This is a genomic window from Paraflavitalea speifideaquila (assembly GCF_032395985.1).
Lineage (GTDB): Bacteria > Bacteroidota > Bacteroidia > Chitinophagales > Chitinophagaceae > Paraflavitalea > Paraflavitalea speifideaquila.
In genome coordinates this window covers 1,459,524-1,573,994 of sequence record NZ_CP135920.1, presented here as the reverse complement: position 1 = coordinate 1,573,994, position 114,471 = coordinate 1,459,524, and the positions used below count along the sequence as shown (strand labels likewise).

General features: G+C 45.1%; 132 protein-coding genes, 17 pseudogenes and 1 riboswitch (1 of these 150 cut by a window edge). Of the genes and pseudogenes, 71 read left to right on the top strand and 78 right to left on the bottom strand.

All coding sequences use genetic code 11. The features are described from left to right. The 5 genes in view from RS881_RS11040 to RS881_RS11020 are tightly spaced (at most 26 nt apart) and all read right to left on the bottom strand, a layout consistent with a single transcriptional unit that may run on beyond the window. Positions 1-250, bottom strand: partial view of a hypothetical protein gene (locus tag RS881_RS11040; protein ID WP_315821124.1) — the 5' portion only. Its footprint begins 236 nt before the window's first position; only the first 250 of its 486 coding nucleotides appear in the window; its start codon is at positions 248-250; its stop codon lies beyond the left edge, outside the window. Then, positions 247-516: a hypothetical protein gene (locus RS881_RS11035; protein ID WP_315821123.1), complete on the bottom strand. Its 270-nt coding sequence runs from the start codon at positions 514-516 to the stop codon at positions 247-249. The genes RS881_RS11040 and RS881_RS11035 overlap by 4 nt, the downstream gene beginning before the upstream one ends. After that, a complete protein-coding gene (locus RS881_RS11030; RefSeq protein ID WP_315821122.1) occupies positions 513-761 on the bottom strand; it encodes a hypothetical protein in 249 nt (82 codons plus the stop codon). The genes RS881_RS11035 and RS881_RS11030 overlap by 4 nt, the downstream gene beginning before the upstream one ends. Further along, on the bottom strand, positions 719-955 hold the full coding sequence (locus RS881_RS11025) for a hypothetical protein (RefSeq protein ID WP_315821121.1): 237 nt from the start codon (positions 953-955) through the stop codon (positions 719-721). Before RS881_RS11025 ends, RS881_RS11030 begins: the two co-directional genes overlap by 43 nt. A 26-nt stretch (positions 956-981) precedes the next feature. Continuing rightward, entirely contained in the window at positions 982-1,359 is a 378-nt protein-coding gene (locus tag RS881_RS11020) for a hypothetical protein (RefSeq protein ID WP_315821120.1), read from the bottom strand. Between the two features lie 207 nt (positions 1,360-1,566). Between RS881_RS11020 and RS881_RS11015 the strand changes: the two genes are divergently transcribed. The 11 genes from RS881_RS11015 (at position 1,567) to RS881_RS10965 (ending at position 6,477) form a co-directional block, all read left to right on the top strand. Further along, a complete protein-coding gene (locus RS881_RS11015) occupies positions 1,567-1,905 on the top strand; it encodes a tetrahydrofolate dehydrogenase/cyclohydrolase catalytic domain-containing protein (protein WP_315821119.1) in 339 nt (112 codons plus the stop codon). Beyond that, positions 1,854-2,177 (top strand): hypothetical protein, encoded by a 324-nt coding sequence (locus tag RS881_RS11010; protein WP_315821118.1) that lies wholly within the window; start codon positions 1,854-1,856, stop codon positions 2,175-2,177. The genes RS881_RS11015 and RS881_RS11010 overlap by 52 nt, the downstream gene beginning before the upstream one ends. Further along, positions 2,162-2,296, top strand: coding sequence for a hypothetical protein (locus RS881_RS11005; protein ID WP_315824433.1), 135 nt, complete (start codon positions 2,162-2,164; stop codon positions 2,294-2,296). The genes RS881_RS11010 and RS881_RS11005 overlap by 16 nt, the downstream gene beginning before the upstream one ends. Positions 2,297-2,598: 302 nt before the next feature. Then, complete coding sequence (locus RS881_RS11000) at positions 2,599-3,024, top strand: 7-carboxy-7-deazaguanine synthase QueE (RefSeq protein WP_315821117.1); 426 nt, start codon at positions 2,599-2,601, stop codon at positions 3,022-3,024. 2 nt (positions 3,025-3,026) lie between these two features. Continuing rightward, on the top strand, positions 3,027-3,221 hold the full coding sequence (locus RS881_RS10995) for a hypothetical protein (protein WP_315821116.1): 195 nt from the start codon (positions 3,027-3,029) through the stop codon (positions 3,219-3,221). Between the two features lie 119 nt (positions 3,222-3,340). Beyond that, positions 3,341-3,520 carry a hypothetical protein gene (locus RS881_RS10990; protein ID WP_315821115.1) on the top strand — a complete coding sequence of 60 codons (180 nt, stop codon included), beginning with the start codon at positions 3,341-3,343 and terminating at the stop codon, positions 3,518-3,520. Beyond that, positions 3,480-5,258 (top strand): OmpA family protein, encoded by a 1,779-nt coding sequence (locus RS881_RS10985; protein WP_315821114.1) that lies wholly within the window; start codon positions 3,480-3,482, stop codon positions 5,256-5,258. Before RS881_RS10990 ends, RS881_RS10985 begins: the two co-directional genes overlap by 41 nt. A 118-nt stretch (positions 5,259-5,376) precedes the next feature. Continuing rightward, positions 5,377-5,706: a helix-hairpin-helix domain-containing protein gene (locus RS881_RS10980; protein WP_315821113.1), complete on the top strand. Its 330-nt coding sequence runs from the start codon at positions 5,377-5,379 to the stop codon at positions 5,704-5,706. Continuing rightward, positions 5,703-5,975 carry a DNA-processing protein DprA gene (locus RS881_RS62265; protein ID WP_315824432.1) on the top strand — a complete coding sequence of 91 codons (273 nt, stop codon included), beginning with the start codon at positions 5,703-5,705 and terminating at the stop codon, positions 5,973-5,975. The genes RS881_RS10980 and RS881_RS62265 overlap by 4 nt, the downstream gene beginning before the upstream one ends. Beyond that, positions 5,891-6,415: a DNA-processing protein DprA gene (locus tag RS881_RS10970; RefSeq protein WP_315824431.1), complete on the top strand. Its 525-nt coding sequence runs from the start codon at positions 5,891-5,893 to the stop codon at positions 6,413-6,415. The genes RS881_RS62265 and RS881_RS10970 overlap by 85 nt, the downstream gene beginning before the upstream one ends. Further along, complete coding sequence (locus RS881_RS10965; protein WP_315821112.1) at positions 6,370-6,477, top strand: DprA-like winged helix domain-containing protein; 108 nt, start codon at positions 6,370-6,372, stop codon at positions 6,475-6,477. The genes RS881_RS10970 and RS881_RS10965 overlap by 46 nt, the downstream gene beginning before the upstream one ends. Positions 6,478-6,488: 11 nt before the next feature. On the opposite strand, the gene RS881_RS10960 is transcribed toward RS881_RS10965, so the two are convergent. Then, complete coding sequence (locus RS881_RS10960) at positions 6,489-7,022, bottom strand: hypothetical protein (RefSeq protein WP_315821111.1); 534 nt, start codon at positions 7,020-7,022, stop codon at positions 6,489-6,491. Between the two features lie 510 nt (positions 7,023-7,532). Here RS881_RS10960 and RS881_RS10955 point away from each other — a divergent pair. From RS881_RS10955 to RS881_RS10900, 12 genes and pseudogenes are all read left to right on the top strand, one after another. Beyond that, complete coding sequence (locus tag RS881_RS10955; protein ID WP_315821110.1) at positions 7,533-7,856, top strand: IMP dehydrogenase; 324 nt, start codon at positions 7,533-7,535, stop codon at positions 7,854-7,856. A gap of 62 nt (positions 7,857-7,918) precedes the next feature. Further along, positions 7,919-8,926 (top strand): IMP dehydrogenase, encoded by a 1,008-nt coding sequence (locus RS881_RS10950; protein WP_315824430.1) that lies wholly within the window; start codon positions 7,919-7,921, stop codon positions 8,924-8,926. Between the two features lie 152 nt (positions 8,927-9,078). Beyond that, positions 9,079-9,485: pseudogene (locus RS881_RS10945) on the top strand (lipoprotein N-acyltransferase Lnb domain-containing protein); the annotation flags it as partial. Positions 9,486-9,536: 51 nt separating this feature from the next. Beyond that, positions 9,537-9,878, top strand: coding sequence for a hypothetical protein (locus RS881_RS10940; RefSeq protein WP_315821108.1), 342 nt, complete (start codon positions 9,537-9,539; stop codon positions 9,876-9,878). A 158-nt stretch (positions 9,879-10,036) separates the two neighbouring features. Next, positions 10,037-10,234, top strand: coding sequence for a hypothetical protein (locus RS881_RS10935; RefSeq protein ID WP_315821107.1), 198 nt, complete (start codon positions 10,037-10,039; stop codon positions 10,232-10,234). Between the two features lie 111 nt (positions 10,235-10,345). Beyond that, positions 10,346-11,077 (top strand): alpha/beta fold hydrolase, encoded by a 732-nt coding sequence (locus tag RS881_RS10930; protein WP_315821106.1) that lies wholly within the window; start codon positions 10,346-10,348, stop codon positions 11,075-11,077. A 38-nt stretch (positions 11,078-11,115) separates the two neighbouring features. Beyond that, on the top strand, positions 11,116-11,892 hold the full coding sequence (locus RS881_RS10925; protein WP_315821105.1) for a hypothetical protein: 777 nt from the start codon (positions 11,116-11,118) through the stop codon (positions 11,890-11,892). Positions 11,893-11,998: 106 nt separating this feature from the next. Beyond that, a complete protein-coding gene (locus RS881_RS10920; protein WP_315821104.1) occupies positions 11,999-13,780 on the top strand; it encodes a PKD domain-containing protein in 1,782 nt (593 codons plus the stop codon). A 157-nt stretch (positions 13,781-13,937) separates the two neighbouring features. Further along, the gene (locus RS881_RS10915; RefSeq protein WP_315821103.1) at positions 13,938-14,471 is read left to right on the top strand and encodes an SDR family NAD(P)-dependent oxidoreductase; all 534 of its coding nucleotides are present in this window, start codon (positions 13,938-13,940) and stop codon (positions 14,469-14,471) included. Further along, positions 14,435-14,698: a Rossmann-fold NAD(P)-binding domain-containing protein gene (locus RS881_RS10910; protein WP_315821102.1), complete on the top strand. Its 264-nt coding sequence runs from the start codon at positions 14,435-14,437 to the stop codon at positions 14,696-14,698. Before RS881_RS10915 ends, RS881_RS10910 begins: the two co-directional genes overlap by 37 nt. A gap of 187 nt (positions 14,699-14,885) precedes the next feature. Beyond that, entirely contained in the window at positions 14,886-15,140 is a 255-nt protein-coding gene (locus RS881_RS10905) for a hypothetical protein (RefSeq protein WP_315821101.1), read from the top strand. Then, positions 15,137-15,331 (top strand): hypothetical protein, encoded by a 195-nt coding sequence (locus RS881_RS10900; protein ID WP_315821100.1) that lies wholly within the window; start codon positions 15,137-15,139, stop codon positions 15,329-15,331. The genes RS881_RS10905 and RS881_RS10900 overlap by 4 nt, the downstream gene beginning before the upstream one ends. A gap of 142 nt (positions 15,332-15,473) precedes the next feature. Here RS881_RS10900 and RS881_RS10895 read toward each other — a convergent pair whose 3' ends face one another. The 7 genes and pseudogenes from RS881_RS10895 to ruvA form a co-directional block, all read right to left on the bottom strand. Beyond that, positions 15,474-15,749, bottom strand: coding sequence for a hypothetical protein (locus RS881_RS10895; protein ID WP_315821099.1), 276 nt, complete (start codon positions 15,747-15,749; stop codon positions 15,474-15,476). Between the two features lie 188 nt (positions 15,750-15,937). Further along, positions 15,938-19,200, bottom strand: a pseudogene (gene sov / locus RS881_RS10890) (T9SS outer membrane translocon Sov/SprA). Between the two features lie 8 nt (positions 19,201-19,208). Beyond that, on the bottom strand, positions 19,209-20,168 hold the full coding sequence (sov, locus tag RS881_RS10885) for a T9SS outer membrane translocon Sov/SprA (RefSeq protein WP_315821098.1): 960 nt from the start codon (positions 20,166-20,168) through the stop codon (positions 19,209-19,211). Further along, a complete protein-coding gene (locus RS881_RS10880; RefSeq protein WP_315821097.1) occupies positions 20,147-20,674 on the bottom strand; it encodes a hypothetical protein in 528 nt (175 codons plus the stop codon). Before RS881_RS10880 ends, sov (RS881_RS10885) begins: the two co-directional genes overlap by 22 nt. Further along, positions 20,671-21,612: a T9SS outer membrane translocon Sov/SprA gene (gene sov / locus RS881_RS10875; protein WP_315821096.1), complete on the bottom strand. Its 942-nt coding sequence runs from the start codon at positions 21,610-21,612 to the stop codon at positions 20,671-20,673. The genes RS881_RS10880 and sov (RS881_RS10875) overlap by 4 nt, the downstream gene beginning before the upstream one ends. A gap of 114 nt (positions 21,613-21,726) precedes the next feature. Then, on the bottom strand, positions 21,727-22,890 hold the full coding sequence (gene sov / locus RS881_RS10870; protein ID WP_315821095.1) for a T9SS outer membrane translocon Sov/SprA: 1,164 nt from the start codon (positions 22,888-22,890) through the stop codon (positions 21,727-21,729). Between the two features lie 244 nt (positions 22,891-23,134). Continuing rightward, a complete protein-coding gene (ruvA, locus tag RS881_RS10865; protein WP_315821094.1) occupies positions 23,135-23,674 on the bottom strand; it encodes a Holliday junction branch migration protein RuvA in 540 nt (179 codons plus the stop codon). Between the two features lie 512 nt (positions 23,675-24,186). Here ruvA and RS881_RS10860 point away from each other — a divergent pair. The 7 genes from RS881_RS10860 to RS881_RS10830 all read left to right on the top strand — a co-directional run bounded on the left by RS881_RS10860 (position 24,187) and on the right by RS881_RS10830 (position 27,136). Further along, positions 24,187-24,405: a ketoacyl-ACP synthase III gene (locus tag RS881_RS10860; protein WP_315821093.1), complete on the top strand. Its 219-nt coding sequence runs from the start codon at positions 24,187-24,189 to the stop codon at positions 24,403-24,405. Beyond that, complete coding sequence (locus RS881_RS10855) at positions 24,389-24,577, top strand: hypothetical protein (RefSeq protein ID WP_315821092.1); 189 nt, start codon at positions 24,389-24,391, stop codon at positions 24,575-24,577. The genes RS881_RS10860 and RS881_RS10855 overlap by 17 nt, the downstream gene beginning before the upstream one ends. Further along, on the top strand, positions 24,520-24,774 hold the full coding sequence (locus RS881_RS10850) for a ketoacyl-ACP synthase III (protein WP_315824429.1): 255 nt from the start codon (positions 24,520-24,522) through the stop codon (positions 24,772-24,774). Before RS881_RS10855 ends, RS881_RS10850 begins: the two co-directional genes overlap by 58 nt. Continuing rightward, the gene (locus RS881_RS10845; protein WP_315821091.1) at positions 24,771-25,175 is read left to right on the top strand and encodes a 3-oxoacyl-[acyl-carrier-protein] synthase III C-terminal domain-containing protein; all 405 of its coding nucleotides are present in this window, start codon (positions 24,771-24,773) and stop codon (positions 25,173-25,175) included. Before RS881_RS10850 ends, RS881_RS10845 begins: the two co-directional genes overlap by 4 nt. A 190-nt stretch (positions 25,176-25,365) precedes the next feature. After that, on the top strand, positions 25,366-26,181 hold the full coding sequence (locus RS881_RS10840; RefSeq protein ID WP_315821090.1) for a trans-sulfuration enzyme family protein: 816 nt from the start codon (positions 25,366-25,368) through the stop codon (positions 26,179-26,181). Next, positions 26,127-26,594, top strand: coding sequence for a PLP-dependent transferase (locus RS881_RS10835; RefSeq protein WP_315821089.1), 468 nt, complete (start codon positions 26,127-26,129; stop codon positions 26,592-26,594). Before RS881_RS10840 ends, RS881_RS10835 begins: the two co-directional genes overlap by 55 nt. A 77-nt stretch (positions 26,595-26,671) precedes the next feature. Beyond that, the gene (locus RS881_RS10830) at positions 26,672-27,136 is read left to right on the top strand and encodes a GNAT family N-acetyltransferase (RefSeq protein WP_315821088.1); all 465 of its coding nucleotides are present in this window, start codon (positions 26,672-26,674) and stop codon (positions 27,134-27,136) included. Between the two features lie 119 nt (positions 27,137-27,255). On the opposite strand, the gene fabD is transcribed toward RS881_RS10830, so the two are convergent. The 4 genes and pseudogenes from fabD to RS881_RS10810 all read right to left on the bottom strand — a co-directional run bounded on the left by fabD (position 27,256) and on the right by RS881_RS10810 (position 29,690). Then, positions 27,256-28,125: an ACP S-malonyltransferase gene (gene fabD, locus RS881_RS10825; RefSeq protein ID WP_315821087.1), complete on the bottom strand. Its 870-nt coding sequence runs from the start codon at positions 28,123-28,125 to the stop codon at positions 27,256-27,258. Between the two features lie 131 nt (positions 28,126-28,256). Then, positions 28,257-28,853, bottom strand: a complete 597-nt coding sequence (gene folE, locus RS881_RS10820) for a GTP cyclohydrolase I FolE (protein ID WP_315821086.1) — start codon at positions 28,851-28,853, stop codon at positions 28,257-28,259. Positions 28,854-28,883: 30 nt separating this feature from the next. Beyond that, positions 28,884-29,221, bottom strand: a pseudogene (locus RS881_RS10815) (6-pyruvoyl trahydropterin synthase family protein). A gap of 112 nt (positions 29,222-29,333) precedes the next feature. Then, complete coding sequence (locus RS881_RS10810; RefSeq protein ID WP_315824428.1) at positions 29,334-29,690, bottom strand: 6-pyruvoyl trahydropterin synthase family protein; 357 nt, start codon at positions 29,688-29,690, stop codon at positions 29,334-29,336. Between the two features lie 496 nt (positions 29,691-30,186). Between RS881_RS10810 and RS881_RS10805 the strand changes: the two genes are divergently transcribed. The 3 genes from RS881_RS10805 (at position 30,187) to RS881_RS10795 (ending at position 31,478) form a co-directional block, all read left to right on the top strand. Continuing rightward, positions 30,187-30,522: a nucleoside phosphorylase-I family protein gene (locus RS881_RS10805; protein ID WP_315821085.1), complete on the top strand. Its 336-nt coding sequence runs from the start codon at positions 30,187-30,189 to the stop codon at positions 30,520-30,522. A 126-nt stretch (positions 30,523-30,648) separates the two neighbouring features. Next, complete coding sequence (locus tag RS881_RS10800; protein WP_315821084.1) at positions 30,649-31,047, top strand: MqnA/MqnD/SBP family protein; 399 nt, start codon at positions 30,649-30,651, stop codon at positions 31,045-31,047. Continuing rightward, positions 31,032-31,478: an MqnA/MqnD/SBP family protein gene (locus tag RS881_RS10795; protein ID WP_315821083.1), complete on the top strand. Its 447-nt coding sequence runs from the start codon at positions 31,032-31,034 to the stop codon at positions 31,476-31,478. The genes RS881_RS10800 and RS881_RS10795 overlap by 16 nt, the downstream gene beginning before the upstream one ends. A gap of 174 nt (positions 31,479-31,652) precedes the next feature. Here the strand turns inward: RS881_RS10795 and RS881_RS10790 are convergent, their stop codons facing one another. From RS881_RS10790 to RS881_RS10770, 5 genes are all read right to left on the bottom strand, one after another. Further along, positions 31,653-31,799: a deoxyribodipyrimidine photo-lyase gene (locus RS881_RS10790; protein ID WP_315821082.1), complete on the bottom strand. Its 147-nt coding sequence runs from the start codon at positions 31,797-31,799 to the stop codon at positions 31,653-31,655. Between the two features lie 125 nt (positions 31,800-31,924). Beyond that, positions 31,925-32,515 (bottom strand): aminotransferase class IV, encoded by a 591-nt coding sequence (locus RS881_RS10785; RefSeq protein ID WP_315821081.1) that lies wholly within the window; start codon positions 32,513-32,515, stop codon positions 31,925-31,927. Beyond that, positions 32,512-32,763 carry a hypothetical protein gene (locus RS881_RS10780; protein WP_315821080.1) on the bottom strand — a complete coding sequence of 84 codons (252 nt, stop codon included), beginning with the start codon at positions 32,761-32,763 and terminating at the stop codon, positions 32,512-32,514. The genes RS881_RS10785 and RS881_RS10780 overlap by 4 nt, the downstream gene beginning before the upstream one ends. After that, positions 32,763-33,431: a response regulator transcription factor gene (locus RS881_RS10775; RefSeq protein WP_119053687.1), complete on the bottom strand. Its 669-nt coding sequence runs from the start codon at positions 33,429-33,431 to the stop codon at positions 32,763-32,765. The genes RS881_RS10780 and RS881_RS10775 overlap by 1 nt, the downstream gene beginning before the upstream one ends. A 1,394-nt stretch (positions 33,432-34,825) precedes the next feature. Continuing rightward, entirely contained in the window at positions 34,826-36,013 is a 1,188-nt protein-coding gene (locus tag RS881_RS10770; protein WP_315821079.1) for a T9SS type A sorting domain-containing protein, read from the bottom strand. Between the two features lie 737 nt (positions 36,014-36,750). On the opposite strand from RS881_RS10770, the gene RS881_RS10765 reads away from it, so the two are divergent. The 12 genes and pseudogenes from RS881_RS10765 (at position 36,751) to RS881_RS59290 (ending at position 42,226) form a co-directional block, all read left to right on the top strand. Next, the gene (locus tag RS881_RS10765; RefSeq protein WP_315821078.1) at positions 36,751-37,218 is read left to right on the top strand and encodes a hypothetical protein; all 468 of its coding nucleotides are present in this window, start codon (positions 36,751-36,753) and stop codon (positions 37,216-37,218) included. Positions 37,219-37,300: 82 nt separating this feature from the next. Then, positions 37,301-37,666 (top strand): hypothetical protein, encoded by a 366-nt coding sequence (locus RS881_RS10760; protein WP_315821077.1) that lies wholly within the window; start codon positions 37,301-37,303, stop codon positions 37,664-37,666. A gap of 334 nt (positions 37,667-38,000) precedes the next feature. After that, a complete protein-coding gene (locus tag RS881_RS10755) occupies positions 38,001-38,360 on the top strand; it encodes an alpha/beta hydrolase (RefSeq protein ID WP_315821076.1) in 360 nt (119 codons plus the stop codon). Then, complete coding sequence (locus RS881_RS10750) at positions 38,312-38,719, top strand: alpha/beta hydrolase family protein (RefSeq protein ID WP_315821075.1); 408 nt, start codon at positions 38,312-38,314, stop codon at positions 38,717-38,719. The genes RS881_RS10755 and RS881_RS10750 overlap by 49 nt, the downstream gene beginning before the upstream one ends. A gap of 40 nt (positions 38,720-38,759) precedes the next feature. Continuing rightward, positions 38,760-39,170 (top strand): AAA family ATPase, encoded by a 411-nt coding sequence (locus tag RS881_RS10745; RefSeq protein WP_315821074.1) that lies wholly within the window; start codon positions 38,760-38,762, stop codon positions 39,168-39,170. Between the two features lie 8 nt (positions 39,171-39,178). Next, positions 39,179-39,604 (top strand): hypothetical protein, encoded by a 426-nt coding sequence (locus RS881_RS10740; RefSeq protein ID WP_315821073.1) that lies wholly within the window; start codon positions 39,179-39,181, stop codon positions 39,602-39,604. After that, positions 39,598-40,037: pseudogene (locus RS881_RS10735) on the top strand (AAA family ATPase). The gene RS881_RS10740 and the pseudogene RS881_RS10735 overlap by 7 nt, the downstream one beginning before the upstream one ends. A 99-nt stretch (positions 40,038-40,136) precedes the next feature. Beyond that, positions 40,137-40,625: a GNAT family N-acetyltransferase gene (locus RS881_RS10730; RefSeq protein WP_315821072.1), complete on the top strand. Its 489-nt coding sequence runs from the start codon at positions 40,137-40,139 to the stop codon at positions 40,623-40,625. Between the two features lie 158 nt (positions 40,626-40,783). Beyond that, on the top strand, positions 40,784-40,972 hold the full coding sequence (locus RS881_RS10725; protein WP_315821071.1) for a hypothetical protein: 189 nt from the start codon (positions 40,784-40,786) through the stop codon (positions 40,970-40,972). 17 nt (positions 40,973-40,989) lie between these two features. Continuing rightward, positions 40,990-41,739, top strand: coding sequence for a hypothetical protein (locus RS881_RS10720; RefSeq protein ID WP_315821070.1), 750 nt, complete (start codon positions 40,990-40,992; stop codon positions 41,737-41,739). An 80-nt stretch (positions 41,740-41,819) separates the two neighbouring features. Continuing rightward, complete coding sequence (locus RS881_RS10715) at positions 41,820-42,101, top strand: hypothetical protein (RefSeq protein ID WP_315821069.1); 282 nt, start codon at positions 41,820-41,822, stop codon at positions 42,099-42,101. After that, positions 42,071-42,226, top strand: coding sequence for a T9SS type A sorting domain-containing protein (locus RS881_RS59290; RefSeq protein ID WP_350340110.1), 156 nt, complete (start codon positions 42,071-42,073; stop codon positions 42,224-42,226). The genes RS881_RS10715 and RS881_RS59290 overlap by 31 nt, the downstream gene beginning before the upstream one ends. Before the next feature lie 251 nt (positions 42,227-42,477). Here the strand turns inward: RS881_RS59290 and RS881_RS10710 are convergent, their stop codons facing one another. Both RS881_RS10710 and uvrA read right to left on the bottom strand, forming a co-directional pair. Beyond that, entirely contained in the window at positions 42,478-42,891 is a 414-nt protein-coding gene (locus RS881_RS10710) for a 5' nucleotidase, NT5C type (protein ID WP_315821068.1), read from the bottom strand. A gap of 200 nt (positions 42,892-43,091) precedes the next feature. Further along, positions 43,092-46,006, bottom strand: a pseudogene (gene uvrA, locus RS881_RS10705) (excinuclease ABC subunit UvrA). Between the two features lie 166 nt (positions 46,007-46,172). Between uvrA and RS881_RS10695 the strand changes: the two are divergent. The 14 genes and pseudogenes from RS881_RS10695 (at position 46,173) to RS881_RS10635 (ending at position 56,401) form a co-directional block, all read left to right on the top strand. Beyond that, on the top strand, positions 46,173-46,844 hold the full coding sequence (locus tag RS881_RS10695) for a YiaD family glycine zipper/OmpA-like lipoprotein (protein WP_350340109.1): 672 nt from the start codon (positions 46,173-46,175) through the stop codon (positions 46,842-46,844). A gap of 65 nt (positions 46,845-46,909) precedes the next feature. Beyond that, a complete protein-coding gene (locus RS881_RS10690) occupies positions 46,910-47,578 on the top strand; it encodes a porin family protein (protein WP_315821067.1) in 669 nt (222 codons plus the stop codon). 176 nt (positions 47,579-47,754) lie between these two features. Continuing rightward, positions 47,755-47,870: riboswitch (SAM riboswitch) on the top strand. A 407-nt stretch (positions 47,871-48,277) separates the two neighbouring features. Next, positions 48,278-49,017: pseudogene (locus RS881_RS10680) on the top strand (trans-sulfuration enzyme family protein). After that, positions 48,923-49,303 (top strand): PLP-dependent transferase, encoded by a 381-nt coding sequence (locus tag RS881_RS10675; RefSeq protein ID WP_315821065.1) that lies wholly within the window; start codon positions 48,923-48,925, stop codon positions 49,301-49,303. The pseudogene RS881_RS10680 and the gene RS881_RS10675 overlap by 95 nt, the downstream one beginning before the upstream one ends. Positions 49,304-49,323: 20 nt before the next feature. Further along, a complete protein-coding gene (locus tag RS881_RS10670; protein WP_315821064.1) occupies positions 49,324-49,767 on the top strand; it encodes a preQ(1) synthase in 444 nt (147 codons plus the stop codon). Positions 49,768-49,867: 100 nt separating this feature from the next. Continuing rightward, complete coding sequence (locus RS881_RS10665; RefSeq protein WP_315821063.1) at positions 49,868-50,053, top strand: hypothetical protein; 186 nt, start codon at positions 49,868-49,870, stop codon at positions 50,051-50,053. After that, the gene (locus tag RS881_RS10660) at positions 50,050-51,219 is read left to right on the top strand and encodes a homoserine dehydrogenase family protein (RefSeq protein ID WP_315821062.1); all 1,170 of its coding nucleotides are present in this window, start codon (positions 50,050-50,052) and stop codon (positions 51,217-51,219) included. The genes RS881_RS10665 and RS881_RS10660 overlap by 4 nt, the downstream gene beginning before the upstream one ends. Before the next feature lie 282 nt (positions 51,220-51,501). Continuing rightward, complete coding sequence (locus RS881_RS59285) at positions 51,502-51,723, top strand: putative polyvalent protein kinase domain-containing protein (protein ID WP_350340108.1); 222 nt, start codon at positions 51,502-51,504, stop codon at positions 51,721-51,723. A 776-nt stretch (positions 51,724-52,499) separates the two neighbouring features. After that, positions 52,500-52,931, top strand: a complete 432-nt coding sequence (locus RS881_RS10655; protein WP_315821061.1) for a hypothetical protein — start codon at positions 52,500-52,502, stop codon at positions 52,929-52,931. Then, positions 52,864-53,190: a two-component regulator propeller domain-containing protein gene (locus RS881_RS59280; protein ID WP_350340207.1), complete on the top strand. Its 327-nt coding sequence runs from the start codon at positions 52,864-52,866 to the stop codon at positions 53,188-53,190. The genes RS881_RS10655 and RS881_RS59280 overlap by 68 nt, the downstream gene beginning before the upstream one ends. 1,223 nt (positions 53,191-54,413) lie before the next feature. Next, the gene (locus RS881_RS10650; RefSeq protein ID WP_315821060.1) at positions 54,414-55,127 is read left to right on the top strand and encodes a sensor histidine kinase; all 714 of its coding nucleotides are present in this window, start codon (positions 54,414-54,416) and stop codon (positions 55,125-55,127) included. Continuing rightward, positions 55,124-55,468, top strand: a complete 345-nt coding sequence (locus RS881_RS10645; protein ID WP_315821059.1) for a LytR/AlgR family response regulator transcription factor — start codon at positions 55,124-55,126, stop codon at positions 55,466-55,468. The genes RS881_RS10650 and RS881_RS10645 overlap by 4 nt, the downstream gene beginning before the upstream one ends. Positions 55,469-55,523: 55 nt before the next feature. After that, complete coding sequence (locus tag RS881_RS10640; protein ID WP_315821058.1) at positions 55,524-55,940, top strand: LytR/AlgR family response regulator transcription factor; 417 nt, start codon at positions 55,524-55,526, stop codon at positions 55,938-55,940. Then, positions 55,937-56,401: a hypothetical protein gene (locus RS881_RS10635; protein WP_315821057.1), complete on the top strand. Its 465-nt coding sequence runs from the start codon at positions 55,937-55,939 to the stop codon at positions 56,399-56,401. Before RS881_RS10640 ends, RS881_RS10635 begins: the two co-directional genes overlap by 4 nt. A 281-nt stretch (positions 56,402-56,682) precedes the next feature. Here RS881_RS10635 and thrC read toward each other — a convergent pair whose 3' ends face one another. From thrC to RS881_RS10595, 8 genes and pseudogenes are all read right to left on the bottom strand, one after another. Continuing rightward, on the bottom strand, positions 56,683-57,528 hold the full coding sequence (gene thrC / locus RS881_RS10630) for a threonine synthase (RefSeq protein ID WP_315821056.1): 846 nt from the start codon (positions 57,526-57,528) through the stop codon (positions 56,683-56,685). After that, entirely contained in the window at positions 57,516-57,983 is a 468-nt protein-coding gene (locus RS881_RS10625; protein WP_315821055.1) for a PALP domain-containing protein, read from the bottom strand. The genes thrC and RS881_RS10625 overlap by 13 nt, the downstream gene beginning before the upstream one ends. 196 nt (positions 57,984-58,179) lie before the next feature. Further along, positions 58,180-58,320 carry a hypothetical protein gene (locus RS881_RS10620; RefSeq protein WP_425476346.1) on the bottom strand — a complete coding sequence of 47 codons (141 nt, stop codon included), beginning with the start codon at positions 58,318-58,320 and terminating at the stop codon, positions 58,180-58,182. Continuing rightward, on the bottom strand, positions 58,314-58,736 hold the full coding sequence (locus tag RS881_RS10615) for a homoserine kinase (protein WP_315821054.1): 423 nt from the start codon (positions 58,734-58,736) through the stop codon (positions 58,314-58,316). Before RS881_RS10615 ends, RS881_RS10620 begins: the two co-directional genes overlap by 7 nt. Beyond that, positions 58,733-59,161, bottom strand: coding sequence for a GHMP family kinase ATP-binding protein (locus RS881_RS10610; protein ID WP_315821053.1), 429 nt, complete (start codon positions 59,159-59,161; stop codon positions 58,733-58,735). The genes RS881_RS10615 and RS881_RS10610 overlap by 4 nt, the downstream gene beginning before the upstream one ends. 152 nt (positions 59,162-59,313) lie before the next feature. Further along, positions 59,314-59,870 (bottom strand): annotated as a pseudogene (locus RS881_RS10605) (homoserine dehydrogenase family protein). 143 nt (positions 59,871-60,013) lie between these two features. Further along, the gene (locus RS881_RS10600) at positions 60,014-61,756 is read right to left on the bottom strand and encodes an aspartate kinase (protein ID WP_315821052.1); all 1,743 of its coding nucleotides are present in this window, start codon (positions 61,754-61,756) and stop codon (positions 60,014-60,016) included. Positions 61,757-62,024: 268 nt separating this feature from the next. Next, positions 62,025-62,192: a hypothetical protein gene (locus RS881_RS10595; RefSeq protein WP_315821051.1), complete on the bottom strand. Its 168-nt coding sequence runs from the start codon at positions 62,190-62,192 to the stop codon at positions 62,025-62,027. Positions 62,193-62,265: 73 nt separating this feature from the next. Here RS881_RS10595 and RS881_RS10590 point away from each other — a divergent pair, with 73 nt between their 5' ends. Both RS881_RS10590 and RS881_RS10585 read left to right on the top strand, forming a co-directional pair. Beyond that, a complete protein-coding gene (locus RS881_RS10590) occupies positions 62,266-64,164 on the top strand; it encodes a phosphoenolpyruvate carboxylase (protein WP_315821050.1) in 1,899 nt (632 codons plus the stop codon). Beyond that, a complete protein-coding gene (locus tag RS881_RS10585; RefSeq protein ID WP_315821049.1) occupies positions 64,158-64,844 on the top strand; it encodes a phosphoenolpyruvate carboxylase in 687 nt (228 codons plus the stop codon). Before RS881_RS10590 ends, RS881_RS10585 begins: the two co-directional genes overlap by 7 nt. 1,143 nt (positions 64,845-65,987) lie before the next feature. On the opposite strand, the gene RS881_RS10580 is transcribed toward RS881_RS10585, so the two are convergent. From RS881_RS10580 to RS881_RS10545, 8 genes and pseudogenes are all read right to left on the bottom strand, one after another. After that, positions 65,988-66,527, bottom strand: a complete 540-nt coding sequence (locus RS881_RS10580) for an outer membrane beta-barrel protein (protein WP_315821048.1) — start codon at positions 66,525-66,527, stop codon at positions 65,988-65,990. Beyond that, the gene (locus RS881_RS10575; protein WP_315821047.1) at positions 66,482-67,060 is read right to left on the bottom strand and encodes an outer membrane beta-barrel protein; all 579 of its coding nucleotides are present in this window, start codon (positions 67,058-67,060) and stop codon (positions 66,482-66,484) included. The genes RS881_RS10580 and RS881_RS10575 overlap by 46 nt, the downstream gene beginning before the upstream one ends. 131 nt (positions 67,061-67,191) lie before the next feature. After that, positions 67,192-68,411, bottom strand: a pseudogene (locus tag RS881_RS10570) (ammonium transporter). Positions 68,412-68,975: 564 nt separating this feature from the next. Continuing rightward, positions 68,976-69,476, bottom strand: a complete 501-nt coding sequence (locus RS881_RS10565) for an FAD-dependent oxidoreductase (RefSeq protein WP_315821046.1) — start codon at positions 69,474-69,476, stop codon at positions 68,976-68,978. Between the two features lie 80 nt (positions 69,477-69,556). Continuing rightward, entirely contained in the window at positions 69,557-70,423 is an 867-nt protein-coding gene (locus tag RS881_RS10560; protein ID WP_315821045.1) for a glutamate synthase subunit beta, read from the bottom strand. Next, positions 70,413-71,164: pseudogene (locus RS881_RS10555) on the bottom strand (GltB/FmdC/FwdC-like GXGXG domain-containing protein). The gene RS881_RS10560 and the pseudogene RS881_RS10555 overlap by 11 nt, the downstream one beginning before the upstream one ends. Beyond that, a pseudogene (gltB, locus tag RS881_RS10550) lies at positions 71,065-75,048 on the bottom strand (glutamate synthase large subunit). Before gltB ends, RS881_RS10555 begins: the two co-directional pseudogenes overlap by 100 nt. A 360-nt stretch (positions 75,049-75,408) precedes the next feature. Beyond that, on the bottom strand, positions 75,409-75,666 hold the full coding sequence (locus RS881_RS10545) for a hypothetical protein (RefSeq protein ID WP_315821044.1): 258 nt from the start codon (positions 75,664-75,666) through the stop codon (positions 75,409-75,411). Positions 75,667-75,740: 74 nt separating this feature from the next. On the opposite strand from RS881_RS10545, the gene RS881_RS10540 reads away from it, so the two are divergent. The 4 genes and pseudogenes from RS881_RS10540 to RS881_RS10515 all read left to right on the top strand — a co-directional run bounded on the left by RS881_RS10540 (position 75,741) and on the right by RS881_RS10515 (position 79,241). Beyond that, positions 75,741-75,911 (top strand): hypothetical protein, encoded by a 171-nt coding sequence (locus RS881_RS10540; RefSeq protein ID WP_315821043.1) that lies wholly within the window; start codon positions 75,741-75,743, stop codon positions 75,909-75,911. Beyond that, positions 75,908-77,186 (top strand): annotated as a pseudogene (locus RS881_RS59275) (circularly permuted type 2 ATP-grasp protein). The gene RS881_RS10540 and the pseudogene RS881_RS59275 overlap by 4 nt, the downstream one beginning before the upstream one ends. A gap of 97 nt (positions 77,187-77,283) precedes the next feature. Beyond that, positions 77,284-78,219: an alpha-E domain-containing protein gene (locus RS881_RS10520; RefSeq protein WP_315821039.1), complete on the top strand. Its 936-nt coding sequence runs from the start codon at positions 77,284-77,286 to the stop codon at positions 78,217-78,219. A 62-nt stretch (positions 78,220-78,281) separates the two neighbouring features. Continuing rightward, entirely contained in the window at positions 78,282-79,241 is a 960-nt protein-coding gene (locus RS881_RS10515) for a transglutaminase family protein (protein WP_315821038.1), read from the top strand. A gap of 102 nt (positions 79,242-79,343) precedes the next feature. Here the strand turns inward: RS881_RS10515 and RS881_RS61595 are convergent, their stop codons facing one another. The 16 genes and pseudogenes from RS881_RS61595 to RS881_RS10440 form a co-directional block, all read right to left on the bottom strand. Next, on the bottom strand, positions 79,344-79,643 hold the full coding sequence (locus RS881_RS61595; RefSeq protein WP_315824424.1) for a hypothetical protein: 300 nt from the start codon (positions 79,641-79,643) through the stop codon (positions 79,344-79,346). An 81-nt stretch (positions 79,644-79,724) separates the two neighbouring features. Beyond that, positions 79,725-80,599 (bottom strand): annotated as a pseudogene (ilvA, locus tag RS881_RS10505) (threonine ammonia-lyase); the annotation flags it as partial. 188 nt (positions 80,600-80,787) lie between these two features. Beyond that, on the bottom strand, positions 80,788-81,594 hold the full coding sequence (gene ilvC, locus RS881_RS10500; RefSeq protein WP_315824423.1) for a ketol-acid reductoisomerase: 807 nt from the start codon (positions 81,592-81,594) through the stop codon (positions 80,788-80,790). After that, the gene (locus RS881_RS10495; protein WP_315821037.1) at positions 81,594-81,761 is read right to left on the bottom strand and encodes a hypothetical protein; all 168 of its coding nucleotides are present in this window, start codon (positions 81,759-81,761) and stop codon (positions 81,594-81,596) included. Before RS881_RS10495 ends, ilvC begins: the two co-directional genes overlap by 1 nt. A 251-nt stretch (positions 81,762-82,012) precedes the next feature. Next, positions 82,013-82,603 carry an acetolactate synthase small subunit gene (gene ilvN / locus RS881_RS10490; RefSeq protein ID WP_315821036.1) on the bottom strand — a complete coding sequence of 197 codons (591 nt, stop codon included), beginning with the start codon at positions 82,601-82,603 and terminating at the stop codon, positions 82,013-82,015. A gap of 169 nt (positions 82,604-82,772) precedes the next feature. Next, positions 82,773-84,437 (bottom strand): biosynthetic-type acetolactate synthase large subunit, encoded by a 1,665-nt coding sequence (gene ilvB / locus RS881_RS10485; protein ID WP_315821035.1) that lies wholly within the window; start codon positions 84,435-84,437, stop codon positions 82,773-82,775. Positions 84,438-84,664: 227 nt separating this feature from the next. Continuing rightward, a pseudogene (locus RS881_RS62260) lies at positions 84,665-85,206 on the bottom strand (hypothetical protein). 117 nt (positions 85,207-85,323) lie between these two features. Further along, a pseudogene (locus RS881_RS62255) lies at positions 85,324-86,189 on the bottom strand (dihydroxy-acid dehydratase domain-containing protein). Positions 86,190-86,460: 271 nt separating this feature from the next. Then, a complete protein-coding gene (ilvE, locus tag RS881_RS10475; RefSeq protein WP_315821034.1) occupies positions 86,461-87,405 on the bottom strand; it encodes a branched-chain-amino-acid transaminase in 945 nt (314 codons plus the stop codon). A 338-nt stretch (positions 87,406-87,743) separates the two neighbouring features. Further along, positions 87,744-88,382: an isocitrate/isopropylmalate family dehydrogenase gene (locus tag RS881_RS10470; RefSeq protein ID WP_315821033.1), complete on the bottom strand. Its 639-nt coding sequence runs from the start codon at positions 88,380-88,382 to the stop codon at positions 87,744-87,746. Positions 88,383-88,414: 32 nt separating this feature from the next. Then, on the bottom strand, positions 88,415-88,858 hold the full coding sequence (locus tag RS881_RS10465) for an isocitrate/isopropylmalate family dehydrogenase (RefSeq protein ID WP_315821032.1): 444 nt from the start codon (positions 88,856-88,858) through the stop codon (positions 88,415-88,417). Positions 88,859-88,978: 120 nt separating this feature from the next. Continuing rightward, complete coding sequence (gene leuD / locus RS881_RS10460) at positions 88,979-89,515, bottom strand: 3-isopropylmalate dehydratase small subunit (protein WP_315821031.1); 537 nt, start codon at positions 89,513-89,515, stop codon at positions 88,979-88,981. Positions 89,516-89,615: 100 nt separating this feature from the next. Continuing rightward, the gene (locus RS881_RS61590; protein WP_315821030.1) at positions 89,616-90,041 is read right to left on the bottom strand and encodes an aconitase family protein; all 426 of its coding nucleotides are present in this window, start codon (positions 90,039-90,041) and stop codon (positions 89,616-89,618) included. Between the two features lie 14 nt (positions 90,042-90,055). Next, positions 90,056-91,012 (bottom strand): aconitase family protein, encoded by a 957-nt coding sequence (locus tag RS881_RS10450; protein ID WP_315821029.1) that lies wholly within the window; start codon positions 91,010-91,012, stop codon positions 90,056-90,058. A gap of 179 nt (positions 91,013-91,191) precedes the next feature. Further along, positions 91,192-91,440, bottom strand: coding sequence for a homocitrate synthase/isopropylmalate synthase family protein (locus RS881_RS10445; protein ID WP_315821028.1), 249 nt, complete (start codon positions 91,438-91,440; stop codon positions 91,192-91,194). A 26-nt stretch (positions 91,441-91,466) separates the two neighbouring features. Next, a pseudogene (locus RS881_RS10440) lies at positions 91,467-92,272 on the bottom strand (hydroxymethylglutaryl-CoA lyase-like TIM-barrel protein). A gap of 212 nt (positions 92,273-92,484) precedes the next feature. On the opposite strand from RS881_RS10440, the gene RS881_RS10435 reads away from it, so the two are divergent. Together RS881_RS10435 and RS881_RS10430 are read left to right on the top strand one after the other, a co-directional pair. Continuing rightward, positions 92,485-93,057, top strand: a complete 573-nt coding sequence (locus RS881_RS10435) for a hypothetical protein (RefSeq protein ID WP_315821027.1) — start codon at positions 92,485-92,487, stop codon at positions 93,055-93,057. Then, on the top strand, positions 93,036-94,046 hold the full coding sequence (locus tag RS881_RS10430; protein WP_315821026.1) for a hypothetical protein: 1,011 nt from the start codon (positions 93,036-93,038) through the stop codon (positions 94,044-94,046). The genes RS881_RS10435 and RS881_RS10430 overlap by 22 nt, the downstream gene beginning before the upstream one ends. Before the next feature lie 706 nt (positions 94,047-94,752). On the opposite strand, the gene RS881_RS10425 is transcribed toward RS881_RS10430, so the two are convergent. The 7 genes from RS881_RS10425 to RS881_RS10405 form a co-directional block, all read right to left on the bottom strand. After that, the gene (locus RS881_RS10425) at positions 94,753-95,046 is read right to left on the bottom strand and encodes a rhodanese-like domain-containing protein (RefSeq protein WP_315821025.1); all 294 of its coding nucleotides are present in this window, start codon (positions 95,044-95,046) and stop codon (positions 94,753-94,755) included. Between the two features lie 67 nt (positions 95,047-95,113). Continuing rightward, complete coding sequence (locus RS881_RS10420; protein WP_315821024.1) at positions 95,114-95,914, bottom strand: HesA/MoeB/ThiF family protein; 801 nt, start codon at positions 95,912-95,914, stop codon at positions 95,114-95,116. A 119-nt stretch (positions 95,915-96,033) separates the two neighbouring features. Continuing rightward, positions 96,034-96,159: a MoaD/ThiS family protein gene (locus tag RS881_RS59270; protein ID WP_350340205.1), complete on the bottom strand. Its 126-nt coding sequence runs from the start codon at positions 96,157-96,159 to the stop codon at positions 96,034-96,036. A gap of 50 nt (positions 96,160-96,209) precedes the next feature. Continuing rightward, positions 96,210-96,311, bottom strand: coding sequence for a ubiquitin family protein (locus RS881_RS62250; RefSeq protein ID WP_484557620.1), 102 nt, complete (start codon positions 96,309-96,311; stop codon positions 96,210-96,212). Between the two features lie 98 nt (positions 96,312-96,409). Beyond that, positions 96,410-96,847, bottom strand: a complete 438-nt coding sequence (locus tag RS881_RS10415) for a M67 family metallopeptidase (RefSeq protein WP_315821023.1) — start codon at positions 96,845-96,847, stop codon at positions 96,410-96,412. Next, a complete protein-coding gene (locus RS881_RS10410; protein WP_315824422.1) occupies positions 96,844-97,518 on the bottom strand; it encodes a PLP-dependent cysteine synthase family protein in 675 nt (224 codons plus the stop codon). Before RS881_RS10410 ends, RS881_RS10415 begins: the two co-directional genes overlap by 4 nt. After that, positions 97,500-97,784, bottom strand: coding sequence for a hypothetical protein (locus tag RS881_RS10405; protein ID WP_315821022.1), 285 nt, complete (start codon positions 97,782-97,784; stop codon positions 97,500-97,502). Before RS881_RS10405 ends, RS881_RS10410 begins: the two co-directional genes overlap by 19 nt. 505 nt (positions 97,785-98,289) lie before the next feature. Between RS881_RS10405 and RS881_RS10400 the strand changes: the two genes are divergently transcribed. From RS881_RS10400 to RS881_RS10390, 3 genes are read left to right on the top strand one after another with little or no spacing between them, the layout of a single operon-like run. Further along, a complete protein-coding gene (locus RS881_RS10400; RefSeq protein ID WP_315821021.1) occupies positions 98,290-98,610 on the top strand; it encodes a hypothetical protein in 321 nt (106 codons plus the stop codon). Further along, positions 98,607-98,945, top strand: coding sequence for a DNA-3-methyladenine glycosylase family protein (locus RS881_RS10395; protein WP_315821020.1), 339 nt, complete (start codon positions 98,607-98,609; stop codon positions 98,943-98,945). Before RS881_RS10400 ends, RS881_RS10395 begins: the two co-directional genes overlap by 4 nt. After that, a complete protein-coding gene (locus RS881_RS10390) occupies positions 98,879-99,196 on the top strand; it encodes a DNA glycosylase family protein (RefSeq protein ID WP_315825056.1) in 318 nt (105 codons plus the stop codon). The genes RS881_RS10395 and RS881_RS10390 overlap by 67 nt, the downstream gene beginning before the upstream one ends. Positions 99,197-99,309: 113 nt before the next feature. Here RS881_RS10390 and RS881_RS10385 read toward each other — a convergent pair whose 3' ends face one another. From RS881_RS10385 to RS881_RS10350, 8 genes are all read right to left on the bottom strand, one after another. Then, positions 99,310-99,885 carry an OmpA family protein gene (locus RS881_RS10385; protein ID WP_315821019.1) on the bottom strand — a complete coding sequence of 192 codons (576 nt, stop codon included), beginning with the start codon at positions 99,883-99,885 and terminating at the stop codon, positions 99,310-99,312. Positions 99,886-100,101: 216 nt separating this feature from the next. Next, entirely contained in the window at positions 100,102-100,632 is a 531-nt protein-coding gene (locus RS881_RS10380; RefSeq protein WP_315821018.1) for a hypothetical protein, read from the bottom strand. A 43-nt stretch (positions 100,633-100,675) separates the two neighbouring features. Next, positions 100,676-101,647 carry a type IX secretion system membrane protein PorP/SprF gene (locus RS881_RS10375; RefSeq protein ID WP_315821017.1) on the bottom strand — a complete coding sequence of 324 codons (972 nt, stop codon included), beginning with the start codon at positions 101,645-101,647 and terminating at the stop codon, positions 100,676-100,678. Positions 101,648-101,709: 62 nt separating this feature from the next. Further along, the gene (locus RS881_RS10370; RefSeq protein WP_315821016.1) at positions 101,710-104,268 is read right to left on the bottom strand and encodes an Ig-like domain-containing protein; all 2,559 of its coding nucleotides are present in this window, start codon (positions 104,266-104,268) and stop codon (positions 101,710-101,712) included. Beyond that, positions 104,238-105,374, bottom strand: coding sequence for an Ig-like domain-containing protein (locus RS881_RS10365; protein ID WP_315821015.1), 1,137 nt, complete (start codon positions 105,372-105,374; stop codon positions 104,238-104,240). The genes RS881_RS10370 and RS881_RS10365 overlap by 31 nt, the downstream gene beginning before the upstream one ends. After that, a complete protein-coding gene (locus RS881_RS10360) occupies positions 105,332-106,378 on the bottom strand; it encodes an Ig-like domain-containing protein (RefSeq protein WP_315821014.1) in 1,047 nt (348 codons plus the stop codon). Before RS881_RS10360 ends, RS881_RS10365 begins: the two co-directional genes overlap by 43 nt. Positions 106,379-106,503: 125 nt before the next feature. Then, a complete protein-coding gene (locus RS881_RS10355; RefSeq protein ID WP_315821013.1) occupies positions 106,504-107,463 on the bottom strand; it encodes an Ig-like domain-containing protein in 960 nt (319 codons plus the stop codon). Positions 107,464-107,501: 38 nt separating this feature from the next. Then, positions 107,502-107,672, bottom strand: a complete 171-nt coding sequence (locus RS881_RS10350) for an Ig-like domain-containing protein (protein ID WP_315821012.1) — start codon at positions 107,670-107,672, stop codon at positions 107,502-107,504. 1,182 nt (positions 107,673-108,854) lie between these two features. On the opposite strand from RS881_RS10350, the gene RS881_RS10345 reads away from it, so the two are divergent. Next, the gene (locus RS881_RS10345) at positions 108,855-109,265 is read left to right on the top strand and encodes a hypothetical protein (protein WP_315821011.1); all 411 of its coding nucleotides are present in this window, start codon (positions 108,855-108,857) and stop codon (positions 109,263-109,265) included. Between the two features lie 169 nt (positions 109,266-109,434). Here the strand turns inward: RS881_RS10345 and RS881_RS10340 are convergent, their stop codons facing one another. From RS881_RS10340 to RS881_RS10310, 7 genes and pseudogenes are all read right to left on the bottom strand, one after another. Then, entirely contained in the window at positions 109,435-110,124 is a 690-nt protein-coding gene (locus RS881_RS10340; protein ID WP_315821010.1) for a MeeY/MeeF family manganese export membrane protein, read from the bottom strand. 94 nt (positions 110,125-110,218) lie between these two features. Beyond that, complete coding sequence (locus tag RS881_RS10335) at positions 110,219-110,497, bottom strand: hypothetical protein (RefSeq protein WP_315821009.1); 279 nt, start codon at positions 110,495-110,497, stop codon at positions 110,219-110,221. Between the two features lie 181 nt (positions 110,498-110,678). After that, complete coding sequence (locus RS881_RS10330; protein WP_315821008.1) at positions 110,679-111,566, bottom strand: protein kinase domain-containing protein; 888 nt, start codon at positions 111,564-111,566, stop codon at positions 110,679-110,681. 48 nt (positions 111,567-111,614) lie between these two features. Continuing rightward, positions 111,615-112,055 (bottom strand): annotated as a pseudogene (locus tag RS881_RS10325) (protein phosphatase 2C domain-containing protein); the annotation flags it as partial. 38 nt (positions 112,056-112,093) lie between these two features. Beyond that, a complete protein-coding gene (locus RS881_RS10320) occupies positions 112,094-112,903 on the bottom strand; it encodes a protein phosphatase 2C domain-containing protein (protein ID WP_315821007.1) in 810 nt (269 codons plus the stop codon). 26 nt (positions 112,904-112,929) lie between these two features. Beyond that, a pseudogene (locus RS881_RS10315) lies at positions 112,930-113,402 on the bottom strand (TerY-C metal binding domain-containing protein). A 17-nt stretch (positions 113,403-113,419) separates the two neighbouring features. After that, entirely contained in the window at positions 113,420-113,983 is a 564-nt protein-coding gene (locus RS881_RS10310; protein ID WP_315821005.1) for a vWA domain-containing protein, read from the bottom strand. Between the last annotated feature and the right edge of the window lie 488 nt (positions 113,984-114,471).

Here is a 114,471-nt window from a genome sequence, read left to right as displayed (position 1 = left end):
GGTATCGCGTAAACAGGCGCATAGGGTTACCCTGATAATGGTCTTTATCATTAGTTGCAGGTGGCTGGTATCCTTTCGCTCTTTCTAATACCTGCGAGGCTCTTAACAATAGGGAATGATTCCCTGCATACAAACGTTTGCCAAAAGGTATGGACCTGTGGATTGCAATTCCCAATTGTACAAAGGGCAATAATTGCCGGATGGTGGCCGGGTCCCAGGCCGGAATAGCCTGCAATTCTTCTAAACTCACCAACCTGCCAAAAAGATTCCGGTAACGAAAAAATTAGCTATCTGCATAGCATTGAGCATGGGCAGCGATTCCAGCTCCGATACGGTGACTGTATTGAGATCAAGCGGATGACGGCGCAAGGATTCTAATTGTTGCCAGAACGTATCATCCTCATTTTCTATTTCAGTGATGCCGGCCTGGTTTTCCAGTTGTTGTTCCTGCACAGGCTCCTGGGCAACAAGGCTATTAACCGCCATTAAGACCACTATGGTAAACAGGGCTTTCAATTCTGTCGTTCTTTATTGGCCATAAAGATCAACATCAGGCCGGGACTGATGCCCAGTTGAGGATGATAACTGCCTGTAATATCAGCCCTGATATTTTTCCAACACCAGCCTATGCCCAACCAGGGAGTAGTGGTATGGGTAGCAATGCCTGCCCGCATAAAAAAACGGTTGTCCAGTATGTATTGTAAACCGGCTTGTACAGTTACCGGCTTTTCTTCGGCCTTAATAATATCAGCGCTGACCAATAATTTTTCAGAAACTTCATACCCGCCCCCCATTTTGTAAACCCAGGCCATTTTTCCTGCTGTTGTTTGCCATACTTGCCGCCCGAGGGATTGAATACCTGCACACCTATATGTACCTGGTCGCTAATATGCCAGAGGGAGGCTATTTCAACGATAGGGGTTCCAGCGCTGCCATAACCTGCTGCCCGGATCATGGCATAATTGAATTGAACACCCAGGTCTACCCGGCCCAGTTTTTGGCATAAGCAAGGCCTATTTGTGATTCATTGTATGCTCCCGACCCAAGGTATTGGGCTGCAATACCCCATCCACCCATTTTTGTAGGCAGGGCAATCATAGCCTGGTAGCTATTGAGTTTATCTTGCAGGAACCTCCTTTCAGCAAATACCCCTGCGCCAGCTCTTGTCAGATTGGCCAGTGCAGCCTGGTTGACCATACAAGAAAACACATCGGTAAAATGATAACTGTAGGCTCCCTGACCCAGCCAGGGCGCAGCCTGCGGGTAGCGAAGAGATTGTGAATGAGACTTTATCGCAATAAAGTAAGAACAGGACAATAAGAATAGGCGCAAGAAATGCGGTAAGCTATGGTTTTTCAATCGATTGGTTTTGGACTGCAAAAACTAACGTAAAAATGTACAAAACAGATTTTACCTTTGCGCCATGCAAATTTTAGACGGGCAGCTTGTATCACAGGCTACAAAAGATGAATTAAAGCTAAATGTAACCCAGTTAAGGCTGGAAGGTAAAAGATCCCTCACCTGGCGGCGGTTCTGGTAGGCTCCAATGGCGCCAGTGAAACATATGTGGCTTCCAAGGTAAAGACCTGTGAAGAGATCGGTTTTAAATCCACACTGGTCCGCCTGGATGAGGACATCAGTGAGTTCAAACTACTCAACATTATTGCCGAACTGAATGGCGACCCGGATATTGATGGTATCCTGGTGCAGCTTCCCCTGCCGAAACATATTTCTGATGAAGAAGTGATCAATGCCCTTGATCCATCCAAGGATGTTGATGGTTTCCATCCCATCAGTGTAGGCAAATTGGTGCAGGGATTGCCCACTTTTGTAGCGGCTACTCCCATGGCATCATGCTTATCCTGGAGCACTATAAAGTTGAAACAAAAGGCAAACATGCTGTAGTAATTGGCCGCAGTAATATTGTGGGCCGCCCTATGAGCATTTTGTTAAGCGCCAATACCAACCCCGGCAATTGTACGGTAACCCTTTGCCATTCGCAAACCAAAAACCTGAAGGAACTATGCCTGCAGGCTGATATCATTGTAGCGGCATTGGGCAAACCGGAGTTCTTAACGGCCGATATGGTGAAAGAAGGTGCTGTAGTAATAGATGTAGGTATTACCCGCGTACCAGATGCCTCAAAAAACGTGGCTATTCGATCAAAGGTGACGTAGATTTTACCAATGTATCACCCAAATGTAGTTACATCACCCCGGTACCCGGTGGTGTAGGTCCTATGACCATTGCTGCGCTAATGAAAAATACTTATGCGGCCTGTTTGGCCAAGAATTAGGTCCTAATTACTTATATAGATTGGGCTGTAGAGCAGGGAATCAATGATCCCTGTTCTACAGCCTTTATTTGAATACCCCTTATTACCCATTAATACCAAATTTTCAATAATTCAAAAGGGATTAAACAGGGCCCAAACTCGGACAAAAGACGGACTAAAGGCGCACAAAAGAGAGGTTGTAAGTCTGTTTACTGTGTGTTTATAGATGTTTTAGTATAAGTTCATATTATTTATTTATTCAACATAATACCTGCCAGTCACCGGCTACAAGCATCCGCCTTAAATTCGTAAATTTGCGGCTTATGGAAGCAAGTGCAGTACCGGCCGTGATCAGTTTGCCCGTGATGGAGTCTTTCTATACCATTCAGGGAGAAGGGTTTTATCAAGGCAGAGCGGCTTATTTCATCCGCCTGGGCGGTTGTGATGTGGGTTGTGTATGGTGCGATGTAAAGGAAAGCTGGGATGCCTCCAAACATCCCCAACTGAGTATTGAGAAAATTGTATCGGCCGCGGCTGCTTATCCTGGTAAGCTGGCTGTAATTACTGGTGGCGAGCCATTGATGCACAACCTGGATGCGCTTACAGAAGCCTTGCATGAAGCTGGTATTCAGACCAATATAGAAACCTCCGGCTCTTCACCCCTAAGTGGCAACTGGGATTGGATCTGCCTATCGCCCAAAAATTCAAATTCCCCCTGCCTGAGATACTCCCCCTGGCCCATGAGCTGAAAGTGGTCATATTTAATAAAACTGATTTCGCCTGGGCCGAAAAACATGCCGCCCAGGTATCTCCCTCCTGCAAATTGTATTTGGCGCCTGAATGGGACAAGTCGAAAGAAATGACCCCGCTGATCATTGAATACATTAAAGAAAATCCTCAATGGGAGCTGTCTATTCAAATACATAAGTATATCAATGTACCGTAATGGATGCGGTCCAGTCGAAATAACCCCTTGTCGCTTACGTTTTAACATTTGGATACTATCTTACAGGTAGAAAATACCGTCTGGGTATAAGACCGACTGAAACAACACAAAAATTTAGCATGGGCATTAAGCGCTTCTGTACCATATTATTATTCCTGGTTGCACCGGTATTGATCATGGCTCAACAATATGACCCTGCCAAGGTGAATAAGAAGGCAGCAGCCTTGTATGAAAAAGCGATCGCCAAAGCACAGGAAGATGATTTCAAGGGGGATTCTCTTGTTGAAAGAAGCGGTTAAAATAGATCCCCGTTTCCTGGATGCCTACCTGTCTATTGCCGGTATGTATGGCGAAATGAAAGAATACCAGGGCGCCATTGAAAATTATGTAAAGGCTAAGGCCATTGATGCGGAATACTTCAGAGATTATAACCTGCCATTTTCAATCAACTTAGCCGGCAAAGGAGAGTTTGGCAAAGCACTGGAGGCTGTGACCGAATTCATGACCATTCCCAACCTCAATGAAAAAAGCCGCAAAGCAGGAGAATGGCGGCAGAAAAGTTATCAGTTTGCCATTGATTACAACAAACAAAAAAACTTGTTAGAATACAAGTTTGAGCCACAAAATATGGGCGATAGCATCAACTCGGTGGTATCGGAATATTATCCAGCACTTACCATTGATGGCAATGAACTGATTATTACCCGGCGGGTAAAGCATTACAATGAGGATTTCTTTGGTTCTGTACGTATAAATGGCAAGTGGTCGAAAGCTACCCCTCTTTCCGGCAATATCAATACAGATGCCAATGAAGGGGCGCAAAGCATTTCACAGGATGGCCAATGGCTCATTTTTACAGGGTGTAATTTCCCCGATGGTATGGGCAGTTGTGATTTATATATTTCCTACCTCACGCTTGATGGATGGAGTGCGCCGGTAAACCTGGGCAACCGGGTAAATAGTGATGGATGGGATTCAGCCCCCACCTTATCGCCCGATAAACGCGACTTGTATTTTGCCAGCAAACGCAATGATGGTTATGGCGGCAGTGATATCTATGTAAGCCATTATTTACCCAATGGACAGTGGACAGAAGCCGAGAACCTGGGGCCTGAAGTGAATACGGCCGGTGATGAAAGCTGCCCCTTTATTCATGCCGATAACCAGACCTTGTATTTTACTTCCAATGGACACCTGGGTTATGGAGGTGATGACTTGTTCATGATCAAAAAGGGGGCTAAGGGTACTTGGGGTAAAGCCGTGAATTTGGGCTACCCCATCAATACAATTGAAAATGAAGGCAGCCTCATTATTGCAGCGGATGGCAAGACAGCTTATTATGCCAGTGACCGCAGTGACAGTAAAGGAGGATTGGACATTTATACTTTTGAATTGCGCAATGATATACGCCCTGCCCGCACCTTATGGGTAAAAGGAAAAGTATTTGATAAGAAAACCACTAAAGGGCTTCCTTCAGCTATTGAGTTAACCGATCTGGCCACGCAGGAAGTATTGAGTAAGGTACAAACGGATGAAACGGGCAATTACCTCGTTACTTTACCCGTTGGCAAGGACTATGCCTTCAATGTAAACCGGAAGGGTTATCTGTTTTTCTCGGATAACTTTTCTTTAAGTCAAAAGGCACCCGACTCTACTTATCATATCGATATTCCCTTACAGCCATTAGAAGCCAACGCTTCAATTGTACTAAAGAATATATTCTTCGACAGCAAGCAGTTTGACCTGAAGCCCGAATCGACCTCAGAGTTGGATAAGTTGTTCCTTTTGTTACGCGACAATCCCACCATCAAAATACAGATCAGCGGGCATACGGACAATGTAGGTAAGCCGGAAGATAACCTCGTATTGTCAAATAATCGGGCACAGTCGGTAGTAAAATACCTGGTAGGAAAGGGTATTGATCAGCAACGGCTTTCCTTTAAAGGCTTTGGAGCTACAGTGCCGGTGGCCGATAATGCTACCGATGAAGGCCGGGCGCAGAATAGGCGTACCGAAATGAAAGTGATCAGCCATTGATCTCTTTAGTCTACTACTTCGGCCTTTGGTGAAAGTGTGAATAAAAAAGGGGATAAGGGGCAAAGTCTTTTTTGACGCATTGTTAATAATTGGTATATTCGTAGTATAATCTTGTGCTATGAAAAACGATCTTATATACCAGCTTGCGCTTACCCGTGTTCCTCATATCGGGCTTGTACATGCCAAAACGCTGGTTGAGCATTTCAACTGCGCTGCCGATATTTTTAAAGCCCGTACTTCCCAATTGGAAAAAATTGAAGGGATTGGCCCGGTAAGGGCGGCTTCCATTCGCCGGTTTTCCGGATTTGAAGAAGCCGAAAAAGAAATTGCCTTTATAGAGCAATACAGTATACGGCCCCTCTTTATTACAGATACCGATTACCCACAACGTTTATTGCATTGTTATGATGCGCCTACGCTGCTTTTTACCGGGGCGCTACCAATCTGAATGCATCACGCATTATTTCCATTATTGGCACGCGCAATAATTCGGACTATGGCAGGTACCTTACTGAAAAATTAGTAAAGGACCTCGAAGGCCTGGGAGTACTGATTGTAAGTGGCCTGGCGCTAGGCATAGATACGCTGGCACATAAAGCAGCTATGAAACATGAGCTGCCTACGGTTGGCGTATTGGCACATGGCCTGGATACGCTGTATCCTTTACAAAACTTATCACTGGCCAAAGAAATGATGAGGCAAGGGGCGGCTTATTAACAGAATTTACCAGTCACACACAACCAGATAAACACAATTTCCCGGCACGTAACCGCATCGTAGCTGGAATGAGTGATGCCACCATTGTCATTGAAACAGGAACTAAAGGGGGCAGTATGATCACCGCCGAACTAGCCAACAGTTATAACAAAGATGTATTTGCCTATCCGGGTAAAGTAACAGACAGCAGAAGTACAGGCTGCAATTACCTGATCAGAAGCAATAAAGCCATGTTGCTTACAGATGCGCAAGAACTCATTAGCATGATGGGTTGGGAAGATACGCGCCGGTCTGTCAGCCACCAACAGGGTCTTTTTGTAGCATTGAGCAAAGATGAACAACAACTGGCGCAGCTACTGAAGGAAAAGAAACTGTGCATATTGATGAGCTCAATATGCACAGTGGCCTTAGTAGTAGTACTCTTGCTGCAGCTATTCTGAATATGGAACTGCAGGGAGTAGTACAATGCCTGCCTGGGAAGCGGTACAAGTTGAATGTATAAGCTGTCAGTATCTACTCACTAATACCATAATACCTGCATACAGCATGATAATCATTAATATCAACTGGCAGGGTATTTACACCAGCCATTTGGCGGCCACCTGCAATAACAACGCCCGCCGGCGCAATAATGATCTTTATTTTTCTAAAGATTAAAGCAGTAGCGTAAGGTGTACCATCTGGTTTAATGGCCCTTAAACCAAATGTGTAGACACTGTTAGGTGAGGTAGCCGACTGGTAAACGAAATAACGCATTTCATACAATCCTCCGGAACCTGATCCCGGAATTGGATACCAGGAAGTAAGCGCTTCAGGAACAGGGTTATAATATGCTAGTACCAGGCTGGAATCCATCCTGCCCTGTGAAATATTATTTAAAAGCAGATTCGTAGCGCTGGTAAAAGTGGTCTGACCAAAATTATATACTGTTACATCCGCATTACCGGTAGGGCCTGCAGGACCAGTATCGCCTGTATCGCCCTTCTTACAGGCAGTAATAGAGGTTAAAGCAATAAGCACAATAAAGAAAACTTTCGAATGTTTCATGTGTAGCGTTTTGAGTAATGATTATTGGCTACAAAATTTCACCAGAATAACCTACTGCACAATACCATTTATGTGTTATTTAGAAGCTATTATACCATCAAAACAACCTACGGTCTACTCTTTATGAGGTATATCTACGTACTTACTTCGGGCAACAAACGTATTATTGCTGAGTGGCACCACCGACCATAGTAGTACATATCATTTTATTGACAATACAATCTTGTGTGTTATTCACAATAAACAAAGACTGGTTTGAGAGCCTGAGAAATTGCCTGAAACACCTTAACATTTTACTAACTTTCGGCCGAAAACAACTCAAACCCTTTGTGAGTAAGGGTTTGGCTGCTTGGTAAAAAAATCTTTTGGAGCATATTGAACTGTTACCCTACCTTTGCACATGGCAACAAGAAATACCGCACTCCGGACTAATTCCCCCAATTCAAGTAAGTTTTTGGCGATGGTTTAACGTTTGATGACGTTTTACTGGTTCCCGCTTATTCGCAAGTATTGCCCCGCGAAGTAGACATCCGTACCAAACTTACCAAAGACATTACACTGAATACGCCCATGCTTTCTTCTGCTATGGATACGGTAACAGAAGCCAACCTGGCTATTGCCCTGGCGCGTGAAGGTGGCCTGGGAATCCTGCATAAAAATATGAGCATTGAAAAGCAGGCCGAACAGGTACGCAAGGTTAAACGCAGTGAAAGTGGTTTGATATTGGACCCCATTACTTTACATGAAGAGGCCACCATTGGCGATGCCCTTCGCCTAATGAAGGAAAATAAGATTGGCGGCATCCCCATTGTGAATAATGGTAAAAACTGGTAGGTATTCTCACCAATCGTGACTTACGCTTTGAAACCGCCCATGCCCGCAAAGTAAGTGAAGTGATGACCAGGGAGCTGGTAACAGCTCCGGAAGGCACGGACATGAAAAAGGCTGGCCAGATATTGCGCCAACATAAGATTGAAAAACTACCGGTGATCAGAAAGGACGGCACTTTAATCGGACTGATCACCTACCGTGATATTATACAATTGCAAAGTTATCCCAACGCTGTAAAAGACTCTTATGGCCGATTGCTTACCGGGGCCGCCTTAGGTATTACGCGCGACTTACTGGACCGAGCAGCTGCCTTGCAACAAATTGGAGTAGATATTGTTTGCCTGGACAGTGCACATGGTCATAGCAAAGGTGTCATTGAGGCGCTGAAAGCGGTAAAGAAGAATTTCAAAAAGTTACAGGTTATAGCAGGGAATATTGGTACCGCTGCCGGAGCCAAAGCCCTGGCCGAAGCTGGTGCCGATGCCGTTAAAGTAGGTATTGGACCAGGCTCTATCTGTACTACGCGTATTGTAGCCGGATCGGGTATGCCGCAGATCACCGCCATTATGGAAGCGGCTTCGGTATTGCAAAAGAAAGGCATCCCATTGATCGCAGATGGCGGTATCCGTTATACAGGCGATATGGTAAAAGCTTTGGCCGCCGGCGCCAACCTGGTCATGATGGGTAGCGTTTTTGCAGGTACGGAAGAAAGTCCAGGCGAAACCATCATCTACGAAGGAAGGAAATTCAAACAATACCGGGGTATGGGATCCATCGGCGCTATGAGCCAGGGAAGTGGTGACCGCTACTTCCAGGATGTAGAGGATGATGTAAAGAAATTCGTTCCAGAAGGTATTGAAGGCCGGGTAGCCTTTAAAGGTAATTTAAGTGAAATCGTTTATCAATATGTTGGCGGCCTCCGCTCGGGCATGGGCTACTGTGGCGCCAAAGACATCAAAGCATTGCAACAGGCGCAATTTGTACGCATTACCAATGCAGGTATGAAAGAGAGCCATGCACATGATATTGAGATTACCAGGAAGCCCCCAATTATAGCAGGTAAAGAGGGGTGAGTGGTAAATAGCGAGTGGCAAGTAGGGAAAAGGCATATTTCTAAGCGCATTTTGTATTAGGTGTTCCTACTAGCTACTCGCAACACACCGCTTCCCTTTTTAGTAACTTGAACCTTCCCCTTCTTTTCTTATCTTTCGGGAAATTAAGGTCCATGCAAAAAGCCCGGGTAGCTTTATTATTCCTGTTCTCCTTTTTTATTGCCCAACACACCTATTCGCAGTCAGATTCTTGTAATCTTAGGATCAGTTTGCTTACCTGCAGTGCGGGTGAAGAGTTGTATTCGGCTTTTGGCCATACGGCCTTACGGGTTACGGATGCAATTACGGGCATGGATATCGTATTTAACTATGGCACTTTTGATGACTCGGACCCGAACTTCTACCTGAAATTTACCAAGGGGCTCATGAATTATGCGCTCTCGGCCTACCCTTTCAATGATTTTGTTTACGAATACCAGGCGCAAAAAAGGGGGTAATTGAACAAGTATTACAGCTTTCCTGTGCTGAAAAAAACAGCCTATTCAATACACTACGCGAGAATGCGCAAGAACAAAATCGCTTTTACAATTACTATTTCCATACAGATAACTGCACTACCCGCGCCTGCGACATGGTGATCAAAAACACCACTCAACCGGTAGTATTCAAAAACATTTTGCCAGCCACCATTCCCAGCTACCGTGACCTTATACACAGTTACCTGGATAAAGGCCATCAGCCCTGGAGCAAATTTGGCATAGATATACTACTGGGTGCTAACCTTGATAAAAAGGTCACCAACCGGGAAGCCATGTTCTTGCCGGATTACCTGATGAAAGGTTTTGATAGTGCCAGCACAGGCAATAAAGCGCTGGTTGGAGCCACACAAACTATACTTGAAGTACCTCTTGCAACAGCAGAGAAAGGCAGCTGGTTTACCCCTTTTTGTTGTTTACAGCTTTGTTCCTCTTAATCACTTCTCTGTCTATCCTTAAAGGCAGTTGGTCGTTAAAATTTTTACGGGTATTCGATATTTTCTTTTTTTTTGCTATTGGGTATCCTGGGATGCTTGTTATTAATGCTTTGGATGATCCGTATTGATGATGTATGCCGCAATAACTGGAACCTTTTATGGGCTTTGCCCCTGCACCTGCCAGTGGTATTTGTCATGAACCGGGGCAAAAATGGGTAAAGACCTATTTCAAAGCAGTGAGTGCGATAACTGTTGCAATGGGAGGCATTTGGTTCATACTACCCCAGGAATTGAATCCCGCCATTGCCCCCATCCTCGGCCTTATTCTTGTGCGTGCCTGGTGCCATAGCAAATAGCATGGGTTGAGCTATTTTTTAAACACATAGTTTTTACATGGGAGCAACAGAGAAATTCATAGATATTGATGGACACCCTCTTTTTACCGGGTAACGGGAAATGGTCAGCCGGTGGTGTTACTGCACGGTTTTTCGGAAGATAATACCATTTGGCAGCACCAGGAAGCGGCATTGAAGGATCGTTACCGGCTCATTATTCCAGACCTGCCAGGCAGCGGTCGCTCGGCTATTGGCCAGGATATGACGATGGATGGGCTAGCGGCCGCTGTGAAACTGATCGTGGAGGATGAGTTGCCGGATAACGAACCATTTGTATTGATCGGCCACAGCATGGGAGGTTATGTTACGCTGGCATTTGCCGAAAAATACCCCGAATTGCTGAAAGGTATCGGACTTTTCCACTCCACCGCCTATGCAGATAGCGAGGAAAAAAAGGCTATCCGACAAAAAGGTATTGAATTCATGCTACAGCATGGAGCAGCGCTCTTTACACAACAAACCACCCCCAATATGTTCGCTGGCGCTTTCCGGGCGGAACACCCAGCGGCCATAGCGGAAATTATTGAACGATATTCCAACTTTTCCACCGAATCACTCGTACACTATTACAAGTCGATGATGGCCCGCCCAGACCGGACACAGGTACTGGAAAAATCGACCTGGCCGGTGTTATTTATTGCAGGTGAATACGATACAGCTATACCAAAAGAACATATGATGCAACAGAGTTACCTGCCATCGTTGTCATATATCCACCTGCTACAACATTCGGGGCATATGGGAATGCTGGAAGAAGTGGAGCAGAGTAACAGGTTCCTGGCCGATTTTCTGTCCGGGATTTGAATTTGTTCACTAAACCGCCGTAGGGGGCAGGTTATTACATGAAGAAATTCCTTTTAATATCTCTTTTTCTGTCTTGTTTTATCCAGCCATTGCTTGCTGCACACGTAAGGGGCGGTGAAATGTATTATCGCTGGGATAGTGCCAATTCCACGGCCACTGTGGCACGGTACATTGTTACATTAAAATTGTACATCGATTGTAATTCTCAGCCAGGTCAACTGGACCCAGATGAGCCATTTACTGTATTTGACCGGTCGAACAATAGCCAGTACCTGAATCGCCGGGTACCGCTAATCAGTGATTCCTATATCAGGTATGACCCTAATTCCAATCCCTGTATTACCAATGCACCTACGGACGTGTGCTACCGGCTTAGGTACTATGAAACCACCATCGACCTTCCTATTTCGGCATCTGGATATACGATTGCCTTCCAGCGATGCTGCCGGATACAGGACATTCAAAATATGCCTGGCCGGAGTAATGATTATGGAGCTACCTATATGTGTGATATTCCAGGCACGGTTACTGGTGTAAACCGTCCTGCCTACCGGAATTCCAGCCCTCTTTTCAATCCCAATGATGCGGTAGCTATTTGTTATGGATCACCTTTTACTTTTGATTTTTCGGCCAATGACCCCGATGGAGATTCAATTGTTTACCGGTTATGCAATGCTTATAATGGCGGCGGCCCCGGTAGCAGCAGTAATAATTGCTTAACCTGCGCTCAGCCAGACCCTGCCGGCCCCCACCCTATAGCGCCATTCCATACCGGTCGCCCTACAATGGCAGTTCGCCCCTGGGGATCAATGTAAAGATTGATTCCAAGACGGGACTTTTATCGGGTATAGCCCCAGTGTAGAAGGGCAGTATGTAGTAACAGCCTGTGCCTATGAATACCGGGATGGCAAACTGATCAATGTGCACCGGAAGGATATCCATATCCGGGTATCGGATTGTATACCGTTGAAAGCATTGCTTAAACCTGATTACTCTTATTGTGATGATTTCCTGGTGACCTTCAAGAATGAGCAAGTGAACCCAGCTAACTCTGTGTACATCTGGCAATATGGAGATGGCACCAAGGCAGACACTACCACAGATGTTGAAGGAAAGGTGCAGCATCTTTATGCCGATACAGGCACTTATGCCATCAAGCTGAAGGTAATCCTGGCAGGCCAGTGTGTAGATTCAACCACTACGTTGGCTAAAGTATATCCTGGTTTCTTCCCCAATTTCAGTATTTCGGGTACTTGTTTGTTAAAGCCCATCCAGTTCAATGACCTTACCACTTCCAGGTATGGTTTTGCCAATAAATGGAGTTGGAATTTTGGCGATGAAACTACGGATGCCGATACATCTCACATTAAATCGCCCTCCTGGCAATACAGTACTATCGGGTTAAAAGATGTGCAGTTGATCGTAGAAAGTAACAAAGGTTGCGTGGATACCCTTGTGCTCAAGGCTGATGTGCGTGACAAACCGCCGATCACCCTGGCCTTTAAGGATACGCTTATTTGCAGCAATGCATTGGTACAAGATACGCTGCAACTACATGCGGCTGGGAATGGCTTATTCAGTTGGACTCCCCTGGTGCAGATATTACGTACCAATACACCCGATCCGCTGGTATTTCCCAAAACGACTACTACCTATCATTTGCAGTTGGACGAGAACGGATGTGTAAATGAAGATAGTGTACGAGTGCGAGTAGTGCCGGTAGTGACCCTGGAATTGGGCGGCCCTATCACTATTTGCCGTACTGACACCATTCGATTAAACCCTGTCACAGACGGCCTTAAATTCACCTGGACTACCAATCCTTCTCCCAGCCCTATTGATAATATCAATGTTAAAAATCCACTGGTATCACCTCCTGATGAGTTTACCACTTATTCGGTGTTAGCAGAAATTGGTAAATGTTCATCACGCGATGATGTGCAGGTGAAAACAGTGCCCTACCCTACTGTGCGTGCCGGTGCTGATACGACTATCTGTTATGATGACACGGCCAGTATCAATGCCTCGATAATAGGAGCCCGGTTTACCTGGACACCCACTAATACGTTGAGTAATCCCAATATCCTCAACCCGCTGGCTTTCCCACGGCGCACTACGCCTTACATCCTTCGGGTAGAAGATGACCTTGGATGCCCCAAACCATCCTTTGACACGATTGTGGTTAGGGTATTGCCGCAATTGTTTGCTTTTGCCGGTAATGACACGGCGGTAGTGATCGGAGAACCATTGCAATTGAATGGACGGGGCGCCGATTTATATGAGTGGACACCTTCCACTTATCTTAACCGGAATGATATCAAGAACCCCATTGCCAATTTAAGTAATAGCTTCAGTTATCAGTTAAAAGTGTATACACCGGAGGGCTGTTATGACCTGGACACCATCAACATCAAGGTATTCCGTACCAACCCACAGATATTTGTTCCCAATGCCTTCCGGCCCAATGGATCGCAAAACAACCGCTTAAGGCCCATACCAGTGGGTATTACGCAACTGGAATATTTCAGGGTCTTCAACCGCTGGGGTCAGTTGGTATTCCAAACTACACAGCATGGGGCAGGCTGGGATGGTACATTGGGTGGAAAACCGCAGGACTCGGGTATGTATGTATGGGAAGTGCGGGGGAAAGATTATACGGGAAAAACAGTGATCAAAAAAGGCGTAGCCATGCTGATTAGATAGTCCGAAAGTTGGCAAAGTCTGAAAGTCCGGAAGTAACGATGCTTAGATGCCAGCTTCTTCCGGGCTTTTGTTTTTTGAGATTAATTCGAACGACCTGATCTTCCAACTTACTCGTCTTCCCCGACTTTGCATTAGCTTGCACCTTTAAAAAAATCACATGTCTGGTATTGTACTCATCACCGGTGCTACGTCGGGTTTTGGCAAGGCGCTGGCTATTAAGTTTGCCGCCAACAAGTATAATCTTATCATTACAGGCCGCCGGGACGACAGGTTGCAGGAATTAAAAAGCAATTTAACAAGTACGTATGGGATTGAAGTAGTAGTGCTTTGCTTTGATGTGAGGAGCAGGTCGGCTTGTTTTGAGGCTATTGAGCAATTGCCTGCCGGTTGGAAAGCGATCGATATTTTGGTCAATAATGCAGGGCTGGCATTAGGCAGGGATTATTTTGATGAGGCTTCTATCGATGATTGGGATACCATGATCGACACTAATTTAAAAGGGCTCCTATATATCACCAAAGCCGTGATTCCCAGTATGGTAGAGCGAAGAAAAGGGCATATCATCAATATTGGTTCTACGGCAGGAAAGGAAGTTTATGAAAAGGGAACACTTATTGCGCTACAAAACATGCAGTCAATGCTATTTCACAAGCCATGCGGATTGATTTACTGCGTCACCGGATCAAAGTAACAGCGATTCATCCGGGAGCGGCAGATACAGAATTTTCAAATGTACGGTTTAAAGGGGATGAGGAGCAGGCGCGTAAAGTATACGAGGGATATGAGCCACTAACAGCGGGTGATGTAGCCGAAGTGGTATACTATACGGCAACGCTTCCGCCACATGTTTGTATCAATGACCTGGTGCTGACCTGTACCGCCCAAGCCAATTCCATGTACTTGTACAAAGATCATTAACTTATTGATTTTCAATTAAATTAGTAGCAACCAGGAAAATTATAGGGGGATTGTGATTTCTGGATGATTTGAGTATTTTTGATTTGAATCATAATCCACATCCCTAATAAAAACCGTCCTTTTATGGTTAAGACCCTATGTAAGACCATACTATTCGTCTTACTCCTTTTTTTCCACCAATTCCTTATTGGCACAAGATGTAATTAAGCAACAAAGTTGTGAAGGCAATCCTTACCAGCATACGGTAGATAGCCTGAAGCAGTTCTACGCCTCCCAGGGGTACACGGTATTGCGTGAAGCCTCGATGGTGATGGAAAGCGAATATGAAATGCCCATTGTAATGCCTATGAACCAGGGCACGGGCTACCAATTCATTTTTATTGAGATCCCACTTCCCGTCTTTATGAGGTACGAATGTATGACTGGAATGAAAAGCAAGTGATCTATAAAAGAAATCAGTGGGGCGATATTGATGGTAATATCATTACCTACAATTATGTTCCGCAGTTTACTGAATACCACATGATTAAGCCAGTGCAAATCAATAAAAAGAAAAAGAAGTTGTGTGGGTATGTGATGTTACTGAAGAAAAGTGGCCCCGGCGATCAGCAACAGGGACGGAGCACGCGGTAAACTATTTCTTTCACGCAATCGAAATTATTGAATACCTCTACCTGATTAATCTTATAGCAGTACAAAGTGAAACAGTCTTGCATGGCTGCTCACTTTATCTACGATAAAAGGGTGAGCCTGTTGAATGGCCCACCCTTTTATTTTATTTCTTATTGTTGAACAAGGTATAGAACAGGCTAACCTGTAATACGCCATTCTTGAAATCGGGGTCAAAATTGGCGGTGCTAAAATCGCCTACTTTGGAAAGGCCGGCGGTATAACGGGCGCCAATTCCCAATCCCATTGAGCTATGAAAGCCCAGGCCACCAGCTATGGACAAATCGGTACTTTTAGCGAAATCGCCTATCTGCTGGTTATCGGTTTTCTCATTTACTTTGAATCCAATCTGTGGCCCTGCTTCGAGAATTAACTTTTTCATACATGATTTTTGTGATGAATACAATTGATTCTCCTGATCCGCCTTGTGGAAGGGAAAAATGTGGTATGCAAATCTCATGCTTGGGGAAGTATGCAAGTTGGGGAAAGGGATGGATAAAAGAACGAGCCGGGAGGTCTATTGGCTCCCGGCTCGCTTATTGAATAATATTTACTGTGCTAATGATATTCTTATCTGTACCCCTGCCCTGGTATTGGTAATGGGGGTGAGGTAGATATTTTAGGTATTACCCGTCGTTGTTCAAAATACAGTTTAATATTAACGCGGTTACTGATGACATAATCAATAGTTGGGTTAATGAAAACTACTTTCTGTCCGGCCGTTGGTAAAGCCTGTGTTTGATCCAAGCGGCTATTGGCGGTGACATCGTCACGGATGCTGAAGTCGAGCCTGAAGCTGGCATCATTGTCCAATGGTTTTCCTTTCCATTTGATGAAGGAGAATAGACCACGCTTACGATAGCCGGCACCGATTTCAAATTCTGTAGAACGGGCTTCACTAAGCTGGAAATCGATCAAACTCAAACTCAACTGCCTTGACTTTTTGTATCCAAACCTTGCCGTTACCTGGTTGGTAAACTGCATATCAAAATCGATCAATGGTTCAAAGCGTTCGCCAATGGTAATATTAGGTACCAGGAAGTAAGGCACAAAGTTGCCGGAAGTAGAATCTATAAAGCTGGGATAACTTTGGAAACGTTCATCCTGGTACAACAATGCCGAGTTAAAGCTGTTCATACTTAACTGGCTATTGTACCGGTGTGAAAGGGTAAAGTTGGAGAATATTTTCTCCAGGCCCGGAATACGGGTAAGACCGGTATAAGTAATACCCCAGTTGGGTTTGGGCAGGTAACCTGAAAAAGGATTGGACCGTATGTTCGGGTTGGATTGTTTGACAAGGGCTACGCTATTGGGGTCCTTTCCGGTATAAGCCGCAATAAAGGAAGGTATTAACACATCCATGGCGTAGCGGTTATAACCCGTGTAAAAACCATCGGGTTGGAACTTCTCATTAGCAGGTTTTTCCTGCCAGTAAGGGTTTCGTTCGGCCAGGCGTTTGGACATGATAATACGGTTATCCTGGAACTTCTTGAAAGTTTCGGATACTTCATTCGGATTAACTGGTGTAAATAACGTTTTAAAGGCAATCCAGCTTACACTGAAGCTACCACCTGTATAAGGAGCAAGGCGGGCAAAATTGGTGCCCTTGCCAGTTGTATCCTTGTACAATTCGCGGTAGTTCTTACCAAAGCTTTTATCGAGGTTAATATCAATGGTAAGATCGCGGATGGGTATCAATTGTGCCGTGATGGATATCTTTTGCGTATAATCCTGCATGTTCTGGAAATTGAACAGGGAATCGGCAGTAAGCCATCCTTTCTTAGCCATGGTATTGATAAAGGTGGTATCGGGCTGTTTACCAAAGATAAAGCCCAGGCCTGGTGCCATGGATTTGAAGTTCATACCCAGAACGCGGGTACTATCGGTATAACCAAATATAGTTGCGCTGGCGTTTTCGGAATATTGTACGTTCATCCGTTTCAGCATAGTAAGGAAACGGCCGGCAAATTTAACGCCGCTGCTTAATTGCAGGGGTTGGCTTCTGTCGCGCTTTATCCGTTTTTTCTTACCAGATGTATCCTGTTTATTGGCATTGGGGTCGGCCGGAGCAGCAGGAGCAGCCGGGCTTTCTTCTTCAAATGCCCGCAGCAACCTGGATTTGCTGTACAATCGGGTAAAGTCCAATTCAGCATTCAGCCCCTTCTGTTGGGTATTGGAGATGGTGTTGCCCAGGTTACGGGCTATGAGTGAAGCACCTATCCAGTTAAAGGAGGCTATATAGTTGGCCCGGATGGTGGTCCAATCCAGGAAAGGCAATTTACTGGTGGGCAGGGTATACGAGAAATTGGCTGTTTGGGTATAAGAGATGGTACGACCGCCCTTCCACAGGTTATCCCACATGGACTTGCGTTGCTCTTTGTTCAGCCTTCCACTGCCTTCATCAATCCAGGCTTTATTAGTAGCCGTGAAATCGACATTGAATGAACGGGTAAGGTCCCATCTAAGGTTATATACACGGTCGAACGTAAAATACTTGTCATAGGTTTCAGGGAGTGAGCCTTTCGGTTCGCCCACATTGCGTGGCCGGAAGGAACCAAATTGACGGTTAACATCAAAGCGCAGGCCCAATAAAGAAGGCAATGGATTTATATTGAAATCTTTAATAATGGCCAACCAGGGCGATTTGGATTTGAATAACCGTTTGGCAGGTTCCCAATATTTGGGGGTAGAAGAATAGTTATAGCCCAGGCCGGCGCGATGGCGCACCAGTTCATTGCTTTCGATCAGCGGGCTATGTTGTTCTTCTTTATAATAGGAATAGCTCACATCGATATTTTCAATACTCCATATCTGCTGCTTTTTACCACTCGTATTGTTCTTCTTCACATTGGTGAAGTTGATAGACTTGATAGTACGCACATCAACAGCATCGTTGCGGATAGAGTCTTTCTGATTGCCTGGAGCAGCTTTTATTTTATCCTTGAGCTGAATATCCAGGTCGTATGGATCGTATTGGGGTGAACTTACCGTTTTGGAGTAACTGGCATAAAAGGAATAGAAATGCCTGCTTTTTGTGGCAGGAGTTTTCCCAATTCAAGTTGAGTGGCCACGTCAAACTGTTTGAAATCATCCCTTGACCGTTCATTGATCCTTTGTTCCAGGGTACCAAAGCCCGTACTGTGGGCACTACCTGAAACATACAAGGTACCCAGGTCGGCCAGTTTAAAGTCAACACGACCCAGTGCTGCCCAGGCTCCTTTTTCATTCAATTCACTGAGCCGTAGTTCATTGATCCAGACTTCGGTACAAGCCAGTTCACGATGGCGGTTTTCTACCCCGGCAAACATAACCCTTACCTCACCCAGGTTGGGATTACCGAGGATGGCATACTCTTTACCATCGGCTTCGGTTTGTTTGAAGTAGGTAATATTGTTACTGGTATTGTTGCGCAGCACCTTTAGCTTAATCAATTTATCCAGCTCCAGGTCCAACTCATTCTGTGCAGGCCATATTAAATCATCCGAGTTGGTATGCCAGGGGGTCATTTTCAGGGGAATCCTGATTTCATAAAAGTTATTGATAAGGTCATTACCCAACCTGATCACACCGTATAGTTCACCATCCTTGATATCGCTACTCGAATTAACAGATTCGGCATGGATATACATTTGTATACGGCCATATTGACGCAGGTCGAGGTTCATGGTTTTGAATACACCACGTGTTTCTTTGATAGGCAATCCACATACCTGCATGCTCAATGATTGCTCGTTGAGCAAAATATTCACGTTGTTATTGCTCAGCTGCTGCTGGCGGATCACACCAGGAGGGGTTCTATAAGGTATAGGCTGGCGGGAACTGTTCTCTTCAATATTTACGGCTAACTGTTTGAAAGTAGTAGCAGAATTGGGGGGATGGTAACGTAGCGGCCCGTAGTATCCAATTCATAATTAAAGCGTCTCCATTGATTACGCACCAGTTCCAGTTTGGCAAAACGCAATACTACAGAGTCGGTAAATCCGGTCAGGTACATCCGGATAAAACGGATGGATTTAAAGTCGGGAATGTTCCCTATTTTTTGCTGGTAGCCAGCAATGGGTATGCGGAACAAGTACCAGGTTTCGTGCATACCGCCGCTGGGTGTAAAGCCAATACTATCGGTAATGAAGTTGCGGCCTACCGAGAATTCACTTTTCTTGAGATCTACTTTATACTCAAAGTATTCTTCCAGTTCATTCAGGGTATTATCGCGGTTAAACTCTTCCTGGTCGGGATAGAGCGTAAAGGCGCTTACAAAATCGGACCCAGAACTGGCTACAGGGGAGTTGCCCTGTGGGCTATTGATTTGCTTGTAACGTCCCAGGATACCAGTTTTGGTATTGTCATAAGCATTATCACGGTAATTGAGGAAGTTGTCGTTGGCAGGGTCTTGTACGGCTTTCTGGTAGATAGCTGAGTTTACGCCAAAATTGGCTGCCAGTTGGCTCAGGTAGGCCTGGAATTTTCTTCTTTCGGCTTCATCATCCAATCCGTCGAAGCCAGCATCCTGGAGTGGCCTGTCGGCAGGATCATTACTAAATGCCTGTGTAACCTGGATAGGATTGGCAGGTACCTTACCCCATCGGGTGGCAGAATCTTCCAATGCCTTGGTCACAGCACCACTGATACCATTTTCAAAGAAACGTTTCCCATCTTTCAATACATCTTCAGATATATTACCGAGGTTGAAATACAATTGGCCGCCACTGCTACCAGGGTTTTTGAGGTAAGGGTCCTGCAACCAGAATTCGATGAACTCCACGTTGCCGGTTTCAAAATCTACCTGGTCAATACCGCGCATAATACCACCCCATCTTTTTCGGGGTTGAGTAGTTTACCCTCTGGGGTAACATTAATGGCGTCAAAGTTATAAGGGCCTTTATTAGTGGGGTAATAGGCCATATCGAAGGTAACCAGTTGTGCCTGTCCGAAGTCGGGTGTCCGGTTGGGATAGATCTGTGTTACGTTCACAGGACGGATACGTGGATCGGTAAAGTCTTCATACCCTCTCACAGGGTTATTGGCAGCACGTCTATCCTGTAAAACGGGTTCAATATTGTACCAGGCAATTTTTGCGCGGTTAAACCCATAAGGTAATGAGTCGCGGTATTCGGCTTCAGGGAAGAGGCCATTACCGGCTGGTGTGGAAGCCAGGCCCCAGTTAACCAGCGGAAAACGGAGATCGATGGCATTTCGGGCACCTTCAAAGTCATCAATAAAGATGAGACCACTGCGGCCTTCACCAATTTGTTTGGGGTGGCCAGGTTTAAGATAAGCAGCTTCACCATAGGCGGTGATGGTACTCATCTCGGTGGTACTATAAAAGGTAGTTTATCCAGCCAGCGGGTAAGCCGGGGAGCTTCAGTGCGATAGTTGAAATCGACCCCATACATGGTATTCCGAATAGGATCTTCGTTATAGCCGGTTTTGGTAAAGAAAGGACGTTCGGCCAGGCGTACCATGGTGGCACCTATCTGAAGGGACTCCCGCGCAGTGGTTTTGGCCATATAATCCAATCGTAATCCCAGGAAGTTTCGTTGTTGAATGCCAAAGCCACCATTGTTTTCAAACTGTACATTGACGGGAAGACCGGAATTAAGGATGGCCTGGTTAATGATCTTTACAGTACCCAGGTTATAATCAACCACATAATCAACATTCTCTTTCAATACCTGGCCGCCTGCTGTTACACTGACCGATCCCTGGGGAACATTGAATGCTCCCAGTTGGATCTCGGAACTGGAATTGCCTTTGGCCGACCCTTGTATAATATAGCGGTCGAGGTTGGCGTAGGTTTTAGCTATTTCTTTAATGGTATCGTACAGGGGATAATAAATGTATTTCTGTCGAATGTCCTGTGAACTGCCAGCAAAGGCCTGTTGTTCGAGGTCTCTACCAAAAGGTTCGAGGAAGGGGAAGATGATACGTGCCTGTTGTGAAATAACAGTAAACCCCTCTACATAGTCAAATACCCCATCGGGTAATGGGTCGTTGCGGGCATTGAGCCGGTCGAGGTTGAGGATAGTAATTAGTGGTACACCAGACTTATCACCTTCTGGCAGAAAACGTTTCTTACCCAGGCTGGGTTGTTCATATAGTACATTCAGCTTGAAGTCGCCGGGCTGGATGCTGGAGAGGTAGCTACCATCGGCTGATTTCAATGAATAAACGTTCTTCATCATCAGGTCCCACAGCGGCAGATTGGTACGTTGGGAAGTGGCTTTTAACAATTTGAGGAATAACACTTTTTGGGTACCCGAAACGGAGGCTGTAGTATCGGGGGTACATCCTGTGAAAACTCACCTACCTGGAACACTTTTCCATTGTATTGGTATTGAAAAGCAATACCTAATACTTCATCAGGTTGGAGGGGTTGACTCAGGACAGAAAACCCACCTGTGGGTTGAAATAATAATCGGAGGGGTTGAGTTTCCGGGCAAATGTTTTTCATAATCCTGTACGGCCCTTAATCCCATAGAAGCCAATTTACCAGTAACGGACGAAGAACGCCGGCTGGTAGGATCTTCCCATAATCGCTGATAAAGTCCATTTACCCGATTATCCGGCAGGCCATTCGGAGGAAATACGGTACCACCTGGATATGGGGTTGAAGGATTTGGTTCACCCAGGTCCATTAAACCTACGATATCCCTGGTTTCGGTAGTTGACCCATTGCGGTTGGTAACCCACACTTCCACACGCATGATCTGAACCTGCGAGTTGACCACCGGCAGGTTGGACATGGCCTTATTAAAGTTATTCCTGAAGTATTGGGCCATGAGGAAGTGGCGGTTCTCTTCATAATCATTGGCCTTGAACTCAAAAGACATATTGGAGGACCCACCCTGCAAGCCCATTGATTGACGTTGGGAACGTTGGTTGGCCAACACACCGGTTACAAATAGTTTACCAAATTGTAACTGTGTTTTTATACCAAATAACTGTTGAGCACCAGGGATGAGGGAACCTTTGGACGAGAAAGCGATATTACCTGCTTCAATGCGTTTTATAATCTCATCGTCGGTACCGGTATAGTCGAGTTTCAGTTGGTTATCAAAGTCGAAATTGGCGAGGGTATTATAATTAATAGGCAGTTTTAGTTTATCGCCAATATTACCAATGACGCTGAGGTTGGCATTCATGTCGAAATCAAAACCTCCATTCTTGCGTGCTCTTTCAGGTAATGCCGGATTCTTGATATTCTGTCCCTGGTAGCCTGCAATGATGTTTACTTCGCCCTGTGGCCTGATCTCTACCTTGCCATTCCCAAAGATGCGGTTGAACAGGTTATCAGTAACAGACATTTTGGGTTTCAACAGCTTCTTGTTCAGGCTGCTGAGGATATTGGATCGCTTCTTAAAGTATTCCGCCTCCATTTTGCGCGACTGGAGTTGCATAAACTCATCGAAAGTGAGGTAGGTAGGTTTGCGGTAATAGAAGCTACCGATCTTTTCAATGATGTAATATTGCTTGGTTTTGGGGTCGTATATAACTGAGTCTGTAATATTTACAGGGTCTTTCAAATCCAGTGACGACCTGGTTGGGTTGGAGTATTTGTCCCCCGGCGGTCATGAATGGGGTATTTCAGCGTGTCGGCAGCAACACGTTGCGGGGGTGCCTGAACAGGCGCCTGAAAAGCCAGGGCTGTGGTACAGCACAGGACTAACAAAGCAGCGCTACATAAGGCTGTAAGTCTAATGTGGTTGAATGTAAGGACCAATCTTTTTCTCCAAGAATTAGTAAGGTAGAATTACGTTTGCGATAGGCTTAGAGTGTTTTTAGCGCTTTCTTGATAATATCTTCTACTAGGGTGAGGTCCGGCTGAGCTTTGAACACCTTTTGAACAGCTTGTTCGCCGGCAGCCCTGGGGATACCCAGAGCCATTAGAGCATTTAACGCATCTTGTTCCAACGTATTGTTTTTCAAGGGGGAAATATTTGCGTCCCAAGTGGTTTTGCTTATTTTATCCCTCAATTCCAGCACGATACGTTCGGCAGACTTTCTTCCAATGCCTTTGATACTTTCCAACTGTTTGGTGTTGCCATTGGCAATGGCGCGAACAATTTCATCAGGCTTCAACGAAGACAGCATCATCCTTGCTGTTGCTGCACCTACTCCGGATACGCTGATGAGCATCAGGAAAAGGTCTTTTTCGGCCACTTCTGAGAATCCATACAAGATATGAGCGTCTTCACGAATATGCAGGTGCGTGTACAATAATCCTTTATCCTGTTCCTGAATGGCCGAATAGGTATGAAGGCTGATGTGCAGCTCGTAACCTACGCCATTCGCTTCCACATGAACCACAGCAGGAGTTTTGTTTACAAAATTGCCCCGTATAAACGCAATCATGGTTGCGAAAATAAGGGAAAAAAGGTTTCGGACTCCTGCTTTTGGGTTTAGTATTAATGAATTCTGGAACCGTAAAATGGGGACTGGAGGGTCCGAGTCCAAAAATCCAGGTCCTGGCCAATTGCTCCCGGCTAGCTCATTAGCTATGGAATGCTTGGCCAGGCATCATTGGCAAAGGCTGTGCCAGGGCATAGTTAATACCTTTTGCAGGGTCAGCAGGACCGAAAGTAAAGGATCGCAGACCGGCTTCAGGTAGATCACTTATTACTGTTTGGTTATCTCCAGGTGAGCTGCTAATGGCTGGCAGTCGGGTGTGGATAGGGGTCATTTTTAATAATAGTCAATCAGTTAGGGTGAAAAGGAGTAGGATGAAACAACAAAGCATAAACAATAAACGAGCTAACTTTTCCCTAATTTTGCCCACTCTTTAATGTTCTTATTCAATATCTAAAGCGATTTATAGTAGCATGAGTCAAAAAATAACGGCTGCCATCACTGCGGTAGGTGGCTATGTTCCGGAAGACAGGCTAACGAATTTCGACCTGGAAAAAATGGTGGAGACCAATGATGAGTGGATCCGTACCCGCACGGGCATCAGTGAGCGTAGGATACTAAAAGGGGAAGGGCTTGCCACCTCTGATATGGTAGTGCCTGCAGTAAGGCAGTTGTGTGAAAAAGGGGATTGATCCTTCAGAGATCGATGCCATGGTAGTAGGTACCGTAACGCCCGATATGTTATTTCCTTCCACCGCCAACCTGGCCTGCCATAAACTGGGGCTAAAAACGCGTGGGGATTTGACCTGCTGGCGGCTTGCTCAGGGTTCCTTTATTCACTCACAACAGGGGCAGCACTGGTAGAAAGTGGCCGGTATAAGAAAGTGGTGGTAGTAGGGGCCGACAAAATGAGTTCTATTGTTAATTACAATGACCGGGCTACCTGTATCATATTTGGTGATGGGGCGGGTGCCGTACTACTGGAACCTAGTACAGATGGACATGGTATTCAGGACAGCATTCTGCGCAGTGACGGTTCGGGGGTAATTACCTGCATATGAAGGCTGGTGGTTCGTTAAGGCCTGCCTCACAGGAAACGGTTGCCAATAACGAGCATTATGCCTACCAGGAAGGACAGGCAGTATTTAAGTTTGCCGTGAAGGGCATGGCGGATGTAAGTGCGGAACTATTGGAACGCAATCAACTTACAGGTGATGATATAGCCTGGCTGGTACCACACCAGGCGAATAAACGTATCATTGACGCCACAGCCGACCGTATGGGGCTTTCGCACGACAAGGTGATGTTGAACATCCAACGGTATGGAAATACTACCGCAGCAACTATTCCACTATGCCTGTGGGAATGGGAAAAGCAATTGAACAAAGGGGATAATATTGTGCTGGCTGCTTTTGGTGGTGGATTTACCTGGGGTGCCACACTGGTGAAGTGGGGATATTAATTTGATAATTAGATCATGTGGTAATTTGAAAATGACACCCAGCTGGTAAGATCCCGATACTTTGCACTCATTGATTATCTTATACTTTAAACCCGTTGGCTGGCTTCAACGGGTTTTCTTATTAGCAAATTTTCAAATTACCTCATTAGCACATTTATTATATTCACGTTCCTAAATTTACAACCTCATTATGGCAGATCAAAACTTTCGCTATACGGGATTCAGTTCATTGGCTATTCATGGTGGTCATGAGCAGGACCCACGATATGCGCACCTCACGCCTATTTATGCCAATTCTACTTTTGTATATGATTCTGCCGAGCAGGGCATGCGCCGTTTCAGTGGAGAGGAGAAAGGATATATTTATTCGCGCTGGGGCAATCCTACGATGACGGAAGCGGCTGATAAAATAGCAGCTATGGAAAGTTTTGGCATTACTGATGGTAGTGGAAATACGCTTGCTGTAAAAGGCCTGCTGCAGGCATCGGGTATGGCTGCCATCAATGCGTTGTTCATGAGTACATTGAAGACAGGTGATAAAATACTTTCGCACTATTCGCTCTATGGCGGATCGCAGGAATTAATGGAAAGGTTATTGCCCGACTTTGGGGTGAGTGCTGTTATTGCCGACCTGCGTGATCTGAATAAAGCCGAAGATGCCTTAAAGGCTGACCCTGCTATTAAAATGATCTACCTGGAAACACCTGCCAATCCCACGGTGCAGTGTGTGGATATTGCAGCGCTTACCAAACTGGGTAAGGCTTATGGAAAGATCATTGCCTGCGACAATACTTTTGCCACGCCTTATTTACAACAACCTTTTAGGTTTGGGGTAGATTTTGTAGTGCATAGCACCACCAAATTTCTGAATGGACATGGTACTTCGATTGGAGGGTGTTTTTGGGAAGGGATATTGAATTTATGGAGGGATGGGCCAATAAAGTGCATAAGATGCTGGGAGGCAACAGCAATCCGTTTGATGCTTTCCTGCTCATTAACGGTATGAAAACGTTGGAGGTAAGGATGGACCGTCATTGTCACAATGCCATGGAGGTGGCAGGTTTCTTTGATGGGCACAAGGCGGTGGCCAGGGTAAATTATACAGGCTTACCTGACCATCCCGACCATGAGGTATCCTCCAGACAGATGCGGCATCCCGGGGCGATGCTGAGTATTGAATTGAAAGGAGGACTACAGGCGGGAATCAATATGATGAACGGGCTCAAAATGTGTACACGAACGGTTTCATTGGGAACTTGTGACACACTGATGTGCCACCCTGCGTCGATGACACACTATAGTGTTCCCAAAGAAAAACGGGAGCAATATGGCATTACGGATGGTTTAATACGGATCAGTGTAGGCATGGAAAATATACAGGACATTATTGCAGATATTGATCAGGCGTTGGGAGGCTAGTGGTAATTGGCGAGTGGCAAGTGGGGAATAGCATTTGAACAAGCAACATACTTCAACAAAGAATCTAATAATTGTTTATGAATATCAAGATCAGAGGGGCAGTGAAGGAAGACTGCGCAAGATTAATGGAACTAGTGCATGAACTGGCAGTTTTTGAGAAAGCGCCGGATGAGGTAACGGTGAGCATGGAACATTTTGAAGAAAGTGGATTTGGCGCCAACCCGGTATGGTGGGCCTTTGTAGCTTGTGTTAACAACGAAAAAGGAGAAGAGGTGATCCAAGGCTTTGCCTTATACTATATTCGTTATTCAACCTGGAAAGGTCAGCGGCTTTACCTGGAAGACCTATTGGTAAGTGAAGCCATGCGGGGCCAAGGGCTGGGTAAGTTGTTGTTTGAGCGAGTATTGCAAGAAGCCAAAGAAAAGAAATATAGCGGCATGGTATGGCAGGTATTGGATTGGAATGAACCGGCTATTAAATTCTATAAGAAATACGATGCAGTTATCGACGACGGATGGATGAATTGTGCAATTAACTTGTGAGTAGAGGCTGGTAAATAGTTGGTGTGAAGTGGTATATAAGGCAGGGATAAAAAAGAGCGGCTCATTGTGTGAACCGCTCCTATAGAATATCATTATTTATTAATCAACTCCTTCTGTTTCTACTTTTTATCAATTTTATTGATCAGTCCTTGTAAAACCTTACCGGGACCTACTTCGGAGAAACGGTAAGCGCCATCAGCAATCATAGCCTGAATGCTTTGTGTCCAACGTACGGCGCCGGTCAGCTGATCAATGATGTTCTTCTTCATTTCTTCCTTATTAATCACCGCTTTGGCAACTACATTCTGGTAAATGGGGCAAGTAGGATTGTAGAAAGTAATGGATTCAATGGCTGCTTTTAATTCTTCGCGGGCTGGTTCCATAAGGGGAGAATGGAAAGCGCCGCTTACGGGAAGTACCAATGCTCTTTTGGCACCTGCGGCTTTCATGCGTTCGACTGCTATTTCAATACCTTTCACAGATCCACTGATCACCAGTTGACCCGGGCAATTATAATTGGCGGGAACCACTATTTCACCAGTTTCAGCCTGTATGGCTGCACATATTTCTTCTACTTTGGCATCCTCAAGGGCTAATACAGCGGCCATGGTAGAGGGGGTTAATTCGCAGGCTTTTTGCATGGCCTGTGCACGAACGCTTACCAGCTTTAAGCCATCTTCAAAGCTCAGGGCGCCACTGGCTACCAGGGCCGAAAATTCGCCCAGGGAGTGACCTGCCATCATATCGGGCCTGCCTGCATCGATACCTTTAAAGGCAATTACCGAGTGCAGGAAAACAGCGGGTTGTGTAACCTTGGTTTGCTTGAGTTCCTCTTCGGTTCCCTCAAACATGATATCAGATATCCGAAAGCCCAATATTTCATTGGCTTGCTCAAATAATTTTTTAGCAAATACACTAAGGCGGTAAAGGTCTTTTCCCATTCCCGGAAATTGAGAACCCTGGCCAGGGAATACGTAAGCATGCATCATATTTAGCTATAGAGGTTTAGACGAACAAAAATGCCACAAAGACTTTAACTAACCAAAACCAGTATGGTTTTATTGTTCTAACGCTGAACTTTGAATTATTATTAACGCACGGGTAATTTATTGGGATATTTTTAGTGCAGGTCGGATGATATCAGTTTGGTAAATTCACTGCGGGTTTCATTCTTTTCAAATTCGCCCCAAAATGCGGAAGTAGTGGTGACGGAATTTTGCTTTTGCACACCACGCATCATCATGCAGAGATGGGAAGCTTCAATAACCACGGCTACTCCCAGGGGGCGCAGTGTATCTTTAATAGCATCGCGTATCTGGGTAGTTAAGCGTTCCTGAACCTGCAACCGGCGGGCAAATACATCTACCACGCGAGCGATTTTACTTAAGCCAGTAATATAACCATTGGGAATGTAAGCTACATGTGCTTTACCATAAAAAGGTAACATATGATGTTCGCACATGCTGTAGAGTTCAATGTCTTTTACGATGATCATTTCACTCACGGTTTCGCTGAACTTGGCCGAATTAAGAATAGAGTGGGCGTCCTGGCTGTATCCTTGTGTGAGGAATTGCATGGCCTTGGCCATTCTTTCGGGTGTTTTGGTTAATCCTTCACGGTCAGGATCTTCCCCCAACAAGGACAAAGCACTGCGGTAATTGTCGATCAGGCCCGAGGTGATCTTTTCATCGTATTCTTCTGATTTTCTATATGCCATACTTTTATATTTCGAATTCTGAGTTCGTAATCAAACGGGGTATTCTACAAAATTCCTTTCGGTTTCATACAAGCGTACCTGCAGGTCGAGCTTGGGGTCAATCTTTGGCCGCAGTAGATCATAAATAACCACGCAAATATTTTCGGCAGTTGGGTTCAACGTTTTAAAAAAGGTGTATCCAGGTTCAGGTTTTTATGATCCAGTTTTTCCAATACTTCTTCTTTGATAAGGTCGCTGAGTATTTTGAGGTCGATCACATAGCCGGTAACAGGATCAGGCTCCCCTACCAGTTTTACTACCAGTTCATAATTATGGCCATGAAAGTTGGGGTTGTTACACTTCCCAAACACTTCATCATTCTTAGTCATATCCCAGGCCGGATTGAAGAGGCGATGTGCCGCATTGAAATGTTCTTTCCGGAAGACTGCTACTTTCTTAGTCATGTTTCAAAAATGCTAAAATAAGAATACCAGGATGGGTTTATTGTCCTATATACGACAAAACGGGCAATCCGGTCTTAACAGGAGATACCCGGATTTGTTCATAAAAAGTACGGATGGACCTGCAGATCCTTAGTCCCCATAATATTCTACGAATATCCTGGGGTTTCATACAATTTGATGCAATGCAATTGTACTTCTTTGGGCAGATGGGGTTGCAACTGTTGCCAACAGCCATGGCGAGGTTTTCGGTGGAGCACATTTGCCCTTGCATAAAATCTACATCAAGGTTCAGGTTCTTATGATCCAATTTATCCAGTACATACTTTTCAATCAGCTTACTGAGTTGCTTTACATCAAATAAAAAGCCGGTATCGGGATTGGGTTTGCCCTTGATGGTTACAAAAGCTCATAGTTATGGCCATGCCAGTGTTCATTAGCGCATTTGCCAAATACGGTTTCATTTTTGCTCTTTGCTCCACTTGGGGTTATACAGCTTATGGGCTGCATTAAAATGTTCAACGCGGGTGAGGTACACCATAGACCACCATTATCAATTCTAAAATGCACAGGAATAATAATCCCGGATGCCGGTCAGGCGCCCGGGTTTTACAAAATCAGGCGCAAAGGTAGTATATGATGGGGATTTCAGGATATTTGCAGCATGCATATCCTGTTAATAGCAGCCACAACCTTTGAGATACAAGCAGTTACCAATTTTTTAGGAGAGCAGCGAGGGGGCTGGAAAAGTCTGCTACCGACATTCTCGTTACCGGTATTGGGAGTATGGCTACCACCTACCAGCTTAGCCGGCGCATTCAACAAAAACGGCCGGATTATATCATTCAAGGAGGCATTGGGGGAGTTTTTCAAGTCATTTTCCACCAGGACGGGTGGTATTAGTAGGCCAGGAAATGATGGGCGATCTTGGGGTGGAAGAAAATGAGGTATTCCGTGACTTGTTTGATATGGGACTACAGCAGGATGGTGAACATGCTACTACCTCAAGGTGGCTGGTGAACCCGCATATCAATAACTGGGAAAACGAGGGTTTGGCGGTGGTACGCGGGGTAACTGTCAATGAGATCAGTACGCGGGCATCGCGCATTGAGCAATTGCAACATAACTATGAAGTAACTGTTGAATCAATGGAAGGAGCGGCTTTTCATTATGTGTGCCTGCAGGAAGGTATTCCTTTTTACAAATGCGAAGTATCTCTAATTATGTAGGGGTAAGAAACAAGCAGGAATGGAAGATGAAGGAAGCTATTGAAGCGCTGAATGATCAGCTGATCAATATTTTGAAGAAAGGTATTGGTAGTTAGGTGTTCGTTAACAGGTTTAATTGAATAAGATATGAAACTTACACTGGGTTTTTCGCCCTGTCCGAATGATACTTTCATTTTTGACGCGCTGGTAAATAAGAAGATCGATACGGGGGATTTTGAGGTAGATGTTGTATTGGAAGATGTACAAACGCTCAATGAGTGGGCACTAAAGGGTAAATTGGATATTACGAAGATCAGTTATGGGGTGTTGCCGCTGGTAGTGAGTAACTATGTGGTATTGACTGCAGGTGGCGCATTGGGCAAAGGAGTTGGTCCGCTGCTAATCACGCAGGCTGGGGGTATTACTGCCGACCAGGTAAAAGACAGTACGATAGGGATTCCCGGTGAGCATACGACGGCCCATATGCTGTTTTCACTTGCATTTCCGGGAGCAGTTAAAAACAATTTGTTTTGTTTTCGCAGATAGAAGACCTGGTGATTCAGCAAAAGGTCAATGCCGGCGTTATCATTCATGAAAACCGTTTCACCTATCAGGATAAGGGACTGGTGAAGTTGATGGACCTGGGGGAATACTGGGAAGCAACAACCGGAAGCCCCATTCCATTGGGAGGTATTGTAATGAAAAGAAGTTATGACGCTGCCTTACAACAAAAGATCAATGAATTGATACGGGCCAGTGTTGAATATGCTTTTGCCCACTACCCGCTGATAACGGACTATGTAAAACAGCATTCGCAGGAGATGAGTGAAGGGGTAATGCGGCAGCATATTGACCTGTATGTAAATAATTATTCGATCGACCTGGGGGCAGCAGGAAAAGCGGCGGTGCAACAATTTCTGGATATTTACACGCGTGTACACAAAACAAATTTGCCAACAGAACAGGTGTTCTTATAAGGTGGAAGCCAGCGGCTTTGCAATAGACTTCATCCCGGCATACGGCGGGAAGGTTGACAACAGGGTAATCAATAGAATAGTCGGTTTATTATTATTTCTTCAACGCTTTTGCATAGACCTCCAGGCATCGTTTACGAGCCAGTTCATGGATGAACTCCACCCTGCGGTCGGCTTTCACGTCCAGTTTGTTGAGTATATTTCAGTCAAGATAAAGTGAGGAATAACGGGTAATCCTTGTTTGAGTGCCTGGTAAAGCCCGGCATTGTCATTAAGGCGCAGGTCTCGGCGAAACCAAAATATATTGACGGCAGTTGGGACCAATGTAAGTGGATTTTGGGATGATATATCGATACAAGGGTCAAGATATTTACATCTACCTAATCGATCCGGCTTGTGAAAATGAAATGAAGTGAAGGGGGATGGAGGTTAAACAGTTTGTCGCCTGTTTAATCCCACAGTGGCTTTACATATTTATTGTAGAGCAGGGTAGCCAATTGGTTCTTGTATTGTTTATGGCGGTACTGGCCTACCCATTTGATGCCCTGGATGGCATTGGTAAGAAACAATTCATCGGCCTGGCTGAGCATTTCGGGTGTGAGGGGTTCTTGTTGAATGGGATAATGGCTGACCGTATTTTCGAGTAGGTACCGGCGCATCACGCCTCCTACTCCGGCTTCGGACAAGGGTGGCGTAAAGATACGGCCATCTTTTACCCAAAACACATTGGCAATGGTAGAATCGCAAATGCGACCTTCGGTATTGAGCAGGAGGCAGTCGTTGAGCTGGTTGTTTTTGGCATGGATTGATGCCAGTACATAAGGCAGGTAATTATTGGATTTGATATTGGCCAATATGTCGAAGTGTTTGCTGGCCTGGGTATAAATGTCTACCACCAGGCCATTTTCATGGATGGCGGGAGGCACAGGGAGTGGCCAGGCTTCAATAATGATATTGGGTGTATGGTTTTCGGGATCGTACAGTCCACCATTGCCACGTACCAGGTTGAGGCGTACGCGTGCCGACTGGTCAATATTCATTTTCCGGCAAAGGGCAAGGATGGCTTCGGCCAGTGCCGGGGAGTAAGCAAGGAGGGGCGCTGAAATTGGAGTACAGTGAGGCCCTGGAACAAGCGCTCAAAGTGGAGGTCCTGTAATACGATGCGGCCCTGTACGACGCGCATGGTTTCAAAAAGACCATCGCCATATCGAAGGCCACGGTTTCCTGCGGCGACTAGTGGGTCGTCCGCAGGAAGTATTTTACCATTGAAGTGAATGTAATTGATCACTATTGTGGTTGGTCGATGATGCCGTTCTTCACAGCATACATTACCAGGCCTGCCATGGATTTGGCGCCGGTTTTTGTTTTGAGTTTATCGCGTATGGCTTCCACGGTACGGGGACTGATCTCAACAATATCGGCAATCTCTTTAGTTGTTTTTTCCTCGCACATCAGTTTCAATACACGTGTTTCTTTATCGGAGAGATTCACCTCCTGCGGGCTGGCCAGGTCGGTACGTTTGGTACGGAGGCCGGTGAGGAGGGCTTTATTGGTCAATTCATTAAAGAAGAATTCCTGTTCGTAACAGGTTTTAATGGCCTGGTAGATGGTTTCGGAATCGGAATTCTTGGTGAGGTAGGAATTAGCGCCAATTTCCATGAGTTTACTGATCATGGAATGATCGTTGTGCATGGACAGGATGATCACTTTTGCATCGGGGCGAACTTTCCTGATCTCGGGAAGTGTTTGTATGCCATCCATGATGGGCATCTGGATATCGAGTAAAATAACGTCGGGCTCGATGTGTTTGAGGAGGTTCAGCAGTTGCATTCCATTGTCCGCTTCGGCAATCAATTCCACGTCCCGCTTGGAAGAAAGGGAAGTTTTGACCCCTGCCCGGAAGAGGGCATGGTCATCCGCAATAGCTACTTTGATTACCTTATCAATGTTTTTCATTCGGGTTGTATTTTAAAATATAAGGGGTACGGCTCAATTCAGCGAACAAAATGCGAAAATTTCGTGAGAAATACTATAGGATGTTTACGAAATTATACTAATTAATAATATAGTCGAAACTAATTTTAAATGGGATAAATACGATTGAATATAAGGTGTTTTTTCATCACTTCATGGGTTTGTTACGATTGGATTAGTAAAAACCGACATGTTAAAATGAAGCAAATATGCTCTTGTCCACATAGTTATCCACAATTACTTTTGTTATAGAAGTTGATTGACGAGGATTAGCAACCTCAGACCGTCCAATGTCCTTTAAATAACCGTCCAGAAAGAATTCTAATATTCTATGAAACCAGCTAAAATCCAATGTCAGTCAACTTTCTTTTCTTTTTTTGCCTGTTAAATAGTAACCCATACCTAGACCATAAGGCGATCACACCCTTTGAAAACCAAGCTTTCCAGTTTTTAGCCTGAACAACGATTAAGGTCCAATAAATCCTAACAAACCCGACCAATCCATTCCTGTGAAAGGAGCCGTTTAACATCCAAGTAATCCGGAAAAAACCAACAAGGTTAACGAGCCCCTGAGATGAAATTTTTTTGCGTGAAAAGGCGATGCTGCGAGGTGTCGTCTTTTTGTTTTTAGGGCTACGTCCTGCGATCAAAACCAAACCTGGTGGCGCAGGATAACCATGTTGAATTTTAAAAGCTTCCTACCCTTACCCAGCCGCTGCCCGAAGTGAAGGTTAGCAGGTTCGCTCTTCCTGTTATCCCTCAAGCGAAAACTCCTTTGGCAGTAACTGATAGAGCAAATCTACAGCAGCTTTGGCTCCTGCTTTTCAAAAATGGGTCGGTCTCCCCGGAAACCTGGGACGAACGCCTAATGTTTTGGGACGAACAGTATTTTCTCCTCAAAAATGCTGGCGATCTGGGACGGAAGGAGGAAACACCTGGGACGAACAGCCAATGTCCAGGGACGATCGACACAAAAACATCATTTGTTCTCTTTGCTTCCCCGGGTTCTCCTCAATGCTTCCTCAATTGAGTCTCGGGCCCCGAGGAAGCAATGAGGACCCAAAGAGGAGGAACAGTGGACTCATCAAGGTACCATTGAGGCAAAACGCTGATTTTGTCTGTCTCGTCGTAAAATAGCTCTATGGATCCCTGGATCAAAAAAGTTAATAGCAAACACGGCATGCGCTGATATGGCCAGCGAAGGCTGAAAAACAGGAGGGGAGTAAACAGCTTATTGATCGTGTTGTACGGTAATGCATAAATGCAGCCTATCAGTTGACAGGCTGGCAACCAGAAATAGTCTTGTGTATAGGTACTTGCCAACCAGTTAGGCAGGGCCCCTGGCAGTACTAATCGTTAAGTATTGTTTAAATCGACTACTGAACGATCACTCTTGTATTGCTTACAACAACTCCCAGGGAATTACGAACGGCCACCATATACATGCCCTTAGCCTGGTGACCCGGTATTTGCAAGCGCAGAAAATTGACACCCGCTTGCGCTAAATAGGTACGTTGGCTAATCAGACTACCCTGGCTATTGTAGATAGCAAAATGATATTGTTCACCAGTTTTCGCTTCCAACTGCACAGGAATATCTTTATTAACAAGGGAGGGAATGAACACAGATAATGGTCCACCTGCCTGGTTGATACCAATGATACGTGAATGGCTCTTACTACCATTCACTGCAGTTTGTAGTAACCTATAATAGATCCTTCCGGACCCACTTGTTCTATCAATAAAAGAATAATTGAGCACTTCTGGTTGCGCTTGCACATTGCCCAAGGCTCCCCATGTAGTACCGTCGGTACTTCTTTGCACCTCAAATTGAACAACCTCCTTTTCGTCGGCAATGGTCCAATCCAAGCGTACACCTTCTATTGTCTTTTTAGCAGTGAAGTCCAATAACCTTATGGGTAATGTAATAAGACCTGTTTCAAAAAAGGATTTAAAGTAAATACAGGTATGGCGAGGGTCGGTGGCAGATTTTTGTGAGATGGAGCCATTCCTATAGTAGATAGTACTTACGTTCGAAAAGTTCATCTGGAACATAAACTTTCTAGCGGCTGTATCAATACTGGGTACGGTGGTCACTACACCTGTAGCTGTGGAATTCACCCCGTCAAAAGAAACAGTGAGCAGGGTATTCGGATCAACAGCATAAGCACCAGGCGTGGAGGCTACAATAAACTCCCGCAGCTTACTGTTATCACCATCAATATCTATGGCGGTAATGGCCAGACAAGACAATAAAGTATCCACATTGGTGCCTCCTTTCTTGAAAGTAATTTTCCAATCCAGGTAGGAAGTAGTGTTTCCAGCCGCTGTTACGTAAGGCTGCCAGGCGTCAGGATAACCTTGTGTAGTGTTGTCCATATCGCTTAGTGCAGCACCGTTCGTCAGGGCCATAATCTGGATAGTAGCATCGACACCAGTGGTAACATTGGAAAAACGGTATATAGCGCCAACTTGCCGGCTCACTCCACTAACCAATACGGGATTTCTAAACGTCATGGAAGGCGGGATACACTGTGAGGAAGCTGCCGTTGATAGCAGGATCACACTTACGAGTGTAACACTATATAAATGGACTATGCGCCTTGAAAAGGCGCGATATGATACAATGAGGGCATTGAATGCATGGGTACAGTTAGGGTACATAGGTATGAATTTAACACGGAATCCAGGACAAGGTTATAAAAACATTTACTAAAAGAAGCAATTGGTAGAGAATGTTGACAACTGATTCAGCGCTATCGTATTACTACGATACAACTGGATATGGCAACATATCTAAGAGCGTTATTTACAGTTGTTATAACAAAAAATATAGTCTATAGGAGATATTATTAACTTTAACTATATGCTACAAGTGATCAATGACGAAAAACATCCTCGCTGGTTTTCATTCAACAACTGTATGAAGCATCTTTCCCATTGCAGGAAAGAAAGGAATGGAAGGAGGTATTTAAATTATTGTCGCATGCACCCATGCAACTAACAGTGATACAAGAAACCGGAGTGGATATAGGTTTTGCAATTATCGCAAGGGAGAAGCAGGGATACCCATGCAGCTTATGAGCATCCCTTCCATTACCCGCGCGGAAGAGATGGATGAAATTGCGCAGGCTATAAAAACTGCCGTTTATGAGGCCTTTTACTGATTGCATTATGAAAATATGCCCTGATAGCAAGAAATCACTACGACAATAAGTTAAGGCATGAACAAACCCATTCATTTAAGCTTATCACTTCATAGGTGGGGTATATTAAGAAGCGATATTACTGGAAGATTCCCTTTGTTTTTTTATATTGTGGGGTATGAATGGACTTCCGCTGCGTTGGAAAGTATTCCGGCTAATGTGTATTCTTCAATTGATCATGGTATTGTATTCGGTGGTAATGAGTTCTATTCGCTTGTTCGGGGTAAAAATACCTGGAGTGAGCTGATAGGAGTGATCAGTTATGTATTGATCTTCCTGTTTCTTTGCCTGGGCTTGTCGATATTAAACGATAATTTCCCGGATAATCCGCTTACGTTAACTCAAAAGCGGCGTTTTAATATACTGTTCCTGGTAAATTTCATTCTAATTGCTTTCCTGTTTGCCAAAACGGTGGCTGTTTGGCGAATCATGCCTTTTATCAATATTGGTACGATTATAAAGAGTAGTTTATTTTTCAATTTGCTGTTCTTTATCTTCCAGACTATCGTTCTTTTGTATTCCATCTTTTATTCCTGTATGGGATGTACCGGCTGCGGCAATTAATACATCAGAATACGGTTACAGGCTGGTACCAACAATTTGACCATCAGGATACTCAATAGGCCTCTAAAATGTAATATTGATTATGTTGCCGTTAAAATGGAAAATATTTCGTGTATTTAGTTACCTGCATATGACCTGTACGGTTTTAATTGCAGTTTTAGCCCTGGCCATCATACTGGATACAGGCTTGCGTTTTCAAACTAAAGATGATATACTGGCGCTGTTAACGTTGCTTTTTGTACCTACTATCTTACTGGGCAATAGTAGTGTTAATTTATTCCTGCTTGAAAAATTTTACCCTGACCGGTTACCAGGCAAAAAGTTGCGGGTATTTTCGGTGGTACTGTTTATTTTATGTCTCTTAGTAACGATCCTGGCATTGGCGTTGGCAGCAATCGCTTTTTATGAAATCTCCTCTAGAAAAACAATTCGCTGCAACAGAATTTAATTGGCTACCTGGTAGCAACTGTCATAGCGGTGATGGGATTAACAGGCAGCTATATTTTATGGAGTCAAATATCGCTTCGGAAAGCTATCCGCCGCAATTATGAGGCCTCTCTTAACAATTTCCTGAATAGTGATTAGGAGGAAGCGAGATCTGTCATTCGTTCACTAAATTGTTCCATCACCAATGGCCAGCAGGCCGTACATTTGACTATGCGTAAACTCCTGTTCATTTTAACCCTAACAATTTGTCTGATTTCCTGCAAGAAAGGAAAGGAAGATACAAGCACTTATGAGAAAAAGGCAATATTGCTTATGGAGCTGATCCCAAACAAGTAATGGACCTCTATCTACCTACTAATGGGAATAGTAGTTCAACCAAATTAATGATCCTGATCCATGGCGGGGCCTGGGCAGATGGCGACAAGGCGGACTTTGATGAATATATCACTGAATTGCAACGCAGGCTGCCTGATTATGCCTTTGCTAATATCAACTACCGGTTGTATAGTAGTACGGGACAAAATAAATTCCCGGCCCAGGAGGAGGATGTAAAAGCGGCAGTTGGTTTTCTGTTGAATAAATCGGGGATTATAAATACTCTCAAAACTTCATCCTGCTGGGCGCCAGCGCGGGCGGCCAACTGGCCTTGTTGCAAGCTTATAAGTATGGTAATACTGCCAAACCCAAGGCAGTGATCAGTTTTTTCGGGCCTACGGATTTTACTTATCTGTACAACAATCCCGGAATGCCCATTGTACCTACGTTACTGGCAACTATTATTGGCGCTACGCCTACGCAAAATGCAGCCTTGTATAATTCTTATAGTCCTATCAATTTTGTAACGGCCCAATCAGCTCATACGCTATTGTTGCAAGGAGGGAAAGACGAACTGGTGCCGCCTGCTCAAGCAACGCGCCTGGTAACCAAACTCAACGATGCGGGGGTTCCCAATGAATATGTTTTTTACCCTACAGAGGGGCATAGTTGGACAGGCCCTAACCTTGACGACTCGTTTAACAAAGTAGAGGCCTTCATCAGGAAGCACGTACCCTAATAATATTGCCCTTTTTTTTGATTTTGCTTACCTTGTCGGCATGAAAAACACATTGCCGCCATTGGCAGAGCGTATGCGTCCTGAAACATTGGACGACCTGGTGGGACAAGAGCATCTTGCCGGCAAAGGAAGCATTTTACGTACTGCCATAGAACAGGGTAAAGTACCTTCGATGATCCTGTGGGGACCTCCGGGTACCGGGAAAACTACGATTGCCAATATTATAGCACATACCTTACAGGCCCCTTTCTTCACGCTAAGCGCTATTAGTGCGGGTGTGAAAGATGTGCGGGAGGCGATAGATACTGCCAAAAGTATACAAAAGGGTATTCTGTTCATTGATGAGATCCACCGGTTCAATAAGGGGCAACAGGATGCCTTATTAGGGGCTGTAGAAAAGGGTATTGTCACGCTGATTGAGCTACCACAGAAAACCCTTCTTTTGAAGTAAATAGTGCCTTGCTGAGTCGCTGCCAGGTGTATGTATTGAAATCATTGGAGGAAAAAGACCTGGTGAAATTATTGCACCTGGCAATGGAAAGGGATGAGGTATTATCTCAAAAGAAAATTGAACTGCAGGAAACTGAGGCACTGATCAATATTTCGGGTGGTGACGCCCGGAAATTGCTGAACTTGTTTGAACTGGTAGTAGAAAGCCTCCCACCCCGTAGCGCTGATGGCGCAATTGTTATCACGGATGAACAAGTGATGGGTATTGCGCAACAACGTATAGCCTTGTACGATAAAAGTGGAGAACAGCACTATGATATTATATCAGCCTTTATTAAGTCGGTACGGGGGAGTGATCCCAATGGTGCAGTATATTGGCTGGCACGGATGATTGAAGGGGTGAAGACGTTAAATTCATTGCACGACGGATGGTGATACTGGCCAGTGAGGATATTGGTAATGCCAATCCTACAGCGCTTGTAATGGCCAATGCTACTTTTGATGCAGTAACGAAAATAGGTTACCCCGAATCGCGGATCATTTTATCGCAATGTGCAGTATACCTGGCAGCCTCGGCCAAAAGTAATGCCTCTTATATGGCCATTGACGCAGCATTGGCAGCAGTACGCCAACATGGGGACCTCCCAGTGCCCCTGCATATCCGTAATGCGCCAACCAAGCTAATGAAGAATATGGGATATGGTAAAATTACCAGTATTCGCATAGTTATGATAACAATTTTTCGGCCCAGGAATACCTGCCCTCTGATCTTGCCGGCAGCAAGTTTTATGATCCTGGCAGAAATGCGCGGGAAGAGGAGCTACGCCGCTATCTGAAAAATCTTTGGGGAGATAAATATGGGTATTAGCTATTCAGCCTTTTGCTTTACCAGTACTTAACGGGTCATTAACTCAATAAACAAGGAAAGTATACATTTATTCATGCAATTTGCTCATCTGCTGTTGCGGTGATTACCGGCCTTTTTATCTTTATCATCATGATTATGAGTACAACGCTTACCTGGACCTGCAAGCCATTTGATGAATTGACAACGCGGGAGCTCTATGCTTTGTTGCAATTGCGAAGTGAAGTATTTGTAGTGGAGCAAAACTGTGTATTTCAGGATATGGATGACAAGGATCAATATTCCTGGCATTTGATGGGTTGGCACAATAATCTGTTAGCAGCCTATACACGTTTAGTGCCTGCGGGCATTTCGTTTCAGGAAGTATCGATTGGGCGTGTAGTTACTTCTCCCAAAATGAGAAAATCAGGAGCGGGACGAACATTGATGAATAAATCTATAGAAACTACGCATCGTATTTTTGGCAAGCAGGCAATTCGCATCGGGGCCCAGCTCTATCTCAAAAAGTTTTATGAATCCTTTGGTTTTCAACAATCCAGCGACATTTATTTAGAAGATGGTATTGAACACATCGAAATGTTACTAACCTAAATCTCCTTTTGCTGCTATAGTAAAACTCCTAATAAGCATTTATTTTTCCGCACTGCACACAAAAAGAAATATTTCTGCGTTTTCTTGTAAGGAAATTCTGCGGCTATTATTTTAGTCGCCGGATCCACAGACCATCTGAAAACTAAATCTGATATTCCATGAAACAGTATCTACACGCTTCTGTGCGGAAGTGTTGTGCACTAACGCTTATTATCCTGTCAGCAAACTTTTCTTCGTTTAGCCAAATTGGTGAAAGCACTTCTTATTGGGAAATAGGCCTTACAGTAGGTCCTGGTAACTTCCTGGGCGACCTGGGGGAACACAGGGCAAGGGTACAACCTTCCTAAAAGACAATAACTTCCCGATGACAAAATTCATGGTCGGAGGTTACCTTGGTTATCATTATAAACATGCCATTGGTTTGCGCTTTGCTTTAAATTTTGGTACGCTGGAAGGTGACGATGCGATCATTAAAGGCAAAGGCGGATATGAAGAGGCGCGTAAAATTCGGAACTCCAACTTCCGTTCCAAACTGTCCGAGGCCATGTTACTGTTGGAAGTATATCCCACTACTTTTATTGAAAGTGATCCTGATGACACCTGGCTGAAGCTGCGCCCTTATGGTGTAATTGGCGTAGGTGTATTTAAATTCAATCCACAAGGTACTGATCCTGCTACGGGCAGTTGGGTAGATCTGAAGCCGCTTCATACAGAAGGGCAAGGTTTTCCCGAGTATCCCGACCGCAAAGAATATAAACTGACCCAACTGAATATTCCGATGGGCTTTGGTGTAAAATACTTCATCACTGAAACATTCCATGTGAGTCTTGAAGTACTGCACCGCAAAACATTTACAGATTATATAGATGACGTAAGTACCAACTATGTTGATCCTGCCGCTTTCTATGCCAATCTTCCGCTGGCACAAGCGCAAGTAGCAGAACGGTTGGCTAACAAGAGTGGTATCAATACGCCCACGCGTTTTGAGGCAGGTATGAAGCGTGGAACACCATCTAATAATGATGCTTATTACACCTTCAATCTCAAAGTAGGCTTTAGATTAACCAGCACAGACCGGTATGGCAATTCAACACGATGCCCTATCCGATTCTAAGTGCATAGTTCCGATAAAAGTATTTGTTTGATCCGTACCCTTTTCAAAACTATTCTGCCTTTTTAACGAAAGGTCATCCTATGCGAACAAATTTACCCGAGAGAAAACTACATGGTTATACTATGCCCCTGCTGGTCATTGGCATGTTATTATCGACTGTATCTTCCTCTGCCTTACCAGCTTTTTCCTCTACGATGAAGGAACAACCTGCAGATACGATCTTGGTTCAAAAGCAGGTGAATACCAAAAAGCATAAGATCAAGTTGTATCCCAATGCCACTCACCAGGTGCTTTTTTCAGCGCTCATGGGGAGGATGGCAAGATCTATCAATTGTTCCTATTTAACCTGGAAGGCAAACTGATAAAGCAGGTTAATATCCGCAACAAGGAAACAACTGTACTAAACAATATGGGAAAAGGTAATTACCTGTATGAAGTGTTTAGTGAAGATGAGCGTTTAGAAAATGGTCAGGTCATTATTCGATAGCAAGCCGGCGTTATTTGTTGTTTGCTATCCTTAAATAATTACCAATAAGCAGCAGGGAAAGTTAGTAGAATCCAGATATCCGGTTGAGTCAAAAACCTGATCCGTTCCCTATAGTTCACATACCCTGATAAAAAAGAGATTTTATTGATCGTTCCCTGCGCTTGCTTATTGGAAAAGTAAGAATTAATTCTGGTCAACCCAGTATCCTCCGGTAGCCGGCTATGAGAAATGGCCGGCTATCTGTTTTTATTTCAAAAAGATGGTCCCCGCTTCTTCCCAACTGCCCAGCCTTTGGTATTCGGTTTCGGTAAAGTTGTGGGGGATGAATACAGGAGTTTTTTGCCGGGGAAATGTACGAGGTTGCGCACATGATCGTCGATCATGTAATCGCCATACACCAGCTTCTTATCACCGCAGAGTGTTAATTGTTTCCAGCTAAAGAAAGGAAAATGTTCCTGAAGCCAATCGTACTTATCTTTTAATGAATTGGGAAACTCCATCGCCGCGGATACAATGTAGATATCATAGCGTTCATTCATTTCACGCAGCACTTCTACGCTATCTTTCATGACTGGCAGGTGGCGAAAAAAACCAGGGGCCCTTAAACGTTCCCAGATCACGGCGTGGTCTTCTTCGGGGAATCCTTTTAGCCAGGAGCCTGTCATTTTGGTGTAATCTACTTTTTTCCGAATTTACTTTCGTACCATGTTACCATATCCCCCATGGGATCGGCAATTACTTCGTCCATGTCAATAATTACTCTTTCCATTGGTAATGCTTTTAATAACCGCGAGCCATGAGCTTCGAGCTGCGAGCTAATACACTTATGCCCGAAGCCCGCTGCTCACAGCCCGTAGCTTTTTATTTATTTTAATTCTTCTTTCAAATACTTAGCCGTGTGGCTTTCCTTCACCTTTAGCAGGTCTTCGGGTGTACCCTCAAACAGTATCCTGCCTCCCCATCGCCCCCTTCGGGGCCCAGGTCGATGATATGATCGGCTACTTTAATGACATCCATATTGTGTTCAATGACCAATACGGTATTGCCCCTGTCGACCAACTTGTACAATACATCGAGGAGGTGCTGGATATCTTCAAAATGCAAGCCTGTGGTAGGCTCATCAAGAATATAAAAGGTTTTACCGGTATCTTTTTTGCCAAGTTCAGTAGCCAGCTTAACCCGTTGTGCTTCGCCACCGCTAAGTGTTACGGCACTTTGGCCCAGGGTAATATAGCCCAGCCCTACTTCTTCCAAAACTTTTATCTTCCGATAGATATAGGGAACATTCTGAAAGAACTCCACGGCATCTTCCACGGTCATATCCAATACATCGCTAATGGACTTCCCTTTATAGCGAATTTCGAGTGTTTCGCGGTTATAGCGCCTGCCCTGGCATTTTTCGCAATGAACATATACATCGGGCAGGAAATTCATTTCGATTACGCGCATGCCGCCGCCTTCACAAACATCACAACGACCGCTTTTAACATTGAACGAGAATCGGCCGGCATTGTACCCCTAATCTTGGCTTCGGGCACGGAAGCAAACAGGGTACGTATATCGGTAAAGAAACCACAATAGGTAGCCGGGTTGCTACGGGGCGTGCGGCCAATGGGTGATTGGTCAATTTCTATCACTTTGTCTATATGCTCCAGTCCCTTGATACTTTTGTATTCAAGGGGGTTCATTTTGGAGTTATAGGCATGTTTGCTAAGTATGGGATAGAGTGTTTCGTTTATTAATGTAGACTTTCCGCTACCGCTCACTCCTGTTACGACTATAAACTTCCCAGTGGGAATTTCGTATCTACATTCTTCAGGTTATTACCCTTAGCTCCTTTTATTTCCAGGAACTTACCATTGCCCCGGCGGCGTTCTTTGGGCACGGCAATAGCGCGATGCCCATTAATATAGGAAGAAGTAAGGGTATCTAATTTTAATAAAGCAGCAGGGTCACCCTGGGCCACTATCCTACCTCCGTGGAATCCTGCCTTGGGTCCAATATCGAACAGGTAATCGGCTGCCAGCATAATGTCTTTATCATGCTCTACCACCAACACGCTATTCCCAATATTACGCAGGTTTTTAAGGGCTTCGATGAGGCGCATGTTATCGCGCTGGTGTAAACCAATACTGGGTTCATCGAGGATATAAGTAATGCCCTGCAGTTGTGATCCGATCTGTGTAGCCAACCTAATGCGTTGTGATTCGCCGCCGCTCAAGGTGCGGGAGGTCCGGTTCATGGTGAGGTAGTTCAACCCCACATCGAGCAGGAACTGCAAGCGTTCGCGTATTTCTTTCAATACATCTTTAGCAATGGCGTTCTGTTTATTGCTTAAGCGGTTTTCAATGCCGGTAAACCACTTCATGAGTTTGTCGAGGTTAAACTCGCTTAGCTCGGCAATGTTTTTTTCATCCACCTTAAACCACAGGCTTTCTATTTTTAGCCGGGCCCCATTGCAGGAGTTACAAACTCTCAACTCCATGAACTGTTCTACCCAATCGCGGAGGGCATCGGTATTACCACCGGCGAACCAACGTTTTAATTGGGGTATTACGCCTTCGTATTCGGTTTGATACAAAGGGCCTCCGGTGGCGGTATCATCAAAATCAAATTGTTCTTCTTCCTCCGGCGGGGTTTCATTTCCGTAAAGAACGAGGTTCAAGGCCTTTTTAGGCAGGTCTTTCACGGGTATATCGAGGCTGAATTTATTCTTTTTAGCCAGTTGTTGTACCTGCTTAAATACATGGGCATCGCGTTCGGCGCCAAGGGGTGCGATGGCCCCTTCATTAAGGGTCAGGTTCTTGTCTGGTATAATAGCTTCCAAACTGATCTGGTACACGTTGCCCAGCCCTTTACATACGGGGCAGGCGCCATAGGGGCTATTGAAGGAAAAAGTATTGGGAGAAGGTTCTTCATAGCTGATGCCAGTGTCTTCACACATCAACAGTTTGGAATACTGAATCACCGCGCTTTCCGATGCGTTCTTTTTAGCAGAGACCTTGGCCTCTTCTACGGCCAGGAACATAAGGTCTTTACCTACCTGCAAGGCTTTCTGAACACTTTGGCTTAACCGTACACGCATGTCATCGTCAACTGGCAGGCGATCTATAACGACTTCAATATCATGAATCTTATATCGGTCTATCTGCATTTTGGGTACGAGGTCCTGGATCTCTCCATCGATACGGGCTTTGAGGTATCCTTTCTTGCGAATGTCTTCAAAAAGCTCGCGGTAATGGCCTTTACGTCCACGAATGAGGGGGCCAAGACAGTAATCTTTTTACCCATATATTTCCTGAACACATTCTCAACGATCTCTTCTTCGCTGAACTTCACCATCTTTTTACTGGTGTTGTAACTATAGGCTTCCCCGATACGGGCATATAATAAGCGCATGAAGTCGTAGACTTCGGTAATGGTGCCAACGGTGGAGCGTGGGTTTTTATTGGTGGTCTTCTGTTCGATGGAGATAACAGGAGAAAGGCCGGTGATCTTGTCGACCTCGGGTCTTTCCATATCTCCAATGAACTGGCGTGCGTAAGCGCCAAAGCTTTCCATATACCTACGTTGGCCTTCGGCGTAGATGGTATCAAAGGCGAGTGATGATTTACCACTGCCACTGATACCCGTAATTACGACCAGTTTATTTTTCGGAATACTAATGTCAATGTTCTTGAGATTATGTACACGTGCTCCAAACACTTCAATTGCATCCTGGGATGTGTTACTGCCGGATTGTCCGTTCTGTGCCGGCACTGCCTTTTTAACTTTCGCCATATTATTTTTTGGGAAGGGTCAAAGATAAGAACAAATGCCAGATGGAATGGTTGAGTACCAGAATGAGGATTTTCTTTCTCATTTTCAGGCAGATATGGCAGTTTTTTGTATTGTGGTATAAAGTTTGAAAGGGGTGATCAGGATTAATTTACATAAAACTAATGTTATGAAATCACTTCAAAGCACCCTCACAGCATTCGCAGCCGCCGCCATATTATTGGGCGGATGTCAAAGTATGAACAAATCACAGAAAGGCGCAGTTATTGGTACTGCGGGCGGAGCCGCTGTAGGCGCCGTTGTGGGTAAAGTAGCAGGAAATACTGCATTGGGAGCGATCATAGGCGCCGCAGTAGGTGGCGTTAGCGGCACCTTAATAGGTAAGAAAATGGACAAACAGGCCAGGGATATCGAAAACAGGGTTCCCGGCGCCAAGGTAGAGCGTGTGGGGGAAGGTATTGTGGTGGAATTCAGCGACAAAATACTGTTTGGTTTTGATCAGTCTAACCTGTCAGCATCAGCGGAAGGCAACCTGGATAAACTGGTTGGTGTATTGAAGGAAAATCCTGATACGGATATTGAAGTACAAGGGCATACTGATAGTAAAGGGGCTGATGCTTACAATATGGGCCTTTCTGAAAGAAGGGCCAGTTCGGTAGCTTCTTATTTGCGGAATCGTGGGGTTAGCGCTTCACGGGTTACGACGAAGGGTTATGGAGAAACAGCACCTGTAGCCAGCAATGATACGGAAGAAGGCCGGGCGCAAAATCGCCGTGTCAACTTCCTGATCACTGCGAATGATAAGATGAAACAAGATGCGAAGAAAGAGGCCGGCAATTAATAGTCAGGTTGTTATTTAATAACAAACACACCACGGCAAGAAAGCATAAACAAAATCAATAGCAAATGAAAACGAAAGTAATCGTACTGATCGCTGCTTGTTTGGCAGGAACCTTTATCTCCCAGGCACAAACTAAGAAATCCGCTGCAGGAACTACCACGTTTGGAATCCGTGCCGGTGTTAATTTTCAAAATCTGAATGGAAAATTTGCCGGCAGTGACCTGGACAATAAAATCAAGGTGGGCTTTAATGCCGGAGTAAACGCTGAAATTCCAATTGCTGATGAGTTCTATCTGCAGCCCGGTCTATTGTTCAGCAGCAAGGGCGCCAAGGCTGACAACAACTCGGATACCAAGGTGAATATCAATTATCTTGAATTACCAGTTAATGTTGTTTACAAGACGATCCTGGGTACTGGCAACTTATTACTGGGTGCCGGTCCTTATGCAGCGTATGCATTAGGAGGTAAAATCAAAACAAACAATGGCAATGTTGATCTGGAATTTGACAGTAACCTTAAGCCAGGAGAAATTCTGAAGTATGGTTATACGTTCAAACGTTTCGACTTTGGCGCCAACCTATTGGTTGGATATGAATTCAGTAATAAGTTCTCGGCTCAACTGAATGCGCAATTGGGTCTTGCCAATATTAGTCCAAAGATAGATGGGCTTGACAAAAAGGATTACAGAACAAAGAATACGGGCTTTGGCATTTCGCTGGGCTACCGGTTATAATGGATCTATAAAGCCATCAGGCACTTTATTCGGCAGGCTGTCCCCAGGGGGCAGCCTGTTTTGTTAAGGGCTGATAATGAGCCCCTACCCCGGCTGGTTGAGGGTTTGGCAATTCTTTTGAAAAGAAATTTGGAAATTTATTACCGGGTTATATCTTTGCACCAGTTCTTTTACATCTCTTATCAAGAAAGGCTGAGGGAAATGGCCCTGCGAAGCCTTGACAACCTGTCGCGCTACCAAGCGCGATAAGGTGCCACGTCCAGCTCCGACGTAAGTCGGAGACAGATAAGTCAGACCAATAGCTTCAACATTACTGTAACAACATAATTGAAAAGCTCTTCTGACTGATCGGAAGAGCTTTTGTTTTATAACCCTTACCTACCGGTAAGGGGTTAATTGCTCACCCACCTGGTGAGCTTCACTTAAAAAAACTCTTCCGAAGAACTACTCTTGATAAGTGCTGTCGCAGAACCCTGTATAATCACAACATTTAACATCGTTCAGGCCCCTCCTTATGGCTGGGCAGAACAAAAAACTGTTTATCATGCAAGCGACAACACAACTCATTCACAGCATTCCTGTAGATCCTTTAACCGGCGCGGTATCGGTACCTATTTACCAAACTTCCACTTTTGTACAGGAAGCGCCGGGAGTTAACAAGGGTATGATTATGCCCGTAGTGGTAACCCAACGCGGGCCGTGCTCGAAAACCTGCTTGCCAAACTGGAAGGCGGGGCAACAGGTCTTGCTTTCAGCAGTGGGCTGGCTGCTATTGATGCTATTGCCAAACTATTAAAGGCGGGTGATGAAATAGTAGCGGTAGATGATATTTATGGTGGCGCCTACCGGTTGTTTACGCAGGTGTACCAACAATTTGGTATTACGATTCATTTTGTAGACACGTCCGACCCGGAAAAAGTATTCAATGCCATTACCCCAAAACAAAGCTGATCTGGCTGGAAACGCCTACCAACCCAACGCTGAAAATATCGGATATTGAAGCTATTGCTAAAATTGCCAAAGCGAATAACTGTTTGCTTTGTGTAGACAATACGTTTGCCTCCCCTGCTTTGCAGAAACCGCTTGGGCTGGGAGCAGATATCGTAGTGCATTCAGCTACCAAATACCTGGGTGGTCATAGTGACCTGATTGCCGGAGCTGTAATAACCAAAGACAAAGCATTGGGCGACAGGATAAAATTTATCCAGAATGCCTGTGGCGCTATCCTGGGGCCTTTCGATAGTTGGTTGGTGATCCGGGGTATTGAAACGCTTCACCTGCGCCTGCGGCAGCATTGTGCTACGGCACAAGAAGTAGCCGGGTTCCTGGAAAAGCATCCGGCAGTTGATAAGGTGTATTATCCAGGGCTCAAAACGCACCCCAATCACGAGATCGCTAAAAAAGCAAGCCAAGGGTTTTGGGGGCATTGTTTCCTTTAGCCTGAAAGAAGATACCCTTGAAGCTGCCACCCGATTTGCTACCTCAACACAACTGTTCAAGCTGGCTGAAAGCCTGGGTGGTATTAAGAGCCTGATCAGTCATCCGGCTACGATGACGCATAAGTCGATCCCTGCCGACAAACGCCAGGCAGCTGGTGTATCGGATAGCCTGGTGCGCCTGAGCATTGGACTGGAAGAGGCGGAAGACCTGATCATCGATTTGCAGGAAGCATTGGACGGATTGACGGTACGTACTACAGCTGCTTTACAAAACGAACTGGCATAATTCATCAACACAATAAAAACATGGCTTCGGAAATAACAAAAGAACCGGTTAAGACGTACAAGGACATCGACAGTAGTCTCTTAATCGGCATCCCCAACCCTACTACGCAGGCTTACGAGATCAAGATCAAGATCCCTGAATTTACGTTCCTCGGGGTGAAAGAACAGCCTGATTTTGCGGTTATCTACCTTACTTTTTATCCTAAAAAGAAGATCATCGAATTAAAGTCTTTCAAGCATTATGTTTTCCAGTTGCGGAATATCGTAGTATCGTACGAACGGCTGATAAACATTATTTATGATGATCTGTTAAAGGTATACGATCCGGAAAGGTTAAGGCTGGTCATGATCTGTAATCAAGGGGTGGTATCAGTTCCAAGCTTACGATCGATTCGGACTGGAAAACAAGGGGCGGACAGGAGAAGTTCAACGATTGGCAGATCATTGAAGATGAATGGTCGGTAAGCATGTAATGCAGCAAATTTGAAACAGGCGATTGCCGGTGCAATAAGGAACAATAACAACAACAAATAACAGTTCAGGAACAAAAAAATCGCAACAGCAAATGGACGCTCATAAACAGTTAACAATTGGTTTATTTGGATTCGGAGTAGTGGGAGAAGGATTGTATAAGGTATTGCAACAAACGCCTTCGCTGAAAGCCACGATTAAAAAGGTATGTATTAAAAATCCTGGTAAAAAAGGGATGCGCCGGCTGAATTATTTACTACGGATAAAGATGTATTATTGAATGACCCGGAAATCAATGTCATTGTAGAAGTGATCAATGAATCGGAACCAGCTTTTGACATTGTATCGACCGCGCTTAATAATGGTAAGGATGTAGTAAGTGCCAGCAAGAAAATGATTGCAGAACATCTGCCCGAATTATTGGGACTGCAGCAAAAGACAGGTCGTTCTGTATTGTATGAAGCGGCAGCCTGTGCTTCGATCCCGGTAATCCGGAACCTGGAAGAATATTATGACAATGACCTGCTGCACTCGATCAAGGCTATTGTTAACGGCTCGACCAACTTCATTCTTACCAAAATGTTTGAAGACAAGTTGGATTATCAACAAGCGGTATTGCTGGCACAGCAACTGGGTTTTGCAGAAACGGATCCCAAATTGGATGTTGAGGGGTATGATGCTGCCAATAAATGGACTTTCCTGCTTACGCATGCTTATGGCATTGTAGAAACTACCGACAATATTGTATTTAATGGCATTCAGAACATCCAGGGAAGTGATGCTACGGTAGCCGCCGAGAAACATTTTGACATCAAGCTGGTAGCACAAGCCAAGAAATTACAGAATGGTAAAGTAGCCGCCTTTGTGTTGCCGCAATTCATCAAGCACGACGACCACCTGGCTTTTGTTAAAAATGAATACAATGGGGTGGTGATCGAAAGTGGCTTTGCGGACAAACAATTTTTCTATGGTAAAGGAGCCGGCAGCTTTCCTACCGCTTCTGCTGTATTGAGCGACCTCTCGGCCTTGCGTTACCAATATAAATATGAATACAAGAAATTATACCACCACGTTCCGCAGGAACTCACTACCGACTTTTACGTACGTGTGTATGTAAGTTTTGATGACTGGAAATACATTCCCAAGGAAAAATTTGAATGGATAGAAGAATGGCATGCAGAGACAGACCGCAAATACCTGGTAGGTGTGTTGCCATTTAAAGAATTACGTGACAATGGATGGTGGAGAGAAAACAATACTTCGCTTATCCTTTCACCAGAGGCTATTATAGAAGATGTGGAAATACGTAAGTTGAAAAGAAGAGCCTGGAGCTGGCTGGAATTATATAAGATATGGCTCGCCTTTATTGCAAGCCGGAGGCTTGCCAATAGACTCACTCGCCGGAGGCGAGCGAGTGTTAAGGAGCCGGAGGCAAGTGAGTGTTAAGAGAGGCAAGTGAGTGTTAAGCATATAGCTCGCTTTTTAATAAAGATTTTTGTTCGTCTGTTTTTTGTTGTTGTTTTTGCATGAAGAACAAAGAGGCTGTCAAAGAAAGGGACAGCCTTTTTCATTTTATAGCTCTATATGGCGTGTAATAGAATAGCGTCTTGTGAGATAAGTAAAAAGAATGGTTAAATTAACCGATGAAGATTTTGAAGCAGGCTTTTGCCTGTTTCCAGGTACTGTGTATGAATTGTTAGGTTTTACCTCTGGTAAAGAGGATACACTTTGCGTTGTTCACAGATAACCATTTATTGTAGGGGGCAGCCAGATCTTGAAAATATCAAAGAGCTCTTGACTTTTAATGGTTTTGAGAATACCAGACGGCAGGACTATTATAACAAGGAAATTGGATTGGAGTTAGAAGATATGCCTGATAAAAACGTGATTGTCAAAGACGACTTATCATTTTTCATTGATACCGTCTTTTATATCATGGAAAGAAAATAAATCTCACGGAACGATTGGTGACATTGTCGCTATTTCATCTATCAATTGCTTTACAGCATTAATACGATTAATCAATTTATTTAATTTGTTAGGCAATCTGCCGACGGACTCCAATTAAGAAAAGGCTTACAGCAATGTGAGCCTTTTTTATGCTGCATATTGTATACATATTATACTCCATCATACGCGATCGATACTGCCTAGGTCATACCGGATCAAGTCAAATTATTGGGGATGTTTTTTCACGTACGGGTTCGAACCTCATATCAGCACTTGGTAAATACTCACAAATCTGCCTTCGCTAATTGCGCAGGCTTAATTATTTTTAGCGCATGAATTTCTTATCCCAACTCAAAGAGCTAGCCAATATTTACGATCTGCAGGCAATGGATAACCTTGTAGAATTCCTTACACCTGTTCAACCGGAAGAAAACAAATAAGCTATCATTGATAAAACAGTTTCATACTTTGAATTCAATTCTTTATTTCCATGTATCACAGACTGCCTAGATATCTGCCTCTAGTGGCTATATTTTTGAGTCTCTTTTTGCCTTATTTTTTACAGGCACAAGAGCCGAGATACCAGCTTAGGCAATTTACTCCCAACCAAGGGTTACCAAGCTCGGAAGCACATGCTATACTATGTGATTCCAAAACTATTTGTGGATTGCAACAGACCACGGTGTTTGCCGCTATGATGGATATTCTTTTGAAACTTTTAATTTGCCTGATAACTCCGTTCTTTCGCTGTACGAGGATTATAAAAAAGAATATGGGTGCTTACATTTTCCGGAAAATTATTTATTTATGAAAATGACAGGTTTCACCCATACAAATACAATAATACTATTTTAAAAATTCAGCAAGGCCGTGTGTATTGCCGTATAGCAGTGGATTTGGATGAAACAGTTTGCCTTGGATTGCAATTCGAAGGTTTGATAACTATCGACTCATCCGGCAATGTTAGGAATGATTTTACAGAGAGCGACAAGTTAACCTATAAAACATATCAATCTAAAACAGGCGAATATATAACCTATATTAAAACAGCTAATGTTGCAAAGAGAAATCATGTGAGTTCTATATTGGAGTTTTCAGAGAATGGAAAAGATCATTTCGTCAGACTAACGGAATTGATACCTGGAAAAAATCGAACACAAATCCATTACAGAACGGCGGCTTCTTGTTTTATTCCGGGGCTTACTTAGTGAAAATAAGTGGAAAAAAATTGTAGAAAAGAAAATCGATGCTGATATACTTGATGTATTCGAGGACAAAAATGGCCAGATATGGGTTTCTACGGTACTTGCCGGCTTTTTTATACTGGATAAAGATTTAAATATCAAAGAACATTATCTGAACGGGCTTACTGTTACTTCTATTGAAATGGATCATGAAGAGGGGATGTGGTTTTCTACCTCGTCGCAGGGGTTTTTATTTACGAACCACGATGGTTCGCAATTTTAAAATAAAAACGATTTTTTCAATTATCCTTTTACTGATTTGGCTGCAGAGGGCGACTCGGTAATATGGATAGGTTCTATCAGTGAAAACCTCTACCGGTATACCATTGGCAATAGTATTGAAATAATAAAATTGCCGGTTTCGCATATGTATGATATTGTTCCCGGGCCTACCCCAAAAGGATATATGTGGCTGCATCCAACTCTACCTTAACAAAAAATGATCCATTTAAGGCGAAGCGATTCAAAGATCTTGAAATTGTTCCCGTTTTCGGATCCACCCAATTGATAAGAAGCGGCAGCGGTTTTATAGTGGGAACCAACTACGGAATAAATGACAATGATTCGCTGTTGTTAACCGAAAAATGCGCGTGTCCGCAATATACCGCGATAGTCATAACAGATTGCTCTTAGGAAACAACTCAGGTCTTTGGTACGTCAGCAATCGAACCGCGATGCTATATGACTCCTCAAATAAAATTTTACGATCAAGAATTACCGACATAGGAGAGTTTCGCAACAAATATCTATGCCTCGGTACAAGGGGTAATGGTTTTATAATGATCACTGCCGACTCATTGTACCAACTCTCGGAAAACGATGGCCTGGCAAGTAATAATATTCGTAAAATTTATTTTGATAGTAGTTATATATGGATCGCCACCAATAAGGGTGTAAGCAGATTGTCGGTCTCCTTTAATCCGGTAAGATTTATCATTCAGAATGTTGGTGTTCGGGAGGGCTTTTGTCAAATGAAATAAATGACATTCTCCAAGTGAATAAACAGGTGTTTATTTCAAGCAACGCCGGCCTTACAGTAATGGATGCTACAATTTTTCAAAAAAGAGGCAGGATAGCATGCCCTTTTACATTTCATCAGTAAAGATTAACGGCGAAACTGTAAAAACAACAACACTTATAATCTATCGTATAAACAGCGGAAGCTCGAATTGTTCTATACTGCACTCAGCTACCGAAGTAATGGCGATATCCAGTACAGGTATCGATTGAGTAAACCCGGATTTACCTGGTCGTATACTTCCGCCAGGGAAATTTTTTTGACCCTCTTCCGTATGGCGATTACAAACTGGAGATACAGGCTAAACTGAAGGACGGAATTTGGACGGGGCAGAACCTATTGTCAATTGATTTTAGTGTCCGCCCCCATTCTGGCGAGCCATATGGTTTATTGTTTTAGCGATACTGATTGTTGCCGCAGCCATTTTTATGACTATTCGCTGGCGCATAATGCAAATTCGTCGAAAAGAGGAAGAGAAGACTGCAATGAACAAAAAGCTGGTGGAGTTGGAAATGAGAGCGCTTCGGGCTCAGATGAACCCTCATTTCATTTTTAACGTTTTAAGTTCCATTCAATACTATATATTATACAATGATTCGATTTCGGCGCAAAATTATCTTAGTAAGTTTGCACGCCTGATAAGAATTACGCTCGACAATTCGCGTGTGACTTTTGTATCTCTTGAAAAAGAGCTGACATTGTTAAGGCTATATTTGGACCTGGAGAATCTACGGTTTGAAGAAAAATTTATGTATGAAATTGACGTTGATGCAGGAATTAACCAGAATGATGTATTGATACCCAATTTGTTGTTGCAGCCTTATGTTGAGAATGCAATAAAACATGGGTTCAGAGGCAGACTGGGTTCATTTCTTTCTGTCAGGCTGTGGCCCAGCCAAGGTAAGATCGTTTGTACAATTACAGACAATGGAATAGGACGGGTTGAAGCTGCCAAAGCAAATAATTACGAAATCGATGGGCATGTATCTGCAGGTACTTCAATTATTAGGGACAAAATTGAAGCGCTGAAAATACATTTTAACTATCACCTGTCTTCAAACACGATCGATGTCATGGAGGAAGGTGTGGTTACAGGAACTCAAGTAATTTTAGAAATCCCCGAAATAATGCCGTACAAATGATAAAAGCCATACTTGTAGACGATGAGATCAAAAGCAGGTTTACCCTTCAGAAGTTACTGGAAACTTATTGCCCGGAAATTTCTGTTGCCGGTAGCTGCGCTGATATAGGAGCTGCTTACAAATTGATAACCGATACAAAGCCTGATATATTGTTTCTTGACATAGAGATGATCGGGACAACAGGTTTCGACCTGGTGGAAAGGTTTGATACACCCGATTTTCACATAATATTTGTCACAGCTCATAGTCAATATGCTATAAAAGCCTTTAAATTTTCTGCCATAGATTATTTACTAAAGCCGGTAGATGTTGATGAACTGGTGTTTGCGGTAAAAAGGTAAAAGACAGGCTTAGTGAATCAGGGCAAAAGAAAAATACATTTAAAAAATGCTTTCATTGCGAACTGTCGGGCGCGGGATTTATATCGATCCGGATGATATAATTGACCTTGAAGCAGATGGCAGCTATACAAAGATCAGTTTACAGAATGGCGAACAACATTACCTGTCCCAAAATCTTGCCTCTTACGGGCGTCAGTTGGATCCTGATCTGTTTGTACGTATACACAAATCTCGCATCATTAATTTGAAGCATTTGAAGGAGGTAAATCAATACGAAAGTTTTGTAGAAATGAATGATGGCCGTCAGTTCACCATTTCACGCAGGAGCAAAGACCATTTTGTGGCACTCTTAAAAAAACACACCGTTCGTGAACCCCTCAATACCGTCTATAAATCCGTTTCGCTGCCCCTGTTCTATCCTTTAAATTTTTATTGGTTATTTGCTGCTCTAAACAAAAATGGGCTTATATGAAAATCCGTTTGTATGGCATTTTACTGCTTATGTTATTTTTATGTACATCAATTCTTTATTCCTGTTCCAAAGATGGTAATCCAAGTTCCCCGGAAAAAACTCCTGAACAGATATTGACGGGTGTTTCTTGGAAAATTGACGAGATCAGAAGCCAGATAGGTAATATTCCATATTCCTATAAAAGGGGCAGTCCAAATCATGAGCTGGACAATGAATATATTACTTTCAGAAATGATCATACCGGCACTTATGTAGCACCAAATGGCACACAATACCAGATTAGCACATGGAACTTTGTTGATTCTCCCAAAACCAAACTCCAGTATACTATTGCGTTTTCAACGCCCCTGGTGGTTAATTGGGAAATTATGGCAATGAAGCCTGACAATATTAAATATGGCGAATATCATGTTTCAAAAGATGGTCCCTCTTTGGCCTATGCTACACGTATCCCAAGGTAAAGCAGCCCGAAAAGGTACTTCTCAATAATTAATAATACTATCCTTCTAAAGATCCACAATATAATGCGGATCTTTAGAAGGATAGTATTATTTGCACTGACAGTTATCTATGAAGTGTTTTTAGTACTACTACGATTAAAGAATGTTGTTACTTGGTTCGACAATCTGCCGGCGGACTCCGCTAAAAAGGAAGCCGTCTCCTATGTTAGCAAAAACATGGAGGCAGCCTCAATTATTTATGGGGGCTTTTAGTTCGGTATGGCAGGTGTGTATACATTGATCTAATACCTGCTTTGCAAAAAGGACCTCAGTGCTTCATAGTTGGCCTCTACCAGGTGGCTTTGTTTATCCAGGGTTATCATGTCCTGCACCACGGGAGGTAAGGGAATGGTCTCTCCTATTACAGGTTCTACTACATCATAAAACTTCACAGGATGGGCAGTTTCCAGGAAAATGCCTTGCTGACCAGGATGCTGCCCCAGGTATCTTTGAAGGGCCAGGTAAGCCACGGCACCATGGGGATCGGTGAGGTAGTGGTATTTTTCATATACTTTTTTGATGGTCGTTTTGGTTTCCTCGTCTGTTATGGAATAACTGCTCAATACATTTTTCAAGGCACCAAATTCCTGGTGGAAAAGCTCCAGTATGCGCACAAAGTTGCTGGGATTACCCACATCCATGGCATTTGATAAAGTAGGGACTGCTTGTTTGGGTTGGTATTGGGCCCCTTCCAGGTATTGGGTTACCACATCATTGGCATTGCAGGCGGCAATAAAGTGTTTTACGGGCAATCCTGACCGATGGGCCAGGAGACCAGCACAGATGTTTCCAAAATTACCGCTGGGCACACAAATAACAGGTGGATTCTTTTTATCGTTCCATTGCTTCCAGGCCAGGGCATAATAGAATTGTTGGGGCAGCCAGCGGGCTACGTTAATAGAGTTGGCGGAGGTAAGAAATATATTGCTGGTGAGTAGTTCATCAGCAAAAGCCTGTTTAACCATGCGCTGGCAATCATCAAAGCTTCCTTTTACTTCCAGCGCCTGGATATTTTTCCCCAGGGTGGTAAGTTGTTTTTCCTGTACGGTGCTTACTTTACCTGAGGGATAGAGGATCACGACTTCCACCCCGGAACATCATAAAAGCCATGGGCCACGGCTCCACCTGTATCGCCAGAGGTTGCTACCAGTACCACCACTTTACCTTTTTGCTCCCGGGCAAAATATCCCAGGCAGCGGCTCATAAACCTGGCACCTACATCTTTAAAAGCTAAAGTAGGCCCATGGAATAGTTCCAGGGAATAGACAGGCTGCTGTACAGCTACCAGTGGTATGGGGAAATTGAGGGTTTCCTGCACAATGCGCTCCAGCTCTTCATCGGGCATGGCGCCTGCCACATAAGGCTTTATTAACCGGAGTGCTATTTGTTCGTTGGTGTACTGCTCAATATGATCAAAGAAAGGTTGTTCAATTTGGGGAATATGCTCCGGAAAATACAATCCTTTATCCGGGGCCTGTCCTTTGATGGTGGCCTCTTTAAAATCAACGTCGGGCGATTGTTTATTCAAACTATAATACCGCATATAAGAATTACTGATTATTAATTATTGATTATTGGGCTACAAAGCTTTCGTCCCTAAAGGGACGGAATACAACGAGCTGCCTGTTGAGCAATCTTTGCAGCTCCCCCTTTATTCACTATCGGCTACAAAGCTTTCGTCCCTAAAGGGACGGAAAACAACGAGCTGCCTGTTGAGCAATCTTTGCAGCTCGCCCCCTTTATTCACTATCGGCTACAACTTTCACGCCTTCATAACTGATGGTGGTTACATAGGTTTTAAAATCTATGCCCAGTTTTACATACACTTCGGTCATTACGTACTCCACTTGTTGTGCGGTGCTTTCCTCGCGGCTTAGCATAAAAATAGACGGCCCGGAACCTGAAATACCACCGCCCAGGGCGCCTGCTTCCTTGCTGTATTTTTTACTTCGTCAAACCCAGGTATGAGTATGCTGCGCACGGGCTCTATGATCACATCTTCCAATGACCGGCCAATAAGGCCATAATCGTTCTTCATAAAACCGGCTACCAAACCAGCTATATTGCCCCACTGCTTGATGGCACTTTTCAATTGTACTTCTTTGCGCAGTATCTGACGGGCATCGGAGGTTCTTACTTCAATCTGCGGGTGAACTACTGTTACATACAAAGGTGGTGCGGTTAGCTGTACGATGTCCAGCGGAAAAATAGAACGAATCAGGGTAATACCACCATAGATGGCAGGCGCTATATTATCAGCATGTTTTACACCGCTGGCCACCTTTTCGCCATTCATGGCAAACCGCACGAGGTCTTCATTGGAAAGATATTACCTAATAGGTGATTGGCGGCCACCACAACACCCGCCGAGCTGGCAGCACTGGAACCCAATCCGCTACCCGGTTTTATGCGTTTATCGATGGTGATATCAAAACCGGGGGCATCGGTTACTTCTTCCAACATGGCCAGGAGGGCAGCGCCTGCCACATTCTTTTCGGGCTCTACGGGCAGCTGATAGCCATCGGTGTGTTGAATGACAATGCCTGGTTGATCGCGCAGGCGTACCGACATAAGGTCCTGGGGGCGATGGAGGGCCATACCCAACACATCAAATCCACATACCAGGTTGGCTACGGTGGCTGGAGCAAACACTTTTACACCGGCTAGCTTACCACGGGACGCTGAATGAGGGGATAATTTATTTCCTACTTGTTCTTTCATCTTAAGATTTTTAAAGCATTTTAGATTTGAAGGTGAGCCGCCCTTCAGCACTGCATTACTCTACGGCAGGGCGACCCACCTTTAATGGCCGAAGGGAAGCCGCCCTTCAGCAATGCAATGCTCTACGGCAGGGCGACCCACCTTTTAATGGCTTAATGGGCTGCCCGGATGATATCAGCAAAAACACCAGAAGCGGTTACTTCGGCACCTGCGCCGGCTCCTTTCACCACAAGGGGTTGCTCTGCATAACGATTGGTGTAGAACAATACCACATTGTCTTTCCCGTACAGGTGATAGAAATCATGCCGGGGATCGATATGCTGCAACCCTACGGTGGCTTTACCATTCTCATACTTTGCTACAAACTTCAACTTTTTGCCAGCTTTCACGGCCTCTTCATACAAGGCGGCAAAATGAGCTTCCTGTTTAGCCATCTCTTCATAGAAATGATCCACGCTACCCTGCATACAGGAAGGAGGCATAAAGGTGGTATTGGTGATATCGTCCATTTCGAGTCTTTCGCCAGTTTCGCGGGCCAGGATCATAATTTTACGCATCACATCGGTGCCGCTAAGATCAATCGTGGGTCGGGTTCGGTATAGCCTTCGTCCTGAGCTTGTTTCACGACCCCGGCAAAGCTTTTCTGTCCATTATAATTGTTGAATACAAAGTTCAGGGTTCCACTCAACACGGCTTCAATCCGATTCACCACATCACCGCTGCGTAACAGGTCATTCAAAGTACCTATCACGGGCAGGCCGGCTCCTACGTTGGTTTCAAACAGGAATGCGGCATTGTATTCCCTGGCCAGGTCCTTCAGTTTTTTATAATAAGCATAGGCTGAGGAACAGGCTACTTTGTTACAGGCCACGACGGAAATGCTCTTTTCAATAGCTGTGCATAGCAGGTAGCTACCTGGTCATTGGCAGTCACATCGGTGAACACGGAATTACGCAGGTTCTTTGAGCGCACAATTTCCATGAACCTCTTTAACTGCATGGCTTCACCGCGCTCCAGTTCTTCCTTCCATTTGGAGAGGTTGATGCCTTCATCATTAAATACCATTTTACGGCTATTGGCAATTCCAATCACACGCACCTGTAATCGCAATTGTTCCTGCAGGTAGGATTGTTGTTGTTGCAATTGGGATAATAACTTGCTTCCTACATTCCCGGCTCCTGCTATGAACAAGTTGACTTGTTTATAGGTGGTTTCAAAGAACTCTTCATGCAATACGTTGATGGCTTTCTTTACATCCACGGCGGCGATGACAGCCGAGATATTGCGTTCGGAAGAACCTTGTGCGATGGCCCGGACATTCACGCCATTGCGCCCTATGGCGCCAAACATTTTGCCACTAACACCCGGATGGCTTTTCATGTTATCGCCCACCAGGGCAACGATGGACAGTCCCGGTTCAACCAGGAGTGGTTCTACTTTCCCGGTTTCGATCTCATAAGCAAAGGCTTTATCTACTGCCGCTTTTGCATCGGCGGCCATTGCTTCATCAATACCAACGCAAATAGAGTGTTCAGAAGAACCCTGGGTAATCAGGATCACATTGATCTGCTCTGTAGCCAGGGCTTCAAAGAGTCTTTTGGAAAAACCGGGAATGCCTACCATGCCAGGCCCTTCCAGGCTTAGTAAAGCTATTTTATTAATGCTGGTAATACCGCGGATATTATTGCCATTTTTCTTCGATCCTACGTTTTCGATCACGGTACCATGTGCATCGGGCTCAAATGTGTTTTTGATCCATACAGGGATACTCTTATTCATGACGGGTTGGATGGTGGGCGGATAAATCACTTTGGCGCCAAAATGGGATAGCTCCATGGCTTCCTGGTAAGAGATATGAGGAAGTGCTTTGGCATTTGGCACCAGCCTGGGATCGGCGGTCATCATACCGCTTACATCGGTCCAAATTTCCAATACTTTAGCATCTAATGCGCTGGCGAGGATGGCAGCGGTATAATCGGACCCTCCCCTTCCCAAGGTAGTAGTAAGCCCTTCGGGATTGGAAGCCACAAAGCCAGGCAATACAAAGAGGTTTTCGGATGCAGCAGCAAAGTAGGTACGGATATTAAAATCGGTTACGGGAAAATCAACGGCAGCGAAGCCGTGGTTGGAATCGGTAATAATGAGCTCTCTGGCATCTTTCCATACGGCATCGGTACCGGCGGCTTTGAGGCGGGCGGTAACAATTTGTGATGAGATCAGTTCTCCAAAGCTTACGATACGATCGCGGGTGCGATCGGATAATTCGCCCAGGAGGAAAACACCATTACAGATGTCTTCTATTTCATTACATCGTTGTTTTACCCAGCTTAAAATACTGCTTTGTTTAGCTACGGGTACCAGGGCCTTCACAGCTTCAATATGCCGGTGTTCGATGGTGGCCAATACTTCTTTATAGGATTCGTCGGCCAGGGCAGCCAGGGTTCCTGCCTTTAACAGGTTATCGGTTACGCCGCCAAATGCGGATATTACTACCAGGGTTTTATTGTGTTGTATTATTCTTTGAAGAATAGCTACTACTTTATTGATATTATCGGCATTGGCAACAGAAGTGCCACCGAACTTTAAGACCTGCATATCGAGTATGATTAGTTGATTATAAGTTATTGATAAATAGACTATACCAGTCCCAGGTACGATCAGCTAAAAGCCCAAATGGTAATATGGAAATGTACAACCCTTAGCGGGTCGTAATTGTAGTAGTCGTTGTTGTAGCCGTAGTAGCTACAGAGGAGGTGGAGGAAATGATATGTACGTGTGCGTGTACCACTTATTAAACAGGTGATCAAATATACGCAATTTAGCAATAACAAGTGTTAGTTTCCAATGTTTCTGGAAAATTGGTCTACAGAATGAGTAGGGAATAGTGAGGGGCGTGCAGCCAGCGGGGAGTGGTGAGAGGCGTGGGGCTGGTGGTGCGGGGTGAGATACGCGTCGTGAGTAGTAAGTGGGTATTTGCTTTGCTGGTGCTTGAAAGGCTGGTATTGATCTTTTTGGGTTCTTGATTTTTCATCGTACTTTCATTCCCCATTTGTGTTGCTGCTTGTTATATGTATCAATTGATTATTGCCTAAAATACATTCCATATGGACCATCAGTCGACGAGAGGACTGCAGCAATTTAAGAATTACGTTGGTATTAAATTCCAGCTCTACAACAGCCTTTTTACATCACTTCCATTTCACCGTATTGAGAAAACAGGGATCCTGTTATCGCTATTATTAAATAATTGTGAAGAGGGCTATAAGCATAAGTTAAGCCCTACTCAGATCATTGAAGAATTCTTTGAAAAGCATACGATCTACCAGAAAGACCAGGACCGTTGTGATCTGTTGTTCCGGTTTATTCAATATGTGGAGCGTCAGGTAGTATTGTTTGATGCGCTGGAGGATGCTTCTTTCCGGGAAGTACAGGACATGAATGGCATTGGAACGCTTAAATACCTTGAGTCGGAGGTAATACAGGAAGGGGCGCAGGATAAACTGGCTGAAAAGTTGAAAGATTTTTCGATACGGATGGTATTGACGGCGCACCCGACGCAATTTTATCCGGGTACGGTATTGGGTATCATCAATGACCTGTCCAGAGCATTGGCGGACAATAATGCCAGTCAGATCAATATGTACCTGCAGCAATTGGGCAAAACACCCTTCTTTAAAAAGCAGAAGCCTACTCCATTTGATGAAGCGATCAGCCTGGTATGGTACCTTGAAAATGTGTTCTATCCTGCGGCTGGGCGCATTGTAACTTTCCTGAAGAACCAGTTTCCCCAGGTGGTACCAGATAATAACCCCATTATTACGATGGGTTTTTGGCCCGGGGGTGACCGGGATGGGAATCCTTTTGTAACAGCAGATACTACGCTTAAGGTGGCGGACCTGTTGCGGGGAAGCATCATTAAGTGTTATTACCTGGATGTACGGCGGCTGAAACGTCGCCTCACCTTTAAAGGAATCGATACGATACTGGCTGAGCTGGAAAAACAGCTATACAATAATATCTTCATTCCCGGTCAACGTACGGCGCTTACGAAACAAGGTATCCTGGACGAGTTGTACAAGATCCGTGAAATACTTACGTATCAACACAACGGGTTGTTCCAGCACCTGGTAGAGAACCTGATCAATAAGATCCAGGTATTTGGATTGCACTTTGCATCGCTGGATGTACGGCAGGAAAGTTCGGTCCACAATACGGTATTGGAAGCAATTGCTGCCAAAGAACAATTAATACCGGCCAATTATGCATCGTTATCTGAGCATGACAAGATCAATACGCTCACGAATTTAACGGGCACTGCGCATGCTGATCTTTATGAAGAAGGTGTTATTAAGGATACGCTGCAAAGTATTACTGCTATTAAGAGTGTTCAGGAATACAATGGACCAGAAGGGTCCAATCGCTACATCATCAGCCAGAGTAACAGTGCGCTGAACATCATGGAAGTTTTTGGCCTGTTCCTGTTGAGTGGCTGGACGAAGGACAAATTGGATATTGACATTGTTCCGTTGTTTGAAACGATTGACGACCTGGAAAGAGCTGCGGGGATTATGGAATCGCTGTATAAGAATGAGGTTTATCGTCAGCATGTGCAGCGCCGCAATCAGCGGCAAACGATCATGCTGGGCTTTTCGGATGGTACGAAGGATGGGGGTTACTTAATGGCCAACTGGAGTATTTATAAAGCCAAGGAGGAACTTACGAGCATATCGCGCAATTATGGCATTGATGTGGTGTTCTTTGATGGCCGGGGCGGCCCTCCTGCACGTGGTGGAGGTAAAACGCATAAGTTCTACTCCTCGATGGGTAACAATATTTCTAATAAAGAAATACAGCTTACGATACAGGGGCAAACGGTAAGTTCTAATTTTGGAACGGTAGATTCGGCGCAGTTCAATATTGAGCAGTTATTAAATGCGGGGATCTCCAACTATGTTTTTCGGCTAAAGAAAAGACGCTGCAACAGGATGATGAACAATTGCTGAAAGAACTGGCGGATGAAAGCCTGGAGGCCTACACTCAGCTCAAGAATCATCCTGATTTTCTTAATTACTTATCGCATATCAGTCCACTGAAGTTTTACAGTGAAACGAATATCGGCAGCCGTCCGGCTAAACGGGGCAGTTCGTCTAAATTATCCTTGAAGGACCTTCGTGCCATTCCTTTTGTAGGAGCCTGGAGTCAGTTGAAACAAAACGTAACGGGTTATTATGGTGTGGGCATGGCCTTGCAGGCATTGGATAAGAAAGGTAAGCTTCCTGCCATCAAGCAGCTGTATAAGAATTCGCAATTCTTCAAAACGCTGATCGACAACTGTGAGATGGCGATGAAGAAATGCTTTTTCCCGCTTACTGAATACTTATCGAATGACGCACGTTATGGGGAGATCTGGAATATGATCTTCCAGGAATATGAGTTGACGAAGAAATACATTTTCCAGCTTTCGGGGAAAAATGAATTGATGTATGATTACCCGGTAGAGCAAACGTCTATTACAACACGCGAAAGGATCGTATTGCCGCTGACGACGATCCAACAATATGCCATGACGCGTATCAGGCAGTTGGAAGAGCAGCAGGCGCCTGCTACGCACAAAGAAATCTTTGAGAAGCTGGTGATCCGGTGTTCGTTTGGTATCATCAATGCGGGGCGTAATTCGGCTTAGGCATAACACTTACAAAACTATACAGCAGGTGTCTCCATTGCAGGGGGCACCTTTTTTGTTTTAAGGCATTTCGCATTAATTGTGGCAGGGGCGCCAGGTGCCCGCTCAGTCTTTGTGAAAAGTGGCTGTTTTGGGGTTTGTCGCTATTAGCATACGCTATCCATAGGGAAGGTATACTGAAGCTATGGAGAAGGCATACTGAAGGGATACGGATTATTGATTACTGATTATTGATTATTACTCGTCAATTACTGGTTGCTTCGTACTTTCTCCTTTCCTTACTATTGTTGGCAGCTTGCTGCTGTCAGGCTGTCTTCCATTGGCTCCTGGCAAACATACAACACAGGGTATGCCAAATCCAAATGTGTAATTGTCGATTCGGTTATTTTTGGTCGAAAGCGCTATAAATCGACGTAATTGACGTCGATTTATAGCCGAAACGACATAAACCGGCAATGGGGTATTGGAAATGGGTACCTGGAAGTTGTATGTTTGTGTTGAACAGATCGACTGTGTGGACGGGGCCCCTAAGCACGGTTGATGGTAGAAGAAGTGTTGTGCAACACTGAATACAAGCTACGAGCGGCGAGCTTCGAGCTACGGGCTTTTAGGTTGTATGTGTGAGCGGTTAGCTTTTAGTTGTTAGGTTTTAGCATGTAGGAGTTAGCTGTAAACAAATTAGCTGTTCGTGGTTAGTGGTGCTGTTGGTTATTAACTACCACTGAGGGCTATTGCCACTGGTTATTCATTTTTCTGTACTGATGGACATCTCCGGTGAACGCCAGCCACTTATTAAAGCGAGATAGCAATCAGGAATGCAAGAAGGTGATGACGAGGATTTGGTTGATAGTTTTTAGCGATCGGCATAAACCAGTAACCTGGTTGAATAAATCTATTTTTTAACATTCAACAAATAAGGCTGCCTCCCACCGGGAGACAGCCTTATTTGTTTTTATTCCTTGGGGTTGTTTTTCAAAAAGGGAGACACCGGTCGCCCGGTGCCTCTCATTCTTAACAAAACAACACTAAACTCCTATGTGACTGTAAATAGCTCTGTGGAAAACAAGTGATCGTTGATGAAGATCCTACAGTTTGTGTTTTGTTGTAAAAACGGCTGATGAAAGTACCAGGCAATATTATTAATCAGTTATACTTAGAAATGATAAGCCAGTGCCAGCACGAAGCTGCCTGTTGATTTAACAGCCTCGCCATTTTTCTTTGAAAATACAGGGTACCACCGGGGGTAATTGTATTGTCTACTTTATCTTTTGCATTGTCAAACCTAAACTCTGGAATGATGGTCAGGTTATCAATTTTGAAATTAGCCGATAAAGTGGGGACAAAGAAACTAGTACCCAAGCCATCTACACCCAATACATTTTTCTTGTTATCGAAATATTCGGTGCGCAATGTTAAGCCAAACCAGTTAACAGGGTCTACATTGAGGTAGAGGGCAGCGCCATACCAGTTTTCGGAATCGCTCCATTTGTCAGTGGCATCTTTTGCGCTTCTTGATTGCAGTGATCCATTAACACCCAGGCTAAACTTGTCGGAAGCGGCATAGGTTGCAACTACATCATATTGGGACAATCGGGCTTTTTCGGCATATTTACCTCCCTGGTAGTTGAAGAAGGCTTTTAACTTACCATCTTTGGAACCGGTAGAGAACTGGCCAATAAACATTTTAGGGCAGCGCTGGCGCTTTTAAAATCGGTAGGGTTAGTAATACCCACCATTACGGCGCTGGTTCCACCCAGGCTGATATCGGCCTTTACACCTGTATGAAAGAAGGGACCATAAGAGAAGAGGTAGCTCATGCTGTAGTTCCTATTGAGATAGGCATCCAATACTTCATAGCCTACATGGGTGCCCCAGCTACCCATGGTGAATTTGATCTTATCGTTTACCGCATAGGTAAGATACAATTGCTTGATCACCACGGTTGATTTATCGTCTTCGCTGGCTTGCTCATTATAGGAGAATTCCTGTCCTCTTTTACCAAAGCCAAGGTCGGCAACGAGGCCTACTTTTCCGATGGAGTGTTCGGCTTTGAGGGAGATCATGCCCAGTTCGAAAGAATTGTGTGAATTGGTGAAACTGGTTTTATTGTTCCAAGGTTTCTCTTTGAAATTGTTGAAGTTGTATCTGTAGTATACATCAGCGGAACCGGAAAGGTTAAAATTGGATTTTTTGTTGAATCTTGCGAGAAAGCACACGTAGAACAGGCCACACCTATGGCCAATACAGAGAATTTTCTTAACATTGTTAAAGATTTTAAGTGTTAAAAGGAAAGGGTACGGCGGAATGAGCTTGTGTCAGAAGCTTATTTAGATGCTGTACCTTTTTCTTAATGTCCGCTCTCCACTAGTTTATCTTCCATTTTTCCATTATCGTGCACAAGCAAAGTACCCTGGAGGTATTTTTCGTTGTGTTGGGTAGCATCCAGACCGAGTTCTTCTTCTTCGGAAGATACGCGCAGGGGCAATATGAAGTTGATGAATTTGAAGATGATGAAGGACATGCTGAAGCTGAAGGCAACAGAAATGATCATGCCTTTGAATTGTGTCCACAGGAATCCTGCGTTACCCAACCACAAACCATCCGCACCCAGTCCGTTTACGGCTTTGGTAGCAAATACGCCTGTCAGCAGCATACCTACCATACCACCTACGCCATGGCAGGGGAAAACGTCGAGGGTATCGTCGAGCTTAGATTTTTGTTTGTAGTAGACTACAATATTGGATACGAGGGCTGCGATGACACCGATGGTGATGCTTTGTGGGATGGCTACAAAACCGGCAGCGGGGGTAATGGCTACGAGGCCTACCACAGCACCGATACAGAAGCCCAGCACGGAAGGTTTTTTACCTCTTAATACATCAAAGAACATCCAGGATAAACCAGCAGCAGCGGCAGCTGTATTGGTGGTAAAGAAGGCAGAAACGGCGAGGCTGTTAGCGCCTAAAGCGGAGCCGGCGTTGAAGCCAAACCAACCGAACCAGAGCAAACCGGTACCGATCAGTACATAGGGAATATTGGCAGGAGGTATTTCCTTGTGTTCCATGTGTACTTTACGGCGTTTCAGTACGAGTACGCCAGCGAGGGCTGCACAACCAGCAGAGATGTGAACGACGGTACCACCGGCGAAGTCGAGTACACCCATTTTGAACAGGAAGCCTTCAGAGTGCCAGGTCCAGTGTGCGAGGGGCAATATACCAGCAAGCTAAACAGGGCGATAAACAATATATAAGAAGTAAAGCGAATACGTTCAGCTACGGCGCCTACAACCAGGCCTGGGGTAATGATGGCAAACATGAGCTGAAACACGGCAAACAATGATTTTGGAATGGTTCCCCAGGGTTCGCCGGAGGCTACTCCCTTGAAGAATAAGTGTGTGGAGGGGTTACCGATCCATCCGCCCTGGGAATCGCCGAAGGCGAGGCTGAATCCAACAACTATCCACAAAACGCTTACTACACCAGCGGCGGCTACGCTCTTGATCATGGTGGAAATCACGTTTTTACGATGTACCATACCACCATAGAAGAAGGCAAGTCCAGGGGTCATTAAAAACACAAGGGCTGACGCGACCAGCACCCAGGTAATGTCGGCATTGTTGTAAGCCCCTTTTGTGTCTACATAATCAGGAACGGCGGGGATAAAGATCGCAATGACCGCTACGGCTGCCAAAACGAGGAAAGGCGCCACCTCTTTAAAGGTGATTTTTTCATACCAGTTGATTTTAGTTGTTAAATTAAGAATGAGTTGCATGTGTTACTGTGAATGTAATTTAGCATTTTTTTGCCTGTTCTTGACCACAGCACATATATGCATTTATTTATAATATTATTGTATTACAGCAGTTTTATGGGTTGAAACAATTATCCCACCTGAATTATAGAGAATTTCGAATATGGAAATAGAAAAAGCTGTCGTTTTTGGACAGCTTCTAAAAAATAAATTTTTAAAAAGGTAAACAAAGTCTCTACACTCGCATTATTGCTGGTATAATGACTCATTTACCAATATAAAATTACCGGTATGCGTGTTTGTGCACCCTAACGTGTATACATAACACAAAAGCCACCCACCTCATGGTGAATGGCTTTTTCAGCACTCTATGTTGTTTTGTTAAACGGCCATGATGATATTCTGGTCTCTGCTTTCCAGGAGGGATACGCCACCGCTCAGGAATTCATCCACTTTCCGGGCGCATTCGCGCCCTTCGCTAATGGCCCAAACTACCAGGCTTTGCCCACGGCGAACGTCGCCAGCAGCAAATATCTTCTGGATATTGGTTTGGTAGGCTTTTTCGGTGGCGCGCACATTACCCCGTTCATCCAGTTCCACACCCAGCTCATTGACCAGGCCGTCATGTTGGGGATGAACAAAGCCCATGGCGAGTAAAGCCAATTCGCAAGGAAGTTCGCGCTCGCTGCCGGCTACTTCTACGAATTGAGCGGGGCGGCCATCTTCGGTGATCTTCCATTCCAGGTCCACCACTTTCAACGCTTTTAAATTACCCTGCTCATCACCCACAAATGATTTGGTGGCAATGGCCCAGTGACGCTGCGCTCCTTCTTCATGAGAAGAAGATACTTTAAGGGTCATGGGGTAAGTAGGCCAGGGCATAAAGGTAGTTCTGCCTTCAGGCGGTTTGGGTAACAGTTCAAATTGGGTAACGGATAATGCTCCCTGGCGATTGGAGGTACCTACGCAGTCGCTGCCGGTATCACCTCCCCAATAACTACCACATTTTTACCGGTGGCGAAAATATCTTCGGAGAATATATTGCTTTCAATGGTTGGATTGGCCAGGGGATCCTTGCCAGCATTGCGCTTATTCTGTTGCTTCAGGAAGGTCATGGCATAATGAACGCCTTTCAACTCTCTGCCAGGAACAGGCAGGTCTCTTGGAACGGTAGAGCCTCCAGCAAGAACGATGGCATGAAACTCACGCAGCAGGTCATTGATGCTTACATTCACACCTACGTTGGCATTGCATTTAAAAGTAACGCCTTCTTCTTCCATCAATTGGATGCGGCGGTCGATCACCCACTTTTCAAGCTTGAAATCGGGAATGCCATAACGCAAAAGTCCACCTGGTGCATCATCGCGCTCAAATACGGTTACGGTATGACCGGCATAGTTGAGCTGGGCTGCTGCCGCTAATCCTGCAGGACCTGATCCTACTACGGCTACTTTTTTACCACTGCGCACGTTGGGCTTGCGTGGTTTTACAAAACCTTTATCGAAGGCTATCTCTATAATATGTTTCTCTATTTCTTCAATGGCTACAGGAGGCTGATTAATGCCCAACACGCAAGCGCTTTCGCAGGGTGCAGGACAGATGCGTCCTGTAAACTCGGGGAAATTATTGGTAGATGTCAGGATATCATACGCTTCTTCCCAGCTCTTGCGATAGATGGCATCATTGAATTCGGGGATCACGTTACCCAGGGGGCATCCGCTGTGGCAAAATGGAACGCCGCAATTCATACAGCGGGCGCTTTGCTGGTTCAGCTTTTCTTCACTGAAGCGTTCTACAAACTCGTTGTAATTTTTTACTCTATCCTGCACTGGCAATTTGCCTGGCAACTCTCTCGTAAACTCTAAAAACCCGATGGCTTACCCATTGTATTTTATAGTTTATTGTTGTTAGTCTAAGTTGTTTATAGTCGTTGATCATGGCATTACTTACCTGCCTGTACGGGTGCTTTTTTGCCTGCAGTACTTTCTTATAATCTGCCGGGAATACTTTCACAAAGTTCTTCAGCTGATTTTCAAAATCATCCAGTACAAACCTGGCAATGGTACTACCGGTATAAGCGTAATGCTTCATGATCATATCCTGCAATACTCTGGCGTCATCGGCATCAACGGGATCGAGGTCGACCATTTCGCGGTTGCAACGATCGGCAAACTGGGCCTTCACATCGTATACGTAAGCGATACCACCACTCATACCTGCGGCAAAGTTGCGTCCTGTTTCTCCCAATATTACGACGGTACCCCGGTCATGTATTCACAACCATGATCGCCGGTACCTTCTGTTACTACGGCAGCACCTGAGTTACGCACGCAGAAACGTTCGCCCGCTTTACCACGGATATAGGCTTCACCAGCGGTGGCGCCATAAAAAGCGGTATTACCGATAATAATATTTTCTTCGGGTACATAAGAGGCTTGCCGTGGAGGATATATAATGAGCTTTGCACCGCTTAATCCCTTACCAAAATAGTCATTGGCATCGCCTTCCAATTCGAGGGTAACACCCTTGGTATTGAATGCGCCAAAGCTTTGTCCTGCGGTACCAGCCAGGTTAAAGTGGATGGTATCGTCGGGTAAGCCGGCTGCTTTGTATTTTTGGTGATCTCGTTAGAGAGAATGGTACCGATGGTTCTATCGGTATTCTTTACTGTAAAGGAAGCCGCTACGCGCTCTTGCTTTTCCAGTGCCGGTTTGGCTGCTTCCAGCAATTGCCAGTCGAGCACATTAGCCAATCCATGATCCTGTGCTTCCTGGTTATACAAACCGGTGTATAAGGAAGCGGGTTCTTTATAGAGGATGGGTGACAGATCTAATTTGCTGTATTTCCAATGGGTGATATTGTCACGCATTTCGAGGGTATCAACCTGACCGATCATTTCATTTACGGTGCGGAAGCCCAGCTCGGCCATGATCTCACGCAGCTCCTGGGTAATGTATTTGAAGAAATTTACCACATGATCTGCATTACCAGAGAAACGCTTGCGCAGTTCGGGATCTTGTGTAGCTACTCCTACGGGACAGGTATTGAGGTGACACTTACGCATCATGATACAACCTTCAACCACCAAGGCTGCGGTGGCAACACCCCATTCTTCGGCACCCAGCAAGGCAGCAATAGCAATATCCTTACCGGTCTTCATCTGACCATCGGCCTGCAATACGATACGGCTGCGCAGTTTATTTTTACCAGGGTTTGATGTGCTTCGGCCAATCCCAATTCCCAGGGCAGGCCTGCATGTTTAATGGAACTTACGGGTGAGGCACCTGTTCCTCCATCGAAACCAGAGATCAGTACTACATCGGCCTTGGCTTTGGCCACACCGGCAGCAATGGTACCTACACCGGCTTTGGAAACCAGTTTCACGTTGATGCGGGCAGCACGATTGGCATTCTTCAGATCGAATATCAATTGGGCCAGGTCTTCAATGGAATAGATATCGTGGTGTGGAGGTGGTGATATCAAACCCACGCCTGGGGTTGAGTGACGTGTTTTACCAATCCAGTCGTCTACTTTATGGCCAGGCAATTGTCCACCTTCACCAGGTTTGGCACCCTGTGCCATTTTGATCTGGAGTTCGTCAGCTTCGGTGAGGTATTGGCTGGTTACACCAAAGCGGGCAGAAGCTACTTGCTTAATGGCGCTGCGCATGGAATCGCCATTCTCCATCAGTTCATACCTTCTTTCATCTTCGCCACCCTCGCCGGTATTGCTCTTACCGCCCAGGCGGTTCATAGCAATGGCCAAGGTAGTATGGGCTTCCCATGAGATAGATCCAAATGACATGGCGCCGGTAGCAAATCTCTTATAAATGTTCTCTGCGGTTTCTACTTCATCAATTGAAATAGCCGGGCGATTGCGTTTAAAACGGAACAGGCTTCTAAGTGTGCAGGCTTTTTCGCCCTGGTCATTAACCAGTTTGGTGTATTTCTTAAAGGTATTGTAATCACCCATCCTGGTTGAATATTGCAGGAGGTGGATGGTTTGGGGATTGAAGAGGTGGAATTCGCCTTTGCGTTTCCATTGGTACACACCGCCTACAGGGAGGCGATTGACGGGCACATCTTTGCGGGCAAAGGCAAAAGTGTGTTTGGCGAGTGTTTCTTTGGCTATTTCATCGAGGCCCATTCCTTCAATACGGGAAGTGGCGCCGGTAAAGTATTTATCAACGACTTCTTTATTAAGACCAATGATCTCCAGAATCTGTGCACCCTGGTAAGATTGCAGGGTGGAGATACCCATTTTGGAAAATACTTTCAGCAAGCCATCATTTACGGCTTTGATGTAGTTCTTCTTCAGGTGATCTGCATCGAGTGTGGTTTCCATCTTACCGGAGAGTTTCATATCGCGTATGGAAGACAATGCGAGGTAAGGGTTGATAGCGGTAGCGCCAAAGGCGAGTAAACAGGCAAAATGGTGTACTTCCCAAACATCGCCTGCTTCTACCACAATACCTACCTGACCACGCAATCCTTTGCGTATAAGGTGGTGGTGGATGGCGGCGGTAGCTAGTAAGGAAGGTATGGGTGCGTGTTCGGAATCAATGGCCCTGTCCTGCAGGATCAATACTTCAAAGCCATCCTGTGCTGCATCGACTGCGTAGCGGCAGATACGGTCCAGTGCTTTTTCATGGAACCGGGATTGCCATCGGCCCTGAAATAACATTGGAGGGTTTTGGCCTGGAAGATACCGGTATCTATACTGCGAATGCTTTCGAGTTCGTGATTAGAAAGAACGGGGTGCTTGAGCGCCACGGTATGGCAGCTTAGGGGATCTTCTTCCAGCAGGCTACCATTGTTGCCTACAAAGGTGGCCAGGGACATGACCATACGCTCGCGGATGGGATCGATGGGCGGATTGGTAACCTGTGCAAACAATTGTTTGAAGTAGCTGCTGAGGTGCTGGGGTTGATCGCTCAATACAGCCAGGGGTGTATCGGTACCCATGGAGCCGATGGGTTCTTTGCCATCAATGGCCATAGGCGCAATCAGGGTATCCAGGTCTTCGGTTGAATAACCGAATGCTTTTTGGTATTTGAACACCTGCTCATGTTCCAGGTGGGTAAACATGACTCTTGGCTCGGGCAATTCATTGAGCCTGATCTTATATTTATTGAGCCACTCGGCATAAGGTTTTTGTGAGCAGATATTGCGTTTGAGTTCACCATCGCTGATGATACGTCCTTGCTCCATATCTACGACAAACATTTTACCAGGCTGCAGGCGTCCTTTTTCTTTGATAAGTGTGGGGTGAATGGGCAGTACGCCTGTTTCGGAAGCCATGATGACCCGGTCGTCGGTAGTAACGCAGTAACGGGAAGGGCGTAAACCATTTCTATCGAGGGTAGCGCCGATGATCTTTCCATCTGTAAAAGAAATAGAAGCGGGACCATCCCAGGGCTCCATCATAGAGGCATGGAATTCATAGAAAGCCTTCTTAACGGGATCCATTTCTTCATTGCCATCCCAGGCTTCGGGTATCAGCATCATCATTACATGTGGCAATGACCTGCCGGTAAGGGCCAGTAGTTCTATTACATTGTCGAGGCAGGCAGAGTCTGACTGACCTTCGGTAACGATGGGCAGGAGCATTTCCATTTCTTCCTTACTAAAATAAGGAGAAGCAAAGCCAGGCTCACTGGTCTTGAGCCAGTTGAGGTTACCCTGCAAGGTATTGATCTCACCGTTATGAGCAATAAAGCGGAAAGGCTGGGCCAGTTTCCAGGAAGGGAAGGTATTGGTAGCAAAACGAGAGTGCACGAGACCAAAAGCACTTACTACCCGCTTATTGGTAAGATCGGGGAAGTAAGGGCGTACCTGCATACTGGTCAATTGTCCTTTATAGACAACTGTTTTATAAGACATAGAAGCGATGTAAAAACCTATCGCATCTTTCTTAACGGTATTGGTAATGGTATGACTGGCATAATTGCGCAGTACAAACAGCTTACGTTCAAAATCGTCGGGATTGGTAATATGATCGGGGCAGGCAATGAATACCTGTTCCATTTCTGGTTCTACGCTAAGGGCAGTAGATCCGATACCATCGGGATTAACAGGCACTTTGCGATAAGCGAGGATCTCGAGGCCCAACTTTTCGGCTGTGCGGTTAAATATATCGCGGCATTCTTCGCGTAAACGTATTTCGCGGGGAAGAAGATAACACCTACACCATAACGACCGAAGGGAGGAAGTGGCACGCCTAACTTAATACACTCGTCGAAGAAGAATTCATGCGGTGTTTGGATCATGATACCAGCGCCATCGCCTGTATTGCTTTCGCAACCGCAGGCACCACGGTGTTCCATGTTCTCCAATACGGTAAGTGCGTCGGAAATGTGTTGATGAGATTTGTGGCCTTTGATGTTTGCTACGAATCCTATTCCACATGCATCGCGTTCAAAAGAAGGATGATAGAGACCCTGATTGCTTGCCATGAAAAGAAGCTTTGATTTGAAAATTTTCAATAAAACCCACGTTTTCCATAGGAATTTTCAATATGGCAGCAAGCAACGCTTTAAAAATACAACAAAAAAGAAGGAAAACCGTAGATACATACAATTATTTTCCACACTAACGCTTGCTAGTCTATTAATAAAATGTTATCTAAATCATAAATATTTGTGTTTTTTGATGGGGATGGCTGTTTTTAATGGATACTTACAATTTTAATATATCATTATAGTACCACGTTTATCCATAACGTCGTAAAATACTATCCGCAAGTAAATATTATTTTTATTTCTACTTTTACAAATACTACTAAAAACCTTGTTTTTGCGGCCCCGCCTACCCTTTTAATGGCAATGCCGCTCTCCCGGTGAGAAAGTGGCATTGGCTCCACCGGCCAGGCGGTTATTCGCATATCGTTCTACATAAAACAGACCGCATTTGGTATAGCTCACCTGGATATCAAAATGAGGATCGTTATTGTTTAAAGCCAAGGCAATGGATAGGCGTTTGGCTTCATGGCGGAAAAAGGCATAGGGCTTCCAGGCATCGGTAAAAGCGCCGGTAGGCGCAGCAAGGGTGGCATGAACCTGTGGTATGTACACTTGTTTTCCTTATATTTGGAAAGGTCAACGTTTTTGCTACGATCTTCTTGCCATTCTTAACCAAAGCCCCTGCTATGCTAACGAACGAGCTACTGAATGGCTATTGTCCCGATTCCCATACCTGGGACGAAATGTATGATACGGGCGCTGTACGCCAGCAATACAGCGGCGTAGTAGACTTCCTCCAACATTTGAGTATAGAAGAATTGGGTAAAAAGAAGAGCAAGCCAAAAGGCTGTTCATGACCCAAGGGATCACCTTTACAGTATATAATAGTGGAGAAGGCATAGAAAAGATATTTCCCTTTGATATTATCCCCCGCATCATAACAGCCGCAGAATGGAACTATATTGAAAAAGGTATTCAGCAAAGGCTGAAAGCGCTCAACCTCTTTCTGAAGGATGTATACCATGAGCAGTTCATCATTAAAGATGGCCTGGTGCCATTATCCATTATCTATAGTTGTCCGCACTTTTTGCGAGAGATGATGCGCTTCCCGGTGCCTTATGATATTTATGTACACATTGCAGGCATTGACCTGATCAGGGATTATGATGGCAGTTTTTATGTGCTGGAAGATAACCTGCGCACGCCCAGTGGGGTCAGCTATATGCTGGAGAACCGGGAGATCACGAAACGTATCTTCCCGGACCTGCTGCCGCTGATCAATGTGCGCAGTGTGATGGAATACCCCAATATTCTGCACAAGAACCTGGTATCGATGGCGCCGCGTCAAAACAGCAATCCTACAGTCGTATTGTTATCGCCAGGCATTTATAATTCAGCCTACTTTGAACATACTACGCTGGCACGGATGATGGGGATTGAACTGGTGGAAGGCAGGGACCTGGTGGTTGACAACCACCGGGTATATATGAAAACCACGGCTGGCCTGCAGCAAGTGGATGTCATTTATCGCCGGGTAGATGATGATTTTCTGGATCCGCTTGTATTCAATGCTTCCAGCGCCTTGGGGTATCGGGTATTATGAGCGCTTACCGCAAAGGCAATGTGGCCATTGTAAATGCAGTGGGCAATGGAGTGGCGGATGATAAAGCAATATACTCCTATGTACCCGCCATGATACGTTACTACCTCAATGAAGAACCCATCCTAAAAATGTACCTACTTACCAACTGGGTAATATAGAAGAGCAGGAATACGTGTTCAAGAACATGAACAAGATGGTGATCAAGAAAACGAATGAGAGTGGCGGTTACGGTATGCTCATGGGACATACAGCTTCTGAAAAAGAGATCCTTGATTTTCAGGCAGCTATTTTGAAAGATCCCCGGCAGTTCATTGCGCAACCTACCATTAGTTTATCTTCTGCCCCCTGTTATATGAATGGAAAATTACAGCCCCGCCGGGTCGACTTACGTCCCTATGCCTTGTGTGGCCCCAATGGTATCCGGATTGTACCTGGTGGATTGACGCGGGTGGCATTGCGGGAAGGGTCGCTGGTGGTGAATTCATCACAAGGGGGCGGTAGTAAGGACACGTGGGTGCTGACGGTTTAATTTGAGAATGCGATAATTTGAAAATTTGAGCATGCGTTTGCTTCGTTAAATGCCCAATGTTTGGAGGAAACAACTAATCAAAACCATCAACTGATACATGCTTAGTAGAGTAGCTGATAGTTTATTTTGGATGAACCGGTACATGGAACGTACGGATGGCATTTTGCGGATGTTGAAGACGAACTATGCCTTATCGCAGGATGATCTGCAATATTTTTCGTGGCAACCGGCATTAAAGATCTTCACGTATTTATCTGATGAAGAAGCCGCCACGATTGCCTGCCAGGGTAGAACGGTATTGCAATACATGGTTTCTGATAAAGAGAATCCCAATTCGGTATTGAATATCGTTACGCAGGCCAGGGAAAATGCACGCAGTGTACAGGACCATATCACGAAAGAGCTCTGGCAATGCCTCAATGACTTTTATCATACGGTACGGGATGAACAATTATTAGAATGGCTGTATAAAGAGGACCCCATTACTGCGCTGGATATCCTGATCAAACAGGGATTGTTGTTTTACGGCACTTCGGATATAACGATGGCGCGGGGAGAAGGTTATAGCTTTATGAATATTGGCCGCTTCCTGGAAAGGGCCATACAAAGTGCCGACATCCTGGATGTAAAATTCAGTGACAGCAAATTCGACTTCTCGAATATTACAGATACTACTTACTGGCGATATTTGTTATTGTCTATTTCGGGCTATGAACTTTATCTCCGGAATTACTCGGGTGGGTTTGAAGCGCGGCGGGTGGTTGAACAAATTGTACTCAACAATCATTTTCCCCGTTCGGTGATGTATTCTATTGACCAGGTAAGCCGGTATTTTGAGCGGCTGCAAAGTGAGCAAACGACTACAGCTTATAATAGCATTGATTTTATGATTGGCAAAGTGAAAAGCCGGGTACGGTATTCTACGCCGGAGAGTATTATGCAACAAGGCTTACATGAATTTTTAACAGGCGTAAAGAATGAACTATATGGGATAGGAACGGCGCTGAGCCAGCATTACTTTGCCTATAGCTGATAACAGGAAGCAGAATAAAGTTATTTTTGTTCATTGAACGACCAGAAAACTGATTGTAATTCATGCCAAGATTTAAGATTCACCACGTTACCAGGTATAGTTATGAAGTGCCTGTAATAGATAGTGCCAACCAGATCATGTTGTTTCCGCTGGAAGATGATTTTCAGGATGTTTTAAAACATGAAATTCTGATCACAGGAGAGCCGGCTATGGACCTATATCATGATTATTATGGTAATAAGGCAGGCTCTTTTATGTATACGGCCTCGCACAAGGAGCTGGTCATTGATGCCCGGATGGAGGTAGTGACGCAAGAAAGAAAGTTACCAGTAGAAAGCCAACCCAAAGAGGAACAGTGGAATAATCTGCTATCGCTCGCTTACAATATTCCTTATATTGACTTCCTGAAGCAGGAGAAATTCAATGTACTACACGAAGTGCAGGCAATAGCCAATGCAGCCGAAAGCCGGCAGGTAGGTGTATTGGAAGCAGGATACAGGTTGAATGAATACGTGTATAAAAATTTCCAATACATAAAAGGGGTGACCACGGTAGAGACGACGCTGGATGAAATATGGCAGTTAAAGGCAGGGGTATGCCAGGATTTTGCGCATATCTTACTGGCCATGCTGCGGATGATCGATATTCCGGCACGTTATGTAAGTGGCTATGTATGCCCTAACCGCAATGGTATGCGGGGGGAAGGAGCTACGCATGCCTGGGTAGAAGCTTATATCCCTTTCTATGGCTGGCTGGGATTTGACCCTACGAATAACTGTATTGCCAATGAACTGCATGTGCGATTGGCCGTGGGCCGTAGCTTTATGGATGTATCGCCCGTGAAAGGTACTTATAAGGGAACTGCCAATCACCGGCTGGATGTGGGGGTGTCGGTGGCGTATGAGGATGGGATAACACAGAATGATGTAGCCACGATACTTACTCCGCAACCCGTTGCCGCTTCCAATGGGGAGTCTACGAATTCGTGGCGCAGGCATATGGAAATGATGCAACAGCAGTAGAGCTTCGAGCTGCGAGTGACTACAGCTTCGAGCTGTGAGCGGTGAGCTGCGAGCGAATACAGTTTGAGAGAGACGAATTAGTGGCTAACTGATAATAACGGTTTATACCAAATACCCAAACAGGTTGTCGTTCTTATTCAGCTCGGTGAAGTTGATGTTATATTTGTTCATATTGCGGAGGAGCACTTCATAATCTTCCGGGGATTGTAATTCCACACCCACCAGGGCAGGTCCGGTTTCTTTATTGTGCTTTTGCATGTATTCAAAGCGGGTAATATCATCGTTGGGACCCAATACGTGGTTTACGAATTCTTTAAGGGCACCGGGGCGTTGGGCAAAGCGGATGAGGAAATAATGTTTCAGGCCCTCGTATTGCAGGCTGCGTTCTTTGATCTCCTGCATCCGGTCGATATCGTTGTTGCTGCCACTTACAATACATACAATGTTCTTTCCTTTGATCGCATCGGCATAATCATCCAGGGCAGCAATGGATAAGGCGCCGGCAGGCTCTACTACAATGGCATCTTCATTGTACAGTTTCAGGATGGTGGTGCATATTTTTCCTTCCGGCACCAGGTGCATATCATCCAGCACCTCTTTACAAATGGAAAAGGTAAGATCGCCTACTCTTTTAACAGCGGCGCCGTCTACAAAGCGATCTATGCTATCTAAAGTAACGGGATGCCCAGCTTCCAGGGCCTTCTTCATGGAGGGAGCACCCTCGGCTCCAGTCCGATGATCTTTGTACGGGGTGAATAGGTTTTAAAGAAAGTTCCTACGCCAGCACTAAGGCCACCACCACCTACAGGTACAAATAGGTAGTCAATGTCGGATTGTTCTTCCAGTATTTCAACAGCCACTGTGCCCTGCCCTTCTATGATGCGCACATGATCAAAAGGAGGAATGAAAGTCATGGCGTTCTTTTCGGTGTATTCTTTAGCAGCAATAGCACAATCATCAAAGGTATCTCCTATCAATACGACTTCAATATGGTCTTCCCCAAACATCTTGGTTTGCTCTACCTTTTGGTTGGGTGTAATGATGGGCATAAAAACGACTCCCTTCACGCCCAGCTTTTTACAGGAATAAGCAAAACCCTGGGCATGGTTACCTGCACTGGCACATACTACTCCCTGCTGTAATTTTTCTACCGGCAGGCTACTCATCATGTTGTAAGCGCCCCGTAATTTATAGGAACGTACAATTTGCAGGTCTTCTCTTTTGAGGTAAACATTGCATTGGTATTTACGGGAGAGGCTTTGGTTGAGTATCAGGGGAGTTTTAGTAACCACTTTCTTCAACCGGAGGGCTGCTATATGAAATTCGAGTTCGGTAGTATGGGGCGCGGGTAAGCTCATGGGTATTTTTGTGGTATGCAGAGACAGAAAGGCGCAAAGAGAAACAGATGAACTTTGCGCCTTTAATGTCTTGCAATATGTTTAATTCGCTACTTCAGCTGCTTTCTTTGCGGGAGCTGCCTGATTTTCAGGACGCAGACTTCTTACGGTCTTACCAGCTTGCCACATTTCGCTATCACGTAGTTCTTTCAGTTCAACTTCCAGCTTTTCGCGGTAGTCGGGCTGGCTGTTGAATCAATAGACCGTTGGCTTTCTTTGCCGGCAGCCACGCTTTCATACAATTCAGTGAATACAGGTAATGTAGCATCACGGAACTTCTTCCACCAATCGAGTGCACCACGTTGTGCAGTAGTAGAACAGTTGGCATACATCCAATCCATACCATTTTCCGCTACCAGGGGCATCAGAGACTGTGTGAGTTCTTCTACAGTTTCGTTGAATGCTTCGGAAGGGGTATGGCCTTTCTTACGCAATACTTCATATTGAGCAGCAAAGATACCCTGAATGGCGCCCATCAGGGTTCCTCTTTCTCCAGTCAGGTCAGAATATACTTCTTTCTTGAAATCGGTTTCAAACAAGTAACCGCTACCTACTGCAATACCCAGGGCAATAACTCTTTCTTTGGCTTTACCGGTAGCATCCTGGAAGATAGCATAGCTACTGTTCAGGCCACGACCTTGCAGGAACATGCGACGCAAGGAAGTACCAGAACCTTTGGGAGCAACCAGGAATACATCTACATCCTTGGGAGGAATGATACCAGTTTGTTCATTGAAGGTGATACCAAATCCATGAGAGAAGTACAGGGCTTTTCCAGGAGTTAAATGTTTTTGTACGGTGGGCCACAGTTGGATCTGGGCAGCATCGCTCAACAGGTAGCAAATGATGGTACCACGTTGTAAAGCTTCTTCGATCTCAAACAATGTTTCACCGGGTACAAATCCGTCACGAACGGCTTTATCCCAGGTTTTAGAGTTCTTACGTTGACCAACAATTACGTTGATGCCATTATCTTTTGATTCAGCGCCTGGCCCGGGCCTTGTACGCCGTAGCCAATTACTGCCACTACTTCATTTTTCAGGGTAGCTTGTGCCTTGGCCAATGGGAACTCTTCACGGGTTACAACGTTTTCTTCCACACCGCCGAAATTTAACTTTGCCATCTTTTAATGTTTATGGTTTTTAGTTTTTTGTTTGGAACTACTTTATGAATGTTGAATGTTTTTCTAATTAAGCGCCTTTTGAATTCACCCTTCGACAGACTCCTTTAAATCACAACCACGTAGAGGATTGCCCCTACAGGGCAAATGGAATTTGCTGACATTTATTTCTACAAAGCTGTTGCCCCTAAAGGGGCGTGAATACCCTTCAACAGGCTACCTGACAGTCGACAGGGTGATAACTAAGCATGATACTACATGGTAAACACTTCATCCTGCTTACCCAGGAATTCGTTTTCGATCACCTCTTCACGGGGCTCTGTTTGTTCAAATTCCTTCAGTTTTTCATGAAACCCACTGCTGGCTTTGATAATAGCTACCCGCGCACTGCGTACAAATTCAATAAGGCCATAAGGCTCCAATACGCTGATGAGCTTATCGGTCTCTTCGCGCTGACCAGTAGTTTCAAAAATGGTATAATCTTTACGGATCACTACAGCACGGGCGCCGTATTCACGCAATAATCTTTCCACTTTCACCTTCTCTGCAATTTCATCGGTAGGCACTTTGTACATAGCCAATTCCTGCCACACGATCTCCTCGTTGGTATTGTAGTAGGCCTTTAATACCTCCACTTGTTTTTCGATCTGGCGGGCCAGTTTTTTTACCACTTCTTCCAATTCATTGATCACGATGGTAAAACGGTGAATACCTTCCACTTCGCTGGGGGAAGTGTTGAGGCTTTCAATATTGATCTTCCTACGGGAGAAGATGATGGCAATACGGTTCAGCAAACCAATTTGGTTTTCTGTATATACCGTTACTGTGAATTCCTGTTTTGACATGTCGATTCGTTTATTGTTATACTCGTTTCAAGCCGGAGGCTTGAGAATAGGCTCATCCGCTATTCAGCGGGAAGGCGAGCGAGTGTGGGCACTATTTTAAAAGAGGTGACACCTTTCCCCTACTACGAAAACGAAAGGTGTCACCTCTTCGCTTTCGATCAACCAATCACTATTTCAATCTGATCTCTGCTACGCTGCAACCCTGGGGCACCATGGGAAATACGTTGTTCTCTTTCCCTACCATTACTTCCAGCAGGTAAGCACCTTTATGGTCAAGCATTGCTTTTAGGCCGGCTTTTAGCTTATCCCTTTCGGAAATGCTGTTGCCTTCAATACGGTAACCTTTGGCCACCTGTACAAAATCGGGGCTAGTAATGTCAACAAAAGAATAACGTTTATCATGGAAAAGTTGCTGCCACTGGCGTACCATTCCCAGGAACTGGTTATTGAGAATGAGGATCTTTACATTCACATCAAATTGCATAATGGTGCCTAACTCCTGCAGGGTCATTTGGAAACCACCATCACCAATGATGGCAACTACTGTTCTGTCGGCTGCGCCAAATTTAGCACCAATGGCGGCAGGTAAGGCAAAACCCATGGTGCCTAATCCGCCAGAAGTTACATTACTCTTTGACTGGTTGAATTTGGCATAACGGCAGGCAACCATTTGGTGTTGACCTACATCGGTAACAATTACGGCATTTCCACCAGTCAGTTCATTTAAGGTTTTGATCACCTCTCCCATTGTCAATTCATCAGAGGTGGGATTCAATTCAGGATTGATACAGGTTTCTTCTTCCTGTTGCTGAAAGTCGCGGAATTTCTGCAACCACTGGGGATATACTTTGGGAGCTATCAGTTCTGTCAGTAAGGGCAATGTTTCTTTACAATCGCCCCATACGGGAACGGTAGCTTTTACGTTCTTATCAATTTCAGCCGGGTCAATATCAAGGTGTACTACCCTGGCCTGGCGGGCATATTTATCCAACCTGCCGGTAACGCGGTCATCGAAGCGCATACCGATGGCGATGAGTACATCGCATTCATTGGTCAATACGTTGGGGCCATAGTTGCCATGCATGCCCAGCATACCTACAGCCAGGGGATGGTCGGTAGGGATGGCGCTTTCGCCCATAATGGTCCAGGCCGTGGGGATGCCAGCTTTCTCAATGAACTTCAAGAACTCTGCTTCGGCTTTACCCAGTATTACACCTTGCCCAAAGATCACAAAAGGTTTTTCAGCTTCATTGATCAGTTTAGCAGCCTGTTCCACATACTCTTTGCGTACGATGGGTTTGGGCCTATAGCTACGGATATGGTTACATTTTTCATACCCTGCATAATCAAACTTCTGCAACTGGGCATTTTTGGTGATATCGATCAGTACGGGACCGGGCCGGCCGCTTTTAGCAATGTAAAAAGCCTTGGCCAGAACAGCAGGTATTTCGGTAGCATCGGTTACCTGGTAGTTCCATTTGGTAACGGGGGTGGTGATATTGATCACATCGGTTTCCTGGAAAGCATCGGTACCCAGCAGGTGGGCAAATACCTGGCCGGTGATACAAACCAGTGGGGTACTATCGATCATGGCATCGGCCAATCCGGTGACCAGGTTGGTAGCACCGGGACCGCTGGTAGCGAATACGATACCTGTACGTCCCGAAGTACGGGCATAACCTTGTGCAGCATGGATACCACCTTGCTCGTGACGTACCAGTATATGGTTTAGTCTATCCCGGTAATCATACAAAGCATCATAGATAGGCATGATGGCGCCGCCGGGATAGCCAAAAATGGTATCCACCCCTTCGGCCAGGAAAGCTTCCAGCACGGCTTAGAACCGCTAAGGCTGGTAGCCTTATTTTGGGTCTGGATCTTTTTGGGCGCCGCTTCAATTGTACTGCTCATATATTTTCTTTTAAGATTCTATTCGTATATGGTTAATGTCAGATTCAGAGGATTGCCCCTACAGGGCAAATGAATTTGTTCATATTCATTTCTACAAAGCTGTAGCCCCTAACGGGGCGTAAATACCCTTCGACAAGCTGACAATTCGTTTTAGTTTTCATCGGTTACGCAACCTTCAGAAGCATCCTTTACGCTTTTGGCGTATTTGAACAGGAGGCCTTTGGTAACCTTGAGGGCAGGTTGCGTCCATTTAGACCTGCGTTCGGCAAGGATATTATCGGCCACTTTGAGGACGATGGTGTTTTTGACAGCATCCAGCTCAATGATGTCGCCATCCTGTACATGGGCAATTAATCCACCTTCAAACGCTTCGGGGTGATATGCCCCACTACAAAGCCATGGGTACCGCCACTAAAACGTCCGTCGGTGATAAGGGCAATGCTTTTACCCAGGCCAGCGCCTATAATGGCGGAGGTAGGTTTCAGCATTTCGGGCATACCTGGGGCTCCTTTGGGGCCCACATGGCGAATGACGACCACATCACCAGCTTTGATCTTACCGGTATTGATACCATTGATCAGCTCAAATTCACCATCAAATACGCGGGCGGGTCCTTCAAAACGTTCGCCTTCTTTACCACTGATCTTGGCTACGCTACCCTTCTCGGCCAGGTTGCCATAGAGTATTTGCAAATGGCCTGTTTGCTTAATGGGTGTTTCGAGGGGAAGGATTATTTTTGTTGGTCGAAATCGAGATCGGGTGCCCCGGCCAGGTTTTCGGCCAGTGTTTTACCTGTTACGGTAAGGCAGTCACCATGTAGGGAGGCCCTTCTTTAATAAATATTTCATGACAGCAGGTACACCACCAAATTGATGCAGGTCTTGCATCAGGTATTTACCGCTGGGTTTAAAATCGGCCAGTACAGGTATCTTATCGCTGATGGCCTGGAAGTCATCTTGTGTAAGGGGCACATCCACGCTCCTGGCCATGGCAATGAGGTGCAATACGGCATTGGTACTTCCGCCGAGGATCATGATCACGGTAATGGCATTTTCAAAAGCCTTACGGGTCATGATATCTTTGGGTTTGATATCTTTTTCGAGCAGCAGGCGGATAGCCTTTCCTGCTTCAATACACTCTTTTTGTTTGTCTTCGCTCAAGGCGGGATTGGAAGACGAGTAGGGCAAGCTCATACCCAATGCTTCAATGGCGGAGGCCATGGTATTGGCTGTATACATACCGCCGCAAGCACCTGCACCAGGGCAGGAATTGCGTACAATACCCTGAAATCTTCTTCAGAAAGATTGCCTGCTATCTTTTGTCCCAATGCTTCGAAAGAAGAAACAATATTCAGGTCCTGGCCTTTATAATGACCAGGAGCAATGGTACCACCATATACCATGATGGCCGGACGGTTCAGCCTGCCCATAGCGATGAGTGATCCAGGCATGTTTTTATCACAGCCAGGCAAGGCGATCACGCCATCATAAAATTGAGCGCCACAAACGGCTTCAATAGAATCGGCAATAATATCACGGCTCACCAGGGAGTAACGCATACCTTCGGTTCCATTGCTAATGCCGTCGCTTACACCAATGGTATTGAAGATCAGTCCTACGAGGTCATTATCCCATACGCCTTGCTTCACTACTTTGGCCAGATCGTTCAGGTGCATATTGCAGGTATTGCCATCATATCCCATACTCACAATGCCTACCTGCGCTTTCTTCAGGTCTTCATCTGTTAAGCCAATACCGTACAGCATGGCCTGAGCAGCAGGCTGGGTTACATCCTGGGTAATCGTCTTTGAATATTTGTTTATTTCTTTCATACTGATCCTTGAATGAACTATGATTTATTATTTTATGCTTGTTGTCTGTTCCAGGGTGATCCGCCCTATAAGGGCGACCCACCTTTTGATCTACAAGGGCGCCCTACTTTGTGATCTACCTTGCTCTAATAGCTTCTTTGCTTTTCAAACCTTTGCCTACACCATCTAATCTTTCAGGCGCCAGGGAGCTTTCTGTTACGCGATCCTTATACGCTTGTTGTAATACTCTGCCCAGGCTATTGTTCCAATTGAGCGGGAACTTCACTTCATCCAATGATTCCCAGCCAATCACTTCGGCGGCAGTGCCACAGAAGAAAGCAGCATCAGCCCGCTTTAACTGCTCCACGGTAAACTGTCCTTCGGCCACTTTTATATTCAACCCGGCACACAATTCAATGACGGTAGCCCTGGTAATGCCCGGCAATATATTACCCAATGCAGGGGTGTAGAGCACGCCATCTTTTTCAAAGAACATATTGGCTCCGGGGCCTTCAGCCACAAAACCATTCATATCGGTCAGGAGTGCTTCATCGTATCCTTTTGCTTTGGCATCCTGGCTGGCGAGTATGGAGTTTACGTAATGACCACAGGCTTTGGCTTCTATTTTAAAACCAGCTGGATTGGGACGTTGGAACGGAGAGGCCAGTACGCGCAATAATTTGTCGCCTAAAAATTTTCCCATTTCCCACACTTCAATCACGATATGGGATTCGGTATTGAGGTTAAAGCTCATATTGGCAGGGCCATACACCAACGGGCGGATATAAGCGTCCTGGAGGTTATTCTGGCGCAATACTTCATAGGTAGCTTCGATCAGGTCGATGGCATGCCATTCGTAAGGCATATTGACGGCCAGGGCAGATGCTTTTAAGCGGTCATAATGTTCCAATGCCTTAAAGATCTTTGTATTGCCTTGCACGGTTCTATAAGAACGAATGCCTTCAAATACGCCCAGTCCATAATGCAAGGTTTGACCATAGAGATCGACCTTGGCTTCAGAAGCTTTTACATATTTTCCATTGTGGTAAACAATGGTGTGTTCGTTGTAATAGGATGCCATGATTCACAAGTTTTTAGTGCCTGAACGGCGGGGTGAAACAAAAAAGAAACCCGCCTCGTGGGAGGCGGGTCGCTTAGTATTTTTAACTGTTTTAATTATACGTTAAACACCACCTCCGTTTGTTGCAGGAATAATAATGACCACGACCACCACAATAATTATTGCAGTAAATACAGCGATGACATTATTTGTTCTGCTTTTCAACATAGAAGGATTGATGCACTGCGAATATACACCCCCATTTCAAAAAAGAACTATAGCAAGCAACTTTATTTTAGAAAGTCCGGAAGACCTGAAGCCTGCGTTTTCACAAACTCCCAGGTTCCAACTCCTTTATCCTATATAATGGTTGATTTTCTCAACTCGATATTGGCCTTATTCACTCCATCCGGTATACGATTGGCTACATAATCACAGATCAGTTCACCAATGGTGGAAGTGAAATAGAAATTAATAGGATCTATATCCTTGGTAACAAAACCATTCTGCAAAGTCCACTCCACCGCTTCTCTTACGAGGGCTGCTTCCTTGGTTAAATTGAGGTAATCCAGCAGCATGGCCGCCGACAGGATGGAACCCAATGGGTTGGCAATATCTTTTCCTGCAGCCTGAGGATAAGAACCATGAATAGGTTCAAACAGGGCTGCTCCTTTGCCCACTGATGCGGATGGTAATAAGCCCAAAGATCCGCTGATCACACTAGCTTCATCGCTGATGATATCGCCAAACATGTTCTCGGTCAGGATCACATCAAATTGTTTGGGATTCTGGATGATCTGCATGGCTGCATTGTCTACAAACAGAAAATCAACGGTTACATCAGGATACTGACCGGCCATTTCCTTTACCACCATGCGCCATAACCTGGATGTTTCCAATACATTGGCTTTGTCGACCAGGGTGAGCTTATTACGCCGTTGTTGTGCCGCCTTGAAAGCAAGGTGTGACACCCGCTCGATCTCCTCACGGGTGTACACACAATCGTCAGAGGCCTGGGTTCTCTCCTCGTTTACTTCTTTTTACCGAAGTAAATGCCACCGGTGAGTTCACGGAAGATCACAAAATCAACCCCCTCAATATTTTTAGCTTTCAATGGGGAAAGGTGATGTAAGGATGGGTACGTGGTTACGGGCCGTATATTGGCAAACAATTGTAGTGACTTGCGTATTTTCAGTAATCCTTGTTCAGGACGTACTTTGGCGGAAGGATCATTGTCGTATTTAGGATGGCCAATGGCGCCAAACAAAATAGCATCGCTGTTCAAAGCGGCTTCAATGGTCTCATCGGGTAATGGGTTGCCGGTTTTGTCAATGGCATCGGCGCCCATGAGGCAGTATTTATAATGAAAGGTATGCCCAAACTGGTCTGCAATGGCATTCAGTACCTTGACGGACTGCCGGGTTACTTCCGGGCCGATGCCATCGCCTTCTATTACAACAATATTCTTTTCCATGTAGTTTTTGTTTTGCTCTATCACCAAAGGGTGTAAAGAGGCGTTTAGGGATCCGGATGTCTATTTAGGGGCGGGCCATTTCAAAGGCCTCAATTTCGCTACGCATGCTTATCAGGTAATCTATATCATCATACCCATTGAGCAGGCAGGTTTTTTATAGCTATTAATATCAAATTGTTGCTGGTTGCCGGTAGTGGTGATGGTAATGGTTTGTTGTTCCAGGTTTACCACTACCTCTGTTGCCGGATCTTTTTCTACTGCTTCAAATAATTGCTGCAGGAATGCTTCGCTTACCTGTACGGGCAATAAAAAATTGTTCAAGGAATTGTTCCGGAATATATCAGCAAAAAAGCTGCTTACTACCACATCAAAACCGGCATCTTTAATAGCCCAGGCAGCATGTTCGCGGGAAGATCCGCATCCAAAATTGCGGGCAGCCACCAGTATCTTTCCTTTATAAGCAGGATTGTTCAATGCAAAACCGGCCTTGGGCTGAAGCTCATCATCATTGTTAAAACGCCAGTCACGAAAGAGGTTCTTACCAAATCCTTCGCGGCTGGTAGCTTTGAGGAAACGGGCAGGGATAATTTGATCCGTATCCACATTTTCGATGTTGAGTGGAACAGCAGAACTCTTTATGATATTAATTTGCTTCATTAATTTAATTAGTCAATCTGGGAATTAGTCAATTTGAAAATTTGATAATTTGAAAATGGCGTTTACTTCGCCAACATCTGCACATTTGCACATTTTCAAATTATAAGTATTCTCTTACGTCTACAATCTCTCCAGTGATAGCTGCTGCCGCTGCCATTAATGGACTAGCTAGCATGGTTCTCGCATTTTGTCCTTGCCTTCCTTCAAAATTCCTATTGGAAGTAGAGATACAATATTTACCTGCCGGTATTTTATCTTCATTCATTGCCAGGCATGCTGAACATCCGGGTTGGCGTAACTGGAAACCAGCTTCCTCAAACACTTTATCTATGCCTTCGGCAATGGCCTGTTTTTCGACCTGTCTTGAACCTGGCACGATCCATACCTGTACGTCATTGGCTTTCTTCTTGCCTTTTACAAAGGAAGCTACCAGACGCAGGTCTTCAATACGGCTATTGGTACAGCTGCCAATGAACACATAGTCTACCTTTTTCCCTTTGATCCCGGTACCTGGCTTCAGGCCCATGTAGTTGAGTGATTTCAGGAAAGAAGGTTTTTCTTTTCATCGATCTCATTTTCGGCAGGAATGTGCCCTGTAACGCCCATGCCCATGCCAGGGTTGGTACCGTAGGTGATCATGGGTTCAATACCGGCGGCATTGATATGTATTTCTTTATCAAATACAGCATCCTCATCCGAATACAATTCCTTCCAGGTATTCAATTTCCTTTCCCATTGTGCATTGCCTGGTGCAAAGAGGCGCCCCTTTATATAATCGAAAGTAATGTTATCCGGAGCGATCATGCCGCCGCGTGCGCCCATTTCAATGCTCATATTGCAAATGGTCATACGGGCTTCCATGCTAAGGTTGCGGATGGCGGAACCGGCAAATTCAACAAAATAACCGGTGGCGCCACTGGCGGATATCTGTGCTATGATATACAAAATGATGTCTTTCGACACCACTCCTTTGTTTAATTCGCCTTCTACGTTGATGCGCATCAGTTTGGGCCTACTTTGCATCAAACACTGGGTAGCCATTACCATTTCCACTTCGCTGGTGCCAATACCAAATGCAATAGCACCAAAAGCGCCGTGTGTGGAGGTATGGCTATCGCCACATACAATGGTCATCCCGGGTTGAGTAACGCCCAGTTCAGGACCTATCACATGCACAATGCCCTGGAACGGGTGTCCAAGGCCATACAATTCAATATCGTGTCGCTTGCAATTCTCGATGAGTTGTTGCACCTGGTTGCGGGAAAGCTCGTCTTTAATAGGCAGGTGCTGATTGAGGGTAGGTACGTTGTGATCGGCGGTAGCTACCACCTGTTGAGGGCGGAACACTTTCATGCCTCTTTTCTCCAGTCCTTTAAAAGCCTGTGGACTGGTTACCTCATGGATGAAATGTTTATCGATATACAACACAGCAGGCCCGCCTTCAATTTGCTTTATGGCGTGCTTATCCCAGATCTTATCGAATAATGTCTTTCCCATTTTCTTTTGTGTTCTTTTCCGTTTTGAATGAAAGCGTGGCGCAGAAGCGCCACGCCTAAACAAAAACTACATGATTATGAGAAAATACTGCTCACTAGGCTACAATCGCCCTTTCCTGGTACTGGTGTGCCAGGCCTTGCAAATCCTCATCTCCCACTTCTTTTTCCTGTCGGCCACTTTCAGGAACTGCTCGTACAACACATCAATATCATTGCGGTTGTACATGAAGCCCAGTTTCTGAAACCGATGAGCAGGGCGCTACGGCCACTACGGGCCGTTAAAACTATTTTACTTCCATCTGCTCCTACTTCTTCCGGATTAATGATCTCATAGGTCTGCGCATCTTTCAGGAACCCATCCTGGTGAATACCGGAGGAATGGGAGAAAGCATTGGCGCCTACAATGGCTTTATTGGGTTGAACCGGCATACGCATGGTATCGGATACCAGTCGGCTCAGGGGTTCAGTTGTTTGGCGTTGATATTGGTATAATATCCCATGGTGCTGTGCTGCCTGATCACCATCACCACTTCTTCGAGGGAGGTATTACCGGCTCTTTCGCCCAGTCCGTTAATGGTACATTCTATCTGGCGGGCACCGCTGATAACACCGGCAATGGAGTTGGCAGTGGCCAAACCAAGGTCATTGTGACAATGGCAGGAAATAATAGCCTTGTCAATATTTGGTACATGGTTAACCAGGTAAGCGATCTTTTCGCCATATTGGTGTGGCAGGCAATAACCGGTGGTATCGGGAATATTTACGGTGGTAGCGCCAGCGGCAATCACGGCTTCTACTACTCTTGCCAGGTATTCATTTTCTGTTCTACCTGCATCTTCGGCATAGAACTCTACATCATCGGTAAAGTTGCGCGCCCATTTCACGGCTTGTGCAGCCCTTACGAGAATATCTTCGCGGGTGGAGTTAAATTTAGACTTAATATGATAGTCGGAAGTACCGATGCCGGTATGGATACGCCTTCTTTTGGCACTTTGGAGTGCTTCTGCAGCTACTTCAATGTCTTTTGCACGGCCCGGCTAAGACCGCAAACAACTGCATTTTTAATAACCTTACCAATCTCATTAACACTTTGGAAATCGCCAGGTGAAGAGATGGGAAAACCAGCCTCAATAATGTCTACGCCTAATGCTTCGAGGGCCAGGGCTATTTCAATCTTTTCGGTTGTATTTAGCTTACAACCGGGAACTTGTTCTCCGTCGCGTAATGTAGTATCAAAAATATAGACCTTTTGTCCTGGCATAATAATTTTTGTAAGGGTAATAAGATAAAGGAGCAGGCTGTTTATTTTTGTGTTGCTTGCTGAGAAAACATGAAAAACAACCTGCTTTACCGAAATTATCTCTGTTTACTGAGCAAGTGAAATCAAAATTGTAAGTAATTTACACTTCTTAACCCTCATCGATCCATACACAACTATTTGAATTTCAATAGGTTTAACGTTTATTAAATACGATGCCCAATCGCTCAACCGATGCTCTTTTTCAGTTGATCCATTCTCTGGAAAAGTCAGAAAAACGGAATTTTAAGCTGTATGTACAACGTAATTCCTCCAGCGAGGAGCTGAAAGTGGTACAGCTTTTCGATGCACTGGACAAGATGGAGGAATATGATGAGGCGCTGCTATTAAGAAAAAACGAAGGCATCAAGAAGCAGCAGCTTTCCAATATCAAGGCGCATTTATACAAACAGATCTTATCGAGTCTGCGGCTCATCAAGGACGACAGCAATATCGACATTCAGTTGCATGAACAAATGGATCATGCACGTATCCTTTACAACAAAGGGCTTTATCTGCAAAGCCTGAAAGTGCTGGACCGCCTGAAGGAAGCAGCCAGGGCCCATAACCAGGTAACCTACCTGTTACAGGCTTTATTCTTTGAAAAGAAGATCGAAGCATTGCATATTACGCGCAGTATGCAAGACCGGGCAGAAAAGTTGACGAGTGAGGTGAATGAAGTAAATGCCAAACTGGTTAACACCAGTAAGTTATCCAACCTCTCTTTTTGTTGTATAGCTGGTATATAAAGCATGGACATGCACGTAATGAGAAAGATGAAGTAGCGCTGCGTAATTTCTTTGAGCAACATTTTCCTGCCGGCGCAGATGAGTTGAAAGGATTTTATGAAAAACTCTACCTGTACCAGTGTTATTGCTGGTATGCGTTCATCAGACAAGACTTATTGCAGTATTACCGGTATACGCAGAAGTGGGTAGAGCTGTTTGAGAAAGAGCCCTTCATGATGGAAGTGGAGACAGCGCATTATATTAAGGGGATGCACAACTTGCTGAGCGCCCATTTTGACCTGCAGAATTACCAGAAGTTCAATGAAACGCTGGCCAAGTTTGAAGCCTTTGGCCAATCGGAGATTGCAAATGCCAATGACAATAACCGTATCCAAACCTTTGTATACCTCCAGATATCGAAAATGAACAAGCATTTTATGGAAGGTACTTTCAGTGAGGGGCTGGCGCTGGTGCCTCAAACGGAAGCGAAACTAAAGGAATATGGGTTGTACCTCGACAGGCACCGGATATTGGTATTCTATTACAAGATCGCTTCGCTATACTTTGGCAGCGGACACTATGAGCAAGCCATTGATTACCTCAATAAGATCATCAACTGGAAGGTAGACCTCCGCACTGATCTTCAGGCTTATTCTCGTTTGCTGCACCTGATAGCGCATTATGAACTGGGTAATTTTGACCTGCTGGAATACCTCTTCAAATCGGTATACCGTTTTATGGCCAAGATGGAAAACCTAAGTGTGGTGGAAGAAGAGATCTTCCGCTTTTTACGGAGGTCGTTCCATGTACAGCCCAAACAGCTGAAAGGGGAATTTGAAAAACTGTTGAATAAACTAAAACAACATGAACGCAACCGTTTTGAAACGCGGGCCTTCATGTACCTCGATATCATTTCCTGGCTGGAAAGCAAGATCAACAATACACCGGTACAAAACGTGATCCGTCAGAAATACCTCAATGCGGTGAAGCATAAAGCGTCGGAATACTAAGCTGCGTTACGAGCTTTCCATTCGGGCACAGTGGAGGATTGCCCTACAGGGCAAATGAAATTGTTAACATTCATTGCTACAAAGCGGGAGCCCCTAACGGGGCATGAATACTCTGCGACAGGCTACAAAGCGGGAGCCCCTAAAGGGGCATGAATACTCTGCGACAGGCTCCTTTAGATCCAATCCACGTGAGAGGATTGCCTCTACAGGGCAAATGAAATTGTTGACATTCATTGCTACAAAGCGGGAGCCCCTAACGGGGCATGAATACTCTGCGACAGGCTACAAAGCGGGGGCCCCTAAAGGGGCATGAATACCCTGCGACAGGCTCCTTTAGATCCAATCCACGTGAGAGGATTGCCCCTACAGGGCAAATGAAATTGTTGACATTCATTGCTACAAAGCGGGAACCCCTAACGGGGCATGAATACTCTGCGACAGGCTCCTTTAGATCCAATCCACGTGAGAGGATTGCCCCTACAGGGCAAATGAAATTGTTGACATTCATTGCTACAAAGCGGGAGCCCCTAACGGGGCATGAATACTCTAAGAAAACCCTAAGATGGTCCCAGGATGAACCAAAGAAAAGATACATGGGCTGTTGATGCAATGCAAAAGGCCGATCAAAACAGGTTTAGCAAGTACCAGTCTTAATCAGCCTTTTTAAATATCAGCAATCATTACCAAATATCACTACTAATAGCTATCAATACTTTGTTAGCTCTGGCTGTACCTCATCAATATAACCAAGGATACCCCCTTTGAGGTTATAGAGGTTGGTAAAGCCGAATTTTTCTTCCAGTTCACGGATGGCTTTGGCACTGCGGCCGCCCATTTTACAATGTACCACCACTTTGGTATCGCGGCTGAACTTATCAGCATTGGCAGCTACGGTAGCCAGGGGAATCAATTCAGCGCCAATATTCACAATATCGTATTCATGGGGTTCGCGTACATCGATCAACTGGAATGGTTCACCTTTTACCTGCCAATTATACAATTCGCTGGCGGTGATCTCCTTGATCGTTTTTCCACTGCTTTTACTCCGCAGAATTGTTCATAATCTATCAGGCCGGTGATGGTAGGGTTTTTACCATTGAGGGGATTATCGTCACGGCGGGAGATATTGAAGGTGCGGCTTTCGAAGGTGAGGGCGTCAAAAATATAGAAACGACCAGCCAACGGCTCCCTACTCCTGTAATCACTTTGATCACTTCCAGGGCCTGCAGGCTACCGATGATACCCGGCAATACGCCCAGTACACCACCTTCGGCACAACTAGGTACCAAACCAGGGGGTGGAGGTGTTGGATAAAGGTCGCGATAATTGGGTCCTAATACGCCGTCCTTGTTACGATAATTGAATACGGATACTTGTCCTTCAAATTGAAAGATGGAAGCATATATATTCGGTTTGCCCAATAATACGGCCGCATCATTCACCAGGTAGCGGGTGGGGAAATTATCAGTTCCATCTGCCACAAGGTCGTAATCCTTTAAAATATCAAGTGCATTTTGAGAAGTAAGTTGTGTATTGTACAATACCAGGTTAATATGTGGATTGAGGGCTTCCAACCTGGCTTTTGCCGCCTCTACCTTCGATTTGCCAACGGACTCCACACCAAACAATACCTGGCGCTGCAGGTTGCTGTCATCTACCACATCAAAATCAACAATACCGATGGTGCCTACACCAGCCGCCGCCAGGTATAATAAGGCAGGGCTACCCAATCCGCCCGATCCCACAATTAATACTTTGGCAGCTTTGAGTTTTTGTTGGGCTTCCAGACCAAATTCAGGTATGATAATATGCCGGTTATACCGGGCAAGTTCTTCTTTGGAGAAGGTTATATTTGAATGATTACTCATTGTTTCATGATTTACAAATTAGATATTAACTGTTTGCTTTTGAGAGTTGGCACAAGTACCCTACCGCACCAATCTACCCTGCCTACTTGCGCCAGTTAATGTAAAAGCGATCAACTGCGCTATCGGCTTCCACCGGCTATGGCCGGTACGATGCTGATCACGGTATCTGCTTTTACGGCGGTTTTTTCCTGTTGCAGGTCGCGGATATCGTCATTGCCTACAAAGATGTTGACAAATGAGCGGATCTGCCCTTTATCATCCAGCAGGTGTTTCTTTAGTTCCGGAAAGTTAAGTGTTAATTCGCTAACGGTTTTTCGATGGTATCGGCTTGTATATCCAGCCGGGCGGTGTTATTGGTAAACTTTCGTAATGGTGTTGGGATGATTACTGTTGCCATGGTCGTTGATGTTATTTGTTGTTTAAAAATCGCTGATTATTATGGATTGCACGGATTAGTAGTACCCTGGAGGATAATATGCAAATCACTACTTCCATTTAACTGCCAACCGACAGCTCGATTGCGGCTACGGTTTCCTCCTCAAACTGTGCATCTTCGTTAAGTCTCCAGGATCGTATGGGCCCAATCTTACCTTCCAATACGGAAACGATGATGTAAGAGAAATAGGGCTGGGCCGCTACGCGATCATGTTCAGAAGGAATAGCCGGATGGTTGGGGTGAGAATGGTATACACCCAACAAAAGCAAGTTATTCTCCTCCGCAAACTGTTCGGCCCTTATATAATCGAATGGGGCTATTACAAACCGCCTACGCTTATCACCTTCTTTGGCATTGTTCACTACCTGAATCTGGCTAATGCTCCTATTGCCTTCCGGGTCCTCCTCTCCAAACAGGAACCCGCAACATTCATCGGGGAAAGCCTGTTTCGCATCTTGTAACATTAATTCCTTAGCTACGGGTTGTATGGTTATCATCCTATGATTTTTTTAATTACTTCGCTGTATTTATCTGCATTGTCCGGAAAAACGGTCACTACATTACCGGCTTCCAGTTTTTCGGCCACTTTAATAGCACCCGCCAGGTTGGCGGCGGCGGAAGGGCTAAGCAGCAGGTTTTCATATTTCCACGCCGCCTTCAATACTTCATAGGCTTCTTCGGTACTTACTTCCAGGTTCTCGTCTGCCATTGTGGTATCATAAATAGCAGGCACTACGGCTGTTTCCATATGTTTCCATCCTTCCATACCATGCAAAGGATTGTCGGGATGAAGGGCCGTGAGGTGAATAGCCGGATTTAATTCTTTTAAGCGCCTGCCGGTACCTACAAATGTGCCACTGGTACCCAGGCCGGTTACAAAGTGGGTTATAGCAGGCAGGGCTTCCACTATTTCGAGGGCGGTGGTATGGTAATGGGCCTTCCAGTTATTATCGTTCTTATATTGATCGGCATAAAAGTATTTATCGGGATGGGCAAGAGCCAGTTCTTTAGCAGCAGCCTGTGCGCCATCGGTGCCTTCAAAGCGGGAAGTATATATGATTTGAGCGCCTAATGATGCTAATATTTCTTTGCGCTCCCGGGAAGCATTTTCGGGTAAGCATAGGGTCACCGGAACGTGGAGACTGTTTCCTACGGCTGCATAGGCAATACCGGTATTGCCACTGGTAGCATCCAGTAAGGTGATGTTGCGGGTAAGCTGGCCTTTTCAATAGCGGTCTTGAATATATTATAGCCAGCGCGGGCTTTTACACTGCCCGACAATTGTTTCCATTCCTGTTTGGCATAGATGGTCACCTGGGGTTTTGTAAATAATTGGGTGACCCTGTATAGTGGGGTATTGCCAATTTTACTGCTTAATAAACGGGCACTCTCCAGTAACCTTTCATCAACTTGTATTGTAGTTAGGAATGGCATCGGTTCTGTATTGTTGTTAGTGTTCAACCTGGATTGAACGGTATAGAAAATAAAAAAGCCCCACACGTTGGTGGAGCTTATAATATGTTGAATATTAACTATTCAGTATTTACCAATGGCTATCGCCCACCCCAATAACCCTGGCATGTTGACAACAACAGCAACAACAATTTTTGTATGGGTTATGAAAAGTCATTTGGAGGAAGAACGATTTATGAATACAAATATAAAGGGTTTTCGGTGTAAATTCCTACTACGGATGTAGACTAATTTGTTAAAACTAATTGAGAACACAGAATTCAGAAGACAGAATACAGAATCTCAAACCCGGCAGGGAGGCCCGGATGGCGCCCGGTTACAGGCTTGGAAAGAAGGATTAGGAAAGACAACAACTCCTTACTAATTAATTAGCTACAACTGTAATAGCCGAAAAAGCTGTCTTTAGCATCGAGATAGCTATCCGCAAGAAGTGGGTGCAGTGATTTAGGGCGGTTGCTTACATTTGATGGATGAACACTTTGCTGATTTCAAGCCCTCGCTGTTTAGTTTTGAAGAATGTTTGTGGTTCCTGAACCGCAATTACGACGACTGTTTGCATCATATTGAGCCGGGACGTTTGGTTAAAGCAATCGCTATTAATGGAGAAAACATTGCCTTCTCGTTACAGGAAGATGGGCAGCACCTGGTGGTTGAATGTATTCATGGCGGGCAGGAGGTGGCCAGCCAGCAAGCACTGATGGAATATATTAGGGACTGGTTTGACCTGGAGCGGGATATTGGGCCTTTTACAAGTTGCTGCAAAAGAATAAAACGCTGGGCTATATGACCCGGGACTTTAAGGGGTTCCGCCTGATCGGCATTCATGACCTGTATGAAGCCTTGTGCTGGAGTATCATTGGTCAACAGATCAACCTCAACTTTGCCTATACGCTCAAACGCAGGCTGGTAGAAACATACGGTCAAAAACTGGCAGTAAAGGGGCAATCGCTTTATATCTTCCCCGAGCCAGCAGTATTGCAACACGCCAGTATTGAAGACCTAAGGCGGCAGCAATTTTCGGTACGAAAAGCCGAATACTTATTATTGGTATCAAAATGTTTGCCGAAGGTGAGATCAGCAAAAGATTGTTGCAGGAGCTCGCTTCGTATGAAGAACAGGTAAAATTGCTCACAGGGATCCGGGGCATTGGGATATGGACAGCTAATTATGCGCTGATGAAAACGCTCAAACAATTGCAGGCGATCCCTTATGGAGATGCAGGGCTTTTAAATGCCTTACTGAATCATCAGTTAATAAAGGATAAAAAGGATACGGTGGGCATTGACGAGTTGTTCGGTGGTTTTAAAGGATGGGAAAGCTACCTGGTATTTTATTTATGGCGCAGCCTGTCAGCAGGCAGTCGTGAATCGTGAATCAGGAGTCGGCAATGGCAATATTTTGTGTCGAGTGGATTGGTCATCGCCCATAGGAATGAAAAAGGAAAGGGGCCTGGCGGCCCCTCTCTTGTGAAGAAATATTTTTTATTCTATTCTTTATCTCTTATAATGAGTTCTACGCGTCGGTTCAGCCAGGCATTGGCAGGGGTGTTTTCGGCTACTGGATATTCTTTACCATAATAGCTTACGATCATGCGTTCGGCCGGTACGCCCCTACTGTTCATATAATCGAAGGCCATCTGTGCCCTTCGCATAGAAAGGTAGTTATTGTATTCGGTAGAACCCACATTATCGGTATAGCCCTTAATTTCTACTACTTTCTTCGGATCACGTTTCAATTGAGCTATTGCCTTATCTACAGTAGCAAATGCCCTTGAGGTAAGTGAATAATCTTTATAGTAGAAATAGGTGATGAATTTGATAGCGGGTTTGCCATTGATGGTATCCACCTGGAAGTCGATCAGGTCAAATGCCTGTGGTGTCTTTCCTCCTGCCAGGGAATCGCCATAATCAGCCTTGCCGTTCTCGCGTCCCTGCCAATCGTTGGCATTGCCATTGTTGGGCAGTCCATTCGGGTTGGCATTGACGCCTCCATTCGGATTACCATTGGCGCCACCATTTGGATTGCCGTTGGTTCCATTATTGCCAGCCCGGGCATTGAGCAAGGAATCTACATTGACATTGATATAGAAGTTATTGACAACTGATTGTCCATTGGCCTTGCTGGTATCGGTAGCTTTTTTGGCCAGGGCTTCCTGTGCTTTTTGGGCCGAATCGGCGGCTGCAGCGGCTGCAGCTTTATCTTTATCGGCTTTTTCTTCTTCTTATTATTAATAGCCAGATACATGCCAACGGAATACACCAGGGTGTTGGAAATATTCTTACTGATGGAATAACCATAAGCGGCCTGGCCCATGATCATGATCTTTTTTGGAATTAAACTTTAATCCAACGCCCAAGGGAGCACTGGTATAAGAAGAATCATTGATGAGGTTATTAATACCCGCCGAAATAAAAGGTTGGAGGCGGTAACGGTGGGTTAACAGGTGATAATACAAAGTTGCGTTGAGCAAATTATAAGTTTTGGCCTCGGTTGTGCTGATCAACTTTTCTTTGCTGGTAACATGTCCGTAAGCAAGACCAATATCTACGCTAAAGGATACCCGCCCTGCAATATTCTTATAGGCGGATGCCGCAAAGGATGCATTGATCTTATCCATGATGGGCAATTCATTGGCATTGCTGAGGTAACCATGTTTATTTTTCTCCAGCATTCCGAATTCCTGTATCTGGAATTTACAGAGGGGTGATATGAACCATCTGTTGTCCCATTCTCTTTCAACCTCCTGTGCCAGGGTGGCTTTTGCGGCCAGCACCAGGCACACGGCCAAACAGATTATTACCTTTTTCATTGGTTATTGATTTTTCAAGGGTTATAACATAGTTACGAGTATGTTAGAAATCCAATCTTACGGCTAGCTCTAATCCATTGCGTTTTATTCCTGAAGCATTGATCCCTGATATATTGATGTCATAGGATATTCCAAGTATCAGCTTCATGTATCTTAATTCTAAATTGGGCACGAGGGCATCTTCGTAACGATAACCCAAACCAAAACCAACTGCTGTGCCTGGCATTTGTTTAATGGGGGTGGAATAGGTTCCATTAAAGAAATGTTTATACGCTCTCCCCTGCCAGTTCATCGAGGCAAAGAAACCCACCTCGTCATCATCCTGCCCGGGCGCAAACCTATACCCTCCCTGTACGCCAATAGCTTGTGAAAGCCGGAAGGTTTTGGTTTTGGCCTGGTCGGTAAAAGGCTTATTCAAATGCATGACGGATACACCCAGGTACCATTTATTAAACGCTGAATTATTAAAAACAGAGATACCGGCGTTCATATTAAAATATCCATAGGACCAGCCGGCCGCCATCCGGTCATTACTGGCCATCCCTTCAATGGGGCCATATTTGTCATATTGGTCGGCAAAAAGGGAGCCGCCATTGATGTTGAGGTTACTTTGGTAATAAACGCCCTGGAATCCAATCGCGGCATAGGTTTCATTGGCCCCAATAGGAACCGCATAAGAAATACCCAGTAATCCCAGGGTATTGTTCAGGATGCCCTGGTTCGATTTATCTGAGGCAGCCCCCGCACTGGCGCTGAAATAACCTCCACTATTGGCCGCTTCTTTCTTAGCTTTCGATAGCAAGGGCATATCTACCATCGCGCTGATGCTGTTATAGGCAATGATGCCGCCATATTGCACGTTGCGATAGTTTAGTTTTAAACTATTCTGTTTATCGGTTTTCAGGGATTGGTTGTACCAAACCGCCATGTCCTGCACCCGGGAAAAATTTATTTCCTGGGCCTGGGCGATCCCTGCCAATAAAACACCGCATAGTAGTAACCAAATCGTTTTCATTTGGCCGTGGTTTTAAATTGTATATCGGATAATAACTTCATGAACGAATTACTAATCGGTTCTTATCTCACCAGGGATATCATGCCCCGGCGGGTAATCTTCTTTTTGTCTTTATCAAGTCCTTCGGCAATCCATAGATAGGTTTCCACAGGTTGCAAAACACCTTTGAACCTTCCATCCCAACCCACATTGGGGTCTTTGGTAGTAAATACCAGGTTGCCCCAACGGTTATAGATATTGAAATAATGGAAGGTGGTAATGCCTACTACAATGGGCTTTACAATATCGTTTGTACCATCATTGTTGGGGGTGAAGACCTTGGGAACATAAATATCAATCGGCACAAAACGCAGTTTAGCCGGACTACCATGGAGGATCTGCTTATCACCCACCTTGGCAGTAACCTGTACAGGGCCTGCTGTTTTACTGGCCAACAAGATGGTGGCATCGCCATTGGCATCTGTGAGCACAGGCTGTATGGTTAATACGGTAGCATCGCCAGACTCAATTCTAAAGAATACTTCTTTTTGGTATAGAGGTATCCCTGTAGCATCTACTATATGCGCTTTCACGCTATTGGTTTCAACACCATCAGCAATGGCATCATTGGCCACTACGATGAGTTTGGTATCGGGTGCAGTGACATCCGGATCGGTAACAAATACCACTTTTGCAGGACTGCCAAAGGTGATTGGAAGGCCATTTACGGTTGCGGTAATTTCTACTGTATCCCCTACGGTACTGGTCAGTCTAATGATGGCGTCGCCATTGGCATCAGTAATAACAGGGTTGGTTTCCACAAAACTGGCAATACCATTGGCGATGGTAAATACAACACTAGCCTTGGGCACCTTATTGCCATGAGCATCTACAATATGGGCTTTCACGCTATTGGTGGCTTTTCCATCGGCCTGGGCATGGTTTTTAACAACAATCAACTCGGTAGCAGGCTTGGATGGATCGGGATCTCCTGGCACAAAAGTTAAAGGAGCCGGGCTGCCAAATGTGATGGTTTCACCATTGACTGTAGCAGTGATGGTTATATTTCCGGCTACGGTACTGTGAAGGGTAATTACAGCATCGCCATTGGCATCGGTCAACAGGGGATTTGTTTCTACTATGGTTGCGGCTCCTGAAGCCAGTGTAAATACGATACTGGCATTTGCTACAGGACGGCCGGCAGCATCTACTATATGAGCCAACACGCTGTTGAGGGCTATTCCATTGGCCACCACGCTGTCGATCTTCACAATGAGTTCTGTTGCAGGTTTCGTTATATCCGGCGGACCGACCACAAAGGTCACAGTCTCGGTGGTTCCACCACTTACAGCGGGAATGGAAGCGCCATTCACAGTAGCTGAGATCTCTACGGTACCCACATCAGGGCTCTTGATGTACATAATGGCATCGCCATTGGCATCGGTATTGATGATATTATCGCCATCAGGATCAACCAGGGTTGCTCCACCAGCAGTACCACCGGCAATGGTAAACTTAACAGGTGCATTCGGCACAGGGTTGCCATTAGCATCGGCAATATGGGCCTTCACACTATTGAGGGCGGTATTATCGGCTACTCTTTTATCGTCCAGCTTACTCAACACGGTGGCAGGGTTGCCTGTGCTGGGTGCATCGGCTACAAAAGTGACAGTAACGGTCAATCCACCTGTCGCGTTTTTAATGGGTGAGCCATTCACACTGGCCGACATATCCACGGTACCGGTCTTGAGACTCTTCAGGTACATGATGGCATCACCATTGGCATCGGTATTAATGATGTTATCACCATCGGGATCGATCAGGGTAGCTGAACCACCGGCTGTTCCACCAGCGATGGTAAACTGAACAGGCGCATTGGGTACCGGGTTACCATTGGCATCCACCACATGTACTTTCACACTATTGAGGGCGATATTGTTGGCTACTCTATTATCATCCAGGGGACTCAACAAAGTAGCAGGATTACCAGTATTGGGTACATCGGCCACAAAAGTTACGGTTTCAATAGTACCGCCGCTCATGGCAGGAATGGGAGAACCATTCACGGTAGCAGACATATCGACGGTGCCAGCCTTGGGGCTCTTGATGTACATGATGGCAATGCCATTGGCATCGGTATTGATGATATTATCACCATCGGGGTCGATCAGGGTAGCTGAACCACCGGCAGAACCGCCAGCAATGGTGAATTGAACAGGAGCATTGGGTACAGGGTTGCCATTGGCATCGGCAATAGTGACCTTCACGCTGTTGAGGGCGGCATTATCGGCCACACGCATATCATCCAGGGTGACCAACACGGTGCCTGGATTACCTGTACTTGGGTTATCGGCCACAAAAGTGACGGTCACTGTTAATCCACCAGTCGCATTTTTAATGGGAGAGCCATTCACGCTGGCCGACATATCCACGGTACCGGTCTTGGGGCTCTTCAGGTATATGATGGCATCGCCATTGGCATCGGTATTGATGATATTATCGCCATCGGGGTCAACGAGGGTGGCAGAACCACCGGCTGTACCACCAGCAATGGCAAACTTAACAGGCGCATTTGGCACGGGATTGCCATTGGCATCGACTATATGGGCTTTTACGCTGTTGAGGGCGGTATTATTGGCCACCCTATTATCATCCAGGGGCTCAACAAGGTAGCCGGATTACCGGTGCTTGGGGCATCTACCACAAAGGTTACAGTAACGGTCAATCCACCAGTTGCATTCTTAATGGGTGATCCGTTCACACTGGCCGACATATCAACGGTACCGGCCTTGGGGCTTTTCAGGTACATGATGGCATCGCCATTGGCATCGGTATTAATAATATTATCACCATCGGGGTCAACTAGGGTGGCTGAACCACCGGCAGTACCACCAGCAATGGTAAATTTAACAGGTGCATTTGGTACGGGGTTGCCATTGGCATCGACTATATGTGCTTTTACGCTGTTAAGGGCGGCATTATCAGCTACTCTATTATCATCCAATGGGCTCAATAAGGTAGCAGGGTTACCGGTACTAGGCGCATCGGCTACAAAGGTGACGGTTACTGCAAATCCACCAGTAGCATTCTTAATAGGAGCGCCATTCACGCTGGCCGACATATCCACGGTACCTGCCTTGGGGCTCTTCAGGTACATGATGGCATCGCCATTGGCATCGGTATTAATGATATTATCACCATCGGGGTCAACGAGGGTGGCAGAACCACCGGCTGTACCACCAGCAATGGCAAACTTAACAGGGGCATTGGCTACCGGGTTACCATTGGCATCAACTATATGAGCTTTTACACTGTTGAGGGCAGTATTATCAGCTACTCTATTATCATCCAGGGCACTCAACACGGTAGCAGGATTACCAGTACTAGGTGCATCGGCCACAAAGGTGACGGTTACAGTTGTTCCGCCAGTGGCATTTTTAATGGGTGAGCCATTCACACTGGCCGACATATCCACAGTACCAGCCTTGGGACTCTTCAGGTACATGATGGCATCACCATTGGCATCGGTCATTATAATATTATCACCATCAGGATCGATCAGGGTGGCTGAACCACCGGCTGATCCACCAGCAATGGTAAACTTAACAGGTGCATTTGGTACGGGATTGCCAAGGACATCGGCAATATGGGCCTTCACGCTGTTGAGGGCGGCATTATCGGCTACGCGGTTATCATCCAGTTTACTTAACAGTGTAGCAGGATTGCCTGTATTGGGCACGCCGGCCACAAAAGTGACGGCAACGGTAAATCCACCAGTAGCATTCTTAATGGGGAGCCATTCACGCTGGCCGACATATCCACGGTACCTGCCTTGGGGCTCTTCAGGTACATGATGGCATCACCATTGGCATCGGTATTAATGATATTATCACCATCGGGGTCAACGAGTGTGGCAGAACCACCGGCTGTTCCACCAGCAATGGCAAACTTAACAGGCGCATTCGGTACCGGGTTGCCATTGGCATCAACAACATGGGCTTTCACGCTATTGAGGGCAGTATTATCAGCTACGCGGTTATTATCCAGCGGGCTCAACACGGTACCAAGATTACCCGTACTAGGTGCATCGGCCACAAAGGTGACGGTTACAGTAGTTCCGCCAGTGGCATTTTTAATGGGCGCACTATTTACAGTTGCCGACATATCAACGGTACCTGCCTTGGGGCTTTTCAGGTACATGATGGCATCACCATTGGCATCGGTCAATATAATATTATCACCATCAGGATCGATCAGGGTGGCTGAACCACCGGCTGATCCACCAGCAATGGTAAACTTAACAGGCGCATTTGGTACGGGATTGCCAAGGACATCGGCAATATGGACCTTCACGCTGTTGAGGGCGGCATTATCGGCCACCCGGTTATCATCCAGTGGACTCAACAGTGTAGCAGGATTACCAGTATTGGGCACACCGGCCACAAAGGTGACGGTAACGGTAAAACCACCGCCATCAGCAGGAATGGGTGCGCCATTGACTGATGCGGAAATAATCACGGTACCCGCCTTGGGGCTTTTCAGGAACATGGTAACATCACCTTTGGCATCGGTGTTCAGGGTATTGTCGCCATCAGGATCGATCAGGGTGGCTGAAGCACCAGCAGTACCACCTGCTATGGTAAACTTAACAGGCGCATTTTTTACGGGGTTACCATTGGCATCGACTACATGAACCTTCACGCTGTTGAGGGCTGTATTATTGGCAACGCTGCCGTCAATACCTTTACTCAATTTGGTAGCAGGATTACCTGTGCTAGGCGCATCAGCTATAAACCATACTTTAGCCGGACTACCAAAAACGATATCTACTCCTTCTACTTTAGCTACAATCTTAACCGTATCGGCAACGGTACTGGCTATATCAATGGATACAAGGCCGCTCGGGTTGGTTTTTTGGTGGTTATACCAATTAACCGGCCGACGCCCTGATAAATGAAGAATTCTACATTAGCAAGATTTACGGCATTACCGTATTGATCTCTGATGCGGGCTGTAACCTGGTTGGTAGCAATATCGTTGGCAATAGCGCCATTACCTGTTACAAGCAATCCTGTAAATGTATTGGTTACATCTGGCGGACCGGCAGTGAAAGATATTCCTATAAAATTAGCAATGAGGTTACCATTTACGGAAGCCCGGACCCTTACATTACCGGCTACTGTACTCACAAATGTCATAATAGCATCGCCATTGACATCGGTAGGCACAGGATTTGTAATTGCAAAGGAGGCTGTGCCCGTTTCAATAATAAAGGTAACGTTGGTGCCAGGCACAGGATTACCGTTGGCATCTACTATGTGTGCTCTTACGCTATTGGTAGCAATACCATCGGCACGTGCCAAATTAGTACCTAGAAATAATTTGGTGGCCGGATTACCAGTCTGCGGAACATCGGCTACAAAGGTTACCCTGACCGGATTATTGAAAATGAATGGTACTCCATTTACTGTAGCCGAGATCCTGGACTTTCCAGCTACTTTACTGATCAATTCAATATCAACATTCCCATTGGCATCTGTAACGCCAGAGAATTTATTGTTTTTAAATTTAGCCAACCCTGAATCGATGGTAAATACGATGTCTTGCCCTGCAACCGGGTGACCATAATCATCGGTAACATGGGCGCGAAGTGGATTTACATCCACTTCGTCGGCGGTCGCTAAATCATCTAGTTTAATAATTTCTGTTGAAGCAACATTCACAGCAGGCGGGCCTGCTTTAAAGTGGGTAGACTCTGCACGGCCGCCTTCTAAAAAGCCAGCGGTAAGTCTTGCCCTGATCAATACGTCTCCCACCACCGCGCTCGGAAACTGCAAAAAGGCATCTCCATTAGAATCTGTTGGATATCCGGGCATTAATCCCCGGAGGAAGAAACAAAAAATACGATAACACCGGGCACAGGAATTCCATCCTTGTCTACTATATGTGCTTTTACGATATTCTGGTCATTGCCATCGGCAATGGAGCTGTCTTTTACTTTGGATATTTTGGTATCCGGGTGTGTTAGATCTGGTGCTCCCGGCAAAAGGCCCGGACCGGGTTCAAATGCTGATACGCTTGTGTGGAAACCAAGGGAACACACAAGTATACAGAACAACATCGTCAATAATTTCTTACAACGAGTTTCCCTTAATGAAAATAAAGGGTGAATAAATCCTGATGTAGAAGCCATACGGTATAGAGTTTATTCAATAATCGAAATCTATTACCATGCTCAACCGCTCTGGGGCGGAAGAACCACGAGTGTCGTTACCGGTATTACCGGTAAGTAATGATTAGGTTATTGACTACAGGGATGAAATGATACATAGATTACTTCCTGCCATAGATGAACCAGCGCTGTACAGCGTGGAGCAACTCCTGCTATACATACCAGTTTCTGGACAGTTAAGTATCGCCCGGTGAAATGGAGGCTGTAATTGCCTGGATAGTGTAGGGGTTAGTGTCATAGTATTGGTTTTAAATTGTCTTTTAAACGGTTTTAGGATCGATATTGGATTTATTGTTCAAATGCTTTGCGCATAAAATTAATCGACTTTCTGCATAAAGAAAATATCCCTTGATACATTCATATTTCCCCTATATATAATCATATAACTTGTATTGGCCGGATAAATTGTATCGTTTTGGGAATTTATTTAAATGTTGCGTGTAACTACGCATTCTATGGACCCGGAATGGGAAAATAGTTGAGGATTGTCAAATAAAAAGACAAATCGGGAAAAATACAGAAATGGGAAAAACAGCCAGTAAAAGCAGGCAGGACATTCAAATAACGAGGCGCTCCGCTAATCAAGGAGATGAAAAATATAAAAAAACACATACAGGTAATCAGGCAAAAGATACCCTGAAAAGGGCCTGGATTGTGTCTAAATTGTTAAGGAAATAGCAAAAACGGGGTGATTTTGGTTTATTTTCTGACCTAAAAACAGGTTGGGGATCATGGTACTTTTTACCGAAACCCGCTCCTGCAGGGCATTTCCTGATCCGGGAATGGGGTTTACGATACTGAAAAGGGCTTTTATTTGGTTTTTGGGGTGGATTATGCCGATGTATGTTTGCATCATGAAATAAAGAAAACACCTACCTGGTGTTATCAACAGGAGATACAAACTCCTACTTCTTTTCTTCTACATTGCCTGCCTGCCCGATTGCCCTCCATACAAAGCTTACAAAGTTGTTTTAAAAACTTTTAAATATACACATCATGAAATCGATTATGAGGAATTATGGAATTATGGCAATCGCCTTAGTAGCTTTCTCTTTATCCTTTTCGACCAGCACACTGGCAAACAACGAAAAAGAAAAAATTGCTTCTGTTATAGAATTGAAGTTCATTGGTCATTTTGAGAACCAACCGGTTTTTCAATTGAACCTGAACAACAAAGAAGAAGATGAATTTACTATTACTTTCCGTGATGATTTTGGTAATGTACTGTATAGCGGTAAAGTAAAAGGTACCAGCATTTCAAAGAAGTTCATGTTGAACCTTGAAGAGATTGGAGATAATGTATTGAGTGTTGAAGTTAAGGCTAAGAAGAACAATCAGTCAGAAGTTTACAAGATCAACAGGAGCCGCAGCTACGTTGAAGAAACAGTAGTAAGCAAGATCAAGTAAAAAGCCAGGAAATTTATGTAAGAGTGGAACGTCCCCAATGGATGTTCCACTTTTTTTTGATGAGAGGGGAAAGGTGAGACGTGAGAAGTGAGAGGTGAGTAAAAGAAACTGCCACAGCATACAGACATGGCCTATATGTGTGGCAGTTATATTTTTACCCGGACCGGTTTTAGGAGGAGGGTGTTTCTTTTTTCTTGGTCAGCATGGTGTACAAAATGGGCACTACAAATATGCTGATGGTCAATATGGATACTCCCCAATCGGCAGCATGGCTTCCCAGGAATTTACTGAATGCTGTTTCGGGTTGGAAATGCTCATATAAAGAAAGCATGAGTTTAATACCCAGGATAGCAATCACAATAAAGGCGGCGGCTTCGAGGAAGGCATATTTTTCCATGAGTTTCACAAAGCCCTGAGCTACAAAACGCATGGCCAGGATACCGATGAACACGCCGAGCCAAATGAGGATAATATTATCAGAAAAGGCAACTGCCGCAAATACGTTGTCGATAGAGAAGGCCAGGTCCATGATCTCTACCAGGGCTACGGTAGCCCAGAAATTACCCAGGGCGCCTACGGTAACACGGTATAACCAATTGCTTTTTTTTTTATCGAGGGTGTCATCTTCTTTTTCAGGGGTTTGTTTTCCTTTCCACCAATCCCATACCAGGTACAGGAGGTAAAGGCCACCAAGTGGTTTGAGCCACCATATTTTGATGATATAAGCTGCCAGTAATAAACAGATGCCTCTAAATACATACGCACCAATAATTCCATAACGCAAGGCCCTGCTTCTTTGGTTTTTAGGCAGGTCCATGACCATGGTGGCCAGTACGGCCGCATTGTCAACAGACAGCAAGCTTTCGATAACAATAAGATTCCCAACTACCGCCAGGGCTGCCAGGGGTTGTTCAGGATATCCTGGATCATTTCATTCATGATGTATTCTAATTTTAATTATTTACCATTTGTACTATGATCAATCGCCCGCCATCTTCCTTTGACAGGAGTATTTTTTGTGCATCTTTTATTTCCAGCATTTGGCCTATGGAAACTTCCTGGTCGGTATCCATATCTTTTAAGCCAGGGATGGCCTGATTTACGAGTACCCATTTATCCTGGTGGAATACAAAATACCCCACGGGCTTTTTCTGATCGGCTGTTAACCGTTCGTTGGGCGATATATTTTTATTAATATGCCACTGATAAATGTATTGATTGCTATAAACCATGAGCCTATGGTTTTCAAAGCTAAACATCCCTTTGGGATTTTTGGAATATAGATTCAATACGGGTAACTGGCCACGGTACGGGGTACCACAAAAGGGCATTTGGGGGTGGTGGAGTTATCAAAAACATACCATTTCATTTCGCAGCTCTTGTTTTGGCAGGGCTGCATCAGGTCAACGGTCTTTACCAGTGCATTTTCCCATTCATCGGCGGTTGGCCGCATGGAGGATTATGCAGGCCATCAATAAATGCCCTGTCAAAAAGTTGTTTCAGGTAAGGTCCGGTAATCGTATAGGGCTGTTTATCGGTATCAGCCCAGGGCATGTAACTGGGTTTTACCTGGCTTAGTTTGGGTTTATTGGACATATCGGTAGGATGTTCAATAAACAATGCTTTTGACCCCATGGATAGCTCCTCATCCTTCTGGGCATCGGCATCATGCACTTTACCTCCACGCAAGGGATGCCGGCGCAAGAGGTACATATAGATCATTACGGCCAGGGCATGGCGATCGGTAGGGATGCCCGGGAATTTCCGGGTCTTATCGTCCTTGGCCAAATGCCTGGTGGCCAGTACTTCGGGCGCAATGAAATCGGGCGTACCCAATACATCGGGCGGAAATTTACCAGGCACCACCAATCCATCAATATCAATAATGGCTGCCCTGCCTGTTACGGGGTCGATCAGCACATTTTTGTACGAGAGATCGGAATGGGCCAGGCCTGCAGCATGCATACGCTTTACACCCCGGCTAATGGTAATGCAGATCAGAAAATATTTGTACCAATCGCCCTTTTCGGAGGGGTCCAGGTTTTTATTCTGGTGAAAAGCACTGGCAAACCATTTACCTTCTTTTTCCTTGCCTTTGATCTGCAGGAAATCATTGTTGCGGGAGCCTGTCTGGAAAAAGAAATGTTTCTGATAGGTAGGCGCCACAATGCCCAGTCGCCCGTTCCACTCCACCACTTTGGTAGGCCAGCAGTATAGATCTTTCCAGTATTCACCGCCTGCTTGTTTAAAAATTCTGTCGTAAAAAGTACCGGTAATGGTGAGTAAACGATCTTTGGCCACAGGATCCTGTTTATCCCTAAAAAGGCCACTACATAGGATCTATCAGGGCTAAAGTATACATCCTTCATGCCACCCTGACCGATCATGTCGTTCACAAACTCTACGTCGGAGCCATCGGCTGCCTTTATTTTGATGGTGTTTGCCATAGTTAAAAAGTATTGCAATAGTACGATCGTCGTATTCACCCTTCACCCAGAAGTCGAGCCATTGTAATAACTGGTTATGGGCATTTTCATTGTCTCTTGATAAGGTTACTTCTTTTTGTATTTCCTGGAACAGTTGATCCCATTTCTCGGTTTTGAGCAGGTTGGCATCCGTATGGAACCAGGCGTCGGTAATGCCATCGGTCATGAGCACCAGTGCATCGAAATCATCTACGAGTTCAAAACGTATGCGTTTATAAAAGGAGGTGGCTTCAAAGATCTCCTGCATGGTCAGAAAACGGGTTTGACCGGAGTACTCACCGCTGTCGGTTTCGCCCAATATTTTAGGGGCACTGTCTTTTTATAGATGCCCACCCCCATCGCCTACCCAAAAGCGCCGATAAACCATTTATTGGCAAATTGGCGACAAACGGTAACCAGCAGAGTGGTTGCATAATCTTTGACCAGGTTTTGGGTATTCTCTGCTTCTTTGGCAATATTCTTATAAGCCAGGAAAACAGCATTGCCTACGGTATTGTACAAGGTATCGCCAATGGCTTTGCGGTTGGCATCACCGGGATTGGCCTCAAATTGGGCAATGAGGGCTTCCAACTCATCCAACCTGGTATTGGTGTCGGTTAATGATAAATGTTCTACCACTGTATCGGTTGCTATGCGTGAACCTTCGCGGGAAAACTTGGCCGATCCTGCCCCATCGGCTACGGTGATCACATACCAGCCGGTATCGGCCCTATAGATGGCATCGAAATCATCGTCCCTGAATTTTGATTCACGGGCATGTGAACGACCACGTTTACTGGCTCCAATAATGGTTTTGGAGCCGCTGGCATCCCTTTTCGTTTCGGTATGGGATTTTTGATAAGGTGCATCTGGTGGAGGCTCATGCTCGGTCCACAGGCTTCTGGGATCAAAATTTATAAAGAGGTGAACAGGCCGGGTCAGGGGCTGATCCAACAAACTGTCGGCCGGTTTATAAAACAGGGTAATATCCGCATCACCGGGTTTTGAAGGGATGCCGTGTACCATGCCTTTTACGGAATCATACGCAAGGCCAATGGCTTCCAATCCTTCAAAATGGTGATCGCCAATATTAGATAAGGCAAATTTTCCCCATTCAATGGTATAGGTATAGGGTTCTTTTTCTTTAGCGTTGGGAAATACGATCTTGTCCACAGAATTTTGGGTTGGTTATACATATATTATCCTCTCGAACGGTTAATGTCCTGGTGGCCGGATGCGAAGCCAAATTTAGCCTGTGTATTACACCAGGGGCAGGTACTTACTTCTTCATCGCCTGTACACATAATACCGCCACAGGCACAGGTACTAAACCCGTACTGATTGCCACAGCAAGGACAATGGGGAAGCCCACCAATTCGCCCGAGCTGATCTTTTGATTGGTAGGGGTATTATCGCTCAATTGGAAATAGGTATCATCCACCGGGAAACTGCCTTGCAGCTTAAAGAATTGTGTTTCCAGTGAAAGGCCTTCTATATTGGAAGGCGTGATGTTGCGCTTGTACTTAATGAGGTAAGGCTTTTTGGTAGCCTGGCATTTAGACAGGAATACGGCAAAATTATTGTCGATGGCCTTGGGTGCAGGCGCTACTGCCGGTTGTTCTACTTTAGTAATGACGGCTTCATCCAGTTTGGCCAGCTGGGGGCCATCCATATTGTTTTCAGACACGCTCATGCTGGTGGTCTTGATGGAAGCAGTGACCCATTTAAAAATGACTTGTAGGATTCGGGAGCCAGGTTCTTCACCAATAATACATCGTTGCTAATCCTGCCCAATAAGGCAGTATCAGTATTATCGCCCAGGGCTATAGCGACTATGGAAGCTTTCTTTTTGTATTGGTTGATCCACCTGGTTACAGCTCCTTCGGGATTATCGGTAGGTGCTCCGTCGGTAAATAAAAAGATGATGGGCTTCCAATCGCCCTTGGTATCGGGGGTGCTTTTTACCACATTGGTATCAATATCCTGCATCAGGAATTCCAAAGCCTCTCCCAGGGAAGTACCTCCTCCAATGGGAATCCTGGGTGGGTAGAAAGAAGTAAGTTCGGTAAGGGGTACAATGCGTTTGGTTTTCCCGGCAAAAACTATGATGGATACCCAGGTAGTTTCCAGGGCATAGGGATCAGACCTGAGGTCTTTAATGATCGAGGCCAGTCCTTCTTCTACATAAGGCATTTGATCGCCCACCATTGATTCTGACACATCTATTAAAAAGTAAACGGGTAATCTACGCATAGCAGGGAGGTTTAGTTATGTATTGATAGAATAAGTGTGTTAAAACCTGGTTATGCCCAATAAGAGCAATAAAACAATGAGCAATACAATTTGCGACATATCCACCGACAATCCACTGCCCACCTGGAATGGTTTGAAAACGCCACGCAGGAAATTCAGGATAGGGTTAAACAGCTTACTGAAAAATCAAACGTGCGCTTATACCTGGCATCTAACCTATCCTTATAAGGCAATAGTTTTGCGTAAAGGAAAAGACCTATGATCAGGATGTTGAGTAAGGTCCATATAATGAAATACATATTGTGTTGTTAAACGTGAAAAGTGAAACATGAGATGGCAGTCGTGAATCGACAATGTTGTAATTCGAAATCCCCTTACTACTGCTAACTTCATTACAGCGGGTCTTCTACAGCTAAATGACCATGTTTACCTGGGGAGGTGGTGGCGGCAATACAACTTCGCCACCAGCGCCCATGCTGCGGTTTCCT

What these genes read in the sequence shown, in the direction of transcription:
- RS881_RS11025 (WP_315821121.1), bottom strand. Translation starts at nt 955, where the DNA reads ATGATCCGGGCAGCAGGTTATGGCAGCGCTGGAACCCCTATCGTTGAA.
- RS881_RS11010 (WP_315821118.1), top strand. Translation starts at nt 1,854, where the DNA reads ATGCTTATCCTGGAGCACTATAAAGTTGAAACAAAAGGCAAACATGCT.
- RS881_RS11000 (WP_315821117.1), top strand. Translation starts at nt 2,599, where the DNA reads ATGGAAGCAAGTGCAGTACCGGCCGTGATCAGTTTGCCCGTGATGGAG.
- RS881_RS10990 (WP_315821115.1), top strand. Translation starts at nt 3,341, where the DNA reads ATGGGCATTAAGCGCTTCTGTACCATATTATTATTCCTGGTTGCACCG.
- RS881_RS10985 (WP_315821114.1), top strand. Translation starts at nt 3,480, where the DNA reads ATGATTTCAAGGGGGATTCTCTTGTTGAAAGAAGCGGTTAAAATAGAT.
- RS881_RS10980 (WP_315821113.1), top strand. Translation starts at nt 5,377, where the DNA reads ATGAAAAACGATCTTATATACCAGCTTGCGCTTACCCGTGTTCCTCAT.
- RS881_RS10965 (WP_315821112.1), top strand. Translation starts at nt 6,370, where the DNA reads ATGCACAGTGGCCTTAGTAGTAGTACTCTTGCTGCAGCTATTCTGAAT.
- RS881_RS10960 (WP_315821111.1), bottom strand. Translation starts at nt 7,022, where the DNA reads ATGAAACATTCGAAAGTTTTCTTTATTGTGCTTATTGCTTTAACCTCT.
- RS881_RS10950 (WP_315824430.1), top strand. Translation starts at nt 7,919, where the DNA reads ATGACCAGGGAGCTGGTAACAGCTCCGGAAGGCACGGACATGAAAAAG.
- RS881_RS10940 (WP_315821108.1), top strand. Translation starts at nt 9,537, where the DNA reads ATGGTGATCAAAAACACCACTCAACCGGTAGTATTCAAAAACATTTTG.
- RS881_RS10935 (WP_315821107.1), top strand. Translation starts at nt 10,037, where the DNA reads ATGGGCTTTGCCCCTGCACCTGCCAGTGGTATTTGTCATGAACCGGGG.
- RS881_RS10925 (WP_315821105.1), top strand. Translation starts at nt 11,116, where the DNA reads ATGAAGAAATTCCTTTTAATATCTCTTTTTCTGTCTTGTTTTATCCAG.
- RS881_RS10915 (WP_315821103.1), top strand. Translation starts at nt 13,938, where the DNA reads ATGTCTGGTATTGTACTCATCACCGGTGCTACGTCGGGTTTTGGCAAG.
- RS881_RS10910 (WP_315821102.1), top strand. Translation starts at nt 14,435, where the DNA reads ATGCGGATTGATTTACTGCGTCACCGGATCAAAGTAACAGCGATTCAT.
- RS881_RS10895 (WP_315821099.1), bottom strand. Translation starts at nt 15,749, where the DNA reads ATGAAAAAGTTAATTCTCGAAGCAGGGCCACAGATTGGATTCAAAGTA.
- sov (WP_315821098.1), bottom strand. Translation starts at nt 20,168, where the DNA reads ATGCGCGGTATTGACCAGGTAGATTTTGAAACCGGCAACGTGGAGTTC.
- RS881_RS10880 (WP_315821097.1), bottom strand. Translation starts at nt 20,674, where the DNA reads ATGAGTACCATCACCGCCTATGGTGAAGCTGCTTATCTTAAACCTGGC.
- RS881_RS10860 (WP_315821093.1), top strand. Translation starts at nt 24,187, where the DNA reads ATGAGTCAAAAAATAACGGCTGCCATCACTGCGGTAGGTGGCTATGTT.
- RS881_RS10845 (WP_315821091.1), top strand. Translation starts at nt 24,771, where the DNA reads ATGAAGGCTGGTGGTTCGTTAAGGCCTGCCTCACAGGAAACGGTTGCC.
- RS881_RS10840 (WP_315821090.1), top strand. Translation starts at nt 25,366, where the DNA reads ATGGCAGATCAAAACTTTCGCTATACGGGATTCAGTTCATTGGCTATT.
- RS881_RS10835 (WP_315821089.1), top strand. Translation starts at nt 26,127, where the DNA reads ATGCTGGGAGGCAACAGCAATCCGTTTGATGCTTTCCTGCTCATTAAC.
- RS881_RS10830 (WP_315821088.1), top strand. Translation starts at nt 26,672, where the DNA reads ATGAATATCAAGATCAGAGGGGCAGTGAAGGAAGACTGCGCAAGATTA.
- fabD (WP_315821087.1), bottom strand. Translation starts at nt 28,125, where the DNA reads ATGATGCATGCTTACGTATTCCCTGGCCAGGGTTCTCAATTTCCGGGA.
- folE (WP_315821086.1), bottom strand. Translation starts at nt 28,853, where the DNA reads ATGGCATATAGAAAATCAGAAGAATACGATGAAAAGATCACCTCGGGC.
- RS881_RS10800 (WP_315821084.1), top strand. Translation starts at nt 30,649, where the DNA reads ATGAAACTTACACTGGGTTTTTCGCCCTGTCCGAATGATACTTTCATT.
- RS881_RS10785 (WP_315821081.1), bottom strand. Translation starts at nt 32,515, where the DNA reads ATGAATATTGACCAGTCGGCACGCGTACGCCTCAACCTGGTACGTGGC.
- RS881_RS10775 (WP_119053687.1), bottom strand. Translation starts at nt 33,431, where the DNA reads ATGAAAAACATTGATAAGGTAATCAAAGTAGCTATTGCGGATGACCAT.
- RS881_RS10760 (WP_315821077.1), top strand. Translation starts at nt 37,301, where the DNA reads ATGTTGCCGTTAAAATGGAAAATATTTCGTGTATTTAGTTACCTGCAT.
- RS881_RS10755 (WP_315821076.1), top strand. Translation starts at nt 38,001, where the DNA reads ATGGACCTCTATCTACCTACTAATGGGAATAGTAGTTCAACCAAATTA.
- RS881_RS10745 (WP_315821074.1), top strand. Translation starts at nt 38,760, where the DNA reads ATGAAAAACACATTGCCGCCATTGGCAGAGCGTATGCGTCCTGAAACA.
- RS881_RS10725 (WP_315821071.1), top strand. Translation starts at nt 40,784, where the DNA reads ATGAAACAGTATCTACACGCTTCTGTGCGGAAGTGTTGTGCACTAACG.
- RS881_RS10720 (WP_315821070.1), top strand. Translation starts at nt 40,990, where the DNA reads ATGACAAAATTCATGGTCGGAGGTTACCTTGGTTATCATTATAAACAT.
- RS881_RS10715 (WP_315821069.1), top strand. Translation starts at nt 41,820, where the DNA reads ATGCGAACAAATTTACCCGAGAGAAAACTACATGGTTATACTATGCCC.
- RS881_RS10710 (WP_315821068.1), bottom strand. Translation starts at nt 42,891, where the DNA reads ATGACAGGCTCCTGGCTAAAAGGATTCCCCGAAGAAGACCACGCCGTG.
- RS881_RS10695 (WP_350340109.1), top strand. Translation starts at nt 46,173, where the DNA reads ATGAAATCACTTCAAAGCACCCTCACAGCATTCGCAGCCGCCGCCATA.
- RS881_RS10690 (WP_315821067.1), top strand. Translation starts at nt 46,910, where the DNA reads ATGAAAACGAAAGTAATCGTACTGATCGCTGCTTGTTTGGCAGGAACC.
- RS881_RS10670 (WP_315821064.1), top strand. Translation starts at nt 49,324, where the DNA reads ATGGCTTCGGAAATAACAAAAGAACCGGTTAAGACGTACAAGGACATC.
- RS881_RS10665 (WP_315821063.1), top strand. Translation starts at nt 49,868, where the DNA reads ATGGACGCTCATAAACAGTTAACAATTGGTTTATTTGGATTCGGAGTA.
- RS881_RS10650 (WP_315821060.1), top strand. Translation starts at nt 54,414, where the DNA reads ATGACTATTCGCTGGCGCATAATGCAAATTCGTCGAAAAGAGGAAGAG.
- RS881_RS10645 (WP_315821059.1), top strand. Translation starts at nt 55,124, where the DNA reads ATGATAAAAGCCATACTTGTAGACGATGAGATCAAAAGCAGGTTTACC.
- RS881_RS10635 (WP_315821057.1), top strand. Translation starts at nt 55,937, where the DNA reads ATGAAAATCCGTTTGTATGGCATTTTACTGCTTATGTTATTTTTATGT.
- RS881_RS10625 (WP_315821055.1), bottom strand. Translation starts at nt 57,983, where the DNA reads ATGCGGTATTATAGTTTGAATAAACAATCGCCCGACGTTGATTTTAAA.
- RS881_RS10620 (WP_425476346.1), bottom strand. Translation starts at nt 58,320, where the DNA reads ATGCTAAGCCGCGAGGAAAGCACCGCACAACAAGTGGAGTACGTAATG.
- RS881_RS10615 (WP_315821054.1), bottom strand. Translation starts at nt 58,736, where the DNA reads ATGAATGGCGAAAAGGTGGCCAGCGGTGTAAAACATGCTGATAATATA.
- RS881_RS10610 (WP_315821053.1), bottom strand. Translation starts at nt 59,161, where the DNA reads ATGAAAGAACAAGTAGGAAATAAATTATCCCCTCATTCAGCGTCCCGT.
- RS881_RS10600 (WP_315821052.1), bottom strand. Translation starts at nt 61,756, where the DNA reads ATGCAGGTCTTAAAGTTCGGTGGCACTTCTGTTGCCAATGCCGATAAT.
- RS881_RS10595 (WP_315821051.1), bottom strand. Translation starts at nt 62,192, where the DNA reads ATGAAAAATCAAGAACCCAAAAAGATCAATACCAGCCTTTCAAGCACC.
- RS881_RS10590 (WP_315821050.1), top strand. Translation starts at nt 62,266, where the DNA reads ATGGACCATCAGTCGACGAGAGGACTGCAGCAATTTAAGAATTACGTT.
- RS881_RS10580 (WP_315821048.1), bottom strand. Translation starts at nt 66,527, where the DNA reads ATGTTTATTGGCCAGTTCTCTACCGGTTCCAAAGATGGTAAGTTAAAA.
- RS881_RS10565 (WP_315821046.1), bottom strand. Translation starts at nt 69,476, where the DNA reads ATGCCCTGGCCTACTTACCCCATGACCCTTAAAGTATCTTCTTCTCAT.
- RS881_RS10540 (WP_315821043.1), top strand. Translation starts at nt 75,741, where the DNA reads ATGCTAACGAACGAGCTACTGAATGGCTATTGTCCCGATTCCCATACC.
- RS881_RS10520 (WP_315821039.1), top strand. Translation starts at nt 77,284, where the DNA reads ATGCTTAGTAGAGTAGCTGATAGTTTATTTTGGATGAACCGGTACATG.
- RS881_RS10515 (WP_315821038.1), top strand. Translation starts at nt 78,282, where the DNA reads ATGCCAAGATTTAAGATTCACCACGTTACCAGGTATAGTTATGAAGTG.
- RS881_RS61595 (WP_315824424.1), bottom strand. Translation starts at nt 79,643, where the DNA reads ATGCAGGAGATCAAAGAACGCAGCCTGCAATACGAGGGCCTGAAACAT.
- RS881_RS10495 (WP_315821037.1), bottom strand. Translation starts at nt 81,761, where the DNA reads ATGGCAAAGTTAAATTTCGGCGGTGTGGAAGAAAACGTTGTAACCCGT.
- ilvN (WP_315821036.1), bottom strand. Translation starts at nt 82,603, where the DNA reads ATGTCAAAACAGGAATTCACAGTAACGGTATATACAGAAAACCAAATT.
- ilvE (WP_315821034.1), bottom strand. Translation starts at nt 87,405, where the DNA reads ATGGCATCCTATTACAACGAACACACCATTGTTTACCACAATGGAAAA.
- RS881_RS10465 (WP_315821032.1), bottom strand. Translation starts at nt 88,858, where the DNA reads ATGGAAAAGAATATTGTTGTAATAGAAGGCGATGGCATCGGCCCGGAA.
- leuD (WP_315821031.1), bottom strand. Translation starts at nt 89,515, where the DNA reads ATGAAGCAAATTAATATCATAAAGAGTTCTGCTGTTCCACTCAACATC.
- RS881_RS61590 (WP_315821030.1), bottom strand. Translation starts at nt 90,041, where the DNA reads ATGGGCCTGAAGCCAGGTACCGGGATCAAAGGGAAAAAGGTAGACTAT.
- RS881_RS10450 (WP_315821029.1), bottom strand. Translation starts at nt 91,012, where the DNA reads ATGGGAAAGACATTATTCGATAAGATCTGGGATAAGCACGCCATAAAG.
- RS881_RS10445 (WP_315821028.1), bottom strand. Translation starts at nt 91,440, where the DNA reads ATGCCGGTTCAACCCAATAAAGCCATTGTAGGCGCCAATGCTTTCTCC.
- RS881_RS10435 (WP_315821027.1), top strand. Translation starts at nt 92,485, where the DNA reads ATGCCCAATCGCTCAACCGATGCTCTTTTTCAGTTGATCCATTCTCTG.
- RS881_RS10420 (WP_315821024.1), bottom strand. Translation starts at nt 95,914, where the DNA reads ATGAGTAATCATTCAAATATAACCTTCTCCAAAGAAGAACTTGCCCGG.
- RS881_RS62250 (WP_484557620.1), bottom strand. Translation starts at nt 96,311, where the DNA reads ATGGCAACAGTAATCATCCCAACACCATTACGAAAGTTTACCAATAAC.
- RS881_RS10415 (WP_315821023.1), bottom strand. Translation starts at nt 96,847, where the DNA reads ATGATAACCATACAACCCGTAGCTAAGGAATTAATGTTACAAGATGCG.
- RS881_RS10405 (WP_315821022.1), bottom strand. Translation starts at nt 97,784, where the DNA reads ATGCCATTCCTAACTACAATACAAGTTGATGAAAGGTTACTGGAGAGT.
- RS881_RS10400 (WP_315821021.1), top strand. Translation starts at nt 98,290, where the DNA reads ATGGATGAACACTTTGCTGATTTCAAGCCCTCGCTGTTTAGTTTTGAA.
- RS881_RS10395 (WP_315821020.1), top strand. Translation starts at nt 98,607, where the DNA reads ATGACCCGGGACTTTAAGGGGTTCCGCCTGATCGGCATTCATGACCTG.
- RS881_RS10390 (WP_315825056.1), top strand. Translation starts at nt 98,879, where the DNA reads ATGTTTGCCGAAGGTGAGATCAGCAAAAGATTGTTGCAGGAGCTCGCT.
- RS881_RS10380 (WP_315821018.1), bottom strand. Translation starts at nt 100,632, where the DNA reads ATGAAAAAGGTAATAATCTGTTTGGCCGTGTGCCTGGTGCTGGCCGCA.
- RS881_RS10375 (WP_315821017.1), bottom strand. Translation starts at nt 101,647, where the DNA reads ATGAAAACGATTTGGTTACTACTATGCGGTGTTTTATTGGCAGGGATC.
- RS881_RS10345 (WP_315821011.1), top strand. Translation starts at nt 108,855, where the DNA reads ATGAAATCGATTATGAGGAATTATGGAATTATGGCAATCGCCTTAGTA.
- RS881_RS10335 (WP_315821009.1), bottom strand. Translation starts at nt 110,497, where the DNA reads ATGGTTTATAGCAATCAATACATTTATCAGTGGCATATTAATAAAAAT.
- RS881_RS10310 (WP_315821005.1), bottom strand. Translation starts at nt 113,983, where the DNA reads ATGCGTAGATTACCCGTTTACTTTTTAATAGATGTGTCAGAATCAATG.